Genomic DNA, 114,118 nt, shown 5'->3' with positions numbered 1-114,118 from the left:
TCAACGCCCGCCTCGCGCTGGCCGTCGCGGGCACCCCGGCCGAGGTGACGCTGCGCCCGGCCGACGCCGGCCCCGAGGTGATGGCGCGCCTGACCCCGGGCGAGTCGCGCCCGCCCACGTACCGCGAGCAGGACCTGTTCGCGGCGATCCCGCACCGCTTCAGCAATCGGCGCCCATTCTGGCCGAACCCGGTGCCGTCGGAGGTCCGGGCGATGCTCATCGAGGCGGCCCGGGCGGAGGCGGGCTGGCTCGACCTGCTGGTCGGCATGACCGCGCTCAGCGGTTTCGCGGAGATCGCGCAGAGCGCCGACCGGGTGCTCCGCCGCAACCCCCACTACCAGGCGGAGCTGTTCAGCTGGGCGCACTCCGACACCGCGCTCGACGGCGTACCGGTGACCGCGGGGGCGCCCGCGCCGGAGCCGCAGGACCTGCTGCCGACGCGGTCGTTCGCGGAGCACCGGCGCGCACCCGGCCGCGACTACGAACCCGAGCCGCTGGTGGCGATCCTCGGCACCGCGGGCGACCGCGCCGCCGACCAGTTGCAGGCCGGCCAGGCCCTGCAGCGGGTGCTGCTGACCGCCACGGACGCCGGCCTGGCCAGCTCCATGATCTCCCAGCCGATCGAGGTGCCCGCCGCCCGCGAACAGCTACGGCGTTCTCTGGGCCGTTTCGGGACGCCGCAGATGGCTCTGCGCATCGGGTACGGCCAGCCCGGCCAGCCGACGCTGCGCCGGGACGTGGCGGAGGTGATCGTCGACTGAGCGCCGGGCCACGCCCGGGCGCAGGAAGGACGTGGGAACGATGACCGACAACTACCTGATCGTCGTAGGGGTGGACGGCTCGTTGGGCAGTCGGCGCGCCCTGGAGTGGGCGGCACACGAGGCCGCGGCCCGCGGCGGCGCGGTGCAGGCCGTCACCGCCTGGTCCTGGGACGGCATCGAGTACGGCCCGCTGACCGCGACCCGCCCCGAGGAGGAGGCGCAGCAGGCGGCCGAGCTGCTCGACCGGGAGGTGAAGGCGTTGGCCGCACGCCACGGCACGGCCCAGCCGGTCGCCGCCGAGGTCATCGAGGGCCGCGCCGCCGACGTGCTGACCGCCGCCGCCACCGTCGCGGACCTGCTGGTGCTGGGCAGCCACGGCCACAGCCGGGTACGCCACACCGTGCTCGGCTCGGTGAGCGAGGAGTGCATCCGCAAGGCGAGATGCCCGGTGGTGGTGATCCCGGTGCCGGTCGAACAGCCCGCCCAGAGCCGGGAGCCCGCGCTGCGCGGCAGCACCACCTGAGGTCCGGAGCACCTGAGGTCCGGGCGGTCATCGCACGGCGGCCGCCCGGGTGAGCGGAGCCGGCGTGCCGCCCAGCTCGACCACCTCGTCCACTGCGGACAGTTCGTCGGTGCGGTGGGTGATGAGCAGCACCGCGCGGTCGCCCGCGGCGGCGAGCAGGTCGCGGGTCAGGGCGGCCGCGGTCGCCTCGTCGAGGTGTTCGGTCGGCTCGTCCAGGATGAGGATGCGGAAGTCGGCGAGCAGCGCCCGGGCCAGCGCGAGCCGGCGCCGCTGGCCGCCGGACATCGCCACGCCGTGCTCCCCCACCGCGGTGTCCAGGCCGAGCGGCAGCGTGTCCACCCAGTCCTGCAGGCGGGCCGCGGCGAGGGCGGCGCGCAGCTGCGCGGCGGTGGCGTCGCGCCGGGCGATGCGCAGGTTCTCCTCGATCGTGGTGTCGAACAGGTACGCGTCCTCCGGCAGGTAGCCGACGATGCGGCGGACCCGGTCGGCGGGTATGCGGCGCAGGTCGACGCCGTCGAGGGTGATCCGCCCGGCGCACGGGTCCAGCCAGCGGACCAGCAGCGCCGCGATGGTGCTCTTGCCGCTGCCACTCGGTCCGACCAGGGCGATCCGCCGTCCCGGTGCCAGTTCCAGGTCGACGTCGTGCACCACGGGACGGCCGGGGATCCACGCGGCGCCGACCCCGGACAGCCGCAGCGTGTGCGGGCCTTCGGGCACCTCGGCGGGATGGTCCGGCTCGGTCACCGGGTCGGGGGCGGCGCACACGTCGGCGAGTCGGCGCAGTGCGCTGCGCGCTCCCGCGTACCGCTGGGCGGCGGCGGGCAGCCCGGCCGCGGCCTCGAACACCGCCAGCGGGGTCAGCACGACGACCGCGAGGAGCTCGCCGGACAGGGTGCCCGTACGGACGGCCACCGCGCCCGCCGCGAGCCCGGCGAGCACGCACAGGCCGGTCGCCAGCGCACTCACGGCGGCGGAGATTCCGGAGGCGGTGCTGGAACGGCGTTCGGCGGCGCGCAGCCGAGCGTCGGTCCCGGCGAGCCGGTCCAGGTGCGCGTCGACGGCACCGTACGCCAGCAGGTCGGGCAGGCCGTGCAGCAGGTCGACGACGTTCGTGGCGAGTTCGCCGCGCAGCGGGGCGAGCCGCCCGTCGGCGCGGCGGGCCGTCGCCGCCTGCAGCACCGGCACCAGCAGGCCGACCGTGAGCAGTCCCGCGGTCAGCGCCACGCCCGCGGGCGGGCACAGGCTGCCGACCAGCAGCACCGACCCGGCGCCGACCACGGCGGTCACCGCGTACGGCAGCACCACCCGGGTCAGCATGTCCAGCACCGCATCGACGTCGCCGACCATCCGCTGCACCAGGTCGGCGCGGCGGTACGCGGCCAGCCCGGCCGGGGCGAGGCGTTCCAGCCGGGTGTAGAGCCGGACCCGCAACGCGCCGAGCACCCGCAGGGCGGCGTCGTGGCCGACCAGGCGTTCCGCGTAGCGCAGCACGCCGCGGCTGATGCCGAACGCGCGCACCGCGACGATCGCCACCATCAGGTGCAGCACCGGAGGGTGCAGCGCGGCACGGGAGATGAGCCACGCGGCGGTCGCCATGAGCCCGACACCGGCCCCGGCGGCGGCGACCCCGGCGAGCACCGCCACGAGCAGCCGGCCCGCGGCCGGACGAGCGGACGCCAGCAGCAGGCGCCGCCAGCTCATCGGGCACCCGCCAGGGCGGGTGCGAGCGGCACGACCCGGTCAGCCAGGGCGATGAGCTCGGGACGGTGCGCGGCCACCACGACGGTACGGCCGCGGGCGAGCCGCCGGATCGCGGCCGTCACGGTGCCGGCGGTGGCGGCGTCGAGGTTGGCGGTGGGCTCGTCCAGCAGCACGATCGGCGCGTCCCGCAGGAACGCCCGGGCCAGGGCGAGGCGCTGGCGTTGCCCGGCCGAGAACCCGGCGCCGTCGTCGCCCAGCCTCGTGCCGAGCCCGTCCGGCAGGGCGGCGATGACGTCCGCGAGCCCGGCCTGGTCCAGCGCGCGCCAGATCTGGGCGTCCGTGGCGGATGCCGTAAGGGTGACGTTGTCGCGGACCGTGGCCGCGAACAGGCGCGGGCGTTGCGGCACCCAGGCGACCTGGCGGCGCCATCCGTCCGGGTCCAGTTCGGACAGCGGGATCTCGCCGACGGTGACCCGGCCCCGGGTGGGCGTGACGAACCCGAGCAGCGCGGACAGCGCGGTGGACTTGCCGCAGCCGCTGGGGCCGGTCAGTGCGACGATCTCCCCGGGCGCGATCCGGGCGTTCAGCCGCAGCGCGGCCTGCTCGCGCCCGGGCCAGGCCACCTCGACGTCGTCGAACACCAGCGCCGCCGTGGCCGCGTCCGGGACCGCCCGGGTGCCCGGCGGGGGCACCGCCGTCTCCAGCACGGCGAAGACGTCCTCGGCCGCGGCCAGCCCTTCCGCGCTGGCGTGGTAGTTCGCCCCCACTGCGCGCAGCGGCAGATACGCCTCGGGGGCGAGGATCAGCACGAGCAGCGCGGTGGACAGGTCGAGGTGCCCGGAGACCAGCCGAAGGCCGACGCCGACCGCCACCAGCGCGACCGACAGCGTGGCGAGCAGCTCCAGCACCAGCGAGGACAGGAACGCGGTGCGCAGCGTACGCATGGTGTGGCGGCGTTGCTCGTCGCTGATCCGCCGGATCGTCGCCGCCTGGGCCTTGGCCCGGCCGAACAGTTGCAGCGTGGGCAGCCCGGCGACCACGTCGAGGACATGCTGCGACAGGCGGGTGAGCAGCCGGAACTGGCGCCGGTTCGCGGTCTCGGTGTGCCAGCCGACCAGCACCATGAACACCGGGATCAGCGGCAGGGTCAGCGCGATCGTGGCGGCCGCGATGAGGTCGGCGTTCAGCAGCCGGGCCAGCACGATCGCCGGGACGAGCGCGGCCAGCACGAGTTGCGGCAGGTAACGGGCGAAGTACGCGTCGAGCGCGTCGAGGCCGCGGGTGGCCAGGGTGGTGTGGCCGCCGGTGCCGTGCGGGGCGGCGCCGCCCGGGCCGAGCCGGGTGAGGTGGGCGAGCATGCGGCGGCGCAGCTCGCTCTTCACACCGGCCGCGGCGCGGGTGGCGGCGGCCTCCTGCGCCCAGCACAGCGCGGCGCGGGCCGCGACGACCGCGGCCAGCCATCCCAGCGTTGCGGTCAGGTCGGCCAGGCCGGCGCCGCCGAGGAAGACCGCGGTGATGCCGTCGGCGAGCAGGGTCGCCTGCGCCACCACGAGTACGGCCAGCGCCGCCCCGATCGCGGCCGTGACCGCCAGGTACGCGCGGGTGGTGCGGGCGTGCCGCAGCAGCCGCGGGTCCAGTGGTTTCACGCGGGTTCCCGGGCGGGCGCCGCGGCGGGCGGGATGTGCTCGACCGTGAGCCGTTTGCGGAACACCCAGTACGTCCAGCCCTGGTAGGCCAGCACGATCGGGGTGAACACCAGCGCCACCCAGGTCATCACCCGCAGCGTGTACGGCGTCGATGAGGCGTTGTGCACCGTGAGGCTGTTCGCGGGGTTGATCGTGGACGGCATCACGTCCGGGAACAGCGTCACGAACAGCGCGAACGTCGCCAGCACCAGCGTCGCGCCGGTGGCCAGGAACGCCCAGCCCTCCCGGCGCTGCCGGGCCGCGACCAGGGCGCCGACCAGTGCGAGCGCGGCGAGCCCGGAGAGTACCCAGCCGCCCGTGTCGTGGTGCGCGAGCGCGGTCCACAGCAGGAAGCCGCCGGCGACCACGACGGCCGGGACGGCGACCCGGACGGCCAGTGCCCCGGCCCGGTGCCGGATCTCACCGTCGGTCTTGAGGGCCAGGAACACCGCGCCGTGCAGGGTGAACAGGACCAGCGTGGTCAGCCCGCCCAGCAGCGCGTACGGGTTGAGCAGGTCGAAGAAGCCGCCCACGTACTCGTGGTCGGCGTCCAGGCGCACCCCGCGCACGATGTTGCCGAACGCCACCCCCCACAGCAGGGCGGGCACCGCGCTGCCGACGATGATGCACAGGTCCCAGCGGCGCCGCCATTTCTCGTCGTCGACCTTGCCGCGGTACTCGAACGCCACCCCGCGCACGATCAGCGCGACCAGGATGATGAGCAGGGGCAGGTAGAAGCCGGAGAACAGGGTGGCGTACCACTCCGGGAACGCGGCGAACGTGGCGCCGCCCGCGACGAGCAGCCACACCTCGTTGCCGTCCCACACCGGGCCGATGGTGTTGATGAGCAGGCGGCGTTCCCGGTCGTTGCGGGCCAGCACGGGCAACAGGATGCCGACGCCGAAGTCGAAGCCCTCCAGCAGGAAGTAGCCCGCCCACAGGATGGCGATCAGCGCGAACCAGACGGTCGTGAGTTCCATGGGTACGCAGCTCCCTCAGTACGCGAAGGCGAGCGGGCGGTCGGCATCGGAGCCGGCGTCCTCGGGCGGCACGTCCGGGGCTCCCGCGCGGGCGTAGCGCAGCAGCAGCCCGACCTCCACGACCGCGAGTACGCCGTACAGCAGGGTGAGCACGCTCAGGGACGTGACCACCGAGGCGGCGCCGACCGACGGGGAGACGCTCTGCGCGGTCTTGAACACCCCGAAGACGGTCCACGGCTGGCGGCCCATCTCCGTGAAGATCCAGCCGAACGAGTTGGCCAGCAGCGGCATCGCGAACGTCCACAGGGCGGCGATCCACAACAGGCGGCTCGTGGGCGTACGGTCGCCGCGGGTGAGCCACAGCGCCAGTGCGGCGACGAGCATGGCCAGCACCCCGAAGCCGATCATGAGGCGGAACGACCAGTAGGTGACCGGGATGGACGGTGTGTAGTCGCCCGGGCCGTACGTCTGCTCGTACTCGTGTTGCAGGTTGTTGATGCCCTCGACCTGGCCGTTCGGGTCGCCGGTGGCCATGAACGACAGCAGGTGCGGGATCCGGATGCTGGCGATCTCCTCGCTGCCGTCGAGCGAGCCGATGGTGAAGATGGAGAAGCTGGCGGGCTGCGACGTGTTGTACAGAGCCTCGGCCGCGGCCATCTTCATCGGCTGCTGCTCGGTCATGATGCGCGCCTGCAGGTCGCCGGTGACCACGACGCCGAGCCCCGCGACGAGCACCACCCACGCACCGAGGCGCAGGCTGGGGCGGAACACCTCGGGCTGGTTGCGCCGCCGTACGTGCCAGGCGCTGATCGCCAGCATGAAGGCGCCCGCGGTGACCAGGGCCGCCGTGATGGTGTGCGGGAACGTCACCAGGGTGGTGGAGTTGGTGAGCACCGCGCCGATGCTGTGCAGTTCGGCCCGGCCGCTGGCGTGGTTGACCTCGAAGCCCACCGGGTGCTGCATCCACGAGTTGGCGGCCAGGATGAAGTACGCGCTGAGCCAGGTGCCGATCGCGGCGAGCCAGATGCAGGCAAGGTGGGCCTTCTTCGGCAACCGGTCCCATCCGAAGATCCACAGACCGAGGAACGTGGACTCCAGGAAGAACGCGAGCAGGCCCTCGATGGCCAGCGGCGCACCGAAGATGTCCCCGACGAACCGGGAGTAGTCACTCCAGTTCATACCGAACTGGAATTCCTGCACGATCCCGGTGACCACCCCCATCGCGAAGTTGATCAGGAACAACTTGCCCCAGAACTTCGTGGCCCGCAGGTACTCCGTGCGCCCGGTCCGCACCCATGCCGTTTGCAGGCCGGCGACCAGCATCGACAGCCCGATGGTGATGGGTACGAACAGGAAGTGGTAGACCGTGATGACGCCGAACTGCCAGCGGGCGATGTCAAGCGCGTCCATGCGGCGGATCCTCCCAGTGCGGTTGGCACTGAGTCTGGCGATCTCCGTTATGGCACCCGGAGGGCTGAAGGTCCCTCGATGTCTGGCAGAAGTCCCGCAAGGGAGACGGCGCGTTGCGCCACGACGGGATGGTCACGGCGACGCATACCGGCCCGGCTGGCCGCGGGTTGCGCGGCCGCCGGGGCCGTCAGAGGTTGCCGAGCTGGGCGCAGTTCGGCGCGTGCGCCGCGTTCGCCTCGCGGGTGATCACCCGGCCGGCGTCGGCGCTCTGGCTCTGCAGCTTTATCGCCTGGTCGGCGTCGCCGCGCTGGGTGACCTCGCCGATCTTCCCGGCGATCAGACCGTAGTCGTTGAGCGCCTTGACCAGGTTGTCGAGCTTCTTGTCGTCCAGCGCGGACAGCTCCGTGGCCGCCTGGATGGCGGCCTCCTTGGCGAGTTGCTGCGAGACGACCGGGTCGTCGGTGAGCTTCTGGTTGTAGTAGCTGTCCAGCGCCGTACGGCACAGGGCATCCGGCCCCGGGCGCGTGGCGGCGGGCTCGGCACCGGCAGCGCCGGCCGGGGCCGGCTCGTTGGGCGACGCACAGCCGGTGGCGACGGCCGCGACCAGGCACAGGACGGCAACGAAGGATTTATTGTGGATCATGGGGGGAGGCACCTCCGCGGCACTGCGGGTTCGTGGCCGCCTACGCTAGACCAGATTTCCTCGCCGTGGTGCAACGGAGGTCAACAATGTGTCGCCGAACCTCCACGAAGCGCACATATCTGACGCCCTCCGCCGCCGAACCGTTACGAAGATCGACCGATCCGACCACGGAATGAGACCGGGCGGGGGCCGAGGCCACCGCAAACGATGCTGTCGGGTAAGCCGCGGGGCGGGTCGCCCACGCCGGACGGCCCACCCCGGACACGGGCTTCAGCCGACCAGATGCACCGGCCGGTGGGTGAACTGCTCGATGTCACCGGCGGCGGCGTCCAGCAACCGATGGCCCAGGTCGGACAGCGCGCGGGCCACGGCCAGCTCGTCGCCGATCTCCGGCACTTCGTGATCGGACGGCCGGCGCCGCGCCAGGCCCTCCCCCCGCAGCAGCGGCCGGACGCCACTGTGCAGCCGGGCCTCGGCGTGGGTACGCCGCTCGTCGGCGTGCTCGCTGATCAGGATCTCGACGTTCCAGGTGCGGGTCTGCGTCATGGCGGGCTCCTCTCGCCGCGATACCCACCCCGGCATGCCCTCGCTGCGCTCGGAGCACTCGGTCATGCCGTGGGCTCCCGTCTCGGCCCGTTCACGGGCCAGGCCCAGTGTCGTCCCGGCACGGTGCCCGCCGGGACGGCCGAAGGTCACGGCGACCCGCGCCGAACGGCCCGCGCACGCCCCCACCGCACCCGCGGCCGGGCCGGGTGAAGCCGGGACCAATGGCCCTGCCCGCCCGCCCGGCCCCGGGCCATGCTGGCCGTGACGTCCACCGGCCCGGACACTTCGCAGGAGGCACAGATGAATGCGCAGGTCGGCGACCAGATCGTGCTGGAGGGGACCCACCTGGGGGATGGCCGCCGGGTCGGCGAGATCATCGCCGTGGGTCACCCGGACGGCAGCCCGCCGTACGAGGTGCGCTGGCAGGACAGCGGCCGCACGACGCTGATCTTCCCCGGTCCGGAGGCGCACATCACGCCCGCCCGGGTCGGCGCGGCGCGGCGCTGACGCGTACTCCGCCGCACCGGGAGGTCCTCCCATGAAGGCCGCGGTCACGACCATCCGTGCGCCGCACGATGCGGGGCCCAATGCGACCGCGGCGCTCGTCCTCGCCGAGTTGCGCCACCGCTTCACCGACGTGCCGGTGTCGTATGTCGAGGTCCCCGCGGACGCGGACCCGTCCGGACCCGGCGCCTGGGAGGACGCGGCACCCGGGACGTTCCACGTGGTGGGCGCGCACCTGCACGGCGCGGGCGACCACTCCCGATGCCCCGTGCTGGTGCACGGGCCGGGACCGGCACCGGCCGGGCGGGCGGTCGTTGCGGCGGTCGACGACGACAGCTGCCCCGGCAGCGTGGTGGCCTACGCCGCGGCCGAGGCCCGGCGTCGCGGGTCGGCGCTGCGCGCGGTGTACGCGTGGGCCGAGGCCGGCGCCGCGGTGACCGGCGGTTACCGGCTCAGCCGGCACGACCGCATGTCGGACGCGGACCGGCTACTCACCTCGATCCTGTACGACCACCTGCCCGCGGACGCGGCCGACCTGGTGGAGCGGCAGATCGTGCACGACCCCGACCCGGCACACGCCCTGCTCACGCTGAGCCAGGACACGTCGCTGCTGGTGGTGGCGTCCGGCAGCCACTGCGCCGGTACGGGTGAGGCGCTGGGCCACATCCCGCGTGCGCTGCTCGGGCGTACCGCGTGCCCGCTGGCGGTGCTGCCCACGGGAGGGCCCGCGGCGCCGTACCCGGACGTCGGCTGACGCCGGCCTCAGGCCGGGACCGGGTGCACCCGCGGCGGCGCGACTCCCCGGGCGCCCGCGATGACCTCGGCGTACAGGCGTTCGTGGTCGCGGGCCATGCGCTCGCGGGAGAAATGGCGCTCGGCGGCCTCGCGGCAGGCCTGCCGGTCGATGCCGGCCAGGCGGGCGACCGCGGCGGTCATCTCCTGGTCGCTGTGGCACACGAAGCCGGTCCGGCCGTGCTCGACGATCTCGGGTGCTGCCCCGCACGCCGTGGTGATCACCGGAGTGCCGCACGCCAATGCCTCCGCCATGACCAGCCCGAACGGCTCCGCCCAGGAGATCGGGTTGAGCAGGGCGCGCGCCCCGCCCAGCAGTTCGAGGCAGCGCTGCGAGCTCTGCTCGGCGGGCTCGGGCGCGCCGGGTTCGAGCAGCGGCCGGACCTCACGCTCGTAGTACTCCCGCTCCGGGGCCTCCCAGATCTTGGTGACGATCCGCAGCGGCACCCCGGCGTCGCGGGCGATCCGGACCGCCCGGTGCACCCCCTTGTCGGGGCACATGCGGCCCAGGAACAGCAGGTACCCGCCCGTACCGGCGCCGGTCTGGTAGCGGTCGAGGTCGATGCCGTGGTGGATGACGGCCGCGATCCGTACGCCCGCGGCCTGCCGGGCCTGCGCGCGGGAGATCGCCACGACCCGGGCGGCGCGGGCGATCTCCGCGAATATCCGCCGCGACTCGGCACTGAACGGGCCGTGGCTGGTCACGACGACCGGCGGCAGGTCGGCGGTGTGCCGCCCGGCCAGCAGCGGGCCGAGCACGGTGTGGTCGTGGATGACGTCCATCCGGGCCAGTTCGCGGTACGCGGCCAGCACGTGCGCCGCCTCCGCCACGGCGTCACCGATGGGCTGCACGGCGTACGGGTGGAGGAACGCACGCGGCACCGGGCAGGTGGACTCGCCCACCGTGAACAGCCGTACGTCGTGGCCGCGCTCGCTCAGGCCGCGCGCGAGGTTGTCCACGACCGCCTCGGTGCCGCCGTAGCCGACCGGCGGCACCGGGACCCAGGGCGGGGCGATCAGTCCGATCCTCATCGCAGCCTCCTCGTCACGTCGGCCGGGCCGTCGGCCCCGGCAGCAGACGCGTACCCGGGGCGGCCCACCGCCATGCGGGCCGAGCCGGACATGAACTGGCAGGCTTCGCCTATCGTGGCAAAACGGGAATCAGGGCGACCGGGGCGGAAGCCTCCGCGACCGTCCGCCGTACCGTGCCCGCCCGGCCCGGAATGAGCCGCTGCGACCAGGCGAGCGCGATCAGGTCGACCTCCTCGGATTCCGCGACGTCGACGACGTGCTCGCCGGCCACCCCGCTGCGCAGATGCAGCCGCACCCCGGGCACCCCGCAGTGCCGGGCGAGGAACTCCTGCTCCCAGCACTCGCGGGCGTGCGCGGCCTGATCCCAGTACGCCGGCACGGTGCTGGCGTCGAAGACGTGCAGCACGATCAGCTCCAGTCCCGCCCCCGCGCACAGCAGCACGGTCTCGGCGACCGCCTCGGCCGCCTCGACCGTGCCGTCCAGCGGGATGAGGATCCGGTCGATGCGCTCGGGTGCCCGCCCCTTCTCGGGTACCAGGACCAGCGGCTGCGCGGCACCCTGCAGCAGCGCCTCCCAGCCCGGGTCGTCGACCGCGTCGCGGGACACGACCGCGGCCACGGCGTCGACGGCCTGCAGCGCGGCCAGGATCGGCGCGGCGTCGGCGGTGGGCCGCGCCACGAGGTCGACGCGGCGCACGTCCGCGCACAGCAGGGCGGCCATCGCCCCGGCGACCGGGACCACGGCGGCGTCGTCGGCACCGGGCCGGACGGCGGCGATGACATGCGGCATCACGCCTCTCCTTCCCGCGCGGCGGGCAGCCGCGCAGTCCCCCGGACCAGCATGGGCGGCCGGCCCGGCACCCGGACCCGCAGCGGACCGTCGGTGCGGATCTCGATCGAGTCCCGTTCCACGTGCAGCCGGACGTGCCGGCGCAGGCAGCGGAAACGCACCTCCAGCGTGCCCCAGGAGCCCGGCAGGCAAGGGTCCACGCACAGCGCGCCGGACTGGACCCGTACCCCGGCGAAGCCCGCCAGCACGGCCTGCCACACCCCGCCCAGCGTGGCCACGTGCAGCCCGGACGCGGTGGTGCCGGTGGCGTCGTCCAGGTCGAGGCGCATCGCGAGGCGCAGCATCGCCAGGGCGGCGTCCGGACGCCGTCCGCGGGCCAGCAGCGCGGCACTGATCGCCGGGGACAGCGACGACCCGTGCGAGGTGCGCGGGCCGTACCGGTCCAGGTTCGGGCCCAGCGAGCCCGGCGCGGTCTCCTGCGGTACGAGGTGGTGCAGCATCAGCACGTCCGGCTGCTTGATCAACTGGGAGTGGCCCACCCGTTCGCGGCCCAGCAGGACGTCGGCGGCCAGCGGCGGTGGCGCCAGGTCCGCGGCCAGCAGCGGCTCCAGGGCGTCGTAGCCGGCGAACTGCTCGTACCGGCCGGTGTCCGGGTCGTAGCCGTCGACCAGCCGGCCGGCGAGGTCCGCCCAGGCGGCACACTCCGCGGCGTCGGCAGCACCGGGCCCCAGCGACGCGGCGGTACGCAGATTCCAGCGCGCCATCACGTTGGTGAACGCGTTGTCGCAGACACCCTCGTGATATTCGTCCGGGCCGATGACCCCGTCGATGTGGGCGCGCCCGGCCGCGTCGGTGCGCACCCGCGACGCCCAGTACCGGGCGGTCTCCACCAGCAGCGGGCACCATGCGCCGGCGAGCAGGTCGGGCCGGCCCGACCAGGTGGCCGTGTGCACCGCCGCCCACGCCACGTCCGCGGTGACGTGCTCCTCCAGTTCCCCGGTGAGGATCGCCACGCACTCGCCGCCGACGTAGCCCGACCGCGGCGTCACGTCGCGGCCCGAGCTCGCCGACTCCCACGGGAACCGGGCCCCGCGGCGCCCGCACTCCGCGGCCGCGGCGCGGGCCGCGTCGAGGCGGCGCAGCCGGTACCGCACCATCGCCGCGGCGGCCCCCGGATCCATCGTGACCAGTGCGGGCAGCACGAACACGTCCGCGTCCCAGAACACGTGCCCGGCGTAGCCCATGCCGGACAGCCCCCGCGCACCCACCGCGGACTCGTCCCGGCGGCCGGTGCTGCACCACAGCTGGAACAGCGCGAAGCGCAGTGCCCGCTGCACCTCCGGGTCGTCCGGAATCCGTACGTCGACCCGCTGCCAGCGGCGCGCCCACGCGGCCCGGTGCGCCGCGAGCAGCCGTTCGAAGCCGTCGCCCTGGGCGGCGCGCAGCGCCGCGACCGCGGCGGCGGGCGCCGCGTGCGGATCCCGTGCGTACACCGCGAACCGGTCCACCACGTGCCGGGTGCCCCCGGTGTGGCACTGCTGCGCGGCCACCGCCGTGACGCCGTGCCCGGTGTCCTGGGCGGACACGCGCGCCCAGTGGTAGCCGTCGGCGACACCCTCGGCGTCGCCCGGGCGCTCGGCGCCGTCGGGGGTGGCGGGCAGGCGCAGCGCCGGGCCGGCCGTCAGTCGTCCCGGCGGGCCCTCCATCCGGGCGGCGGCCAGGCCGGGCCGGGTGATGTCGACCAGGCGCATCGTGCGCACGGTCGCGTCCGGACCGGACTCGCGCCGGTACAGCACGCCGGTGTGCAGGTCCAGGATGCGTACGTCCTCGCGCGGCGGCGGGTGCAGCTCCAGCGCGGTCCAGCACGGCGCGGGCAGCAGGTGTTCCGCCGGTCCGCCGCCGGTGTACAGGCCGTCCGCGAGGGTGAGCGGCACCGTGGCCGGCCCGTCCTCCTCCACCGCGCCCCGCGTGGCGAAACCCGCGGCGCCCAGGGTGAACAGCGCCTCGGAGACGCGGTGCCGGCGCGGGTCCGTCCCGGTCTCGCGCAGCGTCCACGCGGGATCCTCGTCCACCGCGGGCACCCGGCGGTCGCGGCGCCGGATGAGCTGCTCGTCGAGCGCGGCGAGCAGCGCGGCCCAGCCGCTCGGCTCCGCCGGGCCCGCGGTCAGCGGCCCCACGGTCACGGCCAGCGTACGGGCGGCCGCGGCCCCGAGCGCGGCGCCGTCCGCGTCGGCGGAGCCGATGTCACCGCGCAGCAGCAGCACGAGGCCGGGGCCGATCCCGCGACGCGCCAGCCGTTCCAGCAGCCGCGCGACCGACCCGTCACGGGCGGGCAGCACCCGCACATCGACGTGCACCGCGGCCAGTTCGGCGACCCGCCGCCGCAGCCCCTCGGCTTCCGGGCGCCCGGACAGCGAGTCCGGGTCGTCGGTCACCACGACCACCGCCTCGGCGGTGCGGTCGAGCACGGTCACCCGCCCGGCGGGCGGCTCAGCAGCGCGGTCAGCAGTTCGGCGTAGCGCAGCAGGTGCTTGTCGCCGACGAACGCGGCACGGACCCGCTCGTGGGCGGCCGCGCCGATCCGTTGCCGGGCGGAGGCGTCGGCGAGCAGCCCCCGCAGCGCCGCCCCGAACGAGGCGAGGTCCGTCGCGTCGGGCACCAGCACCCCGGCCCCTTCGGTGATCTGGTCGGGGATCCCGCCGACCGTGGAAGCCAGCACCGGGCGTCCCTTCCACATCGCCTCGGCGACGGTCAGCCCGAATCCCTCGGCGAGACTCTTCTGGGTCACCACCGCGGCGTGCCGCTGCAACGCGTTGACCAGCACGGCGTTCTCGTCGACGTCGTCGACCGGCAGCGATGCCAGGGCGATCCGCCCCCGTACGGGCGGGGGCAGCCCACGCCACCGCTGCACGCACGCCGCCCGGACGAGCGCGCCCTCGGGATCGTCGGCGACCAGGGCCGGACCGGCCAGCATGAGCCGCCCCGGGACGTGCGGGGCGACGTACTCGGCGAAGGCCCGCATCACCCCGGCCATGTCCTTGAGCGGATCCCAGCGCGACACCTGCACGACCAGCGGCTCGTCCGGGCCGGGCAGGCTGTCCGCGACCACCGTGGCGTGGCACTCGACCGTGCCGGTGCTGCCGTCGCGGCGAAGGTACGCCGGTGCGGCACGGGTCGGCGCCTCGATCAGCCCGGCGGCGTCCAGCACCGCACGCACGGTGTCCGGTGCGAGATCCTGGTTCTTCGGCGCGAACGGGTCGATCGACGGGGTGATGATCCGGGTCCGCTCGGCGGGCAGCCACGCCGGGACGAACGCGCGCCGGGAGAACACGTACGCGTCCGCGTGCTGCAGGTACGGCCGCAGGAACGCCCAGCCGTCCCGGGTGGCGTCGTTCTGCAGGTCGGTGCCGATGTGGCTGCGCCACACGACGTGCACCCCGGCATGGGTCAGCCACGGCGCCAGCCCGGCGGTCTGCGGGTCGTGCAGCAGCACGATGTCGCCGGGATGGACGAGGGCCAGCAGTTCCTGGGCGTTCGCGGCCAGCACGTCCTCGTAGTGGGCCGCGGTCTGCGGGCCCAGCGTCATGCGGCCGGGGAAGCCGTGCAGCAGGTGGTGCAGATGCTTGGTGACCGCGAAGAAGCTCGGGTTCGCACCGATCACCAGCCAGCGGATGTCGACGTCGAGGTCGCGCACGTACCCGACCAGGGCCTGCAGCATCTCGGCGACGCCGCCGCCGGTGCAGGTCGAGCTGACGGTCCAGATGGTCCGGCCCGCGAACCGGACACGGAAGTCCTCCGCGGCGGCCCGCAGCCCGGCGTAGCGCTGCTCGCCGACGACTCCGGCCAGGGCCGCCACCGGGCGGGCGGCCGTGTGCACCGTGGTCAGGCGGCCGGTGGCGCTGATCGTCGTGGTCATGGGGACACCCCCGAGGCTGTGGCCTGCTTCCAGGCTCGCGCGCGGCGCCACCGCGGCCACAGGGCTGAACGGCCGGGGGTACGACGGGACTTTGGTCCCGCCGTACCTGCCATTGGGGACGTTCGGCCCTGTCCGCCGGACGCTGCACGTCGTTGTCTGAAACAACGTCGAATCTCGTGCGAGGTCACCATGGCTGCCCCGTGCGGCGAGCCGCAGCACCGGCGACCGCCGCTGCGCCCGTTGCGCGCAGCGGTCACCGCCGCCGTGCTCGGCGCGGCGCTCACGCTCACCGCAGCGGCACCGCCCGCCGCGGCGGCTGCTCCCGCCCCGGGCGGTTTCACCGGGTACGGCTTCGACGCGTGCACCGCCCCGGACAGCGCGACGATGGACGCCTGGCTGGCGTCGCCGTACCGGGCGGTGGGGATCTACTTCGGCGGCAACAACCGCGCCTGCGCGCAGCCGAATCTGACCGCGGACTGGGTCGCCCACCAGCAGGGCATGGGCTGGCACCTGCTGCCGATCTACCTGGGCCCGCAGGCGTCGTGCACCCTGTCGAACAAGCCCAACAAGATCGACAACACGCAGGCCGCGGCGCAGGGCCGGGCCGCCGCGGACGACGCGGTCACCCAGGCCACCACGCTCGGGCTGGCCGCGCCGAGCGTGCTGATCTACGACATGGAGGCATACCGTACGGACGACCCCGCCTGCCGGGCCGGGGTGCTCGGGTTCATCGGGGCGTGGTCCGCCCGGCTGCACGATCGCGGATACCTGTCCGGTTTCTACTCCAGCCTGGGCTCCGGGGTCGCCGACCAGGTGGCGAACTACCGGGCCGCCGGGTACGTCCACCCCGACTACCTGGACTTCGCCCGCTGGGACGGCGCCGCCACCGTGTCCGATCCGGCCATCCCGGCCGCGTACTGGTCGCCGCACCGCCGGATCAAGCAGTACCGCGGTGATCATCCGGAGACGTACGGCGGGATCACGATCGACATCGACAACGACTACGTCGACATCGCCGCGCTGCCCTCCGCGACGTTCGCGGACTTCAATCGCAACGGCTGGTCGGACGTACTGGCCCGGACGAGCACCGGCAGCCTGGTGCTGTACCCGGGCAACGGCACGTACCTGGACACCTCCGCGGCCCGTACGGTGGGCAGCAGCGGCTGGGGTGCGATGAGCGCGATCGTCCGGATCGGTGACCTGAACCGCGACGGCCACGAGGACGTCGTGGCCCGCCAGAGCTCGAACGGCGACCTGTGGTTCTATCCAGGCACCGGATCCGGCTTCGGCGTCCGCAAACGGATCGGCACCGGCTGGAACTCGATGCGCGAGCTCACCGCGATCGGCGACTTCAACCGCGACGGCTACCCCGACCTGCTCGCCGCCCAGATCAGCAACCGCAGCCTGTACGTCTACCCGGGTCGCGCCGGCGTCGCCCTGGGCCCGCGCGTACGGGTCGGCACCGGCGGCTGGGACACCATGAGCGAGCTGACCGGGGTGGGCGACTTCGACCGCAACGGCATCCCGGACCTGATCGCCCGGGTCACGTCCACCGGCACGCTGCAGTTCTATTCGGGACGCTCCGGCGGCTTCGCCCCCCGCCGGCAGATCGGCACGGGCTGGAACAGCATGCGCGACCTGGTCGGGGTCGGCGACTTCGACCGCAACGGCTACCTGGACCTCGCCGCGGTGCTGAGGTCGACCAACGACGTCTACCTGTACCCGGGCAACGGCACCGGCCTGCAGGCGCGGATCCGGGTGGCGACCGGATTCGCCGGGCGCACCCCGATGCTCTGAGCACTCTCGCTGCCCTGAGCGCCGGTGCCGCGCTGAGCGCTGCGCCCGCGCTGAACGCCGGCTCGGACCGCCGGGCGGCAACTTGGCGTGGCCCGGATGTTCCCCCCGGGCGCCCAAGGGTGCCAGACTGGTCGAATCAGGCAAACCTCGTGCACGGACGAGGAGCGCACGATGACGCCAGACGAGACCTCCGGCGGCGACGATCCCGGGATCGGCCTCGCCGCCGCCGGTGCCGCCCGGCCGCGGGACGACCTGCTCGGCCTCGGCCGCTCCCACGCGGCCGACGCCACCCAGGGGCGGCTGTGTGCGCTGCTGCGGGGCTACCTCGACGTGGCCCGCGCCGACGACCTCGACAGCCTCCTGCAGCACCTCGTCGACACCGCGAAGGCGCTGGTGGGCGCCCGGTACGCAGCGCTCGGCGTGGTGTCCCAGGGCACCCTCGTCCGGTTCCTGTACGCCGGGGTCGACCAGCAGACCCGCGACCGGATCGGCTGCCTGCCCGAGGGCAAGGGCGTGCTCGGCCTGCTGGTCGAGCGGCCCGAGCCGGTCCGGCTGGCCGACATCAGTACGCACGTACTGTCGGTCGGCTTCCCGGAGCACCACCCGCCGATGCGTTCCTTCCTCGGTGTCCCGGTCCAGGTCGGCCGGCGGGTGTTCGGCCACCTGTACCTCACCGAGAAGCAGGGGGCCGCGGAGTTCACCGGCGACGACGAACAACTGGTCGTGGCGCTGACCGCCGCCGCCGGGGTGGCCATCGAGAACGCCATCCGGCTACGGGAGGGCCGGCGCCGCCAGGCGTTCCACGCGGCCATGGCCCGGGCGTCGACGGACCTGCTCGCGGGCGCCGAGGCCGACACCGCCCTGTGCCGGTTCGGCCGCGCCGCGCAGGAGACCCTGGGCGGCGCGGGCGCGGTCGCCGCGGTACCGGCCGGCGACGACCCGGACACGATGCTCGTCACGGTCGCCGACGGCATCTTCCGCCCGTGGCGCGGCGCCCGCGTGACGGTGCCCGACTCGGTGCTCGGCGACGCCGTCGAGCTGGGCGGGCTCGCCGTGGCCGACTCCGACCGGCTGCCGACGGGACCGCCCAGCCCGGGCCCGGTCGGGCAGTCCATGGCCGTACCGCTGCGGGCCGAGCGAGAGCTCAGCGGCGTGCTGCTGGTGTCGCGCCGGCCCGGCGCCGAAGGATTCGACGCGCTGGACCGCGAGATCATGGCGGCGCTGGCCGCCCAGGCCGGGCTGGTGCTGCGGCTGGCCCGCGCCCGCGAGGACACCGAGCAGCTCCGGCTGCTGGAGGACCGCCAGCAGATCGGCGAGGAGCTGCGCGGCCGGGCCATCCACCGGCTGTTCCGGCACGGCCTGGCCCTGCAGTGCCTGGCCACCCGGCTCTCCCCGCCGGCCTACCGGGACCGCCTGCAGGATCAGATCGAGGAGGTCGACGGCATCATCCGCGACATCCGGGACACGGTGCTGTCGCTGGAAGGACTGCCGGACTCTCCGGGACCGTGAGGGGTGGGCGAGGCGCATGCGCCAGAACCTGCGACTGGGCCAGATCGCCGGGATCCCGGTCGGAATGCACTGGTCGGTGCTGCTCATCCTGATCCTGCTGACCCAGGGGGTCGCCGGTGCCCTGCTGCCCGCGGCCGCCGCCGGGTACGCCGCCGCGGCGTACTGGCTGGTGGCGGTGGCGTTGGCCGGGCTGTTCCTGGCGGCGCTGCTCGGGCACGAACTCGCGCACGCACTCACCGCGCGGCATTTCGGCGTACGGGTCAAGGCGATCACGTTGTGGCTGCTCGGCGGTGTGTCCGAGTTGGACGGCCAGCCCCCGCACCCGCGCGCCGACCTGCTGATCGCGCTGGCCGGCCCGCTGGCCAGCCTCGCCGCCGCCGGGGTCTTCGCGGGTGGCGCGCTGCTGGCCGCACTCGCCGGCCTCGAACTGCTGCACGTCGGCCTGATCTGGCTGGCCGCGGTCAACGCGGTGACGGCGGGTTTCAACCTGCTTCCGGGAGCCCCGCTGGACGGCGGCCGGGTGGTCGCGGCGCTCGTGTGGTGGCGCCGCGGCGACCGGACGTCCGCCCGCCGGGCCGCCGCCCGGGCCGGGCAGGTGACCGGCGGGCTGGTGGCCGGCGGCGGGCTGGCGGCGGTGCTGACGTCCGGCTCGCTGAACGGGCTGTGGCTGATGCTGCTCGGCTGGTTCCTCGCCACCACGGCCGGGGCGGAGGCCGCCGACGTGCGGCTGAGTACCGGGCTGGCGGGCATCGACGTGGCCCGGGCGATGACTGCACCCCCGGTGTGCGGGTACTCCGGGCAGAGCATCGCCGGGTTCGTCGCCGCGGTGGCGGCCGTCCACCCGCACCGGGCGTACCCGGTCGTCGACCTCGACGGGCGGCTCGACGGGCTGGTCACCCTGTCCCGGCTGGCCACGGTGCCGGGCGCGGCCCGCGACAGTACCCGGCTGGCGGACGTACGGGTGCCCCTGGCCCGGACCCGGGTGCTGGCGCCGGACACCCCGCTGCTGGGTGCGCTGGCGGTGTTCGGCGACCCGTACCGGCTGGCGGTCGTCGCGGTCGGCGGCCGGCCGTGCGGCGTGCTGAGCCCCGGCGATGTGCGCCGCATGCTCGACGTGGCGGAGCTGGGCGGGGCGCCGGACCGCAGCAGAGGTGCCGAGATCGTGTGAGGCCGACGCGGCCCGGGCGACGGGTGGTCGTCGATCTCGGTGAACGTGCGGCTGGTGGTAGAAGAGCGCGGCCGGGTCGTGGAGTCTTGCCCCACCTACTGTCGGAGCAACGGGTATCCGCCGAATGCCAGATGCAGACGCTGGGCGATGGCGTCGGTGACACTCGTCCGGTCCGGCAGCGCAGACCGGTCTGCCATGACGTAGGCGGCGCGGAGCACGGCAAGCGTGTTCGCCACCGGGACCGACAGCGGGCCGGGAGTCACCGTGGCGAACAGATCATCCACGGTGGTCAACCAGCCGGTAGCGGGTGCCACGGGCAGCGCTTCCGTGGCGAGGATCTGGGTGATGGCCCCTGCGACGCGGTCCTCCTCCATGTGCGCGTACCGGTAGTCGGTCGGAGCCACGACGCGGCGTCCGACGACGGTGAGCAGCTCGGCGCGGTCGTTCGTGGTGAGCCGCGGCGACGCGCCCAACTCGCCGGCCAGGTCGGCGCCGTGCGCGACCGCGTGCAGCCACCCGCGCTGCTCGTCCCACCCGCGGATGTCCGCCTCGGCGGGCCACCACGACACGAACGCGTCGCGCCAGCCGAGCACCGTCGTGTCGGTGAGCACTCCGGCGACGGCGTCACGGCGGACGGCCGAGGCCAGCACCAGCGGCGCGAACGTGCGCGCCTGAACCTCCGGGTGGTTGAACCGGGCCACCATCGCGGCGCCGAGGTCGGTGAGGTGGTCGTCCAGCACTCCACGCTCGATCCACGTCGCGAGCGTGGGGTAGGCCCAGGCGTCGCGGGCCACCGGGTCCACGGCGGCGAGCATCGTCGACAACTCGCCGAGCGCCGCTTCGAGCTGGTCCGGAACGGGGAAATCGGTGGCCACGAGCTCTGCCCAGTTGATCACCAAGCGACGGTAGCAACGTGGCCTGCCGTACGGCCCGAAAGGCAGACTGCTACCGGTGGTCCTCGGCGGCTACGCAGTCCGGCACAAGACCCCGACGGCTCTAGGGTGCCGCCGTGGCGGGCACCGCGTCCGGTGCAAGGTGGTCGGTGAACCATTCCGCGGCCGCCGCGGCGACGACGTCGAGCGCGCCCGGTTCCTCGAACAGATGCCCCGCGCCGGGAACCACCGCAAGCCGGTTCGGGCAGTGCAGCCGCCGCCGGGCGTCCCGGTTGAGTTCCAGCACCACCTGGTCGTCACCGCCGACGATGAGCAACGTCGGCGCCGCCACCTCGGCCAGGTGTGCCTTGGCCAGGTCGGGGCGGCCGCCACGGGACACCACGGCGGCGATGTCCGTACCGAGGGCGGCCGCGGCGGCGAGCGCGGCGGCCCCGCCCGTGCTGGCGCCGAACAGTCCCACCGCGGCGGTGCCCGCGGCCGGACGCCGGCGCAGCCACCGGACCGCGGACTGCAGCCGCCCGGCCAGCAGGCCGATGTCGAACACGTTGCGCCGGTCCGCCGCCTCGTCGTCGGTGAGCAGGTCGAACAGCAGGGTCCCGAGCGCGGCCTCGTGCAACACCTCGGCCACGTGCCGGTTGCGCGGGCTGTCCCGCCCGCTGCCGGAGCCGTGCGCGAACACCACGATGCCGCGCGCCTGCGCCGGAACGGTGAGCCGGCCGGGCAGCGCGATCCCCCCGGCGTCCACCGTCACCTCGGCGTCATCGGCCGGCTGCGCCGCGGCGGGCACCCCACCGTCGTGGGCCGACGCCGCCAGCAACGCGGCGACCTCGGCATCCGGGGTCTGCGAGAAGTCGTCGTAGAACTGCCCGACCGCCCCGAACAGCGTGGGGTGCAGCAGGCTCACCACGTCGTCGGCCGCCCCGGCCAGCGACTCCACCGCGTCCGCGGGCGCCACCGGCACGGCCACCATGACGCGCGCCGCGCCGGCCGCCCGGGCGATACGGCAGGCGGCACGCGCCGTGGCCCCGGTCGCCACCCCATCGTCCACGATGATCGCGGTCCGCCCGGCGAGCGGCACCCGGGCCCGTTGCCCGCGCAGCGCCCGTACGCGGCTGCGGACCTCGTCGCGGGCCTGCTCCTGGGCGGCACGCAGCTCGGCCGGGGTGACCCCGAGGGCGCGGACCAGGCCCGCGTTGACGACACCTTCGCCGTCCTCGCCGATGGCGCCCAGGGCGAGCTCCGGCTGGTCCGGGGCCCCGACCTTGCGGACCACGATGATGTCGAGCGGGGCGCCCAGCACGCGGGCCACCTCGGCGGCCACCGGCACACCACCGCGGGGCAGCCCGAGGACCACGATGTCGGCGCTGCCACGCAGCGGCCGCAGCTGGGTGGCGAGCCGGCGACCGGCATCGATACGATCACGGAAGGACATGCGGACCCCCTGCTCGAACAGCCCGGCAAGGTCCATCGCATACCCGGGGGGCGGGCCCGAACAGGGCCGTACGGCCCGTTCCGCATCCGCCGGGCGGTGCGTGCCGCCTGGTCACGCTTCCGTGGGCGGCCACCGGGTGTCCGGTGGCGGGGCGAGCGGGTGACGCTCGTCGTCACGCGCCGCCAGGGAGGCCATCGCCCGCAGATACTGCCGCCGGGTGATCTCTCCCGACCGCAGCTGCGCCACCAGCACGCCCTCCAGGCTCTCGGGCGGCGCCTCGCCGGCAGGCTCGGGCTGATCGCGGCCGTCCTCGGTGCCCGGCGACGGCTCCGACCACGGCCAGACAGCGGCCACGCACGCCGCCAGCAGAACAGCCGTCATCACGAACAGGAACACCACCGGTATCACCCCCTCCCCGTCATCATGCTCACCCCGGGGCCGTCAAGGCCAGAGAATGCCGGTGCCGTCCCGGACCGCATCCGGCACGTTCGCGGGCGCGCCCCGATGGCGCGCGCGCCGAAGCCGCAGGCGCACGCGGAACAGGAGGCCGCGGACCCCGCAACCGGGGGCCGGTCGGCCCGTGCCGCGGTCCGGTGCCCGGCGCACGATGAGGGTGCGGAAGGGAGTCCGGTCATGATGTTCTACGGCGCAGGCATGGGTTCCTGGGGATGGCTGCTGATGGCGTTCTCGGTGCTGGCATTCGTCGCCCTGATCGGCGGCACGGTCCTGCTGGCGATGCGGGTCGCCGGCCGGGTTCCGCCGCAGCCGCCCGGCGGTGCGTCGGCCATGGCGTCCGCCGAGCGCACGCTTGCCGATCGCCTCGCGGTCGGCGACATCGACACCGACGAGTACGAGCACCGCCTGCGGGTACTGCACCGCGGCGCGCGCTGAGGGCGGTCGCACGGCTCATGCCGAGCCAGCAGCGCATGCGCTCGCGGCCCTCGCTGCGCTCGGTGCACTCGCTCATGCCGAGCCAGCCGCGACCGGCTCGCGGCGCCTGGCGTACGCCTGAGCCCGGTCCCGGATGCCCCGCAGCATCTTCCGTTCCATGATCAGGCTGCCGGGCTCCATGACGAACCGGTACGTCAGCCGCTGCGCCCGGGTGGCGTGCGGCAACGCGATCCGGTTGCGGCTGACCAGCCGGGTACCCTCGGCGTCGTCGCCGAGCTGGAAGATCCACGCCCACCGGTGATCCGGCGACCGGAACGCCAGCAGCCGGTCCGGTTCGCACCGTTCCACCCGCATGGCGGGACCGTCCGGCCCCAGCGGCAGCTCGTCACCGGCCGCGAGGTTCTGGTACTGCGGCAGGATCCGGCTGGTGCTGTGCATGTCGAGACCGAACACGTTCTCGATCCAGTCGTACGTGTAGGCGCCGCCACGGCCGCTGCCCATCTGCACCAGCCACGGCCACACCGCGCCGCGCGGCGCCGCGATGGTCACGGCACGCGTGGACACCAGGTCGGGGTCGGCGACCAGGTCGTCGCCGGGCATCGGCTCGGCGGCCTCGACGGCGGTGGCGCCCCACGTGAGGTACCGCCTGCGAGCCGCCGGCCGGTAGGCGGCGACGACAGCGACGGCCGCCGCGCCGAGCAGTGTCCACGCCGCCACGCGGCGACGCCGCTTGCTGACTCGTCCGGACATGTCGCCTCCCGGGTTCTGCGCGGGGATACCGGTTCGACGTTCGCCGCCGCGGCGGGCCGGGCGACAGTGCCGGTCGGTCCCGAGCGGGGACCGAAGGTCCTTCCCGTTCGTGGACGACAATGAGCCGGCGGCCGGTCCGGGCAGTGCCGCGGACCGGCCACCGGCGGGGGGCGGGGTGGTCGGTGGCCGGCGCCTACGTCTGGTACGTGGACACCAACTGCTGGAGCTCCGTGGCCATGGCGGCGAGGCTGTTCGCGGTCGCCTGGGTCTCGGACGCACCCGACGCCGCCGAGTCCGCCGCCGACGCCACCCCCGCGATGTTGCCGGCGATATTGCCCGTACCGGCGGCCGCCTGCGCGACGTTGCGCACCATCTCACTGGTCGTCGCGGTCTGCTCCTCCACCGCCGCCGCGATCGTCGACGCGTAGTCGTTGATCCGGCCGGTCACCACCGCGATCTCCCCGATCGCCGCGATCGCCTGCGCCGTCTCACCCTGAATCGCGTTGATCCGCGCCGCAATGTCACCCGTCGCCCGAGCCGTCTCCTGCGCCAGATCCTTCACCTCGGTCGCCACCACCGCGAAACCCTTACCGTGTTCACCGGCCCGCGCAGCCTCGATCGTCGCGTTCAACGCCAGCAGATTCGTCTGCTCCGCAATCGCCGTGATCAGCTGCACCACATCGGAGATCTGCGCCGACGACTGACCCAGCTGCGCCACGATCTCGTTGGTGCGCTCCGCCGCAGCGGCGGCCTCCATCGACACCTTCGCCGCCTCGCCCGCATTGCCGGCGATCTCCCGGATCGACGCGGACATCTGTTCCGCACCCGCGGCCACGGTCTGCACGTTGCCCGACACCTGCTCCGCAGCCGCCGACACCGTCCCCGCCTGCGCCGAGGTCTCCTCCGATGTCGCCGACAGCTGCGTCGACACGGCCGACAGCTCCTCCGCGGCCGTCGCCACCTGCGTCGCGTTCCCGGTCACTTCACGGACCATCGCCGCGGTCGCCTCGGTCGACGCGTCCAGCGCGGCGGCAAGCTGGGCCACCTCGTCGCGGCCCCGCAGACCGATCCGGACAGTCAGGTCGCCGTCGCGGACGCGGCGCAGCGCCGCGACGCACCGGGCCAGGGGCCGCGTGATCGCCCGGGCGATCAGCCAGCTCACCACGCCCGCCACGAGCACACCCAGCACCACGAACGCGGCCACCAGCGTGCGCGAACCCTGGTAGGTGTTGCGTGAGGCGTCGTTCTGGTGGCGCGCGGCCGCGGTCTCGATCGCCACCAGACGGTCCAGCCCGTCGGTGAGATCGGAGATCACCACGGTGCCCTGGCCGTCGCGGACGCCGCGGAACGCGTCCAGGTTGCCGCGTTCGATCGCCGGGGCCATCCAGTTGTCGCGCAGCTTGCGGTACTGCGTCATCGAGTCGGTGACCTGCGCCAGTTCCTTCTGCCGCCCGGTCATGTCGGAGCTGCGGTACGCCGCGAGTGCCCGGTCGAACACCGCGTCCTGGGCCGCACTGTCCTTCAGGTACTCGTGGACCTGGGCCGGTTCGGTGGAGGCCGCGGCGTTGAGGAGCCCGACCTGGGTCAGTTCGGCAGCGTGCTGCATCTCGGTGAGCCGGGTGACCGGGACCAGCGCCTGACGGTACAGATAGTCAGACTTTTCCTGCATCTGCCGCATGCTGATCAGCGCGGCAGCGGCGACTCCGACGGCCGCCAACGCCATCAACGCCACGGCCAGCCAGATCTTGGTGCTGACCTTGCGGTCGGTGACGATCCGTACCAGTCGGCCCACTTGGGGCATGATGGCGTTTTTCGCCGTCCTCATTGACGCGCTCCCGGGTTATCGCCTGCCCACGGACGGATTCCGCGCGCACACGCTGCGACCATCCGATCGGCCGCCCGGGAAGCGGTTGTGAGGCGGCGCGGCGTACCGTGCGCAGCGTCACCCCGCAACCGGTCACTGTGGTGGTTCGGGCAGCGCCCGGTAGACGGCGGCGGCGATCGCCGCCTGGCCGTCGGCGTTCGGGTGGTCGCCGTCCGCGGACAGCAGCGCGGTCGGGTCGGCCCGCCCGTCGGCGCCCTTGAACGCCGTGGAGGTGTCCAGGTACTCCGCCCCGCCCGCGGACGCCGCGCGACGCAGCGCGTCGTCGGCGTACCGGGTGGCGGTGGCCGACTCGGCGACGCCGCCGTCGCCGTAGTCCTCCCGGGCCACGTCGCCGTCCTCGACGACGTTCCAATAGCCCAGCACGAGCACCCGCACCCCCTCGCCGTGCAGCTCGTGGACCCGGGTGAGGGCGGTGGTGACGTTGCGCTGCACCCCGGCCGCGGCCTCGGCGTACCCGGAGTCGCCGCTGTGTTCGTCGAACGCGTCGGCCAGGTCGTTGGCCCCGGTCATGAGCAGCACCACACTCGCGCCACGTACCGCCTCGGCGCCCTCCCCGGTGTCCAGCTCGTCGGCCACGTCCCCGGCGGTCAGGCCGGGCTCGGCCAGGTTGACCGAACGGGCGCCCGCGCCGAGCCGGCGCGCGTACAGGTCGGGGAACGGGGTGCAGTCACAGGACGTACCCGCGGGCACGGAGTCACCGAACGTGACCACGGTCACCGCCGACGGGGTGTGTGGCAGGTTTCGGGTCAGCGGTGCGCCGCAACCGGCCAGCGCACCCACCGCGAGCAGTGACATGAGCACGGCGCCGCGCCCGGGCTCCAGCAGCGGACGGGCGGCCGGTGCCGGGCGTTGCGCCGCACCCCGTCGTCGCGCGATGGGCGCGCGGATCACCGCGCCACCACGCCGTCCACCCGGGCCGGGCGGGCGAGGCGGGCGCCGAGCCAGTCGAACGCGGGGCCCTCCATCGTCTCCCACACCGCGTCGCTGTGCCCGCCGTGCGCCACCACCGCCGTGGTGACCTCCAGCGGGCTGCGGGCGAGCCCGGCGAGCAGCCGCGCGTCGCGGCACGCGTGCTTGTCGTCGGCCGCGTACCCCAGGTACAGCGACGCCGCCGGTGCGGGCAGATGGCGCAGCCGCCACGCGGCGTTGGCGGTGGTGTTCTCACTGCCGTCGCCGATCGCGATGCCAGGGGCCGCGTAGCCAGACAGGCTGGCCGCCGCCGCGTACCGGTCGGGATGGCGCAGCAGCAGGTCGGTGGCGCAGAACCCGCCCGCCGAGAAGCCGGTCACGGCCCACCCCGCCCGGTCCGCGCGGACCCCGAAATGCGCCCGGATCGCCGCGGGCACGTCGACGGTCAGGTACGTCTCGGCCTTCGGCCCGCGCACCAGGTTGGTGCACTCGGTGTCCAGCAGCGGCGCCGGCGTCAGGTACGGGAACACCACCACGGTCGGCGCCATCCGCCCGGCCGCGATCTCCGCGTCCAGGTGGGCCTGCACGCCGAGCCGGTTCAGCCAGGTACGCGGCGAGCCGGGGTAGCCGTGCAGCGCCTCGATCACCGGGAACCGGGCGTCGCGTCCGGCGGCGGTGCGGTAGGCGGCCGGCAGGTACACGTACGCGGGCATCGTCATGCCGGTGCCGCGGCCGGCGACCTTGAGCGTCACGACCTGACTGCCGGTGGCCGCCGTGGCCGTGCCGCTCGAACGCCCGGGCGAGGCCGATGTCGGCGCCGCGCCGGCCAGCGCCCCCCATGTCGGATAGGTCTCGGTGAGCCGATTGAGCTCCAGTCCCGCGGTGGCCAGCACGCTGACCAAACTAGCCGCAGCGGCGAGGATGCGCCCGGTCCGGCGCGCGCGGTCCCAGACCCGGCCGAGCAGCACCGCGGCGCCCACGCACGCCGCCAACGCGGCGAGAACCCCGGCGATCCCGTCGATCCTCATCGCGGCACCGCCGTCGGCAGCACCACGGGAGCCGCCAGCGGCTGCGGGGTCTGTTCGGCTGCCCAGGCGTCCCCGAGCGCCCATGCCGCTGCGGCTGGTCCCGTGGCGCCGACGCGGCGCACCGCCACCCCGGGCACGACCGGTGCAGCCGCCGGCCCGGTGGCTGCGCCGGCGTTGCGCACCGCTACCCCGGGCGTGCCGGGCCGAGGGGCCGGCCCGGCCCCGACCAGCGCCAGGGCGCTGAACCGCTGGTCGGCGCGCACCAGGCCGGCGGCGAGCCCGGCCTGCGCGGAGGTGGCGACGACGGCCCAGCCGCGGGAGGTGACTCGCACGTCGCGGGCGAGCGCGGCGGGCAGGTTCGCCAGCGCCGCCGCCGCGGTGCGCCCGGTCGGCACGAGCACGACGCGGACCGCGTCCGGGTCGGCGGCGGCCGCGCGCTCCGCCGCGGCGGCGCCACCGGGCGCGACGAGTTCCAGCAACGCCGGGAACGTGGCCGCGCGCCGGGCGCGGTACGCCGGTGGCACCAGCAGCACCGGGGCGGTCGCGAGCCGCCAGGCCGTCCAGCCGGCGGGCCGCCACGGCGGCGGCTTGACCGTACGGCCGAGCTGGTCGTCCAGCCGTCCGGCGGCCGTCACCGTGGCCCGTGCCCGGGTGCCGGTGTCCCCGGCCAGCGCGGCCCACGACGGGTAGAACTGCTCGTGCCGGTTGAGCACGAGCCCGGCGGAGGCGACCACGAGCGCCTCGGCGAGCAGCACCCCGGCGACCCGAACGGGCAGCCGCCAGCGGCCCGGCAGCGACCAGAACCGAACCGTCGCGGCGCCGGCCGCCACCGCGACGAGCACGGCGAGCGCGATGAGCGGGAGACCGGTGAGTGCCATCGGACTCAGGCCACCGGGGAATCGCCGAGCGGGACCCGCGGCCGCGGAACGCCGGGCCGGGCCGACGGCAGGAACGCCTCCGCCGACAGCGCCGCGATCGCGATCCGGGGCAGGTCCCGTGCGGTCGGGAAGCACAGGTAGCGGGGCTCCCACAGCGGCAGATACTTGGCGTTGGCCCGGTACAGCGACTCGATCTGCCACATCCGGGAGGCCAGCCGCAGCATCCGGTGCCAGACCCGCAGCACCGGCCCGGCACCGAGCTGCTCGGCGCGGGCGAACACCGAGCGCAGCACCGCGAAGTTGAGCGAGATCCGGCGCACCCCCAGGTCGGGGGCGGCGGCGACCGTACCGGCGACCATGAATTCGGTGATGCCGTTGTCGGCGCTGCGGTCGCCGCGCATGACGTCGAGCGACAGCCCGTCGGCGCCCCACGGCACGAAATGCAGCATCCCGCGGATCCGCCCGGTCGCGTCGCGGCACAGCACGAACAGGCAGTCGGGGTCGCCGGGGTCGCCGAGCCGGGACATCGCCATGGAGAAGCCCCGCTCGACCGGGCCGTCGCGGAACGCGTCCGCGGCGTGTACCGCCTCGGCCAGCTCGGCGGGCGGCAGGTCGCGTTGCCGGATCACCTGGCACGTGTACCCGGCCCGCCGGATGCGCGCCACGGCCTGGCGCACGCCCCGCATGGGCCGCCCGTCGAGGCGGAACGTGGCGACTTCCAGGATCGCCTCGTCGCCCAGCTCGACCACGTCGAGCCCGGCCCGCCGGTACGCCTTGCCGCCGGCCTGGCCGCAGCCGAGCACCGCCGGGGTCCAGCCGTGCCGGGCGCAGTCGGCGAGCCACGCCGCGATGGCGCCCGGCCAGGCCGACCCGAGCCCGACCGGGTCGCCGGAGGCGAGGCTCACCCCGTTGACCACCCGATACGCCACCGCCGCGCGTTGCGACGGCGCCCAGATCAGCGACTTGTCGTGGCGCAGCGCGAAGTAGCCGAGCGAGTCGTCCGCCCCGTACCGGTGGAGCAGGTCGCGGACCATGGCGTCGTCGGCTTGCGTGCGCTGTGGCAGCGGGCTGCCCGGCCGCAGCAGCAGCACCACCGCGGCGCCGACCGCGAGCAGCCCGAACGCGCCCGTGGTGAGGCTGACCGCTTCGGCACCGAGGGGGTGTACGAAACGCAGTGGGCCGCTGATCCCGACCAGCCCCAGCGCGGATTCGGTGGCCCAGCCGGCCACGCCGGGATGGCCGACGAGCCGGTTGGCCCGTAACGCGATCTCCAGCAGGCCGAGCAGGAACCCGGCGGCGGCGAACCCGGCCAGCGCCCCGGCCGCGCGCCACCGGTTGCGCGGGTCGGCCTGTGCACGGAACTGCCCGCGGACCGCGATGAGCAACGCCAGCAGGATCGCGGAGACCACGGCGGCATCGACGTCGAGCCCCTTGGCCAGGTGCAGGATCACCGCGGTGCCGGACAGGGCGACCGCGACCTGCCAGGCGCGGTGCTTGCCGCGGCGCAGCCCGGCGCCGAGGTAGATCAGCAGCAGGCCGACCGCGCCCGTGGCCGCCCGCGCGGACAGGATGCCGGCCATCGGCAGGAACTCGCCGAGCGCGGCCAGCCGGCCGTGCCGCGGTGGTAGCAGCGCGGTCGCCACGTCGAACGCGCCGGAGAGCTGGACCAGACGGGCGACGGCGGCACGCGACAGCGGCGGCCGGGCCTGCCACGGCTCGGCAGTGGCTGCCACCGCCCGGGATTGCCGCATCATCCGGCCATCGTCTTGAAGCAGCCTTGGCGCCGCCGGGGAACCGGCTGTGAGTCGTCTGTGGGCCGCCTGTCGACCTTGACCTTCCGTTCACATCTGACCGAATCCTGCGGCCGCCACCGGCCCACCCCTCGCTCGTGACGTTGAGTGATCGTGTTGGCACCCAGAGCGGGGAATCCGCAGGGTGGGCCATTCGAACGGGTGACTGAACGAGCGCTAACCTGTGGCGCCCATCACGAGCCAAATCCCCACCAATCGGCCGCCAGGCGGCCGCGGTTCAGGGATCTCCAGGCATTGTTACCTATCCGTGATACGTCGCTCACATACACGTGTGGTGACGGTCACAACGCCCCCGGCGGGTCGAAGTGTCCACTTCCAACCAATGATCCACGTCACATCCGTCGATGCCTGTCACGCTACGTAATCAGAATCGCGTGACCTGGGTTACTCGCGGGTAGCCGAGCCACTTGTCTCACCCTGCCGTGACCGGCAACATTTCCCGCACATTACGACGGTCTCATCGACGGGCCTCACTACTGGCGGTAGACGAAGTTGTCCTCCGTCGATGCGAGCCGCATGACGGTGTGGCCCGCACCGTTTTCCCATGTTCCGCGAGGAGGATCCGTGAAGGATGTTCAAGGCGAGCCGGCGTACGGCGGTACGAACTGGCGCCGTTTCGCCGTAGCCGTGGGCGTGCCCACCCTTGTTGCCGGCGGCATCGTGCTCGGCATCGCCAACGGCGCGCTTGCCGCGACCTTCAGTGTTTCGGGCCAGAGCTTCAAGATCTCGGCCGACAAGCTGGAGGGCGAGGGCTTCGCCCAGTACGGCGGCACCGTGCACCAGGAGAAGGTCGGCGAGCTGCCGGTCGCACTCTCCGGCATCAACAAGGCGAAGCTCACCAACCTGTGCCAGTCGGTCAAGACGCCCGGTCTGCCGATCACCCTCACCATCCGGGCCGGCCGCGAGGCGGGCCAGCCCGCCGAGGCCACCCAGCTCTTGATCGGCCTGACGGAGCTCTCCGGCGACGCCGACTTCAAGAACATCAACATCGGCGCGTCGTCGTCCACCCTCACCAAGGGCGGCCCCGACGCGCACGACAACAACGCAGGCGGTTTCGGCCAGGAGGCTGACAGCGTCGTCATCACCAACCTGCGCCAGATCGGCTACTCGGCCACCGCGGCCACGTTCAACCTCAAGGGTCTGAGCCTCAAGCTCAACGTGGACCCGGCCGGCAAGCCGCCGGAATGCTTCTGACGTAACACCCGGAGGCCCGCGGAATCCGCTCCGCGGGCCTCACCTATGCAGTGCCGGCTGAAAGTCTTTTGGAGGGGTACGTGACAACAGCGAGCAAACGGGAGAGGTTCCGCGCATGGCGGCGGCGCCGGCCGTTCTGGGGCGGCCTCCTGCTCATGCTCGCCGGTCTGGAGCTGTTCTTCAGCGCCAACCAGACGATCGGCGACATGCAGGTCCACATCGGGCCGACCGGCTTCCTGTCCTACCTGCTCCCCGCGATGCTGCTGCTGTGCGGCCTGCTGGTCTGGTTCACGCCGGGGCAGCGGTTGTTCTACGGAATCCTGGGGTTGCTCACCGCGCTCTACTCGCTCATCGGGCTCAACCTTGGCGGTTTCTTCGTCGGCATGATCCTCGGCATCCTCGGCGGCGCGCTGACCCTCGCCTGGGCGCCCCGGCGGCCCGTTCCCGCGGTCACGGACGGCACCACGCCGGATCAGCCGGGTGAGCCCGCCTACGGCGACACGGCGACCACGCAGCCGGTCGGCGGCGAGATCTCCACTTCGATCCTGCCCGGGTTCGCCGAGCCCGACGGCGAGCAGGCGCCGCCCGAGCAGGCGCCGCCGTCGCCGCGCGGCTCGCACCGCAACAAGATGTTCGTGATCGCGCTCGTGCCCACCGCCATGACCGCCGCGATGGTGGTGGCCGGCAGCCACCTGCCCGCCCGGGCCGACGAGTGCCCGGACGGCCTGCCGTCGCGCACGACCGCTGCCGCCTCGTCCGCCCCGGCGAAGGTGGGGGCCGCGTCCGTTCCGTCGTCGCGGTCCGCGGCCGGCAAGTCGGCGCCACGCGCCACCGCCGCCAGCACCGCGGCCAAGGCCAACGCCGCCACCGGCAAGACCGGCGCGGCGGCCAAAGAAAATGCCACCCCACCGTCGAGCGCTCCCGCGAGCGCCGACGACGAGGAGAGTGACCACCCGGTCCTCGACGGCATCAAGGACGCCGCCGGCACGGTCGTCAGCGCCGCCGGCAAACTGCTCGGCCTCGGCGACGAGGCGCCCGCCGCCGACCCCTCGCCCAGCGCGAGCGAGCCGAGCGCACCCGTACCCGCGCCGACCACCACCGCCCCGGCGCCGGCCGACCCCCCGGCCACCAGCAAGCCCGCCACCAGCAAGCCGGCCGCCGAGCCCCCGGCGGCCGACCCCAAGGACACCGCGGCGCCGGGCACCAAGGCACCCACGGCCGCCCCGGCACCGTCGAGCATCGCGCCGGTGCCGTCGTCGTCGGACATCCCGTGCCTGGGCCCGCGTGTCTTCAAGGAGGCGGGCCCGGACGACCTGCCCGGCACCATCTCGCTGAACGGCGCGACCCTCGAGGGCGAGTCGCTCACCATGTACAACTCGAGCTACGACGGCGTGACGACGCTGACCACCCCGGGCGGTCCGCTCAAGGCGCTCAAGTTCAGCATGACCAAGTCCGTCACCAAGCCGTTCAAGCTCACGGTCGGCGAGGACGGCGGGCACACCACCCAGATCGACAGCAGCGCCCTCACCACCGAGGGCAACGTCCGTTTCTACACCCCGAAGTTCACCGGCAAGCTTTTCGGCCTCATCCCGGTCACCTTCACCCCGGACTCCCCGCCGCCGCTGACCCTGCCCGTGCTGTGGTTCACCGACGTGAAGATCCACCTCGCGTTCGTGCGCTGCGACTCGCTGACCGCCGACCCGATCAAGCTCACCGAGAAGCCCTGACGGCACCCCACCCCGCGAGCCCGGAGCGCGAGCGCGCCCGGGCTGCGGCGCCGCCGGACGTACGGCCGCCCAGCGTACGGCCGCTCAGGACGCCCGGCGCTCGCGCCAGCCGCGTACCACCTCGTCGGGGTCGCACGGCGGCAGCAGCACCGGCGGCCCGTCGAGCAGCCCCACCCGCGCCTTACGGATCCGCTCGTTCACCTCGGCGACCCGGGTGCGCACCGCGTCCTCGGAGCGCAGCCGGTCCACCGCGGCGGGCAGATCCTCGACCTCGCGGCGCAACGCCAGCGTCGGCGGCAGCACCCCGGTGGTGGCGCCCTCGCGCTGCAGCCAGTCCTTGACCCACCAGTCCTCGTCGTACTCGCGGCCGTGATCGGACAGGGGCCGGCCGGTGCCCGGCAGGTTGTCGAACTCCCCCTGCTCCTGGGCCTCACGGATACTGCGGTCGATGGCTGACTCGTACCAGGTCACCATGACGCCAGTCTACGAACCGCCCGCCGGCGGGCGCCGTGCTCAGTCCCCGGGCAGGCGCACCGTGACCAGCAGGCCGGGACCCGCGTCGGCGAGCGTGACCGTGCCGCCGTGGCGGCGGACCAGCTCCCGCACGATCGCCAGGCCGAGACCGGTCCCGCCCGCGTCGCGGGCGCGGGCGTCGTCGAGCCGGGTGAACCGGTCGAAGACCCGCTCCCGGTCGGCGGCGGGGATGCCCGGCCCGTCGTCGGTCACGGTGATGCTCCGGTACGCCCCGTCGGCGCGCACCGCCAGCTCCACCACCGACGCGGCATGCCGTACGGCGTTGTCGAGCAGGTTGGCCACCACCCGGGCGAGCGCGTCCGGCTCCCCCATGACCTGCAGCGGCTCCGCGGGAGCGGCGTACCGGACCGCCGGGTAGCGGGCGGCGACCTGCCCCAGCAACTCCCCCAGGTCCACCCGGGTCTGCGGGGCCGGGGCGGCGCGGGTGGCCGAGTCGTCGGAACGCGCCAGCAGGAGCAGGTCGTCCACCAGGCGGCTGAGCCGCTCCACGTCCGTGAGCAGGTCGTCGGCGAGCGCCGGCCAGTCCGTACCGTCCGGAAGCCGCTGCGCCACCTCCAGCTCCGTACGCATGGTGGTCAGCGGGCTGCGCAGCTCGTGGGCGGCGTCGGCGACGAACGCGCGCTGCCGGGCCCGGGCCGCGCCCAGCCGGTCCAGCATGTCGTTGAGCGTGACCGCGAGCCGGTGGATCTCATCCTCGGTGTCCGGCACGGGCAGCCGCTGCGGCGGCCCCGCACCGCGCCCGCCCTGCGCCGCGCCGGTGATCCGCTCGGCACCGGCGCGCAACGCCTCCACCGGGCGCAGCGTGGCCCCGGCCAGCCGCCACGCCACCAGCGCCAGCAGCCCGACCAGCAGCGGGAACGCCACCAGCAGCAGGCCCCGCAGCACGTGTACGCCCTGGGACAGGTCCGCGGTCGAGCGGGCGACCAGCACGCGTACCCGGTCGTGCGAGGGCCCCGCCGCCACCGAGACGACCCGGACCCGGCCGGGCAGGCCGATCCGGTCCCCCGGCAGGTACCGGCCGGCGTGGTCCGGCATCGTCCGCAGCTCGGCCGGGTACAGGATCGGCACCAGCCGGTCGGTGCCGACCGAGACCGCGCGGACCCGGTTCTGGGCGTCCACCACCTGCACCTGAACGCCCGGCGGCGCCGGGATCGGATCGCTGAGCGAACCCTCGTCGACGAGGTGGGCGACCGCGTTCCCGGTGTCCAGCGCCTCGGCGTTGGCCGCCCGCAGCAGGGCCACGTTCAGCGCCGCGACCAGCGCGGCCCCGCCGATGCCGAGCCCCACGACCAGCACCAGGACCGTGACCAGCAGCAGGCGGACCCGCAGGCTGAGCCCGCGCAGCCGGCGCACCCGGTCAGGCCCCGGACGGCGCGACGGCCACGAGCCGGTAGCCCGCGCCGCGGACGGTCTCCAGCCGCTCCCGGCCGATCTTGCGGCGCAGGTAGCCGACGTACACCTCGACCGCGTTCGGGGCGGTGTCGAGCGCGGCGTCCCAGACGTGGTCGAGCAGTTCGGTCTTGGACAGCACCTCGCCGGGGCGGCGCAGCAGGTACTGCAGCAGGGCGTACTCGCGGGCGGTCAGCGTGACCTCCTCGCCCGCCACGGTGACCCGCCGCACCGCCGGGTCCAGCTCGATGTCGCCGTGACGCAGCACCGTGGGGCGCTCGGGCACCCCGCGGCGCAGCAGGGCCCGCAGCCGGGCCAGCAGCACCACGTACGAAAAAGGCTTGGTGAGGTAGTCGTCGGCGCCGCAGTCGAGCCCGTCGGCCTGGTCGTACTCGCCGTCCTTGGCGCTGAGCATCAGTACGGGCAGCCAGTTGCGTTCCGTGCGGAGCTGCCGCACGACCCGGTAGCCGGACAGCCGCGGCAGCATCACGTCCAGGATCATCGCGTCGTAGCCGCCGTGCCGGGCCAGTTCCAGCCCGTCCTGGCCGTCGCCGGCCACGTCCACCGCGAAACCCTCCGCCTGCAGACCGCGCTGCAGCGCCGCGGCCAGCCGCGCCTCGTCCTCCACCACCAGCACCCGCACGCCACCACGATGGCACGCCGCCCGCACCCCTACGGGTTTTTCTCAGCGTGGTCACAGCGACCACGGCGCAGGATGGGTCGCAGGAGACTTCAGGAGGTGTAGGACGTGTCCGTTTTCGGATCAAGGCCGACGCTGCGCTGGCTCGTACCGTCGGCAGCCGCGGTGCTGGTGATCGGCGGTGGGGCGGCCGCGGGGACCATCGTCGCCAGCGCCGACCCGTCACTGCCGCAACGCAGCGCCGCGCAGCTGCTGGTGGACGTGCAGAACGCGCACGTCGACGGGCTGTCCGGCACGATCGTGCAGACCGCGGACTTGGGACTGCCCGCGATGCCGGGCCTCACCGCCGGCAGCACGGATCTGACCAAGCTGGTGACCGGCAGCAACACCGCCCGGGTCTGGTACGCCGGTGAGGACAGGATGCGGGTCGCCGCGCAGGGTGTGCTCGGCGAGACCGACGTCATCCGCAACGGCCGGGACGTGTGGCTGTGGCGCAGCCGGGACAACACCGCCACGCACGTGACCCTGCCGCGCGACGGCGACCAGAAGCCGAAGGCGCTGCCGTCCGGCGTGCCGTCGACCCCGCAGGAGGCCGCTGCCGCGGCCCTGGCCGCGATCGACCCGACCACTCAGGTCACCACGACCGGCGCCGCGAAGGTTGCCGGGCGCGACGCGTACGAGCTGGTGCTGGCGCCGCGTGACACCGCGTCGCTGGTGGGCCAGGTGCGGCTGGCGATCGACGCCAAGGTGCACATCCCGCTGCGCGTCGACGTGTACGCCAAGGACGCCACCGCCCCCGCGGTCCGGGTCGCGTTCCAGCAGATCAGCTTCACCGCGCCGGACGCGGAGCAGTTCACGTTCAACCCGCCCGCCGGGGCGAAGGTGGACACGGCCAAACCGCACGCCGACGCGGCGGCTCCGGGCAAGGTTCCGCCGGCCGGCGCCCCCCAGGGCCCGCCCGCGGGCGCCGAACCGAAGGTGGTCGGCACCGGCTGGACCTCGGTGTTCGTGGCGAAGCTGCCCGACGGCTGGCAGAAGCAGGCCGAGTCGGCGAAGCCCGGCGAGTCGGCCATGGTGGGCGCCGTGCTCGACAGCCTGCCGAAGGTGAGCGGCACGTGGGGCAGCGGACGGCTGCTGTCCAGCGCCCTGTTCAGCGCGCTGCTCACCGACGACGGCCGGGTCCTGGTCGGCGCGGTCGCGCCGGAACGGCTGTACCAGGCCGCCGCCGGCTGACCGGTACGCGAACGCGAGCGGCCCCGGGGTACTCGCCCCGGGGCCGCTCCCGTCTGCCCGCGTAGGGTGCTCGACGGGCCACCCGCACGGGCCGGCCCGCGACGTCGCGGCGCTTGCGGACCGCGCGCGGACGAGAGGGTGTCCAGTGCCGATCCCGCACGACAAGCGGGCCGAGGGCGCCGCGACGGAGCGGCGCACGCCGAAGTACCAGGCCATCGCGGCCGACCTGGCGGCCCGCATCCGCAGCGGTGCCCTGCCGCCCGGCTCCGCCCTGCCACCGCAGAAAGAACTCAGCACCAGCTACGGGGTCACCCTGGCCACGCTGCGGGAGGCGCTGCGCCGGCTGGAGGACGACGGGCTGCTCACCCAGCAGGCCGGGCGGGGCACGTACGTGGCGGAGCCGCGCGCGGCGTACCGGCTGGACTCGCTGCGCGGCCTGGCCGAGGACCTGCGCGCGCAAGGACAGGACGTGACCACGACCGTGCTCAGCCGCGCCTCGCGCCGCCCGGATCCCGCAGTGGCGCAACGGCTTGCGCTCGGCCCCGGACGGCGCGCGCTGCGGCTGGAACGGCTGCGCCTGCTCGGCGGGCGTCCCGCAGTGCATCAGGTGTCCTGGGTGCCGGACCCGCTCGGCGCCGCGCTGCGCGGCGCGGACCTGACCAGCCTGTACGCGGCGGTCGCGGCACACGGGGTGGTGGTGCACCGGGCGGCCGAGTCGATCCGCCCGGGGCTGCTCGACGAACCCACGGCGGCCCTGCTGGACCGCCCCGCCGGCATCCCGGTGTTCGTCTCGGAGCGGCTCACGTCGGGATTGGACGGCGGCCCGCTGGTGCTCGACCGGGCCACCATCCTGGGCACCGTCATGGAGATCCGCACCGAGCGCGCCGCGACCGGCCTGTCGATGCAGTGGACCCGTCAGGAATGAGGCATAACCCAGGCCGGCCGGTAGTCGGCGTGGTCGATGCCCATCGTCCACACCACCTCGAACGACTCTGCTGCGAACTCCAGTGAGTCATCACCCCCGGCCACGGTCCCGACGCGGGCACCGTGGCCGGAGAACAAGCTGAACAGCACCACGTCATCGACGAGCCAGAAGTCGTTGCCGGGCAGCCGCAACTCCGACGCACGGCCGCGGGGCAGCCAGCGAACCCGCTCGCCGGCCGCAATGTTGGCGTGCGGTGTCACGTCGTACTCGAACTGGACATATCGCGAAACAGGCTCGGACACCACACGGGCCCGCCGGAAGTCCACGCCACGCGCGACGACCGAGCCGACCGTCGCCCACCACGAGCGCGCCGGTCAGGCGGTCTTGCGTCGGAGGAACATCTGCAGCGGGAAGTGGTCGCCGTCGGTCTTGGTGATCGGCTCCTGGGCGGAGACGTAGACCACCGCGCGACCGTCCGCCGTGACCGTCACGTCGCGGCAGTCGCCCCAGTCGTCGAACGGCTTGACCGCGTTGCAGAGGACGGTGGCATCGCCGCTGCGCAGGTCGCGCCAGACCGAACTCGTCAGGCGGTGCGTGAGCGGCCCGCCGTACACCTCGGTCGTGTACGTCAGGGACTGGCCGTCCGCGCTGAAGGTCGGGTTCCAGCTCTCGTTGGTCCCGGCGGTGACCCGGGTGAGCGTCCCGCCGTCCAGATCGCGGACGAAGATGTCGCTCTTGGTGTCGGCGTCGCCGGGCACGAGCTGCGCGGAACGGGAGGCGAAGGCCACCTTGCGCCCGTCGCGGCTCAGGGCGATCCGGGATCGCCTGGCCGCGTAGTCGGCCGGGTTGTCGACCTGCTGGCCGGTGCTGGACAGGCTGGCGTTCACGGTGACGCCCGTGTCGAGATTGCGGACGAGGATGTCGGAGGTCTCGTCGTCGTTGGTGGCGACGCCGTCGCGGTCGGACACGAAGGCGACGGTCCGCCCGTCCCCGCTCATCCCGATGGCCACCTCGTCGGCCTGCATGTAGGCGGTCGGCACCGGTTCGCCGGAGACGCCGACGCTGGCGAGGGTCGTGGTTCCCGCGTCGAGGTCGCGGACGAACAGCTTCGGCCCCCAGAAGGTGATGCCGGGCACCATGTCCTGCGCGTACGACACAAACGCCACCCGCCGGCCGTCGGCGCTGATCACCGGACGGTGATCGGCGCCGCCGATGCCCGTCGGCGTGGTGGGGACGCTGACCCGTTCGGTCGTGCCGGCAACCACGTCGCGGACGAAGATGTCGCTGTAGTCGTTGGTGTCGCCGGCGACGAGATTCGACGCGCCGGACTGGAACGCCACGTAGCGCCCGTCGGCGCTGATCGACGGCTGCCCGCTGTACGCGTTGCCCTGAACACCGTCGGGGCCGACGCTGGCGAGGGTCGTGGTGCCTGCCACGGTGTCGCGAACGAACACGTCGTAGTGGTCGTTCGTGTCACCGGGCACCAGGTTCGTGGCCCAGGCCTGGAACGCCACGTAGCGCCCGTCCGCGCTGACCGACGGGAAGTCGACGTCCCGGTTCGCCATCGCGCCTTGAGTGGAGACGCTCACCAGCGTGGCGGCCGGCGGGGCCGCCTGCGCCGCTGGCGCCGGTGCGGCCAGCCCGGTCATGGCGGCAGTCAGCATGCCACAGCTCAGTATCTTCCCGCGGTTCATCGATCTCCATCCCCGAAGACGTCCGGTGTGCGGCCGTATCGTGTACCGCCGCTCTGTGGGTTTGCTTTGGGTTCGGCGCGCGCTCGTGCGTTCCTGCCGCTCAGCCGTACCCGACGCACGGGCTTCGCACCATGTGAATCCTTTGTTGAGGGTTGTCTGTTTCTCCCGCTCCGGCCCGGGGATTTGGCCGCGTGACGACGTACTTCGATCGGAAGGACCACGCTCATGCGCATCCGGACTGTCCACAGTGCCCTGCTCGCGGCCATCGTGGTGGTGGCCGGCACGGCCCTCACCGCGGCCCCTGCCGCGGCCGCCCCGGCACCCGCCGCGGCGATGGCGACCTCCGACGCCGGCACCCTGACCTCCGCCGTCGACGGCACCTTCACCGACGCCGCGGGCCAGCCGGGCACGGTCGCCGGCACTTTCACCCCGAGCGGGTTCGCCGTGCAGGACGGCCGGTTGACCGCGACCGGCACCCTGCACGCGATCCTCACGGACGCCACGGGCGTCACCCGGACGGCAGACTCCGTGGCCACGATCCCCGTCCAGGTGCCCTCCGGCGCGCTCGCGGCGGTCGCCTGCCCGATCCTGCATCTGGAACTCGGCCCGCTGGACCTCAATCTGCTCGGCCTGGTCGTGCACCTCAACCGGGTCGTGCTCGACATCACCGCGCATCCCGGCCCAGGCGACCTGCTCGGCAACCTGCTGTGCGCCGTCGCGGGCCTGCTGAACGGGCCGAACCCGCCGCTGAGCCAGATCGCCGGCCTGCTCAACCAGGTGCTGGCCATCCTCGGCCTCTAGGGCGGCACACCGCGGGTGGCGGCCGGCGATCACGCCGGCCGCCACCACCGCGGTCCTCACTTTTCCTCCAGACCGGCCCGCCCGCGGCCGATGGGAAGACACCGCGTGGTGACAGCGCGGCCGGAGGAATGGGGTCAGGGAGCACGCCACGATGCATCGGTACGGGGTGAGCGCGTTGCGCCGCAGCCGCGCAGGCGCGGAGCTGGTTGTTTGGTGGGCGCAGGCGGCACTGCCGGTCGCCGTGGTCACCGCTGCCATGTATCTCACCGGCTGGGGGGCGGCGCTGGCCGTGCTCCAGCTGCCCATGATCGCTCTGGTGGTGCACCGCTGCGGCGGCCGCGCCTGGCCGCCCGCGGCCGTGGCGGGCGCCTCGATGCTGGCTCTCGGCGAGGCGGGCGTCGCCGCCGGGGTGCTCCCCGACGGCCTGCCGCAACCGCACGGGCACGTCCTGGCCGGGCTCGTGGCGCTCGCGATGGTTTCGACCGCCTGGGTGCTGGGCGCCGCCGCCACCGGCCGGGAGCGCGCCGAGCACACGGCACGCATGTCCGGCCGCCGGTACGAGGCCCTGCTGCGCGACGGCGCCGACCTGGTGCTGCTCACCGACGGGCGCGGCGAGGTCGGGTACGCCGCCCCGTCCGCCGCACGCGTGCTCGGGGTGGAGCCGTCGGTACTGCTCGGCGCCGGGCTGCGCGAACGCATCCACCCGCAGGACCGGACGCTGGCCTCCCAGCTGCGCGCCCGGCTGCGCACCGAGCCCGCCGCCGCCGGGGAACACACGACCGAGCTCCGCGTACGCCACCACAGCGGGGACTGGCGCTGGTACGAGCTGGCCGGGCGCAATCTGCTCGCCGACCCGGCCGTGGGCGCTCTGCTGATCCGGATGCGCGACGTCACCGCGCAGCGTGCCATGCGCGCCCGGGTCGCCGAGGCCGCCGGGCGTGACCCGGTGACCGGGCTTGCCATGTCCGCGACGCTGGAACGTGACGTGGACCGGGCGCTGCGCCACGGCACCCGCTACCAGCACCCGGTGGGTGTGCTCGTGGTGAACCTGGACGGGCTGGCCTCACTCGCCGACTCCGGTGGCACCGAAGCCGTGAACGCGCTGCTCGGCGAGGTCGCCGAGGTGCTTCGGCGCAGCATCCGGGACACCGACGTCGCCGCCCGGCTCGACGACACACGGTTCGGGGTGCTGCTGGGCCGGGTGGAGGGCGCCGAGAAGGCGCGCCGGGTGGCCGCCCGGATTCTGCGCGGGATCACCGCGCGGGCCGCGGCCGGGGCCCGGTTCGAGGTGGCGTCCAGCATCGGCCTGGCGCTGTCCCACCCGGGCGGTACGGACGCGCAGACGCTGATGCAGCACGCGGACACGGCGATGCACCGGGCCCGGCGACGTGGCCGGAACCGCTGCGAGGTGTACATCGAGCAGGAGACAATCGCACCCTGGAACTGACGGCGCCACGGCAAGGGCTTCCCCCGTTGCCCGGGCGCTCGCCAGGCAACCATGCTGATCGATGACCCGGACCACCCATCGATCCCGAGGACGCCAGATGCGAATCAGACTCCTTGCCGGCGCGGCCCTGCTGGCCGCGGGGCTCGCCGTACCGGCGGCGCCCGCCGGTGCCGCGCCCGTCCAGTCCTTGCCCTCCGCCACCACCGATGCCACCCGGACTCCGGGCGGCGCGGCCTACACGGTCTCGCTGACCAGCGACACGACCGGGCACACGTGGACCGGCCACCAGAGCATCACGTTCCGCAACCTGTCCGCCGTCGCCCTGAGCGAGGTCTACCTGCGGCTCTGGGACAACTACCACGGCAACTGCCCCACCACCCCGATCACGGTCAGCAATGTCACCGGAGGGACGCCCGGCGCGCTGGAGGTGGGCTGCACCGCCCTGAAGATCACCCTGCCGGCCCCGCTGGCGCAGGGCGGCAACGGCAGCATCGGCTTCGACCTGAGCATTGCGGTGCCCTCCGGCGTCGACCGGTTCGGCTACGACGGCAACTACACGTTCCTGGGCAACGCGCTGCCGGTGCTCGCGGTGCGCGACGCAGCCGGGTGGCACCTCGACCCGTACACCAACAACGGCGAGTCGTTCTACGCCCTGGCCAGCGACTACGACGTGACCCTCGATCACCCGAACGGGCTGCTCGTACCGGCGACCGGCACGTCGACCGACACGCCGGGGGCGTCCGGCCGCACGGTCACCCGGGCGGTCGGCAGTCAGGTCCGCGAGTTCGCGTGGGCGTCCGGGGCGTTCAAGAAGACCTCCGGCACCACCGCCGCCGGGGTCAAGGTCAACGTGTACTCGGTGAGCTCCATCAGCACCCGCAGCGCCACCTCGATGCTGAACACCGCCACGGCGGCGCTGGACGCGCACGCCGCACGGTTCGGCGCCTACCCGTACGGGGAGGCGGACGTGGTCCTGGACAACGGGTTCTGGTTCGGCGGGATGGAGTACCCCGGCTTCGTGCTGGACCTGGTCAGCTCGACCGCGCTCGCGCACGAGCTGGCCCACCAGTGGTTCTACGGCATCGTCGGCGACGACGAGTACGCGTCGCCGTGGCTCGACGAGGGCTTCACGGACTACGCCACGGACCTGTACTTCAACAAGTCCGGCACGGGCTGCGGCATCACCTGGCAGTCGGCCGCGGAGAAACTGACCAACTCGATGGCGTACTGGGATGCGCACTCCAACCGGTATTCGACCGTGGTGTACGGCTACGGCAAGTGCACGCTGCACGACCTGCGCCGGCTCATCGGCACCACCGCGATGGACAACCTGCTCCGGTCGTACGCCGCCAGCCACTGGTACGGCATCTCCACGGTCGCCGACTTCAAGGCCGCCGCCCAGGCCGCCGCGGGCTCCACCGACCTGACATCGTTCTGGGCCACGCACCGCGTCGAGGGCTGAGCAACAGGGGCGGGCCGCCGACGTACGGTCGGCGGCCCGGTTCGGTGGATCAGCCCGGGCGGCGGTAGCCGGCGATGGGGCCGCGGTCGATCGGGGTCATCCGGACGAAGTCGCCGGTGTGCGGTGCCTGCACGACCGTCCCGCCGCCGACATAGATGGCCATGTGGTGCAGGTCGCTGTAGTAGAACACCAGGTCGCCGGGTTGCAGGTCGGCCTTGCTGACCGGCCGTCCCTCGTTCCACTGGTCCTTGGTGTAGTGCTCCAGGTGCACGCCGACCGACGCCCAGGCGTCCTTGGTGACCCCGGAACAGTCGTAGGTCCGCGGCCCGTCGGTGCCGAACACGTACGGCTTGCCGATCAGGGCGCAGGCGCGCTGGGCGGCCCGGCCGCCCTTGTCGTTGGTGTACGTGACCGGGCACGGCCCGGTGCGCAGCGGCCCGTCGTTCTCGCCCGCTGAGCCGTACGCCGCGAGGCGCAGCTTCTGCAGGTCGTTGATCTTCGACTCGATCGTCTTCTTCTTGCCCACGAGGTCCGCGTCGCGGGCCGCCACGGACTGCGTGAGCACGTCCAGGTCCTGCTTGTCCTTGGCGTACTTGTCGCGCAGCTTCGCGACGTCGGCCACCGACTCCTCCTGGTGGCGCGCGAGCTGGTCGATGTACGTGAGCTTGTCGGTCAGCCCGGTCGGTGAGCCGCTGACGACCATCGCGCTGAGCGCGTTCGGCGCGCCCTGCATGTACGCGTCGGCGGCCATGTTGCCGACCTCGGACATCGCCAGGTCGACCTGGAGCTGCAGCGGGGTGAGCCGGTCGGTGATCACCTTGAGCTGCTGGCGGTTCTGCAGCAGCTGGGAGTGCACGTGGTTGTACTGCTCGATGACCGGTTCCAGCTCGTTCCACTGCTTGTCGATCTGGGCCTCGACGCTGGAGGGCGACGGCGCGGCGACCGCGACGGACGGACCGGTGAACACGATGCCCAGCGCGACGATCGCGCAGAGCAGGCGGTGCAGCGCGGCGCGAGGCGCCTGAACCCGGATCACGGCGGTGCGTCGTCCTCTCTCCTGCAGCCGCCGACCGTGTGCGCCGAGGGGGCGGGCGGGAGTTGCCCGGCCACGGAGAGTGTCCGTGGAGCGACCCATCCGGCTCGTGTGCACGATCAGGCGGTGGCTCGCCAGATCGCCCGGTGGGCGATGGGGGGCTGCCGAGCCGGGGACCACCGTACTCCCGAAGATTGCGTCACTGAAGTGGGAGGTATCGGTAAAACTCAACGCATAACGGTGATGACGCTGCGTTATTTAAGGAGATCTAAAGGGGCCACGCCGCGAGAGCCTGCCCGAGCCACGGCAACACCAGGATCACTGTGGGTAGTACCAGCAGGCAGAGCGCGGCCACCAGCACCAGCGCGGTCAGCGGCACAGGCCGCGGAAATCGTGCGGCGAGCCGGTCCAGACGCCGGCGGCATTCGGCATCGGTAATGACGAACCTCCCGGGCCCGCCCGGGCCCTCCCCTGCGCCGGGCCCAACGGCCGCGCCGCCCAGCCCCGCCGCGCCGCCCAGCCACACCGCGCCGCCCGGCCCCGCCGCGCCACCCAGCCCCGCCGCGCCCGCCTGCCCGGCGGCCGCGGCCTGCCCGGCAGCGTCCGTGGGTGGGGCCGCTTCGGCCAGCCGGGCCAGCGCGGCGCGCAGCGGCGCGGCGCCGCACCGGCGGCGAGCGGCGTCGTCCGCGACCATCTCCAGCAACAGATGTACGGCATCCAGCGGCGCCCGGCTGCGAAGCGGCCCCGGCACCGCCCGGTAGAACGCGGTGAACGACTCCAGCACCAGATCGTGGCGGTGCCGCAGGTGGGCCTGCTCGTGCGCCAGCACCGCGGCCATCTCCGGCGCACCGAGCACCTTGAGTGCGCCGCCGCTGACCACGACCCGCGGCGAGCGCCCCGGCACGCAGTACGCGAACGGCAGCTCCCCGTCGAGCACCCGCAGCCCGCGCACCCCCAGATCGCCGTGCTGTTCCGCGCGGTCGAGCAGGTCCACCAGCAGCCGGTGGCGCGCCCGGCGGGCCCGCGAGCGGTACATCACCCCGGCGAGCGAGCCGAGCAGCCGCAGCACGATCGACGCCGCGACCGCGAGCGCCCCGACGAGGGCGACCGCCGCCGCCAGCCGCCCGGAGCCGAACGCGCGGACCATCTCCTCGGGCGCGGCGAGCACCACGCCCAGCGCGGAGAGCACCGCGGCGAGCGTGATCGCCTGCCACAACGCGACCGCGGCCGCGGGGGCACGCTCGGGCCAGCGCGCGGCGGCGAGCAGGCCGGGGATCACCAGCGACAGGGTCAGACCCAGCGCGCCGAGCAGCAGGGCGGTCAATCGGCCGCCGACCGCCGGGCCGCCTCCAGCGCGGCGGTGAGCCGGGCCGGGGCGAGACGGCCGAGGAAATGGGCCAGCGCGGCGTCGCGGGCGGCGCCGTCCGGAGCGGCGCTCAGCGCGTCCAGCATGACGGCCGCGGTCATCTCCTCGCGGGTCTGCGCGGGCGCGTACCGGTAGGCGCGGTCGGCGCGCTGCTGGCGCACCACGCCCTTCTTGGCGAGCCGGTCCAGCACGGTCATCACGGTCGTGTACGCCAGGTCGCGCTCGCGGCTGAGCCGCTCGTGAACCTGTCGGACGGTCAGCGGCTCGCCCGCGTCCCACAACTGCGTCATGACCTCGCGTTCGAGGTCGCCCAGCCCGGCCATGTGAGGCAGTCTACTCGCCGCGTCGTACTACACCTCGTAGTATCTACTACGCTTCGTCGTAGAGGGGGATCTGGCGTGGACGTGCTCGACCTGACCCGGCTGCAGTTCGCGGTCGTGACGATCTACCACTATCTGTTCGTACCGTTGTCGATCAGCCTCGCCGCCACCGCCGCCGGCCTGGAACTCGCCTGGCTGCGCACCCGCGCCGACAAGTATCGGCAGCTGACCCGGTTCGTCGGCGGGCTGCTGATCGTCACGTTCGCGGTCGGCGTGGTCACCGGGCTGGTCCAGGAATTCCAGTTCGGACTGGGCTGGAGCGCATTCGCCCGCTTCTACGGCGACGTCTTCGGGCCCACCCTCGCGATCGAGGGCATGCTCGCGTTCTTCCTGGAAGCCACGTTCCTCGCGCTGTGGTACTTCGGCTGGGATCGGCTGCCCCGCGCCGCGCACGCCGCCACCATCGTGGTCGTGGCCGCCGGGACGGTGCTGTCGGCGTTCATCATCCTGGCCGGCAACTCGTTCCTGCAGAACCCGGTCGCGTACGCGCTCGACCCCGCCACCGGACGGGCCCGGCTCTCCAGCTTCACCGCACTGCTGGGCAACGAGGTCAACCTGGCCGCGTTCCCGCACACCCTCGCCGGGGCCGCGATGGCCGGGGGCGCGCTGCTGCTGGCCATCGGCGCCTGGCGGGTCCGGGCCGGCGCGGAGGCCGCCTTCGGTACGCTCGCGCGCCTCGGCGCCTGGATGACCGCGGTGGGCGGGGCACTCACCGCGCTCACCGGCGACCACCTCGGCAAGGTGATCACCGGCGTGCAGCCGATGAAGATGGCCGCCGCCGAGGCCCTGTACTCCACCACCACCGGCGCGCCGTTCTCCGTGTTCGCGCTCGGCGGCGGCGGCGACGGGCGGCCGTTCTTCAGCATCGAGGTGCCGTACCTGCTGTCCATCCTGGCCAAGGGCTCCCCCGGGGCCACGGTGTCCGGCATCGACGACCTGCAGGCGCAGTACGCGGCCCAGTTCGGCCCCGGCAGCTACGTGCCGATGGTGCCGGTGGCGTTCTGGAGTTTCCGGCTGATGATCGGGGCGGGGATGCTCGCCGCCGCGCTGGCCGCCGCGTACCTGTGGACCGGGCGGCGCGGACGCACCCCGCACCGGCTGCTGCTGCGCGCCCTGCCGGTGATCCCCCTGCTGCCCGCCGCCGCCAACACCTTCGGGTGGATCTTCACCGAGACCGCACGGCAGCCGTGGCTGGCGTTCGGCATCAGCAAGGTCGCCGACGGGCTGTCACCCGGACTGACCCGGGCCGAGGTGCTGGCCTCCCTGCTCGGCTTCACCGCCGTGTACGGCGTGCTCGCAGTCGTCTGGCTGCGCCTCGTCCGCCGCCTCGCACGGCGGCCCCTCGACGCCACGCCCGCCCAGGCCGACGCCTCGGCCCTCGAACTCGCACCGGTCTACTGAGGAGCGTTGATGGTCACGTTCTGGTTCGCGCTGGTCGTCCTCTGCTGGATGCTGTTCTTCGTCCTGGAGGGATTCGACTTCGGCGTCGGCCTGCTCGCGGTGTTCCTCGGACGCGACGACCACGAGCGGGCCGCGGCGATCCGCACCATCGGCCCGTTCTGGGACGGCAACGAGGTGTGGCTGGTCGCCGCGATCGGGGTGACGTTCGCCGCGTTCCCCGACTGGTACGCCGCCCTGCTCTCCGGCCTGTACCTGCCCATGGTGGGACTGCTGCTGCTGCTCGCGATCCGTGGGGTGGCACTGGAGTTTCGCGGCAAGCACGACAGCACACGCTGGCGGCGCGGCTGCGACACCGCCCTGGCAGCCGGCTCCGCCGGGATCGCCCTGCTGTGGGGCGCAATCCTGGCCGTACTCGTGCATGGCCTCGCGCTCGGCCCCGGCCGTGAGGTCACCGGAACCGGGTTGTCCCGCACGCTCGGCCCGCTGCTGACCCCCGCCGCGGCGGGGGGCGCGGCGGCCGGGCTGGGCGCGGCGGTCCTGCTCGGCGCGACGTTCCTCGCGCTGCGCACCACCGGCCCCGTGCGACAGCGTGCCCGGCGGGTCGCCGTCACCACGGCCGCGCTGCTCGGCACGGGCCTGGTCGCCGTCGGCGCGGCCACCGAGGCGCGTGGCATGCTCGCCGCGGCCGTGCTGTGCCTGGGCGTCGCCCTGCTGGCCCGCAACGGGCGCGAGGTGGCGGCGTTCACCGGTGCGGCGCTCGGCGTCGCCGGTGCGGTGGTCGCCGTGTTCACCGTCCACGGAGACGTACTGCTGCGCAGCACGCTGAGCCCCGCGTGGTCGCTGACCCGTACCGACGCCGCGGCCACCGGGTCCACGCTGCGGCTGCTCACCATGGCCGGGGTCGTCATCCTGCCGGGGGTGCTGGCGTACCAGGCGTTCTCGTACTGGGTGTTCCGGCGCCGTGTGGCCAGCGAGCGGATCCCGTCGTGACCCGATCCCCCGCCCGCGGGCCCGCTCCCGCGGCGGTGACGTCCGTGTTGTCCGCCCCGGCTCCGACCGCGCCGTCGCCCGCGAGCCCGGGATCCACCACGATGCCCGCGCGATCGACCGCGAGCCCGGGATCCACCACGATGCCCGCGCGATCGACCGCGAGCCCGGCGCCTGCGGCGATGACCGCAGCGTCGTCCACAAGCCCGGCGCCGGCCTCCGCGCACGCCCCTGCCGGGGTGCACACCCGGCGCGGGCCACTGGATCCGCGGCTGCTGCGGCACGCGCGGGCCAGCCGGACCCCGATCGCGGTGCTCACGGCGATCGGCGCGGGGCAGGCCGCCGCGACGCTGCTGCTCGCGGTCGGGCTCGCCCGGGTGGTCGCGGCAGGACCGGATCGCGGCGCGGTGGCGCTGCTGGCCGCCGCGTACGCGGCCCGGGCCGCGCTCGCCTGGGCCGAGCAGGTCGTCGCCCAGCGCGCCGCCGCCCGCGTCACCGACGAGCTGCGCCGTACCGTGCTCGGCGCCGCCCTGCGCCGCGGCCCGGCCTGGTCCGCCCGGTACGGCGCCGGCCGCCTCACCGCCGTGCTCACGACCGGCCTGGACACGCTGCGGCCGTGGTTCAGCGGATACCTGCCGGCGCTCGTCCTCAGCGTCCTGCTGCCCCCGCTGGTCATCGTCGCGATGGGCATCGTGGACCCGTCCTCGGCGCTGATCGCGCTCGCCACGCTGCCACTGGTCCCCGTGCTCGGCGCCCTGATCGGGTGGGCCACACAGGCCCGTGCGCGGCAACGCTGGGCCGCCGACTCCCGCCTGGCGGGCCACTTCCTGGACGTGGTGCAGGGCCTGGCCACGCTGCGCGTCCACGGGCGGGCCGAACGGCAGGTCCCGGTCGTCGCCGCGATGACCGAACGCCACCGTACGGCCACCATGCGGGTGTTGCGGGTCGCGTTCCTCTCCTCGACCGCACTGGACCTGGTGGGCACGCTGTCCGTGGGGCTGATCGCCGTGACGGTCGGGCTGCGGGTGGCGGCCGGGCACCTCGGCCTGGGCCCTGCTCTGCTGGTCATCCTGCTGGCGCCGGAGGCGTACCGGCCGCTGCGGGAGGTCGCGGCGCGTTTCCACGCCAGCAGTGACGCCGCCGCGGTGATCGCGGACGTGGACGACGTGGTCAACGGGGCCCCCGCCGCGCCGCCGGACGCGCCGCCACGGTCCACCGTTCCCGGGGTCACCGCCGTGGGGCTGCGGGTCCACCACCCCGGCGCCGCGGCCGACGCGCTGACCCTGCCGCGGCTGGCGGTGGCGGCGGGCGAGTTCGTGGCACTGCGCGGGGTGTCCGGCGCGGGCAAGACCACCGCCCTGCGCGTACTGGCGGGGCTGCAGGCGGCCGGCTCGGGCGAGGTGACCGTGACCGGGCCACGCCCGCTCTACCTGCCGCAGCGGCCGATGCTGCCGCACGCCCGAATCGTCGCCGACGTGTTCGCGCTCGCCGCGGCGCCCGGCCCCGCGCCCGGCCCGGAACGGATGCGGGACGCGTTGCACGCCGTCGGCCTGGACCGCGAACTCGACCCCGGCACCGCGCTGGGCGAGCATGGCGGCGGGGTGTCGGCCGGGCAGCGGCAACGCCTCGCCCTGGCCGCGCTGCTGCAGCAGGCGCGCCGGGAGCCGGTGACCCTGCTGCTCGACGAGCCGACCGCCCACCTGGACCCGGCCGCGGAACGCCTCGTCGTCGCGGAGCTCCGTGCCGCCGCGCGGCGCGGCTGCGCGGTGCTCGCGGTTGCGCACCGGCCCGCACTGCTGGCCGCGGCGGACCGCACCGTCGAGGTCACCACACCACGGGCCGCCGCTGAGGCCGGCGCCGAGGTGGCCGCTGCCGAGCCCGTCCGGGCCGGCACACTCGGCCGGACACTCGACGGACGCCGGAGCTCCGCGCGGCGCGGGCCGCTGATCGCGGTGCTGCTCGGGGCGGCGTCGTGGCTCGCCGGGATCACGCTGACCGGCGCCGCCGCGTGGCTGCTCGTCCGGGCGTCCACCCGGCCGCCGGTGCTGACCCTGTCCGCCGCGGTCGTCACGGTCCGCGCGGCGGCGCTCGCCCGTCCACTGCTGCGCTACGTGGAGCGGCTGGTCTCCCACGACGTCGCGTTCGCCCGGCTGGGCACCTGGCGGTCCCGGGTCTACGCCGACCTGATCCCACGGGTGCCGGGCCCTGATCTGCACCGCCGGGGCGACCTGCTGACTCGCGTGGTCGAGGACGTCGACGCCCGCGTCGACGGTCTGCTGCGTGGCCGGTTGCCGCGCGCCGCCGCTCTGCTGGCCCTCGGTGCCGGCGGTGTCGCGGCGGCAGCTCTGCACCCCGTGGTGCTGCCGGCGCTGGCCGCCGGGTTCGCTCTGGCCGCGGTTGCGGCACCCGCGCTGGCCGGGCGCCGGGCCGCCCGCCTGGACGCGGCGACCGGACGGGCCCGGGCCGAACTGCGCGACGCGATCGTGGAGTCGGTCGACGCACTAGAGGAGCTCGCCGCCCACGACCCGCGCGTCGCGCTGGCCGTCCCGCACCGGCGCAGCCGCACCCTGTCCACCCTGGAGGCCGCGGCGGCGCGCAGCGCGGGCGGGGCCGCGGCGCTGGCACACCTCGGCTGGGGACTGGCCGTGGTCGGCTCCGCGGTCGCACTGGCGGCGGTCCCCGGTGTCGCACCCGAATGGGCCGCGGTGCTGCTGCTGGCCGTGGTGGCACTGAACGAGCCCGCCGCAGCGCTGCCGGATGCGGCCGTGGCCCGCCGCCACGCCGCCGGGGCCCACGCCCGGCTGACCGAACTCACCACCGGGCCCCCGGGCGGGCAGCCACACCACGAAGCCGGGGACACGGGCGGGCGCCCACCAAACGTGACCGGGGGCGCCGCCCCGTCACCGTCGCTCCACCACGTCGCCGGGAGCCCGGCTGCCCGCCCGCAACCCGCGGCGGACGGTCCCGCGTCCGGAGGCGGCGCGGCTCTCACCGTGCGCGGCGTCGTCGCGGGCTGGCGCCCCGGTGACCCACCCGCGCTGCGCGGCGTCGATCTCGATCTGCCGGCGGGCGGACGGATCGCCGTACGGGGCGCCTCCGGAAGCGGGAAGTCCACGCTGGCCGCCGTACTGGCGCGGCTGCTGGTGCCGCGCGCCGGGACGGTCCGCATCGACGGCACGGAGCTGCGTGACCTGCCCGACGAGGCCGTCCGCCGGACGATCGCGCTGGTCAGCGACGACACCGGCCACGTCTTCGCCTCCACCGTACGGGAGAACCTGCGCCTGGCCCGTCCCGCCGCCACCGACGACGAGTTGCGGGCCGCGCTGGCCCGGGTCGGCCTCGGCGACTGGCTGACCGGGCTCCCCTACGGGCTGGGCACCTGGCTCGGCACCGGCGGCACCACGATGTCCGGCGGTCAGCGGCGCCGCCTGGCGACCGCCCGGGCGCTGCTGGCCCGCCCGCGCGTACTCGTCCTCGACGAGCCGACGGAGGGCCTGGCCGAAGGTGAGGCCGAGCAGTTGCTGGCCGACCTGCTGTCGGCGTCGTCCGGGCTGTCCGTGCTGCTGTTCACGCACCGCCGCGAGGGCCTGGACGCGGTCGACGCGGTGTACGACCTGGCCGAGGGCCGCCTGCGGGCGGGCTGACCGGCCACGGCGACCGCCACCGCCGGCCGACGGTCACGGGGCGGCGAGCGGGTGCCGGGCCCGTTCCGCCTCGGCCGCGGCGGCCAGCACCTCGTCGGGCCGTACGGCCAGCAGCGCGGGGTGCACCGCCGGTCCCGAGGTGTCGCCGTGCGCCTCACGGCCGCCGCGCCAGATCGCCCGGTGGTACGCCCGCCCCGGCGGTGGCCCCCACCGCCCGGGCGGCACCGGGCCGAACAACACCACCGACGGGATCCGGTACGCCGTGGCCAGGTGCGCGATGCCGGTGTCGCCGCTGATCACCAGGCGGGCATGGGCGACCAGTGCCGCCAGTGCGGCCAGCCCCGTGCGGCCCGCGAGGACCGTGGAGGCGGGAAGTCCGGCGCCGCGGGCCACCCGTACCGCAAGGCCGGTCTCCGTGGCCGAACCGGTGACGACCACATGGTGTCCGGCCACGGCGAGCGCCCGGGCGACGGCCGCGAAGCGGTCCGGCGGCCAGCGGCGACCGGAGGCCCGCGCCCCCGGGTGGATGATCGTGACGCCGCGCGGCGCGGGCGTGTCCGGGACGGCCAGGGCGAGGTCGTCCACGTCGACCGGCACCCCGTAGTGGTGCAGCAGCCGGCACCAGCGGTGCGTGTCGTGTTCGTCGTCGCTCCAGTTCGGCCCGTCCAGGTGCGCCGCCTCCGGGTTGGCGAACGCCCACAGCTTCGCCGGCCGCACCCCAGCGAGCAGGCGGTGCGATTCGGGTCCGCAGCCGTGCAGGTTGATGGCGAGCTCGGGCGCCTCGCCCGTCCACCGCTTCGGCGCCAGAGCGGCCGCCGGCAGCACCCGGTCGATGCCGCCGACCAGGTCGACCAGCGGGTTCAGCCAGGCGGGCACGGCCAGCGTCAGATTCCGGGCCGCGCAGGCGGCCCGGACGGCACGCAACGCGGGCACGGCGGTGGCGAGGTCGCCGACGCCGGGGGCGCACAGGGCGAGGATCACGGGTACGGGCTCCGTCTCCGCCGGTCGTCGGCGGGTCACCCTCAAAGATCGGCGACCGGCGGACCGGGCGGGCGGGATTTCCGAAGATGCCCGCCCGCAATCCCGTTCGTGTCGCCGTGCCAGGTGCGCCACAGCGCCGCGTACGGGCCGCCGGCCGCGAGCAGGTCGTCGTGGCTGCCGATCTCGGCGACGCGGCCCGCGGCGAGCACGGCGACCCGGTCGGCGTCGCGGGCGGTGTGCAGCCGGTGGGCGACCGCGATGACGGTGCGTTCGTGGAGCACGGCGGCGAGCGCCCGTTCGGCACTGCGCGCGGTACGGGGGTCCAGCAGCGCGGTGGCCTCGTCGAGCACGACCGTGTGCGGGTCGGCCAGCAGCACGCGGGCCAGTGCCAGCTGCTGGGCCCGCGCGCCGTCGAGGGGATACCGCCCGAGGTCGGTGTCCAGCCCGGCGGGCAGTTCCGGGAGCCAGTCCACGCCGACCGCGGCGAGCGCGGCGCGCAGGTCGGCGTCGGTGGCTTCGGGGGCGGCGAGCCGCAGGTTGTCGCGCATGGTGTCACGGAACACGTGATGCTCCTGCGTGACGAGCACGACCTGGCGGCGCAGCACCTGCGGGGGCAGGTCGGCGACGGGGACGCCGCCGACCGTGACGCTGCCGGCGCGCGGACGGTCGACCCCGGCGAGCAGCCGGACCAGGGTGGACTTGCCCGCGCCGGAGACGCCGACGACCGCGAGCCGTTCTCCCGGCCGCACGACGAGGTCGACGCCGTGCAGCACGTCGCGGCCGTCGTAGGCGTAGCGCACACCGGACACCTCGATCCGGTTCCCGGCGGGGGCCGCGACGGTCCGGGCCGGGGCGGGCCCGACCGCGGCCAGCCCTTCGACGCGGGCGAACGCCGCGGCGCTGGCCTGCAGCTGCTCGATCCAGATCAGGACGAGGTCCAGCGGGCCGGCGAGCTGGCGCAGGTAGAGCGCGCAGGCGGTGACCGCGCCGAGGCTGAGCACCCCGTGCCGATGCAGGGCGCCGCCGAGCAGCAGCACCGCCACGACGGGCAGCACATAGGACACGTCGACGAGCGGGAACAGGACGCTGCGCAGGAACAGCGTCCGCAGCCGGGCGGAGCGGACCTGCGCGATCGCGGCCCACGCGGCGGCGGCGCGGCGTTGCTGCAGGCCCAGGGCCTCCACGGTACGGGCACCCGCGACGGTCGCCGCCAGTTCGTCCGCGAGTTCGGCGCCGGCGGCCCCCTCCCGCAGGTACGCGACCCGGGCCCGGCGCAGGTACCAGCGGGCCACGAACCCCGCCCCGGCGAGCGTGACCAGCCCGGCCACCCCGAGCACCGGCGCGACCAGCAGGACCGCGCCGAGCAGGAACACCGCCTGGGTGGCGGCGACGAACACCTCGGGTACGGCGTCGCGCAGCGTGGCCGCGACGACGCCGATGTCGCCGGTGCCGCGGGCGGCGAGGTCGCCCGTGGGGACGTGGGCGATCGTCGCCGCCGGCAGCCCGAGTGCCCGGTCCAGGAACTGCTCCCGTACCCGGGCCGCGGCCCGCTCCCCGAACCGGTGCGCGACCAGCAGCGCCGACCGGGTGAGCAGGATCTGCGCGGCGGTGGCGGCCAGGATGCCCAGGGCCAGCCGGTCCACGCGGGGCACGGCGGCGGGCCCGCCCGCGGCGACCGTGTCGATGATGCGGCCGAGCAGCCTGGGCGCGGCCAGCCCGGCCGCCGCGGCGAGCGCGGCCAGGCACACCATGGCGCAGACGGCGCGGGCCTCCGCGCGCAGCAGCCGCGTGGCGGCCCGCCGCACCCGGCGCCGGTCCGCCACGGGCAGGCCGCGCACCCGTTCACCACCGGCCGCGGTCACGCCAGCGCCCGCACGGGCTCGCCTGCCCCGCGCGACACCAGCGCCCGGTATCCGGGGGTGGACGCGAGCAGTTGCCGGTGGGTGCCGGACGCACGAACCCGTCCGTCCACGAGGAAGTGCACGACGTCGGCGCGGTCGAGCAGGACCGCCGATGTGGTGGCCAGCAGCGTGGTACGCCCGGCCCGCGCCGCGGCCAGCCGCCCGGCGATCGTCGCTTCGGTGTGCGCGTCCACCGCGGAGGTCGGCTCGACCGCGAGCAGCACCTCGGGGTCGGCGTACAGGGCGCGGGCGAGCCGGATGCGCTGGCGCTGGCCGCCGGACAGGTTGCGGCCGAGGCTGTCCACGCGGGCCGCGGGGCCGTCGGCGACGTCGTGGGCCGCCGCGGCGTCCAGTGCGCGCCGCAGCGCGGCGTCGTCGGGGTCGAAGCGGCCGGCCACGACCTCGCGCAGCGTCCCGGCGAACAGGTCGGCCTCGTTGTCGGCGACCACGATGTGTTCGCGCAGCGCGGCGCCGGCGATCCGGTCCAGCCGCACCCCCGACCACAGTGCCCCGGTGGGCCCGAACGCGCCGAGGCGGTCCACGACGGCGAGCATGTCGGCGGCTCGGGCGCCGGCGAGCGCGGTGAGCTGTCCGGGAGCGACCGTGACGCCGGACAGCGGGTCGTGCAGGGACACCGGGCCGCGCGGCGCGGGCACGGGTGCCCGCGTGTCCGTCTCGGGGCGCAGCGCGAGGAAGTCCACGATGCGGCGGCCGGCGACCAGGGCCCGGCTGATGTCGGAGCCGCCTTCGATCAGGAACCAGACGGGGATGACGAGTACGGCGGCGTACCCGTACACCGCGACCAGCTCGCCGACGGTGATGTCCCCGCGGGCGGCGAGATGGGCGCCCAGCCACGTCACCACCGCCAGGAACAGTGCGGGCAGGCCGGCGCCGAGCGCCTGGATCCAGCTCGTCAGCGCGCCGACCCGGTAGCCCTCGTCGCGCAGCCGCCGCGAGTCGCGCCGGTACCGTGCGGCCTGGGCCTGGTGACCACCGAGCGCGCCGAGGACGGGCAGGCCGCCGACGACGTCGACGAGGCGGGCGGCGAGGTCGCCGTGCCGGTCGCGGTACCGCGTCCCGGTGTCGTGCAGCCGGCCCAGCAGCGGCCCGACCGCGCCGGCGAGCACCGGCACCCCGGCGAGCACGACCGCGGCGAGCAGCGGCGAGATGCCGGTGAGCAGCGCCGCGACCACGACGTACGCGATGATGGCGCCGATTCCCGGCCCGGTGACGGTCAGTGCCTGGGCAAGCACCCACACGTCACCGATGCCCAGCGTGACGACCTCGCCGGGCGGCAGGCGGCGCGGCAGGGCCGCGCCGAGCCGGGTCGCGTGCGCCTGCAGCTCCGTGACCGTGCGCAGCCCCCCGTCGAGGCGCAGCTTCGTCATGGTGCGGTGCCGCAGCATCGCCAGGACGGCATTGGCCACCCCGACCACGAGCAGGGCGGCGGCCCAGGCGGCGAGTGCGGCCGGGCGGCCCGGCTGCAGGCCGCGGTCCACGGCCTGTGACAGCAGGTACGGCGGCAACGTCAGCCCGACCATCCACGCGGTCCCGATCGCCGCCCCGGCGGCGACCCGCGCCCGCTGGCGGCGCACGAGCCACCACAGATAGCGAACCGGCCCACGAACGTCGTCCGGCCCCAGACCATCCTCAATCACCCGTTGGACACTAAATCAGTGTCTATCGCTGCCGGAAGCCTCGGCGGCCCCCGGCCGGCTGTTAGTCTCGCCCGCACCGGCGCTATACGAGCCCGCGCCGCAGGAAACCGCAGCCAGAAAGCCATTCCCGTGACCGACGTGACCTCCCGCGGTGTCGCTCTGCCGCACCTCGTCCATCCGCAGCGGGTGATCGGCGGCCGCAGCTTCGACTTCTCCCGCCGGGTGGCGGTGATGGCGATCGTGAACCGCACCCCGGACTCGTTCCACGACCGGGGCGCCACGTTCGCGCTGGAGAAGGCGATCGAGGCGGTACGCGCCGCGGCGGACGCGGGCGCGGACTGGATCGACGTGGGCGGGGTGCCGTTCGCACCGGGTCCGGAGGTCACCACGGCGCAGGAACTCGAGCGGGTGCTGCCGGTGGTCGAGGCGGCCCGCGACCTGGCGGTGGTCTCGGTGGACACGTTCCGCCCGGAGGTGGCCCGCGAGGCGGTGGCGGCCGGGGCAGGGGTCGTCAACGACACCTCGGGGCTACGCGATCCCGCCATGGCGGACGCGGTGGCGGGCACGGACGCGACGCTGGTGGTGACGCACAGCCTGGCGGCGCCGAGGACGAAGTATCCCCGCCCGTCGTACACCGACGTGACCGCCGAGGTGACCGACTTCCTGCGCCGCCGGGTCGCGCTGGCGCTGGAGCGCGGGGTGCGCCCGGAGCAGATCATCATCGACCCGGGTCACGACCTGAACAAGAACACGTATCACTCGCTGGAGCTGACCGGGCGCCTCGGCGAGCTCACGGCGCTCGGGTACCCGGTGCTGGCGGCGGTGAGCAACAAGGACTTCATCGGCGAGACCCTGGACGCGAAGCAGCACGACCGGCTGGCCGGCACACTCGCGGCGGTGGTGTTCTGCGTGACGCAGGGCGCCCGAATCGTCCGGGTGCACGATGTGCCCGCGGCCGTGGGCGCGGTCCGGATGACGGAGGCGATGCTGGGGCTGCGCCCGCCCGCAACGGCCCGGCACAACCTGGACTGAACGGCCACACCGAATCCGGTTGTTTCACATGGACGTCTCGGTGTTGCGTTTTGATGACATTCACTGAACGATTGTCGTCGATCCGCCATCCCCCTCGCGGCGGTGCCGAAGGAGTCCCCCGTGTCCACTTCCCCCGCACCCGCGGCGTACGCCGGGTAGACCGGCGCGCGCCGCGACCATCGACCGCGGCGCGCGTCCTTCCGCCCCGGCGGCCGGCGACCGTCCCCCACGGCCGCCGGGGCCCTGCGTGCCGCTCAGCCGATGCTGAGCCAGACGTCATCGAGATACCCGTGGTACTGGTCGTTGTTGACGGCCAGTCCCTTTCCGCCCAGTCGCAGCGGCTGGGTGGTGACGACCGACAGCGTGACCGGAACGGTGGCCGCACCGCGCTGCACGTCGTCGACCCGGATGGTCAGTGAGGCTCCGGCGCGCCGGCACTCCAGGGTGTGCCAGCCACCGTCCGAGATGGACGTCGTGCTCTTGGCCACGTACAGGGTGGTCGAGTTGCGGTCGCTCATGACACAGCTGGGCCGTCCCGAGGCTCCGTCCACCTGCAGCTTGTACTGGCCACCCGAGGTGGAGTAGCCCTTCTGCACGATGTTCTCCCCGGATGAGGTCTCGCTGGCGGCCAGCCGCACGGTTGCGCCGAAACGCAGGTCCCGGGTGCCCGGGTTCAGGTCGGCGGCGTCGGCGGCCTGCAGGTTGAGCCGCCCGCAGGTCACCTCGACCGTGCACTTCGGCGGGAACAGCACGGCCTGGCCGGTTCCATGCGGGACCAGGGTGACCTGCGCCCCGTTGGCCGCGAACGCCTTGAGCAGGTGCCCGTTGCCGGAGCCGTCGTCGAAGGTGCCGTCGGCGACCGTGGAGTCGAAGTTGTACGACGCGACGAACGGCGACGGCACCGGCGGCGGGCCCGCCGAGCGTGCGGTCGGGTCCGCGAACGCGGCGTACCGCTTCTGGGTGATGCCGTTGATCAGGGTGAAGTCGCCGCCGACCGAGACGATGCTCAGGCCGGTCGAGTTGGTCATGACGCGGACGCCGGCCACGCCGTTGGCCTGTGGGGCCCACGGGAGCAGGTTGCCCTGGTCGTCGATCGCGGCGAGCTTGACCCGCGGGATCGAGCCGTCGGTGCAGACGCCCTGGGCGCCGTTGTTCGTGGTGGTGCAGGCGTTGTCGAAATGCCCGCCCACGTACGTGGTGCCGTCGAAGACGGTGATCGCCTGCGTGTCACCGTCGAACACCCGGGTCCACCGGGTCGCCCCCGCGAACGTGTACGCGATCGCGCGCCCGCCCTGGCCGCCGAGCGCGGCAAACACGCCGTTCGCGTCCGTGGCGAGCGCGAGGACCTGGGACACGGGCTTGGGCTTGAACGTCGGGTCCAGCACGCCGGTCACCGGGTCGACCGCGCTGAGCCGCAGCGTCGCGCTGGTGTTGTTGGTGCGGTGGAACCGGCCACCGATGTAGATCTTGTTGTTGGCGACCGCGAGCGCGTTGACGTTGTCGTCGGTGGTCGGTGCCCACGGGTCGAGCGCGCCGGTGGCGGTGTTGAACGCCGCCAGGTTGGCCCGGGTGAGCCCGTCCACGCCGGTGATCCGGCCGCCCATGTAGAGCCGGCCGCCGGTGACCGCGAGCGCGTTCGGCTGGCCGAGGATGAGGTGTTTGAGCGGGGTCGGTACGCCGGTGGCCGGGTCGAGGCCGGCCAGCGAGTCGCGGTTCTGGCCGCCGATCACGCCGAAGTCGCCGGCCGCGTACATGACGGTGCCGTCGGTGGCCATGGCGCGCACGGTGGCGTCGGCGCCCGGGTTCCACGGCAGCAGCGCCCCGGTACGCCCGTCGAAGGCGGCGAGCCGGTTCCGGGCGATGGCCTTGCCGGCGACGACGGCCTTGGTGAACGAGCCTCCCACGTACACGGTGTCGCCCTGATAGGCGATCGCGAAGATGGAGCCGTTGAAGCTGGGCGCGGCGGACGGGGTGCTGTCCACCACCGCGGCGATCGCCACGCCGCCGGCTGTCATGAGGCCGAGCGAAACCGCGCCGACCAGTAGCCGGCGCGCTGATGATTTCAGTCTGATTCGGTTACTGCGCACATCGGGGACTAACGGCACGCACCGTCCGAGGACGCGAGCGGCAGCCCGGTGATCGGCCGGTGGATCGAACCGAGCGCGCAGATCACCCATCCGGGCGATGATCCTGACGGTACGGCCGATACGGGCGGGGAAGGTGATAAAGGCCCGATCCGGTGTGGAATACTTCCGGGAATCGTTTCCGAAACTTCCAGATAGGGGCGCCCGTGACCGGCGACGGCAAGCGCGTGACCATCGCCGCCATCGCGCACGAGGCGGGCGTTTCGGTGCCCACGGTCTCGCGTGTGCTCAACGGGCGCGCCGACGTGGCACCGCAGACCCGCGAGCTGGTCGAGCGCCTGCTCAAGCAGCACGGATACCGCCGCCGCGCGTCACGGCAGCAGGCCGGCAAGGCCGGGCTGATCGACCTGGTCTTCAAAGACCTGGACAGCCCGTGGGCTCTCGAACTGATCCGCGGCGTCGAGGACGTGGCGCACGCGGCCGGGGTCGGCACGGTCGTCTCAGCGGTGCATCGGCGATCCGCGGCCACCCGGCAGTGGCTGCAGAATCTGCGCACCCGGGCCTCCGACGGCGTCATCTTCGTGACCTCGGAGCTCACCACCACGATCCACGCCGAGCTGCACCGGCTCAACATCCCGATGGTGGTGGTCGATCCGGCCGGCGGCGCGGACCTCGACGTGCCCACGATCGGCGCCACCAACTGGGCCGGCGGGCTCAGCGCCACCGAGCACCTGACCTCCCTCGGGCACCGCCGCATCGGCCTGGTCGCCGGGCCCAAGCACATGCTGTGCAGCCGCGCGCGGCTGGACGGCTACCGTGCCGCCCTGGAGGCCGCCGGCGCCGACGTCGACGACGCGCTCGTCCGCACCGGTGACTTCCTGCACGCGTCCGGCTTCGCGGGCGGCCTGGCCCTGCTCGACCTGCCCAGGCCGCCCACCGCGATCTTCGCGTCCAGCGACACCATGGCGCTCGGGGTGATCGAGGCGGCCCGCCGCCGCGGCCTGCGCGTGCCCGACGACCTCAGCGTCGTGGGGTTCGACGACCTGCCCGAGTCGTGCTGGGCGTCGCCACCGCTGACCACGGTGCGCCAGCCGCTGGCCGACATGGGGGGCCTCGCCGCCCGCACCACGCTGCGGCTCGCGCAGGGACTGCCGATCGAGACCCCGCGCGTGGAGCTTGCCACCGAGCTCGTCGTGCGTGACAGCACGACGCGCCCGGCGGGTTGACCCTCCGGTCAGACACGTGCCGACGAGGGCATGTCGGCGCCGATACCCGCCTCCGAGGTCTGGGCCCGCTAGAGCTGATTCTCCAGCGTGGCGACGCCGTCGAGCGCGGCGGCCTGCGGGATGCGGGCCCGCGCCGCGGTGTCGCCGTACAACGACCAGCGCAGGAACTCCGTACTGGTGCCGGCGGTCGGCGCGAGATCGCCGGGGTCGGTGACGTGGCCGCCGTCGGTGATCGACAGCATCGCCCGCGACCAGGGCGTCGCCTCGAACACCGTGTGCCCGGCGTCCCACGTCACCGTGTTGTCCCGGCGGCCGTGCACGTACAGCATCGCGGCGGGCGGGCCGCTGAACGGCAACCCCTGGAAGTCGGTACCCGCGAACACCACCCCGGCCTTCAGTCGCGGGTCGCGGGCCGCACTGAACAGCCCGACCGTGGTGATGCCGCCGCCGGAGTGCCCGGCCGCGGCGAGCCGGTCCGGGTCGATGATCGCCCGCAGCGGGTCACCCCCGCCGAGCATCTGATCCAGGACGTGCGTGGCGTCCGCGGGCTGGTTCACGATGTCGTCCGGCTGGAAGTCCGACACCCCCCACGAGGTGTGCGGGTACGCGGGACCGGCGACCACGAACCCGGCCTGCGCCCACCGGGAGAGGATGTCGGCGTAGTCCTCCGGGGTGGCGGTCAGGCCGTGGCTGAACAGCACCAGGGGGAACACGCGGCCCGACGCGGGCTCGGCGTCGGGCACCGGGTCGGGGCTGCCCGCCGTACCCGTCGCCGGGTACCAGACGCGGGTCGGCAGCGGGCGGTCGCCGCGGCTGAACGACAGATCCCGGCGGCCCACCACGTACGCCTGGTCGGGTGCGTTGCCCGGCGGCGGCGTGTACGGCGTGACGTCGCGCGGCGCCAGCGACGACGCCGTGGTCGAGGACAGGATCGGCGGGGCGGACGGCGCCGGCGTGGCCGGGCCGCCCGGGGCGGCGGTCGGCGCGACCGTGCCCGTACCCGTGGGCCGGGCCTGGGTCGAACAGGCGGACATCCCGCCGGCTCCCGCGGCAGCGGCCAGCACCCCGAACAGCAGACTCCGTCGACGCATGGCGCCCATTGTCCGGGGCGTACCTGAAAGGGACCTGCCTGTCGCGCGAGGGCTGAATCACATCATGGCGTCCCGCGACTAGGCTGAACTCCATGATCAATCGACCGGTACGGATCGCCTTGCAGCTTCAGCCGCAGCATCTGGACTACCAGACGATCCGCCGCACCGCGGCGGAGGCCGAGGACCTCGGCGTCGATGTCATCTTCAACTGGGACCATTTCTATCCCCTTTCGGGTGACCCCGTGGGGATGCATTTCGAGTGCTGGACGATGCTCGGCGCGTGGGCGGAGGCGACCACGCGCGTCGAGATCGGTGCGCTCGTCACGTGCAACAGCTACCGCAACCCCGAACTGCTGGCGGACATGGCCCGCACGGTCGACCACGTCAGCGACGGCCGGCTCATTCTCGGCATCGGCTCCGGCTGGTTCGAGAAGGACTACCAGGAGTACGGGTACGAGTTCGGCACGGCCGGCGGCCGCCTCGACGACCTGGCCGCCGCGCTGCCGCGCATCGAGTCCCGCCTCGGCAAGCTGAACCCGCCACCCACCCGCAAGATCCCGGTGCTGATCGGCGGCGGTGGCGAACGCAAGACATTGCGCCTGGTGGCCCGCCACGCCGACATCTGGCACGGCTTCGGCGACCCGGACACGGTCGCCCGCAAGGTGGAGATCCTGCACCGGCACTGCACCGAGGTGGGCCGCGACCCGGCGGAGATCGAGCTGTCGACCGGCGTCCGCGGGGCCCCGGCCGAGCTGGGCGGGCCGCTGCGCGCGTTGGGCGTGTCCCTGTTCACCGTGGGGGTCGGCGGCCCGGACCCGGACCTGGGCCCGCTGCGGGCGTGGATCGCCTGGCGCGACGCCGAGAACGGCCACTGATCAACACACCGGAGGACGGCGGTCGCGGTCCCGGGAGCCTGCCGAGGTACGCCGCATCGGCCGGGTTTCCATGAAACGATCAACTGAGGCCACCGGCGCGACCGCGGAAGGAAGCGTGTGGCGATGAAAAAGATCATCGGCTGGACCCTGGTCATCCTGACCTTGTTCTACATCGGCAAGAACCCCGGGCCCGCGGCGGACATCGCGAAGAGCGTGGGCGCCGGCGTTGCCGACATCTTCCACAACATCGGCGTGTTCATTTCCGACCTGGCCTCGTGACCGCCCGCGTGGTCTGTGTCGGGCTTGCCACGGTCGACCTGATCCAGCGCGTCGACCGGATCCCCGATGTCGATGACAAGGTGGAGGCCGGCTCCGCGGAACTGGCCGCCGGCGGCCCGGCCACCAACGCCGCGATCACCGCGGCTGCCCTCGGGGCCGAGGTCACGCTGGTGAGCGCGGTCGGAGCCCATGCGCTGGGTGCGCTCATCCGCGACGATCTGGCCACGTACGGGGTGGGCCTGCTCGACGCCACCCCCACCGCGACCGCGGTTCCGCCGGTGTCCGCGGTGACCGTGCTCGCCGGGACCGGCGGACGCAGCATCGTCAGCCGCAACGCCCGCGGGACCGAAGTGCCCGCGCCCCCGGAACTGGCGCCGGTGCTGGCCCGCGCGGACGTGGTGCTGGTCGACGGCCATCATCCCGCGCTGGCGGTCACCGCTGCCCGCGCCGGCCGGCCCCTGGTCGTGGACGCCGGCAGTTGGCGGCCCGTGTTCGCCGACATCCTCCCGCACGCCGACGTGGTGGCCTGCTCGGCCACGTTCCACCATCCGGATCTGCCCGGCCCGGCCGCGATCCGAGGGCTCGGTGCCCGGCACGTGGCGGTCACCGACGGGCCCGGGCCGGTGCGGTGGTTCACGGCCGGCGCTTCGGGTGAGGTGCCGGTCCCGCCGGTCATGGTGGTGGACACCGCGGGTGCGGGCGACGTGTTCCACGGCGCGCTCGCCGTCGCCGCGGCGGGTGGGCTGCCGCCCGCGGAACTGCCCGCGGCGCTGGCGTACGCGGTCACGGTCGCCGGCATCCGGGTCGGCCACGCCGGGCCGCGCACGTGGCTCGCCGACCCGCGCCTGGCCGAGCTGCGCCGCTGACGGCCCGCGCCTGGCCGCTGCGCCGCTGACGGCCCGCGCCTGCGGGCGCCGCGGCGGCCCTCGAGCATCCGGACGCCGCGCTGGCGGCCCCCGCGCATCCGGGGGCCGCCAGCGGCGGACGGTCGCGCCGGGCTACGACGCGATGCGGACCAGGTGCTTGCCGAGGCCCTCGCCGCGCAGCATCGCCAGGAACGCGTCCGGCGCGGCGGACAGCCCCTCGTGCACCGTCTCGCGGTTGCGCAGGCTGCCGTCGGCCAGCAGCGGGGCGACGTCGGCGACGAACCGCGGCTGCAACGCGGCGTGATCGCCGACCAGCATGCCGCGCATCGTCAGCCGCTTGCTGATCATCGTCAGCAGGTTGCGCGGTGCGGGCGTGGGTGCGGTGGCGTTGTAGACGCTGATCATGCCGCAGATGGTGATCCGGCCGTGCACGTGCATTGCGCCGATCGCCGCCTCCAGATGGTCACCGCCCACATTGTCGAAGTACACGTCGATGCCGTCCGGTGCGGCCGCCTTCAGCAGGTCGTGCACCGGGCCGTCGTGGTAGTCGAACGCGGCGTCGAAGCCCAGCTCGTCGGTCAGGTACGCCACCTTCGCGGCCGACCCGGCGCTGCCGATGACCGCGGCGGCGCCCTTGAGCTTGGCGAGCTGGCCGACGACCTGCCCGACCGCCCCGGCCGCGCTGGAGACGAACACGACGTCGCCGGGCTTGAACTCCGCGGTCTCGAACAGCCCCGCGTACGCGGTGAGACCGGGCATGCCGAGCACCCCGAGGTACGCCCCGAGCGGCGCGACGGACTCCTCGACCGGGTTGACGTGGCGTGCGTTCACCAGCGCGTAGTCACGCCAGCCGAGACCGTGCAGCACGAACGTGCCGGGCTTGATCCGCTCGTCGCCGGACGCGACGACCTCACCGACCGCGCCGCCTTCGAGCGCCTTGCCGACCTCGAATGGCGCCACGTACGACTCGCGGTCGTCCATGCGCCCCCGCATGTACGGGTCGACGCTCATCAGCAGATTGCGGACCAGCACCTGGCCGGGGCCGGGATCGGGCACCTCGGTCTCGGCGAACTCGAACGTCTCCGGGGTGGGCCAGCCCTGCGGCCGGGCCGCGAGCCGGACCTCTGTGGAACGGGTGGACAACGTGCCTCCTGCGGGATCGAGGGGTACGCCGCCAACCCTACTCACGAGTAGCCGTGACGGCCGCCGAGGCGACGGCCGTCACGGCGACAGTGCTCACACCGTGCGGGCCAGCCGGTCCGCGAGCAGTTTCGCGAAGCGGGCCGGGTCGGCCAGGTCGCCGCCCTCGGCCAGCAGGGCCGTGCCGTACAGCAGCTCGGCGGTCTCGGTCAGCGCCGGGTCGTCCGCGCGCTCGGCGAGCGCCGTGCCCAGGCCGGTGACCAGCGGGTGCTCCGGGTTGAGTTCGAGGATGCGCTTGACCGGGGGCACCGGCTGGCCCATGGCCCGGTACATCTTCTCCAGCGTGGGAGTCATGTCGTCGGCGTCGCTGACCAGGCAGGCCGGCGACGTCGTCAGCCGGTGCGTCAGGCGCACCTGCTTGACCTGCTCGCCCAGCGCTTCGGCGAGGAACGTCAGCAGCGGCGTGAGCTCCTGCTCCTTCTCGGGCTCGGCCGGGGTGTCGGTGGGCAGGTCGACCGCGCCACGGGCGATGGACTGCAGCTTGGTGCCGTCGTACTCGGTGATCTGGTCCACCCAGATCTCGTCCACCGGGTCGGTGAGCAGCAGCACCTCGTACCCCTGGGCCCGGAACGCTTCCATGTGCGGCGAGTTCTCCACCTGCGCCCGGCTCTCACCGGTCATGAAGTAGATCGCGTCCTGGCCCTCCTTCATCCGGCTCACGTAGCCGGCGAGCGTGGTCGGCTCGTCGCCCGCGGTGGAGGCGAACGAACAGATGTCGAGGATGGCGCGCTGGTTGTCGTCTCCGGCCAGCAGGCCTTCCTTGACCGCCCGGCCGAACTCGCGCCAGAACGTCGCGTACTTCTCCGCGTCTCTGGTCATCAGGTCCTTGACCGTGGACAGCACCTTCTTCACCAGGCGGCGGCGGATGAGCTGGATGTGCCGATCCTGCTGCAGGATCTCCCGGGAGATGTTCAGCGACAGGTCGGCCGCGTCCACCACGCCCTTGACGAAGCGCAGGTAGTCGGGCATCAGCTCGGTGCTGTCGTCGGCGATGAACACCCGCTTGACGTAGAGCTGCAGGCCGCGGCGCCCGTCGCGCTGGAACAGGTCGAACGGCGCCCGGGACGGGATGAACAGCAGGGCCTCGTACTCGAACGTGCCCTCGGCCTTCATCTGGATGATCTCGAGGGGATCGCTCCAGTCGTGGCTGACGTGGCGGTAGAACTCGTGGTACTCCTCGTCGGAGACCTCGGCGCGCGGCCGGGCCCACAGCGCCTTCATCGAGTTCAGGACGCTGTCGCCCATCCGGATCGGGAACGCGATGAAGTCGGAGTACGTCTTGACGATCTGGCGGATCTTGCCTTCGTCGGCGTAGTCGTACAGCGCGTCCTGCTCGTCGGCGGGGCGCAGGTGCAGCGTCACCGACGTGCCGACCTCGGCACCGACCACGGCATCGATCGTGTACGTGCCCTCGCCGGCGGACTCCCAGCGGGTGCCATCGTGCGTACCGGCCTTGCGGGTGACCAGCGTGACCTTGTCGGCGACCATGAAGGTCGAGTAGAAGCCCACGCCGAACTGGCCGATCAGCTCCCGCGAGTCGGCGTCGGTCTCCTTGAGCTTGCGCAGCAGTTCCGCGGTGCCCGACTTGGCGATCGTGCCGATGAGGTGCACGACCTCGTCGTGGGTCATGCCGATGCCGTTGTCGCGGACCGTCAGCGTCCGCGCATCGGCGTCCGCGACGATCTCGACGTGCAGATCGGAGGTGTCGGCTTCGAGGCCGTCCACCAGGACCGCGTGACGCAGCTTGTCCAGGGCGTCGGACGCGTTGGAGATGAGCTCCCGCAGAAAAATGTCCTTGTTCGAGTAGATCGAGTGGACCATCAACTGCAGGAGCTGGCGGGCTTCGGCCTGGAATTCGAGCGTCTCCATGAGACCTTCCTGTGCTCTACCGTCATTGTCGCCGCCGATCGTATGACCCCGCCCTGACCGAACGACGCCGCGCCCCACGGCCACCACAGGCACCAGCCGTCGCGCCCACGACCCCCGGGGTCAGCGCGGGGTGCGCGGCGGGCAGCCCGGGCCGACAGCCCGGCCGTCGCTGATCCGGTACGCGGAGACGTCGCCGCGGATGTACGACGCGATGTCGCGAACCTGCTGCGGCACCCGCCCCTGCTCGGCGTAGAACGCCAGGATCGCCTCGTCGACGGCCCGGCAGTCGGCCCGCTGCGCGACCGCCTCGGCGGCCCGGGTCTGCCCCTGCACGTCCACCGCAGAGTAAGAGGCACCGGCAACACCAGCTGTGATCACCGCCGCGATGGCCAGCTCGCTCAGTCTCACGTCAACTCCGCTCGTCACGGTGCAGCCGGGAGGCCGCACGCAAACGATGATCAGGTTAGGCAACATCACGCTGAGTGTTCAATGGTCCGGTCGGGCAAACGATCATTACTCTGTGTCATTGACACTCGGGCGGTGGATCCGGCTGCCGTGACGCGGCCACCGCCGCCGCGTTGAACAGGGCATGGACCTGCGCCCCGGCCTCGACGACGACCGGGGACCGGAGCTGCGGCTGCGACGCCGTACGGTGCTGGCCGGCGGCGTGGCGGCGCTCGGTCTCGCGGTGGCCGCCCGCCCGCTGACCATGACGGTCGCGCGCCGGTACGGCGTCGCGACCCCGGTCGTGCCGGACGCGCCCGCGGGCGACGAGCGGCTCGAACAACGCCGGTCCGCGGCCCGTGGGCGCCCCGTGGACTTCTACACCGCCGTCCCGGCCGGGCACGGCGCCGGCCACGGCCTGCCGGTGTGCCTGGTCCTGCACGGCGGCTCCAAGACCCCGCGCGACTTTCCCGGGCTCGGTCTCGGCAGGTTCCTCACCGACGCGGTACGCCGCGGCGCCCCGCCGTTCGCGCTGGCGGGAGCGAGCGGCGACCGGCTCGGGTGGCGGCCCGGCTCCCCCGACGACCCGCAGCGCATGGTGTACGCGGAACTTCCCGCCTGGTGCCGGGCCCGCGGGTTCGACACCTCGCGCCTCGCCGCGTGGGGGTGGTCCATGGGTGGCGCGGGCAGCCTGCTGCTCGCGGAGACCTACCCGGGCTTGCTGCGCAGCGTCGCCGCGTTCTCGCCCGCGGTGTTCCCGGGCGACGACGTGTTCGCCGGTGTCGCCGGGCTGCGCCGCCTGCCCGTCGGACTGTGGTGCGGCCGCGACGACGGCCTGTACGACTCCGTCCGGGCCCTGGAGCGCGCGCTGCCCACGGCCCCGGTCGCGGGTGGGTACGCCGCCGGCCGGCACAACTTCGGGTACTGGAGCACGGTGGTCCCGGCAGCGTTCGACTTCGTGGCACGCACGCTGGCCCGTTGAACCAGCGGCCGGATACGGCAGACTTCCCGGCATGCGCCTGGTGTCCCTGCTGCCGTCCGCGACCGAGATCGTCTATGCGCTCGGGCTCGGCGACGACCTCGTCGGGGTGACGTTCGAGTGTGACGAGCCGCCGCGGGCACGGGTCGAGAAGGCCGTCGTGGTGGGCGGCCGGGACACCCGCGGCATGGACCCGGCCGAGATCGACGCGTACGTCAAGGAGCACCTCGCCTCGGGCGGCGACCTGTACACGCTGCACGCGGACGCGCTGGCCGGCCTGGACCCGGACATGATCCTGACGCAGGACCTGTGCCGGGTGTGCGCGCTGCCGTCGGGGCACGTCTCCGACGCGCTGGAGCACCTCGGCTGCCGGGCGGACGTCGTCTCGCTCGACCCGTACACGCTGGAGGAGGTGCTGGGCACGATCGCCGAGGTCGGCGCCCGTACCGGGGTGCCGGACCGGGCGGCGGCGCTGATCGGGGCGCTGCGGGCCCGGCTGGCCGCGGTGGCCGCGGCCGTGGCGGGCCGCCCACGGCCGCGGGTGGCGGTCGTCGAATGGGTGGATCCGCCGTTCACGGCGGGGCACTGGGTGCCCGACCTGGTCACCGCGGCGGGCGGTGAGCCGGTCGCCGCCCGGCCGGGGGCGAAGTCCGTGGAGACCACGTGGGCGGAACTTTCCGCCGCCGCACCGCAGATCGTGCTGGTCACGCCGTGCGGGTTCCGTCTCGACGGGGCCGCCGAGCAGGCCCGGCGGGTCGTCCCGCACGTACCGGGGGCCCAGGTGTGGGCGGTGGACGGCGACGCGCTGGTGGTGCGGCCCGGCCCCCGCCTGGTCGACGGGGTCGAGGCGATCGCGGCGGCGCTGCACCCCGGCGCGGTCCCCACCCCGCCCCCCACCGCGATCACCCGGATCGCCTGACCCGCTCGGAACTTGTGTTCCCGGGGCGGGGGGTCAGGCGCCGACCGAGGCCGGGATCGGCCGGCGGCGGATCGGGGCAACGACCAGGTTCGGCGCGCCGAGCGCCGGGACGCCGAGCGTCGCGGTGTGAGCGGCGCGGTGGGCCTGCTCGGTGCGCCACAGCCACGCGATGTCGCGGCCGAACGACCAGGTCAGCGACACCAGCGCGGCCAGGACCACGGCAAAGTTCACGGCAGTGGGCAGGATGCCCGCGGTCGCCACGACCAGCGCGACACCCTGGGCAGCGGCCACCACCTTGCGGGAGAACCGCGGCGGCAGCGCGCGGCTCAGCCACGGCAGCGCCCACGACGCGGCCACGAACACGTACCGGTAGGCACCCATCGCGACCGTCCACCAGCCGAGCGGGCCGGCCACGTACACGCTGAGCACCAGAATCAGGAACGCGTCGACCTCCATGTCGAAGCGCGCACCCAGCGCGGTCGTCGATCCGGTGCGGCGCGCCACCTGGCCGTCCACGCCGTCCAGGGCCAGCGCGACCGCGACCAGGGCGACCAGCACGCCGGTCGGCGCGGGACGCTGGATCGAGTACGCCACCAGCGCGGTCACGCCGCCCACCAGCAGCGCCCGGCTCAGCGTGACCACGTTCGCGGCGCCCAGCCGGCGCAGCCCGGCGCGGCGGGCGCCGACGGCCAGAGCACCCGTGAGGACCAGCCCGTACGCGAGGCCGGCGAGCCAGCCCGCGACGCCGATGCCGACCGTCGCGGACAGCCCCGCGAGCAGGCCCAGCTGGACCAGCAGCCCGGCGGCGACGCCGCGCGACGGTGCGTCCGGGGCCGTTGCTCTCGTGATCGTCACGGTGCCTCCGATGTCTGCCGCGGCCTCCTGCCGCAGTCCTGAGAGAACACGCTCGCATTCGGCGAACGGTTCAGCGGCCGAGCGAGAAAACCGGGTGGTTTCCGTTCCGCCGTTCCCCTGCCTGGGTGAGCGCCACGCCCGGCCCGGCCGCCGTGACCCGGTTCACCCACCGCCATGATCGGCGGCGGCTATGGTGGCCCCCGGACGGTGCCGCCCGGCACGGTGCGCGCCCGGCGCCTCGCCGACCGCACCCTGAACGAAGGAGACTCTGCGTGAGCACCGCCCGCGCGTTCTGGCTGGCCGCCCCCGGTGTGGGTGAGCTGCGCCCGGCGGAGCTGCCCGAGCCCGGTCCGGGTGAGGTGCTGGTCCGGACGCTGCACTCCGGCGTGAGCCGCGGCACCGAGACGCTGGTGTTCCGCGGCGGTGTGCCGGACAGCCAGCACGCGGCGATGCGCGCCCCGTACCAGCAGGGCGACTTCCCCGCCCCGGTCAAGTACGGCTACCTCAACGTCGGGGTCGTCGAGCGCGGTCCCGCCGAGCTCGTCGGCCGTACCGTCTTCTGCCTCTACCCGCACCAGACCCGGTACGTGGTGGCCGCCGACGCGGTCACCGTGGTACCCGACGGTGTCCCCGCGGCCCGCGCGGTCCTGGCCGGCACGGTCGAAACCGCGGTGAATGCGCTGTGGGACGCTGCCCCGATGGTGGGCGACCGGATCGCCGTGATCGGCGGCGGCATGGTCGGCTGCGCTGTCGCCGCGGTCCTGGCCCGTTTCCCGGGCGCCCGGGTGCAGCTGGTCGACGCCAACCCGGCCCGGCGGGCGGTCGCGGACGCGCTCGGCGTCGGTTTCGCGCTGCCCGCGGACGCGGCCGGCGACTGCGACCTCGTCGTGCACGCCAGCGCCAGCGCGGCCGGCCTGACCCGGGCGCTGGAGCTGCTCGCGTTCGAGGGCACCGTGGTGGAGCTGAGCTGGTACGGCGACCGGCCGGTGAGTGTGCCGCTGGGCGAGCAGTTCCACTCCCGCCGCCTCACCGTGCGCAGCAGCCAGGTCGGTGCGGTCGCCCCGTCGCGGCGGGCCCGGCGCAGCTACGCCGACCGGCTCGCGCTGGCGCTGGACCTGCTGCGCGACCCCGCGTTCGATGCGCTGCTCACCGGGCGCTGCCACTTCACCGAACTGCCGGAGGTGCTGCCGCGTCTGGCCGGCGGCGACCTCGACACCCTGTGCCACCTCGTGACCTACGACGATTCCGGAGAGTGAACCCAGTGTTCAGTGTCACCGTCCGTGACCACATCATGGTTGCCCACAGCTTCAGCGGGGAGGTGTTCGGGCCGGCCCAGCGGCTGCACGGCGCCACGTTCGTGGTCGACGCCACGTTCCGGCGCGCCGAGCTGGACTCGGACAACATCGTCGTGGACATCGGCCGGGCCAGCGAGGAGCTGCACGCCATCACCGGTGGGCTCAGCTACCGCAACCTCGACGACGAGCCTCACTTCAAGGGCGTCAACACCTCGACGGAGTTCCTCGCCAAGGTGATCGCCGACCGGCTGGCCGACAAGGCCCGCGCGGGGGACCTCGGCGCGGGTGCCCGCGACCTGACCGGCATCGCTGTCACCCTGCACGAGTCGCACATCGCATGGGCGAGCTACGAGCGGACCCTGTGAGCGACCCGCGCCGGGCCCTGCACGTCGTACTGCCCGGCGACATCGACGACCCGGCCGCCCCGAGCGGCGGCAACCGCTACGACCGCCGGGTCTGCGACGTGCTCGCCGACACCCGCGAACTCCACGAGATCGCGGTCGCCGGCGACTGGCCGCGACCCGGCCCCGCCGCCGAACGGGCCCTCGCGGACGCACTGGACGAGCTGCCCGACGGTGCGGACGTCCTGCTGGACGGGCTGCTCGCGGGCGTACCGGACGTGCTGGTACCCGCTGCGCGCCGCCTGCGGCTGATCGTGCTGGTGCATCTGCCGCTGGGCGACGAGACCGGTCTGCCGCCTGCGGACGCGGCCACGTTGAGTGACCGGGAGCGGCGCACCGTACACGCCGCGGCGGCGGTCGTCGCCACCAGCGCGGCCGCCGCGCGCCGGGTGGCCGAGCTGCACGGCCTGGACCCGGCGGCGGTCCACGTCGCCGCTCCGGGCGTCGACCCGGCGCCCGCCGCACCGGGCAGCCCCGACGGGACGCGGCTGCTGTGCGTCGCCGCGGTGACGCCCCGCAAGGGGCACGACGTGCTGGTCGAGGCGCTGGCCCGGGTCGCCGACCTGCCGTGGGAGTGCCGGTGCATCGGCGACCTCGACCGGCAACCCGAGTTCGCCGCGCAGGTCCGCGCGGACGCCGCCGAGCTCGGCGGGGGCCGCGTCCAGTGGCTCGGCACCCGGACCGGAGCGGCGCTGGCCGCCGCGTACGCCGAAACCGACCTGCTGGTGCTGCCCTCGCGCGCCGAGACGTACGGGATGGTGGTCACCGAGGCACTCGCCCGCGGCGTCCCGGTGCTGGCGTCCCGGCTCGACGGGGTGGCCGAGGCGCTCGGCACGGCTCCGGACGGCGCGGCGCCCGGGGTGCTGGTGCGCCCGGACGACCCCGCCGCGCTGGCCGAGGCTCTGCGGGACTGGTTCACCGACGCGGCGCTGCGGGAGCGGCTGCGCACGGCGGCGGGCGCACGCCGGGCGACGCTGCGCGGCTGGGATGAGACGGCACTCGAACTGACGAAGGTGGTAGCCGGATGAGCGGCGAATTCAGTACGGCCTGGCTGACGCTGCGGGAGCCGGCCGACGCCGACGCCCGCGCCGCGGATCTGCTGGAGGCCCTGCACACGGCGCTCGGCGACCGGGCCAAGCCGGTGATCCGGGACCTCGGCTGCGGTGCCGGGTCGCTGTCCCGCTGGCTCGGCCCGAAGCTCGGCGGCCCGCACCACTGGGTGCTGGAGGACCGCGACCCCGACCTGCTGGCGTACGCGGCGGCCCACCCGCCCCCCGGGGCGAGCGTCGAGACCCGCGTCGGCGACGTCACCCAGCTCACCGCGGCCGACCTGGACGGCACCGACCTGGTCACCTGCTCCGCCCTGCTGGACCTGCTCACCGCGGACGAGGTCGCGGAGCTGGCCCGGGTGTGCGCGCAGGCCCGCTGCGCGGCGCTGTTCACGCTGTCGGTCGTGGGCAAGGTCAGTTTCGACCCGGCCGACCCGCGCGACGCCGCGGTGACCGAGGCGTTCAACGCCCACCAGCGGCGCACGGTCGACGGGCGGCGCCTGCTCGGCCCGGACGCGCCCGAGGCGGCGGCGGCCGCGTTCGCCGCCCACGGCGCCAAGGTGACCGTACGGCCCAGCCCGTGGCGGCTCGGCCCCGAACGGGCGACCCTGACCGAGCAGTGGCTCCAGGGGTGGGTCGGCGCAGCCGCCGAACAGCAGCCTGAGCTGGGACTCGACGCGTATCTGGACGAGCGGCTGGCGGCGCTGCGGGCCGGAAATCTGCGGGCCACGGTCGGCCACGCGGACCTTCTCGCGATCTTCAACTGAACCGTCCCCCCGGACCCGGCGTACTAGTGCTCGGAGGACGACGAAGGGGGCAACGTGACGAGAACGGTCTGGGCATGGGCGCGGGTGCTCGGTGGTGCGGGCATCATCGCGCTGCTGCTGTGGCGGCTCGGCACGAGCGCGTTCCTGGACGGGCTGCGGGTGATCGACGGCCCCACCCTGGCGGTCGCGTTCCTCCTCGGCGTGACGACCACGGTGTTCAGCGCGTGGCGGTGGTGCCTGGTCGCCCGCGGGCTCGGGCTGCGGCTGTCGCTGCGCTCCGCGGTCGCGGACTACTACAAGGCGCTGTTCCTCAACGCGGCGCTGCCGGGCGGCGTGCTCGGCGACGTCGACCGCGCGGTGCGGCACGGCCGGGACTCCGGTGACGTGGGCCGCGGAGTGCGGGCCGTGGTACTGGAACGCACCGCGGGACAGATCGTCCTGGTCGGGGTCGGGCTCACCGTGCTGCTGACCGTACCGTCGCCGGTGTTGACGCAGCTCAAGGCGCACGGCACCGCGGTCGCGGCGACCACCACGACCCTGCTCGGCGCCGCCGCGGTCGTGCTGGTCACCTGCGCGCGGATGCGCCGCGGCACCTCACGGTGGGCGCGTGCGGCGCGCACCGGCCTCGCCGAGATCCGCGAAGGGCTGCTCGCCCGGCGCAACCTGCCCGGCGTGCTGCTGGCCTCGACCGTGGTGCTCGCCGGGCACCTGGCGACGTTCGTGGTGGCGGCCCGCGCGGCCGGGTCGGCGGCGCCGCTGCTGCGGCTCGCCCCGCTGATGCTGCTGGCGCTGCTGGCCATGACGCTGCCGGTGAACGTCGGCGGCTGGGGGCCCCGCGAAGGTGTGACCGCGTGGGCGTTCGGCGCGGCCGGGCTCAGCGCCACCCAGGGCCTCACGATCGCCGTGGTGTACGGCCTGTTCGCGTTCGTGGCGAGCCTGCCCGGAGCCGCGGTGCTGCTGGCCCGGGCCCTGCGCCGGGCACCCCAGGCCGCCACCGAGGCAACCCCGGCCCTGCCCCGGGTCGCCTTGCCAGCGCGGGTCGAGGAGGCCGTTCCCGAGCCGGTCGCGGTGCCGGTCCGGATCCTGGCGCACTCCGGTGCCTGAGCCGTCCGGGGTGCGCGAGCCCTCAGGACGCCGGGAAGCGGTCGGACAGCGCGTAACGCAGCAGCACCACGTCGCCGATCTGCCGCACCTCGGCCAGGGTGGCACGGTGCTGCGGGCCCCACGGGAACGCCCCGTCGTAGACGAAGCGGGGCGCCCGGGAGTCACCGACGAAGAACGGCGCCACCACGAGCTGCAGCTCGTCGGCCAGGCCCGCGGACAGGAACTGGGTGTGCATCGTTCCGCCGCCCTCGACCATCAGCCGGCGCACCCCCCGCGCGTGCAGGTCGGCGGTCACCCGGCGCAGGTCCACCGGATCCCCGCCGTCGATCACGGTGGCGACGTGGCCGAGCAGTTTGCGGGCGTCGTCGACCGCGGGGCTGGCGCAGTACACCAGCTTGTCCACGTCGCCGGCGGTGAAGAACTGCGCGTCCGCGTCCAGCCCGCAACTGCTGGTCACGGTGACCTTCAGCGGGGTCGGCCGGTGACCGTCCGCGACGCGGGCGCTGCGGCGCTGCGCGGAACGTACGAGCAGCCGCGGGTTGTCCTGGCGGATCGTGCCGGCGCCCACCAGGATGGCGTCGCACTGCGCCCGGACCGCGTCGACCCGGTCGAAGTCGGCGTCGTTGGACAGCAGCAGGCGCTCGTCGGTGGCGTCGTCGACGTAGCCGTCGATGGACATGCCGCAGCTCAACAGAACGTAAGGACGCTCAACCACCGATGACGCCTCCAGTCGAGCGACGATCGTCACCCCGGTCGAACAGATGCGTCCAAGATAATCCGGTCGCACGGTACCGGTACACAGACCACGTGTCGGAGCATAGTGACCTTGATCTTGGGGAACTGTGCGGCACGGCGGATTCGCGGTTTCACGTACGAGGAGGGCCGATGTCAGAAGCAGCGCTGCGCAGGGTGGTGGAGCGCTCGGTCGTGGTGGCGGAGCCCCCGCCGGCCACGGTACGGCGGCAGGTGACCGTTCCGCTGCGGTTCGCGGACGGATACTCCACGACCGCCCGGGTCCTCACCTTCGACGGCCTGGTGGACGGCCAGGAGCACCTGGCGCTGGGCCTCGGCGAGTGGCAGCGCGCGCTGCGGCGGGGCGCGGCGGGAGGCCCGGCACCGCTGGTCCGCCCGCACAGCGAGTGCCTGACCGGTGACGTGTTCGGCAGCCAGCGCTGCGACTGCGGGCCGCAGCTGCGCGAGGCGGTGGAACGCATCGCCGACACCGGCGGCTTGCTGCTCTACCTGCGTCAGGAGGGTCGCGGCATCGGCCTGTACGCCAAGCTGGACGCGTACGCCCTGCAGGAGGCGGGGATGGACACGTACGAGGCGAACGTGGCGCTGGGCCGCGGCGAGGACGAGCGGGACTACTCCGCGGCCGCCCAGATGCTGCTGGCCCTGGGCGCCGACCGGGTCCGGCTGCTGAGCAACAACCCCGACAAGGCGGAGCAGCTGGAGGTGCGCGGCGTCGCCGTGTCCGAGCGGATCCCCACCGGGGTGCACGTGTCGCCGGCCAACGTCCGCTACCTGTCCACCAAGGTGTCGCACACCGCGCACACGCTGAAGCTGCCGTCCGCGGACTGATCGGGAGCGCCCGGCGGACCTGGGTCCGCCGGGCGCCACGTGCATGCCTCGTCCGGTCCACGGGTCACCCGTACGGGGGCGGCGTCGTCCACAGGGCCGCCCGGGCCACCCGCACAGGTCTCTAGGATCGCGGGATGACGTCAGCCCCGGCCGGCACGGATGCCGCCATGGACGTGCTCACCAAGGTCTTCGGCTACCCCGCGTTCCGGGGGCGGCAGCGCGAGATCATCGACCATGTCGTCGGCGGCGGCGACGCGCTCGTGCTCATGCCGACCGGCGGCGGCAAGTCGCTGTGCTACCAGATCCCGGCGCTGGTCCGCGACGGCGTCGGCGTGGTCGTGTCGCCGCTGATCGCGCTCATGCAGGATCAGGTCGACGCGCTGCGCACGCTCGGGGTGCGCGCGGGCTTCCTCAATTCGACGCAGGACCTGTCCGCCCGCCGCCTGGTCGAGCGGCAGTTCCTCGCCGGCGAGCTGGACCTGTTGTATGTCGCGCCCGAGGGGCTCGGGGTCGCCTCGACCCAGCGGCTGCTGGATTCGGGCCGGATCGCGCTGTTCGCGATCGACGAGGCGCACTGTGTCTCCCAGTGGGGCCACGACTTCCGCCCCGACTACCTGGGCCTGTCGATGCTGCACGAGCGCTGGCCCGACGTGCCGCGTATCGCGCTGACCGCGACCGCGACGACCGCGACCCGCTCGGAGATCGCCACCCGCCTGCAGCTCACCGACGCCCGGCATTTCACGGCGAGCTTCGACCGGCCCAACATCCAGTACCGCATCGTCAGCAAGAACGAGCCGCGGCGCCAGCTGCTGGAGCTGCTGCGCGCGGAACATCCCGGCGACGCCGGGATCGTGTACTGCCTGTCGCGGGCCTCGGTCGAGCGCACGGCCGAGTTCCTGTCCGCGAACGGGATCGCCGCGCTGCCGTACCACGCGGGGCTGGATGCGGCGACCCGTGCCGCGCACCAGGCCCGGTTCCTGCGTGAGGACGGGCTGGTCATGGTGGCCACGATCGCGTTCGGGATGGGCATCGACAAGCCGGATGTCCGGTTCGTCGCTCACCTGGACCTGCCGAAGTCGGTCGAGGGCTACTACCAGGAGACGGGCCGGGCCGGGCGCGACGGGTTGCCGTCGACCGCCTGGCTCGCGTACGGGCTGCAGGACGTGGTGCAGCAGCGCCGCCTCATCGAGACCTCCGACGGCGACGTGGCGTACCGCCGCAATGCCGCCGCGCATCTGGACGCGATGCTGGCGCTGTGCGAGACGGTCGCCTGCCGCCGCGGCCAGGTCCTCGCGTATTTCGGGCAGGAGGCGCCCGCGTCGTGCGGCAACTGCGACACGTGCCTGCAACCCCCCGAGTCGTGGGATGGCACGGTCGCCGCGCAGAAACTGCTGTCCACGGTGCTGCGGCTGCAGCGCGAGCGGGGTCAGAAGTTCGGCGCGGGCCAGTCCATCGACATCCTGCTGGGCCGCACCACGGCGAAGGTCACCCAGTTCCGCCACGACGAGCTCTCCGTGTTCGGCATCGGCACGGACCTGCGCGAGGCGGAGTGGCGCGGCGTCACCCGCCAGCTGCTGGCGCAGGGGCTCCTCGCGGTCGAGGGCGACTACGGGACGCTGGTCCTCACCGACCGCAGTGCCGATGTGCTGCGCGGCACCCATCCGGTCCGGTTGCGCCGCGAGGCCGAGCGGGCCAAGGCGCCCCGGCAGGCCCGCGCCCGCGCCACCACCGCGACGGCGGAACTGCCGGAGGGTGCCGAGCCGTTGTTCGAGCGGCTGCGCGCCTGGCGGGCGGGGGTGGCCAAGGAGCAGGGCATGCCCGCGTACGTGATCTTCCACGACGCCACGCTGCGCGCCATCGCCGCGCTGCGCCCCACCACGCTGGAGCAGCTCGGCACGGTCAGCGGTGTCGGGGAGACCAAGCTGGCCCGGTTCGGTCAACCCGTTCTGGACGTGCTCGCCGAGATGTGAGCAAGGTCCAATCCGGTTGCCCGCTCCGCCGCCCTGATGATCAAATCCCCCGAATGGGGGAACGACGACGCAGACTGGCCGACACCATCCTTCCGTCACCCGGGCTGCCGCGAACCCTGGCTTTGCAGTCGGCGGTGTTCGCCATCGGCAGCGGCACGTACATGACCGGCAGCGTCGTCTTCTTCACCGGGTACGTGGGTCTGACGCCGGTGCAGATCGGCCTCGGTTTCTCCTTCGTCGGCCTGCTCAGCTTGGTGGGTTCGCTGCCGCTGGGCCACCTCGCCGACCGGATCGGCGGGCGACGCGCCTGGGTGCTGGGTGCGCTGGCTGGGGCTGCCGCGTTCGCGTGCTACCCGCTGGTGGGCGGGTTCTGGTCGTTTCTGGTCGTGCTGACCGCGGAGGCGATCGCCGACCTGCTCGCCAACGGCGGGCGGGTGGTATACACGACCGCGGCGCTGCCGGCCGAGACCCGGGTCCGCACGATGGCGTTCGTGCGGGCGTACCTGAACGTCGGCTTCACCGTCGGCTCCGGGCTGGGCGCGGCCGCGCTGGCCCTCGACTCCCGGGCGGGACTGGTCGCCCTGGTCCTGGCGAACGCGGCGGGCCTGCTGTTCAACGCCGCCTACGTGTCGCGGATGCCTCCGGCGGAAGCGGTGCCGGGCGGCGATGCGGGGCCGCGGCCGAGCCCGTGGGGGGTGCTGCGGGATCACCCGTACACCGCGCTCGCGGCGGTCTTCGCGGTGGCGTGGCTGAGCGGCACGATCTTCGGCGAGATCATTCCGCTGTGGGCGGTCACCATGACCGACACGCCCAAGCCGGTGCTGGGCGCGCTGATGGCGCTCAACACCGTCCTGGCGGTGCTGTTGCAGGTACGGGCGACCCGCGGCGCGGACAGCATGCCCGGCTCCGTCCGGCTGACCCGGTGGGGTGTCCTGGCGACCGCGGTGGCGTGCCCGGTGATCGCGCTCAGCGGCCGGACCAGCGGCTGGGTGACGATCGCGGTACTCGCGGTCGCGGTGCTGCTGACCACGGCGACGGAGCTGTGGGTGTCGGCTGCGCAGTGGTACTTCCAGACCGAGGTGCCGCCGCCCGGTCAGCGGGGTGCCTACGTGGGGGCGAGCAAGTCGGTGGGCGGCATCTCGAAGATGGTGGGCCCGGCGGCGCTGACCTTTCTGGCCATCTCCACGGGCGGGTGGGGGTGGTGGGTGATCGCCGCCCTGTTCGTCGTGTGCGCGGCCGCGATCGGCCCGGTGATCCGGTGGCTGGAGCTAACCCCGCGCAACGGGGTGCCGGCGCCGGAAGCGGTCCCCGCCACCATCTGATCGTGGACACACCGACTGATCGTGGACGCGCGGAGCTGACCCCGCGAGTGGCTCGCGGCCACGCGCGGGGGCGCCCCGCGGAATCGGTCAGCCCGCGGGCTGGCTGATGTTGACCATCCAGGCGACGCCGAACCGGTCGGTGCACATGCCGAACTCGTCGCCCCACATCTGCTTCTCCAGCGGCATCGACACGGTGCCGCTCTCGGACAGCCGCTCCCAGTGCCGCCGCAGGGCCTCGTCGTCCCCGCTCAGGCTGACAGTGATGGTGTTGCCCGGGTTGAACTCCATCCCGGGAGCCGTGTCGGAGGCCATGAGTGTGTAGCCGCCCTCCGACTCCAGCATGGCGTGCATGACCTTGTCCGCGGTCGCGGGATCCGGCGAGCCGAACTCGCCGAACGTGTTGACGGTCAGGTTTCCGCCGAAGACGTCGTGGTAGAACTCCATCGCCTCACGGGCATTGCCCGCGAACGTGAGATAGGGGTTGAGCCGAGAGGACATCGGACTCTCCTTCGTCGTGGACGTCATTGCCCCCCGCACGCTAGACCCACCCACCGACATCCTTCGAGCGCCGAGCGGCCGGTCACCCGGATGGGATCACCACGATCAGCGGCGCTCAACGCCGCCGGGCGGCACGGGCCTTGATCACCGCGCGGGCGACGAGCAGTGCCGTCACGGCGACCATCTGACCGCCCAGGATGACCTTGTTGACGTCGACGGCCGGCCGCCACGCGACACCGCGCTCGCGGATCACGAACACACCGAGCGGCTTGGCCGAGATGCTGAATCCCCCGCCCGCGCCGCTGTTCTCCTTGCCGTCCTGGGCCGGGCCGGTGCCGCCCCCTCCGCCGCCACCGCCGCCGACCCGGGCGACCGGCAGCACGATCATGCCGTCGCCGGTGGTGATGGGCTCGCCGAAAACACGTCCGGCCGAGGCCTGGTCCACGACCTCACGCAGCGTTTCCAGCACGCTCGCGTCCCGGGTCATCGTCTGGGTCATGACGCCGTTCTCCTTCCGCACACTGCCTCGGTGGGGTTTTGGCTCCTGCGGCCCCAGCCTCGGCGCGCCGGACGCGCGGCGCCCAGAGCCATGCGGGACCCCCGGCCGGGCCGTTCGGCCCCCTCCAGCGAGATCGATCAGCACTGATGAGATCGACGGCCGGCCGCAGTCCGGGATCACGGAGAGAGCTTTCAAGTGCTGGAAGGGTTTTCGGGAGTGCAGAAAGACTTTGCTGGAGCGTTACAGTGTCGCCATGCGCGCACGATTGTCCGACATCGCCCGCCAAGCCCAAGTCAGCGAGGCCACGGTCTCCCGCGTCCTCAACGACAAGCCAGGGGTCTCCACCGACACCCGGCAGGCGGTCCTGACGGCCCTGGACGTGCTCGGGTACGAGCGCCCCGAGCGGTTGCGCAAGCGCAGCGCCGGCCTGGTCGGTCTCGTCGTACCCGAGCTCGACAACCCGATCTTCCCGGCCTTCGCCCAGGTGATCGAGTCGTCGTTGGCCCAGTCCGGCTACACCCCGGTGCTGTGCACGCAGACGCCCGGCGGCGTCACCGAGGACGAGTACGTCGAGATGCTGCTCGACCGGCAGGTCTCCGGCATCATCTTCGTCGCCGGGCTGCACGCCGACACCACGGCCGACCACGAGCGGTACTCCCGCCTGATCGATCGCCCGTTGCCGATCGTGTTCATCAACGGGTACGCGCAGGGCCTCGACGCCCCGTTCGTCTCCGCCGACGACCGGATGGCGGGCGAGGCCGCCGTGGCGCACCTGGTGGCGCTCGGGCACGAACGCATCGGTTTCATCTCCGGTCCCGACCGCTTCCTCGCGGTGCAGCGCAAGCTGGCGGGCTACCGGGCCGCGATGACCCGTGAGCTGGGCACCGGCGAGCGCGAGCTGGACGAGCTGATCGCGCTGACGCTGTTCGGCGTGGAGGGCGGCGAGGTGGCCGCGAGCCGCCTGCTGGAGCGCGGCGTGACCGGCCTGGTCTGCGGCTCGGACCTCATGGCGCTGGGTGCCATCCGTGCGGCCAGGCGGCACGATCTGCAGGTGCCGCGGGACGTCTCGGTGGTCGGTTACGACGACTCGCCGCTGATCGCGTTCACGGACCCGCCGCTGACCACGCTGCGCCAGCCGGTCGCCGCGATGGGCAACGCCGCGGTCCGGGCGCTGGTCGACGAGATCAACGGACACGCCACCCCGCGATCCGAGTACGTCTTCACCCCGGAGCTCGTGGTCCGCGGCTCGACCGCCGTCTCCCCCGGCCGCCGCAATCCGGCCGCCGCGACCGTCTCGGCGGCCTGACCTTCCGTCATCGATGTGAACCGGGGTCGTTGAAAGTTTTTGCTGTTTCCGGCAGGCCTGGACAGTTGGTCGAGCAGCCGTTTCACCAGGCCGACCCAATCAGGCAACGATCCTTCCTGCAACGCAAAACGGTACGCATGGGGATTCTTCGCGCCAGCTGATCGAGTGCTGTCACTTTACCACCTGGTAACACAGTGGTAACTTGCCTCACACTTGCGCAAGAAGTTGCACGGACCCTTCCACCAGCCCTCCGCTCCCGCGTCCTGGAGGCTTCCCATGCGTACCCGTAGGGTCGTTGCTGCGGCAGCGACTGCCGTCCTCGCGTCGGCGCTGGTCACCGTCGGCGCCGTCCGCCAGGGTGACCGGGCCGAGGCGTCGTCAGCCTCCCCCGGCGCCCACGACGTCATCGTGCATCTCTTCGAATGGCCGTGGGCCTCGGTCGCCACGGAATGCAGGAACGAGCTCGGGCCCAAGGGCTTCGGCGCCGTGCAGGTCTCCCCGCCGCAGGAACACGTCGTGCTGCCCGCCAAGGGCTACCCGTGGTGGCAGGACTACCAGCCGGTCAGCTACCAGCTCACCAGCCGGCGCGGCGACCGCGACGCGTTCAAGAAGATGGTCGACGCCTGCCACGACGCCCACGTGAAGATCTACGTCGATGCCGTGATCAACCACATGGCCGGCGGGGCCTCCACCGGCAAGGGCAGCGCGGGCTCCAGCTACACCCAGTACTCCTACCCGTCGGTGCCCTACACCGACTCCGACTTCCACCACTGCGGCCGCAACGGCAACGACGACATCAAGAACTACAAGGACAAGTGGGAGGTGCAGAACTGCGAACTCGACGACCTGTCCGACCTCAAGACGGAGTCGACGTCGGTGCGCGGCAAGCTGACCGCCTACCTCAACGACCTGGTGTCGCTCGGCGTCGACGGGTTCCGGATCGACGCGGCCAAGCACATCCCCGCGGGCGACCTGGCCGCCATCATCGACCCGGTCGACGGCGACCCGTACGTCTACTCCGAGACCATCGAGGGTGACGCGGGCGGGCCCACGCCCGAGGAGTACACCGGGATCGGCGACGTCACCGAGTTCCGCTACGGCGACGTGGTCGGCTCCGCGTTCCGCGACGGCACCATGTCGAACCTGAACAACCTCGCGAGCTCCATGCGGGTCGGCACGGACGACGCCATCGCGTTCGTCGACAACCACGACACCCAGCGCAACGGCGGCGCCAAGCTCACCTACAAGAACGGCTCCTCGTACGCGCTGGCCGAGGCGTTCACGATCGCCTGGCCGTACGGGGTGCCGCAGGTGATGTCGAGCTTCGCGTTCACCAACAAGGACGCCGGTCCGCCCGCCTCCGACGACGGCACGACCACCGCCCCGGACTGCGGCGCCGGATGGGTGTGCGAGCACCGGTGGCGCACCACGGCGAACATGGTCGGGCTGCGCAACGCGGCCGCGGGCGCCGGGGTCACCGGCTGGTGGTCGAACGGCTCGAACCAGATCGCGTTCAGCCGGGGCAGCGCGGCGTTCGCCGCATTCAACCGAGCCGGATCGGCACTGACACGCACCTTCCAGACGAACCTTCCCGCGGGTACGTACTGCGACGTGATGAGCGGTGACTTCGCCTCAGGATCGTGCACCGGCACCACGTACCAGGTGAACGGCTCGGGGCAGGTCACCGCGACCGTGCCCGCCAACGGTGCGCTTGCACTGCACGTCGACGCGCGTACGGGCGGGCCTGCGTTCTGCACCACGACGTTCGCAGTGAACGCCACCACCTCCTGGGGGCAGAACGTGTTCGTGACCGGCGACACGGCGGCGCTGGGCAACTGGGACCCGGCCCGGGCGGTGCCGTTGTCGTCCGCGGCCTACCCGGTGTGGCGGGGCGCCGTGCAGCTGCCGACGGGCACGGCGGTGCCGTACAAGTACATCAAGAAGGACGGCACGCAGGTGGTCTGGGAGAGCGACCCGAACCGGACCCGCACCACCGGGTCCGCGCCGTGCTCCGCGACGTGGAGCGACACCTGGCGGTGAGCTGACGGCGCCGGCCCACGAGGGCCGGCGCCGTCATGGCACGGGCGTCATGCCACGGGCGTCACGGCACGGCGCATCACGGCACAGGGCGTCGCCGCAGGATGCATTCACGGTTCGATGCTTCACGATGTACGGCACCATGGCACGTCACCACAGGATGCATCGAGGGCGCCCATCGGGCCGCACGGCTTCGAGCCCGGAAAGTAAGGCGCCGCTGCGAATTCCACGGGGGAAGAACTCGCAACGGCGTTGGGGCAAGGTTAGCCCTTGGCGGGCTGCCCGTCCACCCGGGAGACGACCGAACCGACAAGCTTCTGCCAGTCCGAGGTGAACTGTGGGCTCTGACTGCTGTTGTTCAGCCGGTAGATGGCGTACACGTCGAACAGCACCACGTTGCGTTTGACCAGCACCGCGACCGCGGTGTCCGCGGTGCTGGGGTGCTTGGGTTCGTACTGCTTGTGGCGTACCACGACGAACCCGGACCAATCTCCCTGGTTCAGCGCGGTGGTGGCGGCCGTCTCGGTGTACGCGGGCTCCTGCGCCTCGCCGGTGTCGCGGGCGTCCATGTCGACCGACGGCGGGCAGGCGTCGGCGACCACCTTGAGCGCGAACTGCCCGGCCTGGGCCGCCGCGGCGTCGGGATAGACCAGGGCGGTCTGGGTCAGCGTCTGGGCGCCGGACGTCCCCTCGTCCACCAGCGGCGCGGTGACCACCTGCGGACTGCCCGGGAGCTGGGGTGCGGGATTGTCGGCCCCGCACACGCTGGCGAGCTGGGGCGGGGTCGCGGAGGCGTCGGGCGCCTTCCAGGTCGGTCCCACGTCCTTGCCCTGCAGCAGGGCGGCGCGCATCGTCGCGACGTCGATGACGCCGCCGCCCTGCGGTGACGGCTTGGCCTTGCTGCCAGAGCTGCATCCGGCGACGAGCGCGGCGGCGCAGAGGACGGCGGCGGCACCCCGGGCGGCCTGTCGGGTCACGAGCATCCGGCCATCTTTGCAGACCCGAATATCTCGAGATCGAACGATTACACTACGTGATTGAGTGGTGGGGTGGCGGCCTCCGCGGCCACCAGTTCCAGACAACGGCGCCGGGCCTGCAGGTCGTAGATCGTCATGCTCAGCATGAGCTCGTCCGCACCGGTCCCGGCGGCCAGCGCCGCCAGCCGCCCGGTGACGTGCTCGGGCGATCCGTGCGCCTGCCGGGCGCGGTACTGCGCGAGCCGTTGCTCCACCTCCTCCGGCAGCGTCACCTCGGCAGCGTCCGCCGGGGGCAGCAACGGCTGGTCCGCCCGGCCCTCGAACAGGCCGGCTTTGACCAGGTCCAGCGGGCGGGCCACCCACGCCGCCTCGGCATCGGTCCGCGCGCAGGTCGTCTCGACCGCGACGAGCACGTACGGCCGCTCGCGCCAGCGTGAGGGCCGGAAGCTCGCGTGATACCGCTCCGCGGCCTCGACCGTGTTCTGCGGCCGGATGTGGTGGGCGAACGCGAGTGGCAGGCCCAGCTCACCGGCGAGGGCCGCCCCGGCGGGACTCGACGCAAGCAGCCAGGGTTCGAGGTCCAGCGCGGGCCCGGGCAGCACCGGGTCCTCGCCTGCCAGATGTGCGAGCAGCTCCACGAGGCCGGCCCGGTAGCTGCCGTCGGTCGTGGGCCCGGCGCCGCGCTGCAGCGCCGCGACGATCGACGAATCGAACGTGCCCGGGCCGCGGCCGATGCCCAGGTCGATCCGGCCGGGATGCAGGGCGTCCAGGGTGGCGAACTGCTCGGCGACCGCGCGCGGGGTGTGATTGGGCAGCAGCACTCCCCCGGAGCCGACCCGGATCTGCGCGGTCACCGCCGCGGCGTGCGCCACCAGGACCGCCGGGGCCACGCTGCTGATCGACGGTGCGCCGTGATGCTCGGCGAACCACACCCGGTGCAGGCCGAGCCGGTCGGCGAGCTCGACCGTGGCGAGCGCCGCGGCCAGCGCCTCGCGCGCCGAGCGGCCCCGCTCGACCGGGGCGACCTCCAACATGGACAGCGGGGGCAACCGGCGCTCGGCGGGCGGCACGCTCATGCGCGAGACTCTAGCGGCGCATCGATCCGTACCGGTGCCCGGGCGACCGCCCGCCGATGCGCCGCCTAATCCGTGCGCGGCGTACGGGACCAGCGCAGCAGGGCCGCGCCGACGGACATGCCACCGCCGAAGCCGGCCAGCAGCACCACATCGCCCCTGCCCAGGGAGCCGTCGCGGGCAGCCGCGTCCAGGGCGATGGGCACCGACGCGCTGCCGGTGTTGCCGTACCGGTCGAGGACGATGTGCGTCTGCGCGCCGCCCAGGCCGCACGCGGTGACGAGCTCGTCCAGCATCACCCCGTTGGCCTGGTGCGGGACGAAGTGGTGGACGTCCTCGGTGGTCAGTCCGGCCCGCTTGAGCAGGTCGGCCAGGACCGGGGGGACGCCGTCGGCGACGAAGTCGCGCACCCCGCGGCCGTCCATGCGGAACCAGTGGGCGCCGGCGGCCACGGTCTCGTGCGAGGCGGGCATGCGGCTGCCGCCGGCCTCGACCCGGATGAGCCGGTGCGCGTCGCCGCGGCTGACCAGTTCGATGTCGAGCAGGCCGTACGGCTGGGCGACCGCGCCCACCACGGCGGCGCCCGCGCCGTCGCCGAACAGGGCGGCGGTGCGGCGGTCGGTGAAGTCGAGGATGCGCGAGTAGACGTCGGCGGCCACGACCAGCACGACCGCGTCCGGGTCGGCGACGACGAGACTGCGGGCCAGGGCGAGGCCGAAGACGAACCCGGCGCAGACCACGTTGATGTCGAGGCACGCGGCACGGGTGGCGCCGATCGCCGCCTGCACGAGGTTGGACGTGGGTGGCTGCGGCGAGTCGCCGGTGGAGGTGGCCACGATCAGGTAGTCGATCCGGTCGGCCGGAATCCGGGCGTCCGCCAGGGCCGCCCGCGCGGCGCCGGTGGCCAGGTCGGAGGTCGCTTCGTGGGGGGCCGCGAACCGGCGGGCGCCGATCCGCGTCTTGCGTAGCACCCAGGCGGGATCCGCGTCGCGTGTGAACGTCGCCAACTCCTCGTTGGTGACCACACGGTCGGGAAGGTAGGAGCCGGTACCGAGGATTCCGACGCCACCTTCGGTCATTTTTGCCCGCCTTTCGCAAATCCGACAAAATGGTCCCGCCGATGCGGGACCGCATATCGAAGCCTGGTCGTACCGGTACCTCATCGCTATACGCAAAAAAGGTCTGAGCGTGCGCGAACCGGCGCGCGGCGCGCGCCGAAGGCACCGGCAGGCAGGCGAACGGGCCGCGCGCAAGGGGCCGTTGCGGCGGCGGGCGATGGCACGTACGGCCGATTCCCATGGCCCGTGGGCAATGTGCCCGCGTGAGGTCAATCGAGCATCATCGCTCTTTTGGGAGAGCCATGTAAATGCCAGAGGTGTCACATATTTGTTACGCGCCAGCACTTCACATTTTGAATGACATTGATGAAACTCTATGTCAAATCCCGGCTTACCCGGCCGGGCTGGAGAGGAGCAACGGTGCGCACCAAAGCCATTCTGAGCACCACGACGCTGGCAGCGTCCGTGGCGCTGGCCGCAGCCGCCGCCCCGGCGCAGGCCGCCGTCGGACCGATCACCCCCAGTTTCGCCGTCGACCACGCCACCAGCGCCATCCGCGGCCACGCCACCGCGTTCGCGGCCGGCGCGGGTGACACGTTCGCCTCGCGAGGCGTCCTCGTGGACGCCGACGGCACCAGCCATGTCCGCTTCAACCGCAACTACCTCGGTCTGCCCGTCATCGGCGGCGACGTCATCGCGCACCTGGCCAAGTCCGGCGACCTGCGCGACGTCACCCGCAGCCAGGCCGCGACGCTCGCGCTGTCGACCACCCCCACACTGAACGCCGCCCGGGCCAACCGCGCCGCCGCCACGGCGCTCAAGGGCGTCCCGAGCGGCGCCGCCACGCTCGCGGTGGACGCGATCCCGGGCACCCCGGTGCTGGTCTGGCGTACCACGGTCGACACCGCGCATGGGCAGTTCCACGCGCTGGTCGACGCCGCCACCGGCGCGGTGGTCGACCGCTGGGCCGAGGAGCAGACCATCGGCGGCACGGGTACGGGCTATAACGTCGGCGCAGTGTCGCTGGACACCACCCAGTCCGGCAGCACGTACCAGCTCAAGGACCCGGAGCGGGGCGACACGTACACGGTGGACATGAACAACAAGCGCTTCGGCAAGGGGACGCTGTTCACCGACGCCGACAACGCCTGGGGCACCGGCACGCTGTCGAACCGCCAGACGGTCGCGGTCGACGCACAGTACGGGGTCGCCGAGACGTGGGACTTCTACCTGGACACCTTCGGTCGCCGGGGCATCGCGGGCGACGGCAAGGGCAGCTACAACCGGGTGCACTACGGCTCCGGGTACAACAACGCCAGCTGGTCCGACAGCTGCTTCTGCATGACGTACGGCGACGGTGACGGCAACAGCTACGGCCCGTTCGCCTCACTGGACGTGGCGGGCCACGAGATGACCCACGGTGTCACGTCGCGGACCGCGGGCCTGGTGTACAGCGGTGAGTCCGGCGGGCTCAACGAGTCGATGAGTGACATCTTCGGCACGCTGGTCGAGTTCTACTCGAACAACGCCAAGGACCCGGGCGACTACCTGATCGGCGAGAACATCGCGCTCAACCACGAGCCGCTGCGCTTCATGGACGACCCGTCCAAGGACAGCAAGTCGGCCAAGTGCTGGAGCAGCACGGTGAAGAACCTCGACGTGCACTACTCCTCCGGCGTCGGCAACCACGCGTTCTTCCTGCTCGCGGTCGGCAGCGGGTCGCACACGGTCAACGGCGTCACGTACAACAGCCCGACCTGCAACGGCGGCACGATGTCCGGCATCGGCAACGCGGCCGCCGGGGCGATCTTCTACAAGGCCCTGACCACGTACATGACGTCGAACACGAACTACGCGGCGGCCCGGACCGCCACCCTGAACGCGGCCCGGGACCTTTACGGCACGGGCAGCACGCAGTACAACGCCACCGCGGCCGCCTGGTCCGCGGTCGCCGTGGGCTGACCCGCCCGAGTCCCGTCCCGGGGCCGTACGCCGTCCGGCGTACGGCCCCGGTTCCGTGTATGCCGGCTGCGCAGGGTTCGCCGTCCGGCTGCGGGGGCACGGCCGTCGCGCGATCATGGACTCGATGACCACAAACCGTTCAGTAAACAAACTTAACGTTTTACTGTCGGGCCAAGTAGATCCAATCGTTATCCACTCGATCAATCGGAAATCGTTGCGCAACCCCGCCGTCACGCCTTGACTGAGTTTCGGGTAGCGCCCGGGAGGGGCATGTGCTGTCACATCCGAAACGCGAAGATAGGGAGAGGCATGTCCGGTCAACCAACCAGACCCGCATTCCGGGTCGCCCTCGCCGGAACCCTCGGCGTTGGGCTGGCGTTCAGCCTGGCCGCGTGCGGTAACAGCAACGACTCGAGCAGCGGCTCCACCGCGTCGGCGCAGGCAATCGACTGTTCTCCATACACCAAGTACGGCGACCTCAAGGGCAAGACGGTCACGGTCTTCGCCGGCATCGTCACGCCCGAGGACCAGGCGTACAAGGATTCCTACAAGCCATTCGAGAAGTGCACCGGGGTGACGGTCAAATACGAGGGCGACAAGTCCTTCGAGACCCAGATCCTGGTCCGGGCCCAGGCCGGCAACCCGCCGGACATCGCGATCGTCCCGCAGCCCGGTCTGCTGCAGCAGCTCGTGGCGACCGGCAAGGCCGTCGCCGCGCCCGACGAGGTGTCCGCCAACGTCGACAAGTACTGGAGCAAGGACTGGAAGGGCTACGGCACGGTCAACGGCAAGTTCTACGCCGCGCCGTCCGGGGCCAGCATCAAGAGCCTGGTCTGGTACTCCCCCAGCTTCTTCAAGACCAACGGCTACCAGATCCCGAAGACGCTCGACGAGCTCAAGGCGCTGACCGACAAGATGGTCACGGACAAGAAGGTCCCCAAGCCGTGGTGCGCGGGCATCAGCAGCGGTGAGGCCACCGGCTGGCCGATCACCGACTGGATGGAGGACTTCATGCTCCGGCTCTACGGGCCGGACACCTACGACAAGTGGGTCAAGCACCAGATCCCGTTCAACGGTCCGGAGTCCACGGCGGCGCTCGACGCGGTCGGCGCGTACCTGAAGAACCCGGCGTATGTGAACGGCGGCCTGGGCGATGTCAAGAGCATCGCCACCACCACGTTCCAGGACGCGGGCCTGCCGATCCTGGACGGCCAGTGCGCCATGCACCGGCAGGCCAGCTTCTACGCCGCGAACTTCCCCAAGGAGACCAAGGTCGCCGAGGACGGCGAGGTCTTCGCGTTCTACCTGCCGGGCAAGGACACCACCAGCAAGCCGCTGCTGGGCGGCGGCGAGTTCAACCTGGCGTTCGCGGATCGGCCCGAGGTCAAGGCGTTCCAGACCTACCTGTCCACCGACACCTGGGCGAACGTCAAGGCATCGGTCTCGCAGGGCTGGGTCAGCGCCAACAAGGGCCTGGACATCAGCAAGCTGGGCAGCCCGATCGACAAGCTGGCCGCCACGCTGCTGCAGGACCCGACCGCGGTGTTCCGGTTCGACGGCTCCGACCAGATGCCGGCGGCCGTGGGCTCGAACGCGTTCTGGAAGCAGTCGACCAACTGGATCACGGGCCAGGACACCAAGACGACCGTGGACAACATCGAGAAGGCCTGGCCGAAGTAGACCCTGACCGTACGGTCTGACATGCCGTCCGGGCCGGCCGGTGGCGGAGCGCTCCGCCGTCGGCCGGCCCGTTCATCCCCGAGGAGGTAAGGGTCCGTGTTCACCACGGCGCACACCACCGCGGAGAAGTTCATGCAGATGTTCGCCGCGATCGGAATGTTCGCGGCGGTCATGGGCGTGATCCTCTTCGTCGCCGGGCGCGTCGGCGGGCGGCGCAACGACCGGGTCGTCGCGTACGCCTACCTGGCACCCGCACTGCTCATGCTGAGCGTCGGGCTCGTCTATCCCGGCCTGCGCACCATCTACCAGTCGTTCTTCGACGCCAGCCTGCAGAACTTCATCGGCATCGACAACTACAAGACGATCTTCACAGACGCCGACCAGCTCGTGGTGCTGCGCAACACGGTCCTGTGGGTGGTGGTGACGCCGTTCGTGGCGACCGCGGTCGGCATGGTCTACGCGATCCTGGTGGACAAGGCCCGGCTGGAGTCGTTCGCCAAGGCGCTGATCTTCCTGCCCATGGCGATCTCGTTCGTCGGTGCCTCGATCATCTGGCGGTTCGTGTACACGTACCGTCCGAACCAGCCCGGGGTGCAGCAGATCGGGCTGCTCAACCAGATCCTGGTCTGGCTCGGCGGCGAGCCGCAGCAGTGGCTCGTGGACTCGCCGCTGAACACGTTCCTGCTCATCGTGGTCATGATCTGGATCCAGTCCGGGTTCGCGATGACCGTGCTGTCCGCGGCCATCAAGGCCATCCCCGACGACATCGTGGAGGCGGCGCGGCTCGACGGGGTCGGCGCGTGGGGGATGTTCCGGTTCGTGACGCTGCCGAGCATCCGCCCGGCGGTGGTCGTCGTCCTGACCACGATCGGCATCGGGACACTGAAGGTCTTCGACATCGTACGGACCATGACGGGCGGCCAGTTCGACACCAGCGTCATCGCCAACGAGTTCTACAGCCAGAGCTTCCGCAGCGACAACAAGGGACTCGGCGCCGCGCTGGCGGTGCTGCTGTTCATCCTGGTCATCCCGATCGTCGTCTACAACGTCCGGCACTTGCGAGCCTCGGAGTCACGATGAGCACGACCACCGACGTCCAGACCGCACCGCTGACCACGGAGAAGCTGACCGCCGCGGCGGTCGCCAAGAAGCGGCTCACCTCCCCGTGGGCCTCCCTGGTCGCGGTGATCATCGCGTTCGTGTGGACGATTCCCACCTTCGGGCTGCTGGTCTCGTCGTTCCGCCCGGAGAAGGAGATCAAGACGACCGGCTGGTGGACGTTCTTCAGCGACCCCACGGTCACGATGGACAACTACCGGGCCGTGCTGGACCCCGAGAACGGCGTCGGGCTGGGTGACTACTTCGTCAACTCGATCGTCATCGCGATCCCGTCCGTGCTGATCCCGCTGTTCCTGGCGTCACTGGCGGCGTACGCGTTCGCCTGGATCAAGTTCCCCGGCCGCAACGTGTTGTTCCTGGCCGTGTTCGCGCTGCAGGTCGTCCCGTTGCAGGTGGCCCTGATCCCACTGCTCAAGCTGTACGTGGGCTCCGGGATCAACAACACGTTCTGGACGCTGTGGCTGTCACACTCGGCGTTCGCGCTGCCCCTGGCGATCTACCTGCTGCACAACTTCATGCGGGAGGTGCCCGCCGGGCTGCTGGAGGCCGCCCGGATCGACGGCGCGGGACACGTGGCGATCTTCTTCCGGGTGCTGCTGCCGCTGATGATGCCGGCGCTGGCCGCGTTCGCCATCTTCCAGTTCCTGTGGGTGTGGAACGACCTGCTGGTCGCGCTCACGTTCGCCGGGGGCGGCACCGAGGTCGCGCCGGTGACGGTCGCGCTGGCGAACCTCAGCGGCACCCGCGGCACCGCCTGGCACCTGCTGTCCGCGGGCGCCTTCGTCTCGATCATCGTGCCGGTGACGATCTTCCTGCTGCTGCAGCGCTACTTCGTCCGCGGCCTGCTCGCGGGCAGCGTCAAGGGGTAGGTAGGAGAAGCGGAACGGGCCGCGGTCGCCATTGACCGCGGCCCGCTCGCGTCAGAGGGCGGCGCGGCCTGCTTCGAGCCGCGCCACCGGCACCCGGAACGGGGAGCAGGACACGTAGTCCAGCCCCGCCTCGTGGAAGAAGTGCACCGACTCGGGGTCGCCGCCGTGCTCGCCGCACACCCCCAGCTTCAGGCCGGGACGCGCCGCCCGGCCCTCCTGCGCGGCGATGCGCACCAGCCGCCCGACGCCGTCGCGGTCCAGCGACTCGAACGGCGAGATGCCGAAGATGCCCAGCTCCAGGTACTTCCAGAAGAAGGCGCCCTCGACGTCGTCGCGGGAGAAGCCCCACGCCATCTGGGTCAGGTCGTTGGTGCCGAACGAGAAGAACTCCGCGGCCTCGGCGATCTGCCCGGCGGTCAGCGCCGCCCGCGGGACCTCGATCATCGTGCCGATCAGGACGGTCACCCCGGCGTCGCCGATCACCTCGGCGATGATCTTCTCGGCCTCGGTGCGTACCGTCTCCAGCTCCTGCACCGCGCCGACCAGCGGCACCATGATCTCGGGCCGGGGGTCACGGCCCTCGCGGGCCAAGGTCGCCGCGGCCTCAGCGATCGCGCGGACCTGCATCGCGAACAGGCCCGGGATGACCAGGCCCAGGCGTACGCCGCGCAGCCCGAGCATCGGGTTCTGCTCGTGCATGCGGCGCACCGCGGCCAGCATCTCCTCCGTGCGACCGGCGTCCTCGCCACGCTCGTGCGCCACCGCGACCTGCACCGCGAGATCCTCCAGCGACGGCAGGAACTCGTGCAGCGGCGGGTCGATGAGCCGCACGGTCACCGGCAGTCCGTCCATCTCGCGCAGGATCTCGACGAAGTCGGCGCGCTGCAGCGGCAGCAGCGCCGCCAGGGCGTCCGCGCGCTCGGCGTCCGTGGCCGCCAGGATCAGGCGTTCCACCAGCTCCCGGCGGTCGCCTAGGAACATGTGCTCGGTGCGGCACAGGCCGATGCCCTCGGCGCCGAAACGCCGCGCCCGGGCCGCGTCCTCGCCCGTGTCGGCGTTCGTGCGCACGCGCAGCCGCCGCTGGGCGTCGGCGTGCGACATGATCAGGTGCACCGCGTCGACCAGGCTGTCGGCGCCGTGCTCGGCGTCCAGCTCGCCCTCGAAGTAGCGCACCACCTCGGACGGGCGCACCGGCACCGGGCCCAGGTACACCCGGCCGGTCGTGCCGTCGATCGAGACGACCTGGCCCTCCTCGATGCGGGTGCCGTTCACCGTGACCGAGTCGCGGCCGACCTCCAGCTCGTCCGCGCCGCACACGCAGGTCTTGCCCATGCCGCGGGCCACCACGGCGGCGTGGCTGGTCTTGCCGCCACGCGAGGTGAGGATGCCCTGGGCGGCGATCATGCCGGCGAGGTCGTCCGGGTTGGTCTCCCGGCGTACCAGGATCACCGGTACGCCGTCGGCGGCCAGCTCCACCGCGCGGCGCGAGTCGAAGACGGCCTGACCGACCGCGGCGCCCGGGGAAGCGCCCACGCCGCGGGTCAGCGGGGTCGGCTCCGCGGACAGGTCGAAGCGGGGGAACATGAGCTGGGCGAGCTGGGCGCCGGAGACCCGGCGCAGCGCCTCGTCCAGGTCGATCATGCCTTCGGAGACGAGCCCGGCGGCGATCCGGAACGCGGCCGCCGCGGTGCGCTTGCCGACCCGGGTCTGCAGCATCCACAGCTTGCCGCGCTCGATGGTGAACTCGATGTCGCACAGGTCGCGGTAGTGCTCCTCGAGCGTGGCCATGATGCCCATCAGCTCGTCGAACGACTTCTTGTCGAGCCCCTCGAGGTCCTGCAGCGGCACGGTGTTGCGGATGCCGGCGACCACGTCCTCGCCCTGGGCGTTGGCCAGGTAGTCGCCGTAGACGCCGCGCTCGCCCGAGGCCGGGTCGCGGGTGAACGCGACGCCGGTGCCCGAGTCGGCGCCCAGGTTGCCGAAGACCATGGAGCAGATGTTCACCGCGGTGCCCAGGTCGGCCGGGATGCGTTCCTGTCGGCGGTACAGCACCGCACGCTCGGCGTTCCAGGAGCGGAACACCGCCTCGATGGCGAGGTCGAGCTGCTCGCGCGGGTCCTGCGGGAACTCGTGCCCGGTGTGCTTGACGAAGATCTTCTTGAACGCGGTGACCAGGGCGCGCAGGTCGTCGGCGTCCAGCGCCAGGTCCTCGCGTACGCCCTTGGCGTGCTTGGCCTCGGCGATGGCCTCCTCGAAGTCCTCGCCCGGCACGTCGCACACGGTCTTGCCGAACATCTGGATGAGCCGGCGGTACGAGTCCCAGGCGAACCGGTCGTTGCCGCCGGCCTGGGCGGACAGCCCGACCACCGAGTCGTCGTTGAGGCCCACGTTGAGGACGGTCTCCATCATGCCGGGCATGGAATGCACCGCCCCGGAACGGACCGAGACCAGCAGCGGGTCCGCGGCGTCGCCGAGACGGCGGCCCATCGCGGACTCCAGGCTCTTCAGGTGCGCGGCGATCTGCTCGTCCAGGCCCTCGGGGCGGTGGCCGTCGGCGAGGTAGCGGCGGCACGCCGTCGTGGTGATGGTGAATCCTGGCGGCACCGGCAGGCCAAGGTTCGTCATCTCGGCCAGGTTCGCGCCCTTGCCGCCGAGCAGCTCCTTGAGGTCCCGGTTGCCGTCGGCGAAGTCGTACACGAACGTCTCGGCCATCACTGCCTCCTCGCAGGGCTCACGTTTTCTCCCGGTGAGAGTCCCACGGGATTCCGCATGTTAGGCATCGTTCAAACATGCCCGAAATGCTTTGAGACTGACTGCACAGGCGAGATGTAATCCTTGCTCGAAAAGCCGTTCTACCGCGCACGAACAAGCAAGCGCCCAGCTCAGCGCAATGCCGGATGGTGCATTGCCATACGCGCGGAGACGGCAGGAATGGAAGAGGAAAGTGATCGGAAGATTCGCGATTCTTTCCCCGCAGCCGACTGCGAGTCGTTTTCCGGTGAACCGGTGAATGGGCCCGCCCGGCGCGGTCGGCGGGCGGGCCCGGATCCGGTGCGGGCGATCAGCTGCTGAACACCTGGAACTCCGCCGCGTTCACCGAACCCGCGGCGCTGGACGCGGTGGCGCAGTCCGTCGCGGCCCGCGGGTCGTTGTCCTGCTCCCCCGCGTACAGCGGGTTGCCGGTGCACTGGTTCTGCAGGGTGCGCAGCCGCACGTGGGTGGCCGGGGTCGGCCGTACGGTGAACGACCGCAGGATCTGCTGCGACACCTTCGGCCGGTACGCGCCGGCCGGGAACGCGTCCGCGGCGCTGGTGAAGATGCTGCGGTACCCGGCGTCCGTGGTGCAGTCCTGGCCGCGGGTCGCGTCGCAGGCCAGCACCTCGAACTGGCGCAGCCCGCTGAACCCGCCGCCGAACGTGCTCAGCTGCACCCGGGACACGAGCCGGGCGGTGTCCCCGGCCAGATCCACCGTGACCTGGCGCCCCGCGGCGCCGCCCGTGGCACTCCAGACGGTCGCCTCGGCGTCGTCGGCCAGCGCGCCCGGCGAGAAGCCGTCACCGGTCACCGTTGCCCCGGCGGCCGCCGACGCCAGGTTGGTGGGCAGCACCACGCCGATCACGGGGCTGCCGCCCGGGTACAGCGTCTGGGTCCAGCGCTTGCCGCCGAAACCGCGGCCCACCGCGTAGAAGCGGTACGTGCCCGGGGCCAGCGTCACCGTGTCCGGGACGGAGGTGGCCGGGTCGGTGTCCGCGACCGGGACGGCCCCGGCCTCGTAGTCGCCGATGTACAGCCGCACCGGCTTGCCGGTGGCGTCGCCCAGCGGCTTGAACGTCGCCTCGATGTCGTCGGAGTACGGCGACGCGAAGCTGGGCACCGGGTCGACGTCCGAGGGCCCGCTGGCCGCACCGGCACCGAAACCGCGCGCCGCGAACGCGTTCCACAGCAGGTCGGCGTTGGCACCGCCGAAGCGCAGCGCGTCCGCGGTGATCATGTTGTCGCGCATGTCCAGCATGCTGACCTGGCCGGTGGCCTGCAGCAGGAACGAGTCGAAGACCAGTTGCACCCAGCGGCGGTTGCCCGGGCACTCGGTGACCGGGGTGGCGCCGTTCGCGCAGGTCTCCTGCAGGGCCCGGCTGCCGGCGCCGTACCGGGCCAGCAGGGCGCGGCGGATGTCGACGTTGGTGGCGCTCCAGATCTCGCCGTCCGGGTGCACGCCCGGACCGCGGTCGTAGCCGTAGTCGCTGTAGTTGAGCGGGCTGTTGCTCATGTCGTAGTTGCGGATGCCGGTGACGTTGTCACCGGTCACGTACGCCCCGGTGACGAACGGGGTGTTGCCGCGCGGGGTGTAGCCGCTCTCGTACAGGTACTCCATCGCCATGAGGTCCGACCAGCTCTCCCCCATCGCGCCGCCCTGGGTGGAGCTGATGCTGGTGTCCGGCCCGGCGATCATGCGGTTGGAGATGGCGTGGGTGTACTCGTGCCCGATCACGGTCATGTCGAAGTCGCCGTCCACGCACGGCGGGTACGCGGCACCCGCGAACGGCTGCCACATGTACATGTTCGTGACCGGCAGCATGCCGTCCGGCGGGGTGGCCTGGTTGGCGTTGTTGCGGATGCTCTGGGTGCCCGCACCCTGCTGGGCGTTGCCGTGCTCCGGGTCGCCGCCCTTGCCGTACGGGCCCGCGTTGCTCTTCTGCAGATTCCACGTGGCCTCGGTGAAGCCCAGGTGGTAGGCCCAGTCGTGCATGCGGTTGTGCATCGCGAACAGGTTCGCGGTGGCCGCGTCGACGTCGGCCTGATCGGGCGAGCTGAGCGACGCGGGGTCGCACCTCGTGCCGTTCCACTGGTTGGTGAACGGGTACGTGTAATCGCGGTCCGGCCGGGCCGCGGCCGGAATCTGCGGGGTGCCGTTGCCCCAGTACCGCACGGACTCGGCGGAGTTGCCCGCGGTGGTGGCCGACGACGCGCCGGTGGCCGGGTCGATGTCCCAGTCCCGGCCGGTCGCGGGGTCGAGCGCCGCCCGCGCACACTCGGGGGCCGGGCGGGCACACCACGTCTGCCGGGTGTCGGTGGTGCCGGCCGGGGTGGCCGGGAAGACCTTCCAGTGCGGGTTGTCCGCGTCGAAGGTGACCAGGTTCTCCCGGATCAGCACCTCGCCGGTGCGGGCGTCGACGTAGGTCGTGTAGCCCAGCGGGTGCTCTGTGCTGCGGGACATGACGACCACCTCGTACGCGGCGCGCGGGGCGGCGCCGGGCATCGGCACGGCCACCGGGCGGACCCGTTGCTGGGCCAGGTCGGCACGGTCGATCCGGGCGTCCGCGAGGGCCTTGGTCAGCGCCGCGGCGGGGCTGAGGGTGGCCGGGGCCGGGCGGTCGGTACGCGGGCTCAGCGAGGAGGTGACCCGCAGGACGTCTCCGCCCTTGACCGCCACGGCGACCAGGCCGTCGTGGGCGGCGGGCAGGCCGCCGTACCGCTGGCGCAGCAGCACGACCGTGCCGGTGCCGACCGGGGTGCGCGCGAGGGTCTGCATGGTGTCGACGTCCGCCGCGCGCTGCGCGAACAGCGCCTGGCTGCCCTTGAGGTAGCGCCGGGCGACGGTCTCTGGGTCGGCGGGCGCACCGGCGGCCAGCGTGCGGCGCGGCGCGGGCGTGAGCGAGGCGGGGGTGCCCAGGCGGTTCCACCGGGTCACCACCGCGTCGGCGGCCAGGCCGGAACGCTGGGCGGCGGACGGGGCCACGGAGCCGGGACGGTTGTCGACGAAGTCGTACTCCGTGCCGACGGGGGCGCCGGTCAGCGGCGTGACGGCGGACGGTTGGTGCGGGCCGGCGGCCGCGCCGATCGGCGCGGTGAGCACCAGCGTGGTGACGAGTAATCCGACGACGGCGGACCTTCTGGGTCGGCGCACGCGTACCTCCAGGGATCGATTACTGCCAATCTCCGGACGATACGGCTCCATCGACGTTCATAGATGAACTGAGTGATCGTGGCTGCGTTAACAACTGGCCGGGCAATCCTCGCGAATCCGACAAGTTGATCAAAAGTGTTACTAGGCTGGACGCCGACCGAGGAGGCACCGATGAGTTCCGAGACCACGTCCGCGCGCCGCCGCCTCGCCACGTTCGCGGTCGCCGTCCTGGCCATGCTCACCGCCGCCGGCTTTGTCGGCGTACCGGCGGCCGGCGCGGCCCCGCGCGATCCCGCCCGGGAGACCGTCGACCAGGTGGCCGCCGACCTCGGCCTGACCCCGGCACAGGCGTGGGCCCGGCTGCGGGCCGAGGCCCGCGCGACCCTCCTGGCCGCACCGGCCCGCCGCGCCGCGGGCGCCGCGTACGGCGGCGCGGTCTTCGACCCGGCCACCGCGAACCTCGTCGTCGGGGTCACCGACCCCGCCGCCCTCGCCCGGGTCCGCCGCACCGGGGCGGCGGCCAGGCTCGTCACCGCCAGCCTCGCCCGGCTCGACCGCACCATGGGCGTGCTCGACGTACGGACCGCGCCGCGCAGCATCACCGGCTGGCGCGTGGACGAAGCCGCCAACCTGGTCGTCGTCACGGCCACCGGCCGCGGCCCGAGCACCGCCGTACGGCGCTTCGTCGCCGGGCTGCCCCACATCCGGGTCGACTACCGGTCCCCCGCGGTGTCGACGCTGGCCGAACTGATCGGCGGCGACGCCATCTACGGCGGCGGTGCCCGGTGCTCGCTGGGCTTCACCGCCCGCCGCAGCAACGGCACCTACCTGGTGCTCACCGCGGGGCACTGCACCAACATCGCCACCTCGTGGTCCGGCGTCAACCGGGTGGTGATCGGATCACGGTTCGGCACCTCGTTCCCGGGTGACGACTTCGGGTCGATCACCGTCAACCTGGCCGCCTGGACCCCGACCTCCAAGATCAAGGGAGGTTCGTCCGTGCTCGGTTCGGCGGCCGCCCCGCTCGGCACGACCGTGTGCCGGTCCGGCTCCACCACCGGCTACCACTGCGGCACACTCACCGCACGCAACCAGACCGTGCACTACCCGCAAGGCACGGTGTACGGACTGAGCCGCACCAGCGCCTGCGCCGAGCCGGGCGACTCCGGCGGCCCGTTCGTCAGCCCCGCCACCCGCCAGGCGCAGGGCGTGACCTCGGGCGGCAGCGGAAACTGCACCTCCGGCGGCACGACGTTCTTCCAGCCGGTCGGCGAGATCCTCAGCGCGTACGGCGCGACGCTGGTCGTCGGCTGACGGCCGCCGGTCACGGTACGGACAGGTTCCCTTACCCGCCGTCGCACCGCTAGGTTGGCGGTGAGGCGGCGTCGACGGGAGGACCTGGATGGACCGGATCGGCCCGCTGGCCCATCGGCTCCGCGCCGAGCTCGGCCCGGACCGCGTCATCAGTGACCGCCAGGAGCTGCGCACGTACGAGTGCGACGGCCTCGCCCATTACACGGTCGTGCCCGCCCTGGCGGTGCTGCCCCGCGACGCGTCGGAGTGCGCGCGCACGGTCCGGGCGTGCGCGCAGGCCGGGGTGCCGTTCGTGGCCCGCGGCTCCGGCACCGGGCTGTCCGGCGGTGCGCTGCCGCACGCCGACGGCGTGCTCATCGTGACCTCGCGAATGCGCTCCATCGTGGAGGTCGCCCCCGACGACGAGCGGGCCGTCGTCGAACCCGGCGTGATCAACCTGCAGGTCAGCCGCGCGGCGGCGCCGTTCGGCTACTACTACGCGCCGGACCCGTCCAGCCAGCAGATCTGCTCGATCGGCGGCAACGTCGCGGAGAACTCGGGCGGCGCGCACTGCCTCAAGTACGGCTTCACCACCCACCACGTCACCGGCGCCACCGTGGTCACCCCGGACGGCGAGACCGTACGGCTCGGCGGGCGCGCCCCGGACAGCCCCGGCTACGACCTGCTCGGCACGTTCGTCGGCTCCGAGGGCACACTCGGCATCGCGACCGAGGTGATCGTCCGGCTGGTCCGGCAGCCCGAGACCGTACGCACGCTGCTCGCCGCGTTCCCCGACACGGATCGGGCGGGCGCGGCCACCTCCGCCATCATCGCCGCGGGCGTGGTACCCGCCGCGATCGAGATGATGGACGCTCTGGCCATCGAGGCCGCCGAGGCGGCGGTCGCCTGCGGGTACCCGCCCGGCGCGGGCGCGGTCCTCATCGTCGAGCTCGACGGGCCCACCGCCGAGGTGCAGGCCCAGTTCGCGCAGGTCACCACGTGGTGCGAGGAGAACGCGGCGTTCGAGATCCGGATCGCCGCGGACGACGCGGAACGGGCCCTGTTCTGGAAGGGCCGCAAGTCCGCGTTCGCCGCCGTCGGCCGGATCAGCCCCGACTACATCGTGCAGGACGGGGTGATCCCGCGGACCGCGCTGCCGGAGGTGCTGCGCCGCATCGGCGAGGTGTCGCGCGAGCACGGCGTACGGGTGGCCAACGTGTTCCACGCCGGCGACGGCAACCTGCACCCCCTGGTGCTGTTCGACGACGGCGTGCCCGGGCAGGCGCAGCGCGCCGAGCAGGTGTCCGGCGCGATCCTCGACCTGTGCATCGCGCACGGCGGCTCGATCACCGGCGAGCACGGCGTCGGCGTCGACAAGGCGCGGTACATGCCCCGCATGTTCACCGCCGACGACCTGGACACGATGCAGCTCGTGCGGTGCGCGTTCGACCCGGACGGGCTGTCCAACCCGGGCAAGATCTTTCCCACCCCGCGGCTGTGCGGCGAGATCCCGGGGCGGCACAAAGGGGCGCACCCGGCGCAGCAGGCCGGGCTTGCGGAGATCTTCTGATGACCGACCTGGACGAGCTGACCGAGCCGGCGAAGGACGACGACGCGGTCGCGGGGGTGCCCGCGCGGCTGGTGGCCGCACCCGCCTCGACCGCGCAGGCGTCCGCGGTGCTGCGGGCTGCGGCCGACGCAGGCCTGAGTGTGGCGTTCCGGGGTGGCGCCACCACGTTGGACTGGGGTATGCCGCCCCGGCGCCTCGACCTCATCGTGGACACCCGCCGCCTGACCGGGGTGGTCGAGCACGCCGCCGGTGACCTCATCGCGGTGGTCCGGGCCGGCACCCCCATGGCCGAGCTGCAGGAACGCCTCGCCGCCGCCGGGCAGCAGCTCGCGCTGGACACGCCGGTGCCGGGCGCCACGGTCGGCGGCACCGTGGCGGTGAGCACCAGCGGGCCACGGCGCCAGCTCTACGGCACGGCCCGCGACCTGATCATCGGCATGACCGTGGTGCGCGCCGACGGCACGGTCGCGCACTCCGGGGGCAAGGTCGTCAAGAACGTCGCCGGGTACGACCTGGCCAAGCTGTTCACCGGCGCATACGGCACGCTGGGGCTGATCACCCGGTGCGCGTTCCGGCTGCACCCGCTGCCCGCCGCCGAGACGGTCGTCCGGGCGGCCGTACCGGACCTCGGCGCGGCGCTGGCCGCGATCCGCGCGGCGCAGGTGGTGCCCAGCGCGGTGGAGGTCGACGGCGACTGCGGCGAGGTCGCCGTCCTGGTCGAGGGCACCCCGGCCGGGGTACGCGAGCGCGCCGCCGCCCTCGCCCGGATCCTCGGCGACGACGCGGGCCGGCCGTACTGGTGGGGGGCGTACCCGTGGGAGCCCGGCGGCACCGGCCTCAAGCTGACCGCCGCGCTGTCCCGGGTGCCCGCCCTGGTGGCCGACGCCGCCGCCGTGTCCCGGGTACGCGGCTCCGCGGGCACCGGAGTGCTGTACGCGGGCCTGCCCCCGGGCACACCGCCGGACGAGGCGGCCGACACCGTGTCGCGGTTGCGGGCCGCGGCCGGCGCGGCGGGCGGGCACGCCGTGGTGCTCACCGCGCCGCCGCAGGTCCGCGAGCGGGTCGACATGTGGGGGCCGGTGGACGGGCTGGCGCTGATGCGGCGGGTCAAGCAGCAGTTCGACCCGGACGCGCGGCTGGCGCCGGGGCGCTTCGTGGGAGGGATCTGATGACCGACGCGACGGACCCGGTGCCCCGGGACGTGCTGGGGCCGGTCCGGGGCGAGGCCGCGTTCGACGCGTACCGGCCGCCGTCGCGGGAGCTGGCGGCCGACTGCGTGCACTGCGGATTCTGCCTGACCACCTGCCCCACGTACGTGCTGTGGGGCGAGGAGGCGGACTCGCCGCGCGGGCGCATCCACCAGATGCAGCAGGGGCTGGACGGCGAGCCGCTGACCGGCTCGATGGTCACCCACTTCGACCGCTGCCTGGGCTGTATGGCGTGCGTGACCGCATGCCCGTCCGGGGTCGAGTACGACCGGCTCATCGAGGCCACCCGGGCGCAGGTGGAGCGCCGGCACCCCCGCGGCGCACGCGAGCGGGCCCTGCGTGCGGCGATCTTCGCACTGTTCCCGTACCCGGGAAGGCTGCGGCTGCTGCGCGGGCCGCTGCGGGCGTACCGGGCCAGCGGCCTGCAACGGTTGGTGGCCCGCACCGGGCTGCTGGACCGCCTGGCCCCCACCCTGGCCGCGCTGGAGTCGCTCACCCCGCGGCTGACCGCGGTGCCGCGCCCGCCGCGGAAGGTGCCCGCGCGCGGGCCGCGGCGCGCCGTCGTGGGCATGCTGACCGGCTGCGTGCAGGGCGCGTTCTTCCCGGAGGTCAATTCGGCGACGGTACGGGTGCTCGCGGCCGAGGGCTGCGACGTACTGATCCCGCCGGGGCAGGGCTGCTGCGGCGCCCTGAGTGTCCACAACGGACGGGAGGTGGAGGCGCGGCGCTTCGCCCGGTCGCTGATCGACACGTTCGAGGGATCCGGCATGGACTATCTGGTGGTCAACGCGGCGGGCTGCGGGTCGTCGCTCAAGGGGTACGGCGACCTGCTGCGCGACGACCCCGCGTACGCGGCCCGCGCGGCCGCATTCGCGGCCCGGGTGCGGGACTTCTCGGAAGTGCTGGTGGAACTGGGCCCGGTCGCGCCCCGGCACCGGCTGCCCGTGACGGTCGCGTACCACGACGCGTGCCACCTCGGGCACGCGCAAGGGGTCCGGGCCCAGCCGCGGGCGCTGCTGCGCGGCATCCCCGGGCTGGAGCTGCGCGAGATCGCCGACCCGGAGATCTGCTGCGGGTCGGCCGGCATCTGGAACGTGCTGCACCCCGAACCCGCCGCGCAGCTCGGTGACCGCAAAGCCCGGGACGTACGGGCCACCGGCGCCGAACTGCTGGTGACCGCGAACCCGGGCTGTCTCATGCAGGTCGCCGCCGCGCTGGGCCGGCAGGGCGCGACGATCGGGCTGGCGCACACCGCGGTGGTGCTGGACGCGGCGATCCGCGGGCTGCCCGCGTCCACCCTGACGGCCACCGGCTGACCGGTCAGCGCACCGCCATCTCGCCCAGTTCCGACCAGCCGTCCTGGTCCAGGGTGGCGTTGATGATCCGCGGGGTTTCGGCCAGGTGCGGGGGCAGATCCTGCTGGGCCTGCTGGAAATGGGCGCTGGAGACGTGCGCCGCCCCGGCCTGGTCGTCGCGGAACGCCTCGACCAGCACGTACTCATGGGGGTCGGCGATGCTGCGCGACCAGTCGAACCACAGGCAGCCGGGCTCGGCACGGGTGGCCTCGGTGAACGGCGCCGCGATCACGGGCCAGCGGTCGGCGTCCTCGGGCTTGATCCGGAACTTGGCCGTGATGAAGATCATCGAACCTTGCCTTTCCTCGCAGGCTGCACGCAATGTCATGCAGTGTCTCATTCTTCCCAGGGTCCGGCTCGGGCGGACACGATGGTCGCGCGGGCGCCGGCGTGGCAGGATCCAGTCGTGCCACCGTCCACTCTCGCCGGGCTGCTCCCCGCGGCCGTGGTGGTGGTCGAGGCCCGCGGCGACACCACCGCCGAGCCCGTCTTCCCCGGCGAGGAGGACCTTGTCGCGAACGCGGTGGAGGGTCGCCGCCGCGAGTTCGTGACGGCCCGTCGCTGCGCCCGCGAGGCCCTGGCCCGGCTCGGTCACGCCCCCGCCCCGATCCTGCGCGGCGAGCGCGGCGCCCCGGTGTGGCCCGCCGGGGTCGCGGGCAGCATCACCCACTGCACCGGGTACCGCGCCGCCGCGGTCACCCCGGCCGGGCCACTGGTGAGCATCGGGATCGACGCGGAACCCGCCGGCCCGCTGCCGGACGGCGTGCAAGCCCTGATCACGGTGCCGGGCGAGACGGAACTGATCGACCGGCTCACCGCCGCGCACCCGCACGGCCCGTGGGGCAAAGTGCTGTTCGGCGCGAAGGAGTCCGTGTACAAGGCCTGGTTCCCGCTCACCGGCCGGTGGCTGGGGTTCGAGGACGCCCGGCTGGACATCGACGTGACCACGGGCGGCCCGGCGGAGACGGCCGAGGGTACGTTCCGCGCCACGCTGCTCGTACCCGGCACCCGCACCGACGGCGGGCCGCCGCTGACCGAGCTGCACGGCCGGTTCGTCGTCGGCGCCGGGCTGGTCCTGACGGCCGTGACCGTGGCCGCCGACTGAGAGGAACACCATGCACCTGCTGGCGGGGCTGTCGCGGCCCGAGTTGGACGTCCCCGACGCCATCCGGGTCGGCCCGGACGCGATCTCCGCCGAGCGGCTGCTGGCCTGCGCCGCGGCGGTCGCCGCGGACGTCCGCGGCGCAAAAGCCGTCGCGGTGCACGCCACCGCGTCGCTGCCGACCGTGGTCGCGGTGGTCGGTGCGCTGCTCGGCGGTGCGGCCGTGGTCCCGCTTCCCCCGGACTCTGGCCCGGCCGAGGCGGACCACATCCTCGCCGACTCGGGGGCCACGCTGCTGCTGCGCGGCGCCGCCGAGCCGCCGCCCGGACCGCTGCCGGTGATCCCGGTGAGCCTGTCGCGCACCGGCACGCCCGCCTCCGCCGCGGTCACACCGGAGGACCCGGCGCTGATCATGTACACCAGCGGGACCACCGGCGCCCCGAAAGGCGTCGTGCTGTCGCACGCCGCGGTCGCGGCCGACCTGGACGCGCTCGCCGACGCGTGGGCGTGGACCCCGGACGACGTGCTCGTGCACGGGTTGCCGCTGTTCCACGTGCACGGGCTCATCCTCGGGGTGCTGGGCGCGCTGCGGGTCGGCAGCCGGCTGCACCACACCGGACGGCCCCGCCCCGACGCGTACGCGGCTGCGGGCGGCACGCTCTACTTCGGCGTACCCACGGTGTGGTCCCGGGTGTCAGCCGAGCCGGCCGCCGCGTCCGCGCTGGCCCGCGCCCGGCTGCTCGTGTCCGGCAGCGCCGCGCTGCCCGTGCCGGTCTTCGACCGGCTCGCCGCGCTGACCGGGCATCGCCTCGTCGAGCGGTACGGCATGACCGAAACCCTGATCACCGTGAGCAGCCGCGCCGACGGTGAACGCCGCCCCGGCCACGTCGGGGTGCCGGTCGCCGGGGTGCAGACCCGGGTGGTCGACGACGAGGGGCGCGAACTGCCGCACGACGGCGCGTCGATCGGCGAGCTGTGGGTACGCGGGCCGATGCTGTTCGACGGCTACCTCAACCGTCCCGACGCCACCGCCGCGGCGCGCACCGCCGACGGCTGGATGCGCACCGGCGACATCGCCGCGATCGGGCCGGACGGCTGGCACCGCATCGTCGGGCGCCGCTCCACCGACCTGATCAAGAGCGGTGGCTACCGGATCGGCGCGGGCGAGGTGGAGGACGCCCTGCTGGCACACCCGGCCGTCCGGGAGGCCGCGGTGATCGGCACGCCGCACGACGACCTGGGCGAGCAGATCACCGCGTACGTGGTGGCCGACGGGATCGGGGAGCCCGACCTGATCGACTTCGTGGCGCGTACCCTGTCGGCGCACAAGCGGCCGCGCGAGATCCGGTTCGTCCCCGAACTGCCCCGCAACGCCATGGGTAAGGTGCAGAAGACCCTGCTCGGCCGACGATAGGGGGACCGGCGTGGCGAGGCAGACCGGCCGCACGGTCATCGCGTCCAACCGTCGCGCGCGGCACGACTACGAGGTGCTCAAGACGTACGAGGCGGGGCTGGTGCTGGCCGGCACCGAGGTGAAGTCGCTGCGCGCCGGGTACGCCTCGCTGGCCGACGCGTTCGCGGGCGAGCACGAGGGCGAGCTGCTGCTCTACCAGCTGCACATCGCCGAGTACGGCTTCGGCACCTGGACCAACCATGCTCCGCGGCGTACCCGCAAACTGCTGCTGCACCGCGTCGAGATCGACCGCATCCGGCAGAAGCTGCACGACGGCAACGGGCTCACCCTGATCCCGCTGTCGCTGTACTTCGCGGGCGGCTGGGCCAAGGTCGAGCTGGCCCTGGCGCGTGGCCTGCGGTCGTACGACAAACGGCAGGTCATCGCCAAGCGCGACGCCGAGAAGGAGATCGCCCGGGCCATGGGCCGCCACCTCAAGGGCCGCTCCCCCGCCCGTTGAGTGAACCCTGAGTGATGGCCGCATCACCGAAATGGTGGATGTGGGCCGCCCGTTGCGGCGACTACCTTCCGAGATCGACAGGCAATTTCCGACGCCAGCCTCGCCCAGATCCACCACCGCGCGTCTGCCGCGGCCGGTCCGGTCCATCCGGCACCGACCGGGGCGGCGCAACCGGAAGGGGACCTCGATGCCGCAGCCGGAAGCACTGCTCGACGGGCGCTACCGGATCGTCCGAGATTTGCACGCCCGCGGGACCGGCCGGCTGTGGCTCGCCCGCGACGAGATGCTCGACCGTGACGTGGCGATCAGGGAGATGGCGCTGCCGCCCGGCCACCCGGAGCAGGTACGGCTGCAGGCGCTGCGCGAGGCGCGCGCCGCGGCCCGGTTCAGCCACCCCAACGTCATCCAGATCTACGACGTGCAGCCGGGCGACGAGCGGCCGTGGATCGTGCAGGAGTACGTCCGTTCGCGTCCGCTGCGGCAGGTCGTCGCGGAGAACGGCGCCCTGCCGGTCGGCCAGGTCGCCGGCATCGGGCTCACGGTGCTCTCGGCCCTGGACGCCGCCGACCGGGCCGGGGTGCCGCACCGCGACATCTCGCCGGGTGCGGTCCTGCTCACCGACGACGGCCGGGTCGTGCTCACCGGCTTCGGTCCGGCGCCGGCCGGCGCCGGACCGCACGAATGCGCCGGCTGTGCGATGTCCAGCCCGGAGGCCGACCTGTGGTCGCTGGGCGCCACGCTGTACACCGCGGCCGAGGGACGCCAGCCGTCGCACCGGTGCACCGTCCGGCGCGGTCCGCTCGCCGGGCGGCCGGGCCCGATGCGGCGGGCCGGACCGCTGCGGCCGGTCCTCACCGGGCTGCTGCGCCCCGATCCGCACACCCGGATGACACCCGACGAGGTCGAGAAGCGCCTGCGGCGCCTCGCGGACGTGCAGACCACGGTGCATCTGCGGCACGTACCGAATCCGCGCCGCCGCGCGCCCACGCCGGTGGCGTCCGGTCGTGTGCGCGCCGCGACGACGGGCCGGAGCCGGTGGCGGTCCGGGTGGTCGGGCCCGTCGTGCCCGCCGGGCCGGCTGCGGCTGGCGCTGGCACTCGGTGCGGCGGTGCTGGCCCCGCTGGTCGCGGTGATCGAGTCCGCGGTCCGCTCCACCACGTGAGCCACGGGGCTGCGTTCAGCTCGCCTGCCCGGCAGTCACCAGCTCGGGCTCCGCGACCGCCTCCACGGTGGACCGTGGGGCGTGCGGCCCGCGAAGTCCGAGCAGCGCCACGACCACGACCAGCCCGAACGCGATGCCCGCGAGGCCGAAGCTGATGGTGAACTGGCTCTCGGCGGGCAGTGCCGGTACGCCGGCCGGCAGGTGCGCGACGGACTTGGAGGCGAGCAGCGAGGTGACGGCTGCGCTGCCGATGGAACTGCCCACGGAGCGGGAGATGGAGTTGATGCCGTTGGCGATGCCGGACTGGTGGTGCGGAACGCTGGCCATGATCAGGGCAGGCATCGCCGCGTAGCCGAAGCTGATGCCCGCGCCGACCAGCGCACCGGCAATGATCACGCTGGCCGCCTCGGAGTGTGCCACGGTCAGCCAGCCGAACCCGGCGGCACCGACGGCCGCGCTGAGCGCAAGCGTGGTACGGGCTCCGACGCGGTGCACGAGCATCCCGCCGAACTGCGACGCCACCAGCGACAGCACGGTGGCGGGCAGCAGGAACTCGACCGAGGCGCGCAGCACCGAGGCGTCGAAGCCGTACCCGGCGAGCCGCGACGGCATCTGCACCAGATACGACACCCCGACGAACAGGGTGAACATGGCGAACCCGACGAACAGCCCGGCCACGTTGGTCAGCAGGACGGGGCGGTGGGTGAACATCGACAGGTCCACCAGCGGCTCGGCGACCGCGCGTTCGACGAGCACCCACACCAGGGCCAGCACGGCGCTGCCGGCGAAGCAGCCCAGCGTACGCGCGCTGGTCCAGCCCCATTCGTGGCCCTGGGAGAGCGGCAGCAGCAGGAGCACGAGCAGCCCGGCCAGACTCAGGGCGCCCAGCACGTCGATGCGTCCGCCGGTGCGGTGGCCCGCGGGCGGGACGACCACCGCGACCGCGAACAGCGCGAGCACGGCCAGGCCGGTGGCGAGCCAGAAGACCTGGTGGTAACCCGCGTCCGGGCCCCGGGTGAGCAGGCCCGTGGCCACCAGCGCGAGGCCGCTGCCGAACGCGAGGGTTCCGCTGACCAGGGCCATCGCGCTGGGCAGCCGTTCGGGGCGGACCTGCTCCCGCAGCACGGACAGGGCCAGCGGGAAGATCGCCGTGGCGGCTCCCTGCAGCACCCGCGCGACGATCAGCCAGGTCAGGGAGTGGGTCGTGGCGGCCAGGATCGACCCGGCGACCATCAGGACGAGCACGCCGAGCAGGGTCGGCTTCTTGCCGTGCTGGTCACCGAGACGCCCGAGCAACGGGGTGAAGACGGCGGCCGACAGCAGCGTCGCCGTGGTCACCCAGCTCACGTCGGCGCTGCTGGTGTGCAGGTCCTGCTGGATGAGCCCGAGGATCGGCACGACCAGGGTCTGCATCATCGACACGATCATCGCGGCGAGGCCGAGCGTGAGGATCAGCGCGGCCTCGCTGTGCCTGCGGTGCACGGGATGGGGGCGGTTCATGTATGGGGGCCCTTCGATCGAGCCGGACGGGTCCTGGGAGACCGGGGCACGTGCGGCGGAAAAGCTTGAGCAGGTCGAAGCTTGATGTGATCAAGTAATCGGGCCGACCGTAGCCGGGGATAGTTGAGGAGGTCAAGCATTCCGGCTAGTCTTGCGACGTGGCCCACTCCGAGCGTCCCGAACCTGCCGCCGTGCCGACCGCGGGGCAGCTCATCGACCTGTTCGCGCTCGCCACCACGGCCTACTTCCAGGACTTCGCGGCCGTGGCGGGCCAGCACGGGCTCACCTCGACGCAGGCGAAGGTGCTGATCCTGCTGCGGGAGCCGCTGTCCATGCGCGGGCTGGCCGAACAGCTCATCTGCGACGCCTCCAACGTCACCGGGATCATCGACCGCCTGGAGAGCCGCGGCCTGGTCCGCCGGGAGGTCGACCCCACCGACCGCCGGATCAAGTACGCCCAGCGCACCGAGGCCGGCGACGAGGCGATCCGGCGCGTCCGGGCCGACATGCAGGCCACCCAGCGGGTGCTGGCGGACCTCGGCGACGACGACCGCATCGCCCTGGCGGGCCTGCTGCGCCGCCTGCAGGGCACCCTGGACCAGCCGTCCTGAGGCGGCCGACCCCCGGGGTACACATCAACGATGACAAATGCCGCGGGCCCCTTCCGCGCGGGCGTCCGTCCTTTATGGTGGACGAGGCACTTCCCCACCTGACCTGAGGATGCCCTGATGGACCGCAGCCAGGACGCGCCGGATCCCGCCGGCAACCGCACGCGCGTGAGGCCGGCGCGGGGAGAGGATCTGCGGCCATGCCGACCCGGCAGATGCTGAAAACCTGCCAGGCGGTCGTCGACTCACTCAGCCTGCCGAGGCCGTTCTCCGTCGATGCGTTGCTCGACGGCCTCGCGGTGCGCAGGGGCCGGCCGATCAAGATTCACACGCTGCGCGGCGCGATCACCGCCGACGCGTGCGGCCTGTGGATCTCCACCGAGCTGAGCGACGACATCTTCGTCGAGGAACGGACGACCACCTTCCACCGGGAACACATCATCCTGCACGAGATCGGCCACCTGCTGTGCGACCACGGCGCCTCCGGCGGCGGCGCATCGACCATGTTCGCCCGCCTGCTGCCGGACCTCGATCCCGCACTCATCCGGCGCTTCCTCGCGCGGACGAACTACACCAGCGCGCAGGAGCAGGAAGCGGAGCTCGTGGCCAGCCTGATCCGGACCGCGGCCGGCACCCGCGCCAGACCACCGTCCAGCGGAGTACGCGGCGAGCTGGAGCGTGCTCTCGGAATTCGCGAATAGGAAGCTGATGGATATCGCTGCCATTTACCGCATCGGCCTGAGCGTGGAACTGACCGGGGCGCTCGCCCTCTGGCTGGCGCTGGCCCTGCGCGTCCCGTCCGCCCGGCACTCCCGCCAGCAACGCATGCTGCTGTTCGCGGTGGCCGGCCTCGCCGGGTCGATCACGGTGTACCTCGATCCGGTCAGCGCCGCACTCAACCGCACGTTCGTGTTCGCGAACAGCTGCGGCCTGTTCATGAACATCTGGGGCGTCCTCGCCTCCGCGCTCATCCTCGACTTCGTGCTGGCGGCGACCGCGCGGCGCCGGCCGTTGCTCGTGTACGGCCTGGGCACCGCCGTCTCCGTGGCGCTGATCGTCCTGAACGCCACGATCGCGCCGCACGCGGGCTGCGTCTCCGCGCAGGTCGTCCCGTGGTACAGCCCGTTCTGGTGGCTCCTGATCGTGGCGCACCTGGTCGCGACGGTTCCCTCCGCCGCCCTGTGCGCCCGGTACGCCGTCCGGGCCGGCAACGACCGGGCACTGCGGACCGGGCTCCTGCTGCTCGCGGCGGGTTTCGTGTCGTCCACAGTGTTCTGGTTGATCGTGCTGGCGTACCTGCTGGCCCGCCCGGCCTGGCTGGGCGCGTTCTTCCCGCTCAACATCGGTATCACGGCCTGGCTGATGACCGCCGGGGTCGCCTTGCCGCTGTTCCTCGACGCGCGCCGGCAGCTCCGCAACCGCGCCGCGCTGTGGCGCCTCTGGCCACTGTGGCGTGACCTCGCGGCGGCCGTGCCGCATGTCGTGCTGGACGAGCCGCGCGGACGGGTACGCCAGTTGCTGGGCCGGCCGCGGACCACACACCTGCGCCTCTACCGGCAGGTCGTCGAGATCCGCGATGCGATGCTGGTGCTGCGCGACTACGTGAACGACGAGGAGATGGACCTGGCCGCGGCGAGCGCGGCGATCGGCCGGTCGCCGCGGCGGCACACCACCAGCCCGGCCGTCGTCGCGGTCTGGCTCGACGTCGCCACCCGCAACAAGGCGAACGGCGTCGCCCCGCAACGCGGCCAGGACGACTCCGCGGCCGACGCCGGGCACGATCTGGACAGCGAGGTCGCATTCCTGCGCGACCTGTGCCGCGCCCGCACGGCGGCGCCCGCGCACGCCATCGCGACCCGCACGGCAGCGCCGGCGGGCCGGGCCGTGGACGCCACCCCGAACGACACCGCAAGGAGTGAGCAGACCGCATGAGCGGCGGATACCGTACCGGCATGCTGAGCAAGGACAACCCGCACGAGCGCGAGCGCCTGGAGTCGATCCAGGGCAGCGTCGACGCGGTCACCGCCGGCATCCTCGACACGCTCGGCGTCGGCCCGTCGTGGCACTGCCTGGAGCTCGGCGCGGGCGCCGGGTCGATCGCGTACTGGCTGGCCGAGCGCTGCCGGGACGGGCGGGTCGTGGCCGCGGACATCGACACCCGCTACCTCGACCCGGCCCGCTACGCGAACCTCGACGTCCAGGAGGCGGACGTCACCGACGACGGCTACGCACCGGGCCGGTTCGACCTGATCCACGCCCGGTACCTGCTGTGCCACCTGCCGGCCCGGGACGCGGTGCTGGCGCGTGCCGCGACCTGGCTGAAACCGGGTGGCTGGCTGGTGGTCGAGGAGCCGTTCCAGCTCGCGGCCGACACGTCGCCGTTCCCGCTCGTGCGGCGGCTCATGGCGGCGTACGAACGCAGGTACGCCGCGCATGGCGCGGACCTGACCTGGGCCCGCAGCGTCCCGTCCCTGCTCGCCCGCAACGGTCTCACCGATGTGGACTACCGGGGCAACCTGGCCCGCATGGGGTGTCTCGGCAAGGACCGGTGGGCGCCGCTCATCAAGCAGGCCGGCCCGTCGCTCGTGGCCGACGGCCTGATCACCGACGCGGAACTCGCGCAGTTCTTCGAGATGCTCGCCGACCCGGCCTTCATCGACATCCCCCAGGTGACCATCTCGGCGTGGGCCCGCTGCCCGGAATCCGACGACTGACCCCCACCGCGCGGCGGGTGAAGCGAATCGGGGATCAGGCGTGCGTCGGCGCCGACCTGTCCGGCGGGGTCGCGCGGCCGTCCTCGGGCACGGGCCACCGCGCCCGGCCGACGCACGCCGCGACCAGCAGCGCAGCGAGCACGACCACCCCCATGCCCCAGCTCAGGCTCGACGCGTTCACCACGAAACCGATGAGCGGCGGGCCGATCAGCAGACCGGCGGTGCCCATCGACGCGACCAGGGCAAGGCTGCCGGGCCCGAGCCGGGCAGCCGCCACGTAGATGCACGGGGTGACCGCGGCCATGCCCAGGCCGACGAAGGCGAACCCGGTCAGGGCCGGCACCACGCCGCCGAGCAGCAGCGCACCGGCCAGGCCGCCCGCGGCCAGCAGGGCACCCGCGACCACCACCCGGTTGTCGCCCCACCGGGCCCGCCACCCGTCGGCGAAGATCCGGGCCAGCACCATCGTGGCCGAGACGACGGCGATGCCCAGCGGGGTCAGCCCGGCGGCGGCGTGCGCCACGTCCTGCAGGTAGAGCGCGGACCAGTCGTTCATCGCCCCCTCCACGATCTCGGCGAACACCATGGCCAGGCTGAGCAGCACGGCGACCTGCGCGGGCCGGCGCCAGCGACGCCGTTCCCGCGTACGTGTGGGTGCGGGCGACCCGGCGTCCTCGGTCAGCGTCGCGGTCCACGACAGGCCGAGCAGCACCAGCAGGATGGTTCCGGCGACGGCGAAATGCACCGGAAGCGCCCCACTGATCGCGGTGATGCCGGAGGCCAGCAACGCGGCGGTGAAGATGCCGGCGCTGAACATCGCGTGCAGCTTCGCCATGGTGTTGCGCCGGAACCGTGCTTCCAGGGCGGCGCC

97 protein-coding genes and 2 pseudogenes (2 of these 99 cut by a window edge) are annotated in these 114,118 nt (G+C 73.3%); 51 read left to right on the top strand and 48 right to left on the bottom strand.

What is annotated here, in order from left to right:
- Nucleotides 1–761, top strand: partial view of an Acg family FMN-binding oxidoreductase gene (locus ACMCNK_RS03840; RefSeq protein ID WP_412734993.1) — the 3' portion only. It extends 199 nt beyond the left edge of the window; the window shows 761 of its 960 coding nt (coding positions 200–960); the start codon falls outside the window, past its left edge; its stop codon occupies nucleotides 759–761.
- A gap of 40 nt (nucleotides 762–801) precedes the next feature.
- A complete protein-coding gene (locus tag ACMCNK_RS03835; protein ID WP_412734992.1) occupies nucleotides 802–1,284 on the top strand; it encodes a universal stress protein in 483 nt (160 codons plus the stop codon).
- A gap of 27 nt (nucleotides 1,285–1,311) precedes the next feature.
- Here the strand turns inward: ACMCNK_RS03835 and cydC (ACMCNK_RS03830) are convergent, their stop codons facing one another.
- From cydC (ACMCNK_RS03830) to ACMCNK_RS03805, 6 genes are all read right to left on the bottom strand, one after another.
- Nucleotides 1,312–2,985 (bottom strand): thiol reductant ABC exporter subunit CydC, encoded by a 1,674-nt coding sequence (cydC, locus tag ACMCNK_RS03830; protein ID WP_412734991.1) that lies wholly within the window; start codon nucleotides 2,983–2,985, stop codon nucleotides 1,312–1,314.
- Entirely contained in the window at nucleotides 2,982–4,631 is a 1,650-nt protein-coding gene (gene cydD, locus ACMCNK_RS03825) for a thiol reductant ABC exporter subunit CydD (RefSeq protein WP_412734990.1), read from the bottom strand. The genes cydC (ACMCNK_RS03830) and cydD overlap by 4 nt, the downstream gene beginning before the upstream one ends.
- Nucleotides 4,628–5,650: a cytochrome d ubiquinol oxidase subunit II gene (gene cydB / locus ACMCNK_RS03820; RefSeq protein ID WP_412734989.1), complete on the bottom strand. Its 1,023-nt coding sequence runs from the start codon at nucleotides 5,648–5,650 to the stop codon at nucleotides 4,628–4,630. The genes cydD and cydB (ACMCNK_RS03820) overlap by 4 nt, the downstream gene beginning before the upstream one ends.
- Before the next feature lie 15 nt (nucleotides 5,651–5,665).
- Nucleotides 5,666–7,060: a cytochrome ubiquinol oxidase subunit I gene (locus ACMCNK_RS03815; protein ID WP_412734988.1), complete on the bottom strand. Its 1,395-nt coding sequence runs from the start codon at nucleotides 7,058–7,060 to the stop codon at nucleotides 5,666–5,668.
- A gap of 187 nt (nucleotides 7,061–7,247) precedes the next feature.
- Nucleotides 7,248–7,703 carry a hypothetical protein gene (locus ACMCNK_RS03810; protein WP_412734987.1) on the bottom strand — a complete coding sequence of 152 codons (456 nt, stop codon included), beginning with the start codon at nucleotides 7,701–7,703 and terminating at the stop codon, nucleotides 7,248–7,250.
- A gap of 270 nt (nucleotides 7,704–7,973) precedes the next feature.
- The gene (locus ACMCNK_RS03805) at nucleotides 7,974–8,249 is read right to left on the bottom strand and encodes a DUF1876 domain-containing protein (protein WP_412734986.1); all 276 of its coding nucleotides are present in this window, start codon (nucleotides 8,247–8,249) and stop codon (nucleotides 7,974–7,976) included.
- A 300-nt stretch (nucleotides 8,250–8,549) separates the two neighbouring features.
- Here ACMCNK_RS03805 and ACMCNK_RS03800 point away from each other — a divergent pair, with 300 nt between their 5' ends.
- Together ACMCNK_RS03800 and ACMCNK_RS03795 are read left to right on the top strand one after the other, a co-directional pair.
- Nucleotides 8,550–8,756: a DUF1918 domain-containing protein gene (locus ACMCNK_RS03800; RefSeq protein ID WP_412734985.1), complete on the top strand. Its 207-nt coding sequence runs from the start codon at nucleotides 8,550–8,552 to the stop codon at nucleotides 8,754–8,756.
- A gap of 31 nt (nucleotides 8,757–8,787) precedes the next feature.
- Complete coding sequence (locus ACMCNK_RS03795; protein ID WP_412734984.1) at nucleotides 8,788–9,507, top strand: universal stress protein; 720 nt, start codon at nucleotides 8,788–8,790, stop codon at nucleotides 9,505–9,507.
- Nucleotides 9,508–9,515: 8 nt separating this feature from the next.
- Here the strand turns inward: ACMCNK_RS03795 and ACMCNK_RS03790 are convergent, their stop codons facing one another.
- The 4 genes from ACMCNK_RS03790 to ACMCNK_RS03775 all read right to left on the bottom strand — a co-directional run bounded on the left by ACMCNK_RS03790 (nucleotide 9,516) and on the right by ACMCNK_RS03775 (nucleotide 15,283).
- Entirely contained in the window at nucleotides 9,516–10,577 is a 1,062-nt protein-coding gene (locus tag ACMCNK_RS03790; RefSeq protein WP_412734983.1) for a glycosyltransferase family 4 protein, read from the bottom strand.
- Nucleotides 10,578–10,686: 109 nt separating this feature from the next.
- Entirely contained in the window at nucleotides 10,687–11,367 is a 681-nt protein-coding gene (locus ACMCNK_RS03785; protein ID WP_412734982.1) for a universal stress protein, read from the bottom strand.
- Nucleotides 11,367–13,835: a glycosyl hydrolase family 65 protein gene (locus ACMCNK_RS03780; RefSeq protein ID WP_412734981.1), complete on the bottom strand. Its 2,469-nt coding sequence runs from the start codon at nucleotides 13,833–13,835 to the stop codon at nucleotides 11,367–11,369. The genes ACMCNK_RS03785 and ACMCNK_RS03780 overlap by 1 nt, the downstream gene beginning before the upstream one ends.
- A 2-nt stretch (nucleotides 13,836–13,837) precedes the next feature.
- On the bottom strand, nucleotides 13,838–15,283 hold the full coding sequence (locus ACMCNK_RS03775; RefSeq protein WP_412734980.1) for a glycosyltransferase: 1,446 nt from the start codon (nucleotides 15,281–15,283) through the stop codon (nucleotides 13,838–13,840).
- Nucleotides 15,284–15,472: 189 nt separating this feature from the next.
- Here ACMCNK_RS03775 and ACMCNK_RS03770 point away from each other — a divergent pair, with 189 nt between their 5' ends.
- The 3 genes from ACMCNK_RS03770 (at nucleotide 15,473) to ACMCNK_RS03760 (ending at nucleotide 19,757) form a co-directional block, all read left to right on the top strand.
- The gene (locus ACMCNK_RS03770; protein ID WP_412734979.1) at nucleotides 15,473–17,080 is read left to right on the top strand and encodes a glycoside hydrolase domain-containing protein; all 1,608 of its coding nucleotides are present in this window, start codon (nucleotides 15,473–15,475) and stop codon (nucleotides 17,078–17,080) included.
- 171 nt (nucleotides 17,081–17,251) lie between these two features.
- Nucleotides 17,252–18,589 (top strand): GAF domain-containing protein, encoded by a 1,338-nt coding sequence (locus ACMCNK_RS03765; protein WP_412734978.1) that lies wholly within the window; start codon nucleotides 17,252–17,254, stop codon nucleotides 18,587–18,589.
- 16 nt (nucleotides 18,590–18,605) lie between these two features.
- Nucleotides 18,606–19,757 carry a site-2 protease family protein gene (locus tag ACMCNK_RS03760; RefSeq protein WP_412734977.1) on the top strand — a complete coding sequence of 384 codons (1,152 nt, stop codon included), beginning with the start codon at nucleotides 18,606–18,608 and terminating at the stop codon, nucleotides 19,755–19,757.
- Between the two features lie 95 nt (nucleotides 19,758–19,852).
- Here the strand turns inward: ACMCNK_RS03760 and ACMCNK_RS03755 are convergent, their stop codons facing one another.
- The 4 genes and pseudogenes from ACMCNK_RS03755 to ACMCNK_RS03740 all read right to left on the bottom strand — a co-directional run bounded on the left by ACMCNK_RS03755 (nucleotide 19,853) and on the right by ACMCNK_RS03740 (nucleotide 22,481).
- Nucleotides 19,853–20,653, bottom strand: a complete 801-nt coding sequence (locus tag ACMCNK_RS03755) for a DUF2785 domain-containing protein (protein WP_412734976.1) — start codon at nucleotides 20,651–20,653, stop codon at nucleotides 19,853–19,855.
- A gap of 100 nt (nucleotides 20,654–20,753) precedes the next feature.
- Nucleotides 20,754–21,437, bottom strand: a complete 684-nt coding sequence (locus ACMCNK_RS03750; protein ID WP_412740744.1) for a dienelactone hydrolase family protein — start codon at nucleotides 21,435–21,437, stop codon at nucleotides 20,754–20,756.
- A 156-nt stretch (nucleotides 21,438–21,593) separates the two neighbouring features.
- Nucleotides 21,594–22,082 (bottom strand): annotated as a pseudogene (locus tag ACMCNK_RS03745) (phosphoribosyltransferase); the annotation flags it as partial.
- Nucleotides 22,083–22,193: 111 nt separating this feature from the next.
- Entirely contained in the window at nucleotides 22,194–22,481 is a 288-nt protein-coding gene (locus tag ACMCNK_RS03740) for a hypothetical protein (RefSeq protein ID WP_412734975.1), read from the bottom strand.
- Nucleotides 22,482–22,715: 234 nt separating this feature from the next.
- On the opposite strand from ACMCNK_RS03740, the gene ACMCNK_RS03735 reads away from it, so the two are divergent.
- Nucleotides 22,716–22,973, top strand: coding sequence for an SHOCT domain-containing protein (locus ACMCNK_RS03735; protein WP_412734974.1), 258 nt, complete (start codon nucleotides 22,716–22,718; stop codon nucleotides 22,971–22,973).
- Between the two features lie 72 nt (nucleotides 22,974–23,045).
- On the opposite strand, the gene ACMCNK_RS03730 is transcribed toward ACMCNK_RS03735, so the two are convergent.
- From ACMCNK_RS03730 to ACMCNK_RS03705, 6 genes are all read right to left on the bottom strand, one after another.
- Nucleotides 23,046–23,723 carry an SRPBCC family protein gene (locus ACMCNK_RS03730; protein ID WP_412734973.1) on the bottom strand — a complete coding sequence of 226 codons (678 nt, stop codon included), beginning with the start codon at nucleotides 23,721–23,723 and terminating at the stop codon, nucleotides 23,046–23,048.
- Nucleotides 23,724–23,916: 193 nt separating this feature from the next.
- Entirely contained in the window at nucleotides 23,917–25,515 is a 1,599-nt protein-coding gene (locus tag ACMCNK_RS03725; RefSeq protein ID WP_412734972.1) for a methyl-accepting chemotaxis protein, read from the bottom strand.
- Between the two features lie 165 nt (nucleotides 25,516–25,680).
- Entirely contained in the window at nucleotides 25,681–26,499 is an 819-nt protein-coding gene (locus ACMCNK_RS03720) for an SGNH/GDSL hydrolase family protein (protein WP_412734971.1), read from the bottom strand.
- Nucleotides 26,496–27,545: an alpha/beta hydrolase gene (locus tag ACMCNK_RS03715; protein WP_412734970.1), complete on the bottom strand. Its 1,050-nt coding sequence runs from the start codon at nucleotides 27,543–27,545 to the stop codon at nucleotides 26,496–26,498. The genes ACMCNK_RS03720 and ACMCNK_RS03715 overlap by 4 nt, the downstream gene beginning before the upstream one ends.
- The gene (locus ACMCNK_RS03710) at nucleotides 27,542–28,423 is read right to left on the bottom strand and encodes a hypothetical protein (RefSeq protein WP_412734969.1); all 882 of its coding nucleotides are present in this window, start codon (nucleotides 28,421–28,423) and stop codon (nucleotides 27,542–27,544) included. The genes ACMCNK_RS03715 and ACMCNK_RS03710 overlap by 4 nt, the downstream gene beginning before the upstream one ends.
- 5 nt (nucleotides 28,424–28,428) lie before the next feature.
- Nucleotides 28,429–30,177, bottom strand: a complete 1,749-nt coding sequence (locus ACMCNK_RS03705) for a phosphatidylglycerol lysyltransferase domain-containing protein (RefSeq protein WP_412734968.1) — start codon at nucleotides 30,175–30,177, stop codon at nucleotides 28,429–28,431.
- A 573-nt stretch (nucleotides 30,178–30,750) separates the two neighbouring features.
- Between ACMCNK_RS03705 and ACMCNK_RS03700 the strand changes: the two genes are divergently transcribed.
- Both ACMCNK_RS03700 and ACMCNK_RS03695 read left to right on the top strand, forming a co-directional pair.
- Nucleotides 30,751–31,428 carry a DUF6230 family protein gene (locus tag ACMCNK_RS03700; RefSeq protein ID WP_412734967.1) on the top strand — a complete coding sequence of 226 codons (678 nt, stop codon included), beginning with the start codon at nucleotides 30,751–30,753 and terminating at the stop codon, nucleotides 31,426–31,428.
- An 80-nt stretch (nucleotides 31,429–31,508) separates the two neighbouring features.
- On the top strand, nucleotides 31,509–33,155 hold the full coding sequence (locus ACMCNK_RS03695) for a DUF6114 domain-containing protein (protein ID WP_412734966.1): 1,647 nt from the start codon (nucleotides 31,509–31,511) through the stop codon (nucleotides 33,153–33,155).
- 84 nt (nucleotides 33,156–33,239) lie between these two features.
- Here ACMCNK_RS03695 and ACMCNK_RS03690 read toward each other — a convergent pair whose 3' ends face one another.
- From ACMCNK_RS03690 to ACMCNK_RS03680, 3 genes are read right to left on the bottom strand one after another with little or no spacing between them, the layout of a single operon-like run.
- Nucleotides 33,240–33,629 carry a DUF1992 domain-containing protein gene (locus tag ACMCNK_RS03690; RefSeq protein WP_412734965.1) on the bottom strand — a complete coding sequence of 130 codons (390 nt, stop codon included), beginning with the start codon at nucleotides 33,627–33,629 and terminating at the stop codon, nucleotides 33,240–33,242.
- A 39-nt stretch (nucleotides 33,630–33,668) separates the two neighbouring features.
- Entirely contained in the window at nucleotides 33,669–35,003 is a 1,335-nt protein-coding gene (locus ACMCNK_RS03685) for a sensor histidine kinase (RefSeq protein ID WP_412740743.1), read from the bottom strand.
- Nucleotides 35,004–35,046: 43 nt separating this feature from the next.
- Nucleotides 35,047–35,721 (bottom strand): response regulator transcription factor, encoded by a 675-nt coding sequence (locus ACMCNK_RS03680; RefSeq protein ID WP_412734964.1) that lies wholly within the window; start codon nucleotides 35,719–35,721, stop codon nucleotides 35,047–35,049.
- A 105-nt stretch (nucleotides 35,722–35,826) separates the two neighbouring features.
- On the opposite strand from ACMCNK_RS03680, the gene ACMCNK_RS03675 reads away from it, so the two are divergent.
- Both ACMCNK_RS03675 and ACMCNK_RS03670 read left to right on the top strand, forming a co-directional pair.
- Nucleotides 35,827–36,951, top strand: coding sequence for a LolA family protein (locus ACMCNK_RS03675; protein WP_412734963.1), 1,125 nt, complete (start codon nucleotides 35,827–35,829; stop codon nucleotides 36,949–36,951).
- Nucleotides 36,952–37,096: 145 nt separating this feature from the next.
- Nucleotides 37,097–37,876: a GntR family transcriptional regulator gene (locus ACMCNK_RS03670; RefSeq protein WP_412734962.1), complete on the top strand. Its 780-nt coding sequence runs from the start codon at nucleotides 37,097–37,099 to the stop codon at nucleotides 37,874–37,876.
- On the opposite strand, the pseudogene ACMCNK_RS03665 reads toward ACMCNK_RS03670, so the two are convergent.
- Nucleotides 37,867–38,232: pseudogene (locus ACMCNK_RS03665) on the bottom strand (DUF6879 family protein); the annotation flags it as partial. The gene ACMCNK_RS03670 and the pseudogene ACMCNK_RS03665 overlap by 10 nt on opposite strands.
- 18 nt (nucleotides 38,233–38,250) lie before the next feature.
- Entirely contained in the window at nucleotides 38,251–39,540 is a 1,290-nt protein-coding gene (locus ACMCNK_RS03660; protein WP_412734961.1) for a TolB family protein, read from the bottom strand.
- Nucleotides 39,541–39,795: 255 nt separating this feature from the next.
- Between ACMCNK_RS03660 and ACMCNK_RS03655 the strand changes: the two genes are divergently transcribed.
- From ACMCNK_RS03655 to ACMCNK_RS03645, 3 genes are all read left to right on the top strand, one after another.
- A complete protein-coding gene (locus ACMCNK_RS03655) occupies nucleotides 39,796–40,371 on the top strand; it encodes a hypothetical protein (protein WP_412734960.1) in 576 nt (191 codons plus the stop codon).
- A gap of 151 nt (nucleotides 40,372–40,522) precedes the next feature.
- A complete protein-coding gene (locus ACMCNK_RS03650) occupies nucleotides 40,523–41,818 on the top strand; it encodes a diguanylate cyclase domain-containing protein (RefSeq protein ID WP_412734959.1) in 1,296 nt (431 codons plus the stop codon).
- 97 nt (nucleotides 41,819–41,915) lie between these two features.
- The gene (locus ACMCNK_RS03645) at nucleotides 41,916–43,280 is read left to right on the top strand and encodes a M1 family metallopeptidase (RefSeq protein ID WP_412734958.1); all 1,365 of its coding nucleotides are present in this window, start codon (nucleotides 41,916–41,918) and stop codon (nucleotides 43,278–43,280) included.
- 49 nt (nucleotides 43,281–43,329) lie between these two features.
- Here the strand turns inward: ACMCNK_RS03645 and ACMCNK_RS03640 are convergent, their stop codons facing one another.
- From ACMCNK_RS03640 to ACMCNK_RS03630, 3 genes are all read right to left on the bottom strand, one after another.
- Complete coding sequence (locus tag ACMCNK_RS03640; RefSeq protein ID WP_412734957.1) at nucleotides 43,330–44,316, bottom strand: NlpC/P60 family protein; 987 nt, start codon at nucleotides 44,314–44,316, stop codon at nucleotides 43,330–43,332.
- A gap of 265 nt (nucleotides 44,317–44,581) precedes the next feature.
- A complete protein-coding gene (locus ACMCNK_RS03635) occupies nucleotides 44,582–45,637 on the bottom strand; it encodes a M56 family metallopeptidase (RefSeq protein ID WP_412734956.1) in 1,056 nt (351 codons plus the stop codon).
- Nucleotides 45,634–46,002: a BlaI/MecI/CopY family transcriptional regulator gene (locus ACMCNK_RS03630; protein WP_412734955.1), complete on the bottom strand. Its 369-nt coding sequence runs from the start codon at nucleotides 46,000–46,002 to the stop codon at nucleotides 45,634–45,636. The genes ACMCNK_RS03635 and ACMCNK_RS03630 overlap by 4 nt, the downstream gene beginning before the upstream one ends.
- Before the next feature lie 75 nt (nucleotides 46,003–46,077).
- On the opposite strand from ACMCNK_RS03630, the gene ACMCNK_RS03625 reads away from it, so the two are divergent.
- From ACMCNK_RS03625 to cydC (ACMCNK_RS03615), 3 genes are all read left to right on the top strand, one after another.
- On the top strand, nucleotides 46,078–47,460 hold the full coding sequence (locus ACMCNK_RS03625) for a cytochrome ubiquinol oxidase subunit I (RefSeq protein WP_412734954.1): 1,383 nt from the start codon (nucleotides 46,078–46,080) through the stop codon (nucleotides 47,458–47,460).
- Nucleotides 47,461–47,469: 9 nt separating this feature from the next.
- Nucleotides 47,470–48,450, top strand: coding sequence for a cytochrome d ubiquinol oxidase subunit II (cydB, locus tag ACMCNK_RS03620; protein ID WP_412734953.1), 981 nt, complete (start codon nucleotides 47,470–47,472; stop codon nucleotides 48,448–48,450).
- A gap of 140 nt (nucleotides 48,451–48,590) precedes the next feature.
- Entirely contained in the window at nucleotides 48,591–52,091 is a 3,501-nt protein-coding gene (gene cydC / locus ACMCNK_RS03615) for a thiol reductant ABC exporter subunit CydC (RefSeq protein ID WP_412734952.1), read from the top strand.
- 33 nt (nucleotides 52,092–52,124) lie between these two features.
- Here the strand turns inward: cydC (ACMCNK_RS03615) and ACMCNK_RS03610 are convergent, their stop codons facing one another.
- From ACMCNK_RS03610 to ACMCNK_RS03600, 3 genes are read right to left on the bottom strand one after another with little or no spacing between them, the layout of a single operon-like run.
- Nucleotides 52,125–53,072 (bottom strand): glycosyltransferase family 9 protein, encoded by a 948-nt coding sequence (locus ACMCNK_RS03610; protein ID WP_412734951.1) that lies wholly within the window; start codon nucleotides 53,070–53,072, stop codon nucleotides 52,125–52,127.
- Between the two features lie 41 nt (nucleotides 53,073–53,113).
- Nucleotides 53,114–54,934, bottom strand: coding sequence for an ABC transporter ATP-binding protein (locus ACMCNK_RS03605; protein WP_412734950.1), 1,821 nt, complete (start codon nucleotides 54,932–54,934; stop codon nucleotides 53,114–53,116).
- Complete coding sequence (locus ACMCNK_RS03600) at nucleotides 54,931–56,514, bottom strand: ABC transporter transmembrane domain-containing protein (protein WP_412740742.1); 1,584 nt, start codon at nucleotides 56,512–56,514, stop codon at nucleotides 54,931–54,933. Before ACMCNK_RS03600 ends, ACMCNK_RS03605 begins: the two co-directional genes overlap by 4 nt.
- A gap of 348 nt (nucleotides 56,515–56,862) precedes the next feature.
- On the opposite strand from ACMCNK_RS03600, the gene folP reads away from it, so the two are divergent.
- Nucleotides 56,863–57,663, top strand: a complete 801-nt coding sequence (gene folP, locus ACMCNK_RS03595; RefSeq protein ID WP_412740741.1) for a dihydropteroate synthase — start codon at nucleotides 56,863–56,865, stop codon at nucleotides 57,661–57,663.
- Nucleotides 57,664–57,917: 254 nt separating this feature from the next.
- Here folP and ACMCNK_RS03590 read toward each other — a convergent pair whose 3' ends face one another.
- The gene (locus ACMCNK_RS03590; protein ID WP_412734949.1) at nucleotides 57,918–59,678 is read right to left on the bottom strand and encodes a LamG-like jellyroll fold domain-containing protein; all 1,761 of its coding nucleotides are present in this window, start codon (nucleotides 59,676–59,678) and stop codon (nucleotides 57,918–57,920) included.
- 275 nt (nucleotides 59,679–59,953) lie between these two features.
- On the opposite strand from ACMCNK_RS03590, the gene ACMCNK_RS03585 reads away from it, so the two are divergent.
- Nucleotides 59,954–60,973 carry a LacI family DNA-binding transcriptional regulator gene (locus ACMCNK_RS03585; RefSeq protein WP_412734948.1) on the top strand — a complete coding sequence of 340 codons (1,020 nt, stop codon included), beginning with the start codon at nucleotides 59,954–59,956 and terminating at the stop codon, nucleotides 60,971–60,973.
- Nucleotides 60,974–61,041: 68 nt separating this feature from the next.
- Here ACMCNK_RS03585 and ACMCNK_RS03580 read toward each other — a convergent pair whose 3' ends face one another.
- Nucleotides 61,042–62,064 (bottom strand): alpha/beta hydrolase family protein, encoded by a 1,023-nt coding sequence (locus ACMCNK_RS03580; protein WP_412734947.1) that lies wholly within the window; start codon nucleotides 62,062–62,064, stop codon nucleotides 61,042–61,044.
- 92 nt (nucleotides 62,065–62,156) lie between these two features.
- Here ACMCNK_RS03580 and ACMCNK_RS03575 point away from each other — a divergent pair, with 92 nt between their 5' ends.
- The 3 genes from ACMCNK_RS03575 (at nucleotide 62,157) to ACMCNK_RS03565 (ending at nucleotide 64,084) form a co-directional block, all read left to right on the top strand.
- Complete coding sequence (locus tag ACMCNK_RS03575; protein WP_412734946.1) at nucleotides 62,157–62,939, top strand: LLM class F420-dependent oxidoreductase; 783 nt, start codon at nucleotides 62,157–62,159, stop codon at nucleotides 62,937–62,939.
- Between the two features lie 123 nt (nucleotides 62,940–63,062).
- A complete protein-coding gene (locus ACMCNK_RS03570; protein WP_412734945.1) occupies nucleotides 63,063–63,218 on the top strand; it encodes a hypothetical protein in 156 nt (51 codons plus the stop codon).
- Nucleotides 63,215–64,084: a PfkB family carbohydrate kinase gene (locus ACMCNK_RS03565; protein ID WP_412734944.1), complete on the top strand. Its 870-nt coding sequence runs from the start codon at nucleotides 63,215–63,217 to the stop codon at nucleotides 64,082–64,084. Before ACMCNK_RS03570 ends, ACMCNK_RS03565 begins: the two co-directional genes overlap by 4 nt.
- A 132-nt stretch (nucleotides 64,085–64,216) precedes the next feature.
- Here ACMCNK_RS03565 and ACMCNK_RS03560 read toward each other — a convergent pair whose 3' ends face one another.
- The 3 genes from ACMCNK_RS03560 to ACMCNK_RS03550 all read right to left on the bottom strand — a co-directional run bounded on the left by ACMCNK_RS03560 (nucleotide 64,217) and on the right by ACMCNK_RS03550 (nucleotide 67,561).
- Complete coding sequence (locus ACMCNK_RS03560) at nucleotides 64,217–65,227, bottom strand: NADP-dependent oxidoreductase (RefSeq protein ID WP_412734943.1); 1,011 nt, start codon at nucleotides 65,225–65,227, stop codon at nucleotides 64,217–64,219.
- A 93-nt stretch (nucleotides 65,228–65,320) separates the two neighbouring features.
- On the bottom strand, nucleotides 65,321–67,153 hold the full coding sequence (gene htpG, locus ACMCNK_RS03555; protein WP_412734942.1) for a molecular chaperone HtpG: 1,833 nt from the start codon (nucleotides 67,151–67,153) through the stop codon (nucleotides 65,321–65,323).
- A 120-nt stretch (nucleotides 67,154–67,273) separates the two neighbouring features.
- A complete protein-coding gene (locus tag ACMCNK_RS03550; protein ID WP_412734941.1) occupies nucleotides 67,274–67,561 on the bottom strand; it encodes a hypothetical protein in 288 nt (95 codons plus the stop codon).
- Nucleotides 67,562–67,742: 181 nt separating this feature from the next.
- On the opposite strand from ACMCNK_RS03550, the gene ACMCNK_RS03545 reads away from it, so the two are divergent.
- Complete coding sequence (locus ACMCNK_RS03545) at nucleotides 67,743–68,579, top strand: alpha/beta hydrolase (RefSeq protein ID WP_412734940.1); 837 nt, start codon at nucleotides 67,743–67,745, stop codon at nucleotides 68,577–68,579.
- Between the two features lie 31 nt (nucleotides 68,580–68,610).
- Nucleotides 68,611–69,495, top strand: a complete 885-nt coding sequence (locus tag ACMCNK_RS03540) for an ABC transporter substrate-binding protein (protein ID WP_412734939.1) — start codon at nucleotides 68,611–68,613, stop codon at nucleotides 69,493–69,495.
- A 33-nt stretch (nucleotides 69,496–69,528) separates the two neighbouring features.
- Here the strand turns inward: ACMCNK_RS03540 and ACMCNK_RS03535 are convergent, their stop codons facing one another.
- A complete protein-coding gene (locus ACMCNK_RS03535) occupies nucleotides 69,529–70,350 on the bottom strand; it encodes a CDP-alcohol phosphatidyltransferase family protein (protein ID WP_412734938.1) in 822 nt (273 codons plus the stop codon).
- Nucleotides 70,351–70,622: 272 nt separating this feature from the next.
- On the opposite strand from ACMCNK_RS03535, the gene ACMCNK_RS03530 reads away from it, so the two are divergent.
- Genes ACMCNK_RS03530 through ACMCNK_RS03510 form a run of 5 tightly spaced genes read left to right on the top strand, consistent with a single transcriptional unit; the run spans nucleotide 70,623 to nucleotide 74,966 of the window.
- A complete protein-coding gene (locus ACMCNK_RS03530; protein ID WP_412734937.1) occupies nucleotides 70,623–71,606 on the top strand; it encodes a dehydrogenase in 984 nt (327 codons plus the stop codon).
- A gap of 5 nt (nucleotides 71,607–71,611) precedes the next feature.
- Nucleotides 71,612–72,010 carry a 6-pyruvoyl trahydropterin synthase family protein gene (locus ACMCNK_RS03525; RefSeq protein WP_412740740.1) on the top strand — a complete coding sequence of 133 codons (399 nt, stop codon included), beginning with the start codon at nucleotides 71,612–71,614 and terminating at the stop codon, nucleotides 72,008–72,010.
- On the top strand, nucleotides 72,007–73,074 hold the full coding sequence (locus ACMCNK_RS03520) for a glycosyltransferase family 4 protein (RefSeq protein ID WP_412734936.1): 1,068 nt from the start codon (nucleotides 72,007–72,009) through the stop codon (nucleotides 73,072–73,074). The genes ACMCNK_RS03525 and ACMCNK_RS03520 overlap by 4 nt, the downstream gene beginning before the upstream one ends.
- Nucleotides 73,071–73,862, top strand: coding sequence for a class I SAM-dependent methyltransferase (locus ACMCNK_RS03515; RefSeq protein ID WP_412734935.1), 792 nt, complete (start codon nucleotides 73,071–73,073; stop codon nucleotides 73,860–73,862). Before ACMCNK_RS03520 ends, ACMCNK_RS03515 begins: the two co-directional genes overlap by 4 nt.
- Nucleotides 73,863–73,916: 54 nt before the next feature.
- A complete protein-coding gene (locus ACMCNK_RS03510) occupies nucleotides 73,917–74,966 on the top strand; it encodes a lysylphosphatidylglycerol synthase transmembrane domain-containing protein (protein WP_412734934.1) in 1,050 nt (349 codons plus the stop codon).
- Nucleotides 74,967–74,988: 22 nt separating this feature from the next.
- On the opposite strand, the gene ACMCNK_RS03505 is transcribed toward ACMCNK_RS03510, so the two are convergent.
- Entirely contained in the window at nucleotides 74,989–75,681 is a 693-nt protein-coding gene (locus ACMCNK_RS03505) for a RibD family protein (RefSeq protein WP_412734933.1), read from the bottom strand.
- 170 nt (nucleotides 75,682–75,851) lie between these two features.
- Between ACMCNK_RS03505 and ACMCNK_RS03500 the strand changes: the two genes are divergently transcribed.
- The 3 genes from ACMCNK_RS03500 to ACMCNK_RS03490 all read left to right on the top strand — a co-directional run bounded on the left by ACMCNK_RS03500 (nucleotide 75,852) and on the right by ACMCNK_RS03490 (nucleotide 79,839).
- Entirely contained in the window at nucleotides 75,852–76,547 is a 696-nt protein-coding gene (locus tag ACMCNK_RS03500; RefSeq protein ID WP_412734932.1) for a GTP cyclohydrolase II, read from the top strand.
- A gap of 134 nt (nucleotides 76,548–76,681) precedes the next feature.
- Nucleotides 76,682–78,517, top strand: coding sequence for a DNA helicase RecQ (gene recQ / locus ACMCNK_RS03495; RefSeq protein WP_412734931.1), 1,836 nt, complete (start codon nucleotides 76,682–76,684; stop codon nucleotides 78,515–78,517).
- A gap of 53 nt (nucleotides 78,518–78,570) precedes the next feature.
- A complete protein-coding gene (locus tag ACMCNK_RS03490) occupies nucleotides 78,571–79,839 on the top strand; it encodes an MFS transporter (RefSeq protein WP_412734930.1) in 1,269 nt (422 codons plus the stop codon).
- 87 nt (nucleotides 79,840–79,926) lie between these two features.
- Here ACMCNK_RS03490 and ACMCNK_RS03485 read toward each other — a convergent pair whose 3' ends face one another.
- Complete coding sequence (locus ACMCNK_RS03485) at nucleotides 79,927–80,337, bottom strand: VOC family protein (RefSeq protein ID WP_412734929.1); 411 nt, start codon at nucleotides 80,335–80,337, stop codon at nucleotides 79,927–79,929.
- A gap of 115 nt (nucleotides 80,338–80,452) precedes the next feature.
- Complete coding sequence (locus ACMCNK_RS03480) at nucleotides 80,453–80,836, bottom strand: spore germination protein GerW family protein (RefSeq protein WP_412734928.1); 384 nt, start codon at nucleotides 80,834–80,836, stop codon at nucleotides 80,453–80,455.
- A 253-nt stretch (nucleotides 80,837–81,089) separates the two neighbouring features.
- On the opposite strand from ACMCNK_RS03480, the gene ACMCNK_RS03475 reads away from it, so the two are divergent.
- Both ACMCNK_RS03475 and ACMCNK_RS03470 read left to right on the top strand, forming a co-directional pair.
- A complete protein-coding gene (locus ACMCNK_RS03475) occupies nucleotides 81,090–82,142 on the top strand; it encodes a LacI family DNA-binding transcriptional regulator (protein ID WP_412734927.1) in 1,053 nt (350 codons plus the stop codon).
- Nucleotides 82,143–82,418: 276 nt separating this feature from the next.
- The gene (locus ACMCNK_RS03470; RefSeq protein WP_412734926.1) at nucleotides 82,419–84,182 is read left to right on the top strand and encodes a carbohydrate-binding module family 20 domain-containing protein; all 1,764 of its coding nucleotides are present in this window, start codon (nucleotides 82,419–82,421) and stop codon (nucleotides 84,180–84,182) included.
- A 260-nt stretch (nucleotides 84,183–84,442) separates the two neighbouring features.
- Here the strand turns inward: ACMCNK_RS03470 and ACMCNK_RS03465 are convergent, their stop codons facing one another.
- From ACMCNK_RS03465 to ACMCNK_RS03455, 3 genes are all read right to left on the bottom strand, one after another.
- A complete protein-coding gene (locus ACMCNK_RS03465) occupies nucleotides 84,443–85,162 on the bottom strand; it encodes a hypothetical protein (RefSeq protein WP_412734925.1) in 720 nt (239 codons plus the stop codon).
- A 41-nt stretch (nucleotides 85,163–85,203) separates the two neighbouring features.
- Nucleotides 85,204–86,232: an MsnO8 family LLM class oxidoreductase gene (locus tag ACMCNK_RS03460; protein ID WP_412734924.1), complete on the bottom strand. Its 1,029-nt coding sequence runs from the start codon at nucleotides 86,230–86,232 to the stop codon at nucleotides 85,204–85,206.
- Nucleotides 86,233–86,297: 65 nt separating this feature from the next.
- Nucleotides 86,298–87,308, bottom strand: a complete 1,011-nt coding sequence (locus ACMCNK_RS03455) for a 3-oxoacyl-ACP synthase III family protein (protein WP_412734923.1) — start codon at nucleotides 87,306–87,308, stop codon at nucleotides 86,298–86,300.
- A 399-nt stretch (nucleotides 87,309–87,707) separates the two neighbouring features.
- Here ACMCNK_RS03455 and ACMCNK_RS03450 point away from each other — a divergent pair, with 399 nt between their 5' ends.
- The 4 genes from ACMCNK_RS03450 (at nucleotide 87,708) to ACMCNK_RS03435 (ending at nucleotide 92,917) form a co-directional block, all read left to right on the top strand.
- Nucleotides 87,708–89,249 carry a M4 family metallopeptidase gene (locus ACMCNK_RS03450; RefSeq protein WP_412734922.1) on the top strand — a complete coding sequence of 514 codons (1,542 nt, stop codon included), beginning with the start codon at nucleotides 87,708–87,710 and terminating at the stop codon, nucleotides 89,247–89,249.
- A 309-nt stretch (nucleotides 89,250–89,558) separates the two neighbouring features.
- Nucleotides 89,559–90,929, top strand: a complete 1,371-nt coding sequence (locus ACMCNK_RS03445; RefSeq protein WP_412734921.1) for an ABC transporter substrate-binding protein — start codon at nucleotides 89,559–89,561, stop codon at nucleotides 90,927–90,929.
- Nucleotides 90,930–91,061: 132 nt separating this feature from the next.
- Nucleotides 91,062–92,009 carry a carbohydrate ABC transporter permease gene (locus tag ACMCNK_RS03440; RefSeq protein WP_412740739.1) on the top strand — a complete coding sequence of 316 codons (948 nt, stop codon included), beginning with the start codon at nucleotides 91,062–91,064 and terminating at the stop codon, nucleotides 92,007–92,009.
- On the top strand, nucleotides 92,006–92,917 hold the full coding sequence (locus tag ACMCNK_RS03435) for a carbohydrate ABC transporter permease (protein WP_412734920.1): 912 nt from the start codon (nucleotides 92,006–92,008) through the stop codon (nucleotides 92,915–92,917). The genes ACMCNK_RS03440 and ACMCNK_RS03435 overlap by 4 nt, the downstream gene beginning before the upstream one ends.
- A 51-nt stretch (nucleotides 92,918–92,968) precedes the next feature.
- On the opposite strand, the gene ppdK is transcribed toward ACMCNK_RS03435, so the two are convergent.
- Entirely contained in the window at nucleotides 92,969–95,629 is a 2,661-nt protein-coding gene (ppdK, locus tag ACMCNK_RS03430) for a pyruvate, phosphate dikinase (RefSeq protein ID WP_412734919.1), read from the bottom strand.
- A 349-nt stretch (nucleotides 95,630–95,978) separates the two neighbouring features.
- Nucleotides 95,979–98,822, bottom strand: coding sequence for a M36 family metallopeptidase (locus ACMCNK_RS03425; protein WP_412734918.1), 2,844 nt, complete (start codon nucleotides 98,820–98,822; stop codon nucleotides 95,979–95,981).
- Nucleotides 98,823–98,993: 171 nt separating this feature from the next.
- On the opposite strand from ACMCNK_RS03425, the gene ACMCNK_RS03420 reads away from it, so the two are divergent.
- From ACMCNK_RS03420 to ACMCNK_RS03405, 4 genes are all read left to right on the top strand, one after another.
- Nucleotides 98,994–100,136 carry a S1 family peptidase gene (locus tag ACMCNK_RS03420; protein WP_412734917.1) on the top strand — a complete coding sequence of 381 codons (1,143 nt, stop codon included), beginning with the start codon at nucleotides 98,994–98,996 and terminating at the stop codon, nucleotides 100,134–100,136.
- Nucleotides 100,137–100,224: 88 nt separating this feature from the next.
- The gene (locus tag ACMCNK_RS03415; protein WP_412734916.1) at nucleotides 100,225–101,685 is read left to right on the top strand and encodes an FAD-linked oxidase C-terminal domain-containing protein; all 1,461 of its coding nucleotides are present in this window, start codon (nucleotides 100,225–100,227) and stop codon (nucleotides 101,683–101,685) included.
- Complete coding sequence (locus ACMCNK_RS03410) at nucleotides 101,685–102,854, top strand: FAD-binding oxidoreductase (RefSeq protein WP_412734915.1); 1,170 nt, start codon at nucleotides 101,685–101,687, stop codon at nucleotides 102,852–102,854. The genes ACMCNK_RS03415 and ACMCNK_RS03410 overlap by 1 nt, the downstream gene beginning before the upstream one ends.
- Complete coding sequence (locus tag ACMCNK_RS03405; protein ID WP_412734914.1) at nucleotides 102,854–104,209, top strand: (Fe-S)-binding protein; 1,356 nt, start codon at nucleotides 102,854–102,856, stop codon at nucleotides 104,207–104,209. The genes ACMCNK_RS03410 and ACMCNK_RS03405 overlap by 1 nt, the downstream gene beginning before the upstream one ends.
- Nucleotides 104,210–104,213: 4 nt before the next feature.
- Here the strand turns inward: ACMCNK_RS03405 and ACMCNK_RS03400 are convergent, their stop codons facing one another.
- Nucleotides 104,214–104,537, bottom strand: a complete 324-nt coding sequence (locus ACMCNK_RS03400; protein WP_412734913.1) for a putative quinol monooxygenase — start codon at nucleotides 104,535–104,537, stop codon at nucleotides 104,214–104,216.
- Nucleotides 104,538–104,654: 117 nt separating this feature from the next.
- Here ACMCNK_RS03400 and ACMCNK_RS03395 point away from each other — a divergent pair, with 117 nt between their 5' ends.
- The 4 genes from ACMCNK_RS03395 (at nucleotide 104,655) to ACMCNK_RS03380 (ending at nucleotide 108,425) form a co-directional block, all read left to right on the top strand.
- On the top strand, nucleotides 104,655–105,353 hold the full coding sequence (locus ACMCNK_RS03395) for a 4'-phosphopantetheinyl transferase family protein (protein ID WP_412734912.1): 699 nt from the start codon (nucleotides 104,655–104,657) through the stop codon (nucleotides 105,351–105,353).
- A 10-nt stretch (nucleotides 105,354–105,363) separates the two neighbouring features.
- Nucleotides 105,364–106,764 (top strand): AMP-binding protein, encoded by a 1,401-nt coding sequence (locus ACMCNK_RS03390; protein WP_412734911.1) that lies wholly within the window; start codon nucleotides 105,364–105,366, stop codon nucleotides 106,762–106,764.
- Nucleotides 106,765–106,774: 10 nt separating this feature from the next.
- Nucleotides 106,775–107,263 carry an SsrA-binding protein SmpB gene (gene smpB / locus ACMCNK_RS03385; protein ID WP_412734910.1) on the top strand — a complete coding sequence of 163 codons (489 nt, stop codon included), beginning with the start codon at nucleotides 106,775–106,777 and terminating at the stop codon, nucleotides 107,261–107,263.
- Between the two features lie 187 nt (nucleotides 107,264–107,450).
- Nucleotides 107,451–108,425: a serine/threonine-protein kinase gene (locus ACMCNK_RS03380; protein ID WP_412734909.1), complete on the top strand. Its 975-nt coding sequence runs from the start codon at nucleotides 107,451–107,453 to the stop codon at nucleotides 108,423–108,425.
- A gap of 15 nt (nucleotides 108,426–108,440) precedes the next feature.
- Here the strand turns inward: ACMCNK_RS03380 and ACMCNK_RS03375 are convergent, their stop codons facing one another.
- Complete coding sequence (locus ACMCNK_RS03375; RefSeq protein WP_412734908.1) at nucleotides 108,441–109,925, bottom strand: MFS transporter; 1,485 nt, start codon at nucleotides 109,923–109,925, stop codon at nucleotides 108,441–108,443.
- 158 nt (nucleotides 109,926–110,083) lie between these two features.
- Between ACMCNK_RS03375 and ACMCNK_RS03370 the strand changes: the two genes are divergently transcribed.
- From ACMCNK_RS03370 to ACMCNK_RS03355, 4 genes are all read left to right on the top strand, one after another.
- A complete protein-coding gene (locus ACMCNK_RS03370) occupies nucleotides 110,084–110,536 on the top strand; it encodes a MarR family winged helix-turn-helix transcriptional regulator (protein ID WP_412734907.1) in 453 nt (150 codons plus the stop codon).
- 197 nt (nucleotides 110,537–110,733) lie between these two features.
- A complete protein-coding gene (locus ACMCNK_RS03365; protein ID WP_412734906.1) occupies nucleotides 110,734–111,234 on the top strand; it encodes a hypothetical protein in 501 nt (166 codons plus the stop codon).
- 7 nt (nucleotides 111,235–111,241) lie between these two features.
- On the top strand, nucleotides 111,242–112,465 hold the full coding sequence (locus ACMCNK_RS03360) for an MAB_1171c family putative transporter (RefSeq protein ID WP_412734905.1): 1,224 nt from the start codon (nucleotides 111,242–111,244) through the stop codon (nucleotides 112,463–112,465).
- The gene (locus tag ACMCNK_RS03355) at nucleotides 112,462–113,247 is read left to right on the top strand and encodes a class I SAM-dependent methyltransferase (protein ID WP_412734904.1); all 786 of its coding nucleotides are present in this window, start codon (nucleotides 112,462–112,464) and stop codon (nucleotides 113,245–113,247) included. The genes ACMCNK_RS03360 and ACMCNK_RS03355 overlap by 4 nt, the downstream gene beginning before the upstream one ends.
- Nucleotides 113,248–113,281: 34 nt before the next feature.
- Here the strand turns inward: ACMCNK_RS03355 and ACMCNK_RS03350 are convergent, their stop codons facing one another.
- A protein-coding gene (locus tag ACMCNK_RS03350; RefSeq protein ID WP_412734903.1) for an MFS transporter crosses the window boundary here: on the bottom strand, nucleotides 113,282–114,118 show its 3' portion. The gene runs 366 nt beyond the window's last position; the window shows 837 of its 1,203 coding nt (coding positions 367–1,203); its start codon lies off the right edge, out of view; the stop codon is at nucleotides 113,282–113,284.

The organism is Krasilnikovia sp. MM14-A1259, from assembly GCF_047159535.1.
Lineage (GTDB): Bacteria > Actinomycetota > Actinomycetes > Mycobacteriales > Micromonosporaceae > Actinoplanes.
The sequence above is the reverse complement of the archived record's forward strand: the minus strand, read 5'-3'. Positions and strand labels throughout refer to the sequence as shown.

Bases quoted from the DNA above. Each gene is read 5' to 3' on its own strand.
- ACMCNK_RS03835 (WP_412734992.1), top strand. From the start codon at position 802: ATGACCGACAACTACCTGATCGTCGTAGGGGTGGACGGCTCGTTGGGC.
- cydC (WP_412734991.1), bottom strand. From the start codon at position 2,985: ATGAGCTGGCGGCGCCTGCTGCTGGCGTCCGCTCGTCCGGCCGCGGGC.
- cydB (WP_412734989.1), bottom strand. From the start codon at position 5,650: ATGGAACTCACGACCGTCTGGTTCGCGCTGATCGCCATCCTGTGGGCG.
- ACMCNK_RS03815 (WP_412734988.1), bottom strand. From the start codon at position 7,060: ATGGACGCGCTTGACATCGCCCGCTGGCAGTTCGGCGTCATCACGGTC.
- ACMCNK_RS03810 (WP_412734987.1), bottom strand. From the start codon at position 7,703: ATGATCCACAATAAATCCTTCGTTGCCGTCCTGTGCCTGGTCGCGGCC.
- ACMCNK_RS03805 (WP_412734986.1), bottom strand. From the start codon at position 8,249: ATGACGCAGACCCGCACCTGGAACGTCGAGATCCTGATCAGCGAGCAC.
- ACMCNK_RS03800 (WP_412734985.1), top strand. From the start codon at position 8,550: ATGAATGCGCAGGTCGGCGACCAGATCGTGCTGGAGGGGACCCACCTG.
- ACMCNK_RS03795 (WP_412734984.1), top strand. From the start codon at position 8,788: ATGAAGGCCGCGGTCACGACCATCCGTGCGCCGCACGATGCGGGGCCC.
- ACMCNK_RS03790 (WP_412734983.1), bottom strand. From the start codon at position 10,577: ATGAGGATCGGACTGATCGCCCCGCCCTGGGTCCCGGTGCCGCCGGTC.
- ACMCNK_RS03785 (WP_412734982.1), bottom strand. From the start codon at position 11,367: ATGCCGCATGTCATCGCCGCCGTCCGGCCCGGTGCCGACGACGCCGCC.
- ACMCNK_RS03775 (WP_412734980.1), bottom strand. From the start codon at position 15,283: ATGACCACGACGATCAGCGCCACCGGCCGCCTGACCACGGTGCACACG.
- ACMCNK_RS03770 (WP_412734979.1), top strand. From the start codon at position 15,473: ATGGCTGCCCCGTGCGGCGAGCCGCAGCACCGGCGACCGCCGCTGCGC.
- ACMCNK_RS03765 (WP_412734978.1), top strand. From the start codon at position 17,252: ATGACGCCAGACGAGACCTCCGGCGGCGACGATCCCGGGATCGGCCTC.
- ACMCNK_RS03760 (WP_412734977.1), top strand. From the start codon at position 18,606: ATGCGCCAGAACCTGCGACTGGGCCAGATCGCCGGGATCCCGGTCGGA.
- ACMCNK_RS03735 (WP_412734974.1), top strand. From the start codon at position 22,716: ATGATGTTCTACGGCGCAGGCATGGGTTCCTGGGGATGGCTGCTGATG.
- ACMCNK_RS03730 (WP_412734973.1), bottom strand. From the start codon at position 23,723: ATGTCCGGACGAGTCAGCAAGCGGCGTCGCCGCGTGGCGGCGTGGACA.
- ACMCNK_RS03715 (WP_412734970.1), bottom strand. From the start codon at position 27,545: ATGAGGATCGACGGGATCGCCGGGGTTCTCGCCGCGTTGGCGGCGTGC.
- ACMCNK_RS03710 (WP_412734969.1), bottom strand. From the start codon at position 28,423: ATGGCACTCACCGGTCTCCCGCTCATCGCGCTCGCCGTGCTCGTCGCG.
- ACMCNK_RS03705 (WP_412734968.1), bottom strand. From the start codon at position 30,177: ATGATGCGGCAATCCCGGGCGGTGGCAGCCACTGCCGAGCCGTGGCAG.
- ACMCNK_RS03700 (WP_412734967.1), top strand. From the start codon at position 30,751: ATGACGGTGTGGCCCGCACCGTTTTCCCATGTTCCGCGAGGAGGATCC.
- ACMCNK_RS03690 (WP_412734965.1), bottom strand. From the start codon at position 33,629: ATGGTGACCTGGTACGAGTCAGCCATCGACCGCAGTATCCGTGAGGCC.
- ACMCNK_RS03660 (WP_412734961.1), bottom strand. From the start codon at position 39,540: ATGCTGACTGCCGCCATGACCGGGCTGGCCGCACCGGCGCCAGCGGCG.
- ACMCNK_RS03655 (WP_412734960.1), top strand. From the start codon at position 39,796: ATGCGCATCCGGACTGTCCACAGTGCCCTGCTCGCGGCCATCGTGGTG.
- ACMCNK_RS03650 (WP_412734959.1), top strand. From the start codon at position 40,523: ATGCATCGGTACGGGGTGAGCGCGTTGCGCCGCAGCCGCGCAGGCGCG.
- ACMCNK_RS03645 (WP_412734958.1), top strand. From the start codon at position 41,916: ATGCGAATCAGACTCCTTGCCGGCGCGGCCCTGCTGGCCGCGGGGCTC.
- ACMCNK_RS03630 (WP_412734955.1), bottom strand. From the start codon at position 46,002: ATGGCCGGGCTGGGCGACCTCGAACGCGAGGTCATGACGCAGTTGTGG.
- cydB (WP_412734953.1), top strand. From the start codon at position 47,470: ATGGTCACGTTCTGGTTCGCGCTGGTCGTCCTCTGCTGGATGCTGTTC.
- cydC (WP_412734952.1), top strand. From the start codon at position 48,591: ATGCCCGCGCGATCGACCGCGAGCCCGGCGCCTGCGGCGATGACCGCA.
- ACMCNK_RS03600 (WP_412740742.1), bottom strand. From the start codon at position 56,514: ATGGTCGGGCTGACGTTGCCGCCGTACCTGCTGTCACAGGCCGTGGAC.
- folP (WP_412740741.1), top strand. From the start codon at position 56,863: ATGGCGATCGTGAACCGCACCCCGGACTCGTTCCACGACCGGGGCGCC.
- ACMCNK_RS03590 (WP_412734949.1), bottom strand. From the start codon at position 59,678: ATGACAGCCGGCGGCGTGGCGATCGCCGCGGTGGTGGACAGCACCCCG.
- ACMCNK_RS03580 (WP_412734947.1), bottom strand. From the start codon at position 62,064: ATGCGTCGACGGAGTCTGCTGTTCGGGGTGCTGGCCGCTGCCGCGGGA.
- ACMCNK_RS03575 (WP_412734946.1), top strand. From the start codon at position 62,157: ATGATCAATCGACCGGTACGGATCGCCTTGCAGCTTCAGCCGCAGCAT.
- ACMCNK_RS03570 (WP_412734945.1), top strand. From the start codon at position 63,063: ATGAAAAAGATCATCGGCTGGACCCTGGTCATCCTGACCTTGTTCTAC.
- htpG (WP_412734942.1), bottom strand. From the start codon at position 67,153: ATGGAGACGCTCGAATTCCAGGCCGAAGCCCGCCAGCTCCTGCAGTTG.
- ACMCNK_RS03545 (WP_412734940.1), top strand. From the start codon at position 67,743: ATGGACCTGCGCCCCGGCCTCGACGACGACCGGGGACCGGAGCTGCGG.
- ACMCNK_RS03540 (WP_412734939.1), top strand. From the start codon at position 68,611: ATGCGCCTGGTGTCCCTGCTGCCGTCCGCGACCGAGATCGTCTATGCG.
- ACMCNK_RS03515 (WP_412734935.1), top strand. From the start codon at position 73,071: ATGAGCGGCGAATTCAGTACGGCCTGGCTGACGCTGCGGGAGCCGGCC.
- ACMCNK_RS03500 (WP_412734932.1), top strand. From the start codon at position 75,852: ATGTCAGAAGCAGCGCTGCGCAGGGTGGTGGAGCGCTCGGTCGTGGTG.
- recQ (WP_412734931.1), top strand. From the start codon at position 76,682: ATGACGTCAGCCCCGGCCGGCACGGATGCCGCCATGGACGTGCTCACC.
- ACMCNK_RS03490 (WP_412734930.1), top strand. From the start codon at position 78,571: ATGGGGGAACGACGACGCAGACTGGCCGACACCATCCTTCCGTCACCC.
- ACMCNK_RS03485 (WP_412734929.1), bottom strand. From the start codon at position 80,337: ATGTCCTCTCGGCTCAACCCCTATCTCACGTTCGCGGGCAATGCCCGT.
- ACMCNK_RS03480 (WP_412734928.1), bottom strand. From the start codon at position 80,836: ATGACCCAGACGATGACCCGGGACGCGAGCGTGCTGGAAACGCTGCGT.
- ACMCNK_RS03475 (WP_412734927.1), top strand. From the start codon at position 81,090: ATGCGCGCACGATTGTCCGACATCGCCCGCCAAGCCCAAGTCAGCGAG.
- ACMCNK_RS03470 (WP_412734926.1), top strand. From the start codon at position 82,419: ATGCGTACCCGTAGGGTCGTTGCTGCGGCAGCGACTGCCGTCCTCGCG.
- ACMCNK_RS03465 (WP_412734925.1), bottom strand. From the start codon at position 85,162: ATGCTCGTGACCCGACAGGCCGCCCGGGGTGCCGCCGCCGTCCTCTGC.
- ACMCNK_RS03460 (WP_412734924.1), bottom strand. From the start codon at position 86,232: ATGAGCGTGCCGCCCGCCGAGCGCCGGTTGCCCCCGCTGTCCATGTTG.
- ACMCNK_RS03455 (WP_412734923.1), bottom strand. From the start codon at position 87,308: ATGACCGAAGGTGGCGTCGGAATCCTCGGTACCGGCTCCTACCTTCCC.
- ACMCNK_RS03445 (WP_412734921.1), top strand. From the start codon at position 89,559: ATGTCCGGTCAACCAACCAGACCCGCATTCCGGGTCGCCCTCGCCGGA.
- ACMCNK_RS03440 (WP_412740739.1), top strand. From the start codon at position 91,062: ATGCAGATGTTCGCCGCGATCGGAATGTTCGCGGCGGTCATGGGCGTG.
- ACMCNK_RS03435 (WP_412734920.1), top strand. From the start codon at position 92,006: ATGAGCACGACCACCGACGTCCAGACCGCACCGCTGACCACGGAGAAG.
- ppdK (WP_412734919.1), bottom strand. From the start codon at position 95,629: ATGGCCGAGACGTTCGTGTACGACTTCGCCGACGGCAACCGGGACCTC.
- ACMCNK_RS03420 (WP_412734917.1), top strand. From the start codon at position 98,994: ATGAGTTCCGAGACCACGTCCGCGCGCCGCCGCCTCGCCACGTTCGCG.
- ACMCNK_RS03415 (WP_412734916.1), top strand. From the start codon at position 100,225: ATGGACCGGATCGGCCCGCTGGCCCATCGGCTCCGCGCCGAGCTCGGC.
- ACMCNK_RS03410 (WP_412734915.1), top strand. From the start codon at position 101,685: ATGACCGACCTGGACGAGCTGACCGAGCCGGCGAAGGACGACGACGCG.
- ACMCNK_RS03405 (WP_412734914.1), top strand. From the start codon at position 102,854: ATGACCGACGCGACGGACCCGGTGCCCCGGGACGTGCTGGGGCCGGTC.
- ACMCNK_RS03400 (WP_412734913.1), bottom strand. From the start codon at position 104,537: ATGATCTTCATCACGGCCAAGTTCCGGATCAAGCCCGAGGACGCCGAC.
- ACMCNK_RS03390 (WP_412734911.1), top strand. From the start codon at position 105,364: ATGCACCTGCTGGCGGGGCTGTCGCGGCCCGAGTTGGACGTCCCCGAC.
- ACMCNK_RS03380 (WP_412734909.1), top strand. From the start codon at position 107,451: ATGCCGCAGCCGGAAGCACTGCTCGACGGGCGCTACCGGATCGTCCGA.
- ACMCNK_RS03375 (WP_412734908.1), bottom strand. From the start codon at position 109,925: ATGAACCGCCCCCATCCCGTGCACCGCAGGCACAGCGAGGCCGCGCTG.
- ACMCNK_RS03365 (WP_412734906.1), top strand. From the start codon at position 110,734: ATGCCGACCCGGCAGATGCTGAAAACCTGCCAGGCGGTCGTCGACTCA.
- ACMCNK_RS03360 (WP_412734905.1), top strand. From the start codon at position 111,242: ATGGATATCGCTGCCATTTACCGCATCGGCCTGAGCGTGGAACTGACC.
- ACMCNK_RS03355 (WP_412734904.1), top strand. From the start codon at position 112,462: ATGAGCGGCGGATACCGTACCGGCATGCTGAGCAAGGACAACCCGCAC.